This is a genomic window from Mycobacteroides saopaulense (genome assembly GCF_001456355.1).
Classification (GTDB): Bacteria; Actinomycetota; Actinomycetes; order Mycobacteriales; family Mycobacteriaceae; genus Mycobacterium; species Mycobacterium saopaulense.
Genome location: NZ_CP010271.1, coordinates 2,208,577 through 2,323,919 on the forward strand (window position 1 = coordinate 2,208,577; position 115,343 = coordinate 2,323,919).

Sequence of the window (115,343 nt, forward strand, 5' to 3'; positions counted from 1 at the left end):
GGCCCAGATGCCACGCTCCGGGAGTGACGGTGGTCGCCTTGCTGCCCTCGGCGGGGCCGGTGCCGCCGCCGATCATGGTGGTGATTCCGCCGCCGATGGCTTCGTCGACCAACTGCGGACAGATGAAATGGACGTGGCAGTCGATGCCGCCCGCCGTGACGATCCGGTCATTGCCGGCGATGATCTCGGTGGACGGGCCCACAACCAGCTGTGGATGGACCCCGTCCATGATGTCCGGATTGCCGGCCTTGCCGATCCCGACGATGCGTCCATCGCGAATGCCGATGTCGGCCTTGATGATTCCCCAGTAGTCGATGATGACGGCGCCGGTGATGACGGTGTCCGGCGCACCTTCGGCGCGGGTTACGCGACTTTGTCCCATCGATTCGCGCAGCACCTTGCCGCCGCCGAACACCGCCTCCTCGCCGGCCAAGCCGGGACCGCCGCATCGATCTTCGGTGATCTCGATGAGCAGATCGGTATCGGCCAGCCGGATGCGGTCCCCGGTCGTGGGGCCGTAGAGCTTGGCGTAATGCGCTCGGGTCAGTCTGGTCATGCCGGATCACCGCCGTTCAACTTGCCCGGCGCATCGAGTGTCAGTCCGTGAACTTCGCGGCGACCACGCAACGGAACCAGCTGAACCCGCTGGGCCACACCGGGTTCAAAACGCACCGCGGTGCCCGCGGGTATGTGCAGGCGATGACCGTGGGCTGCGGCTCTGTCGAAATCGAGCGCCGGGTTGGATTGAGGGAAGTGCACGTGGCTGCCCACCTGCACGGGCCGGTCTCCGGTGTTGACGACGTGGAGTTCGATGACGGTGGCGCCCGCGTTGAGCTCGATATCGTCGGGTGCGAAGAGGTATTCGCCGGGAATCATCTGGCTCATCCGATCGGGTGGTGCACGGTCACGAGTTTGGTGCCGTCGGGAAAGGTGGCCTCCACCTGGACATCCGGGATCATCTCGGGCACGCCGTCCATGACGTCTTCGCGCCCCAGTACCTCACGTCCGCTGACCATCAGTTCCGAGACCGTCCGACCGTCGCGGGCGCCTTCGAGGAGATGGTCGGTGATGATCGCGATGGCCTCGGGATGGTTGAGGCGCAGGCCTCGGGACTGGCGTCGCCGCGCCAATTCCGCCGCGTAGGAGATGAGCAGCCGTTCCTGCTCGTGCGGGGTCAATCGCATAAGGGGCGATCCTGCCACGATCCGGGCGGCCAGGCACTTTCACGGCCCGCCGACGGCCTGTGGCGGGTTTTGCCGTGCGGCCTTGATCTTGAATGCGAGAATCCACCGGAACTGGCTGTGTGCAGGAGCGATCAGGAGGGTGCACGATGCGGTATGCGATGACGTTGGGGTGTGTGGTGTCGGCGGCGGTGCTGCTGACGGGGTGCAGTCAACCCAGCGAGGGGATAAAACCGGTGGCGGCACCGTCCACCACCGCCGCCGACATGCCGATGACCGCAGGCACGTCGGCGCCGGCATCCGTCCCGGCCACCACCAAGGCGCCTGCACCGCCGCCGCTGGTGGTCACACCGGACAAGGTCGAGACGATCCTGAGCTCGCGCGCCGAGGTCGGGAAGATTCTGGGAACGACGCTGGAGTACGAGAACAATCGATCGGCACCGCCAACGGACGCGGTGAGCGGTCCACCGGACTGTGTGAATCTGGACAATCCGCGAGCCGGTCAACTGGGATCGGAGTGGACCACATACCGCTGGAACTATTACCGCGAGACCAAGGACAGCAGCTCGTACATCGTGGGTCAGGTGGCCGTCCTGTATCCCACACGCGAGGAGGCTTCCGCGGCCTTCACTCGGTCATATCCGCTGTCCATCTCGAAAACATGCGTTGACGCGGGGATTTCCATGTTGAACGACAAGTGGAAGATCAGCAGCATCACCAAGGTCACCGACACTGCGGCCACATGGGCTCAGCTTCAGATCGCAGAGGGCACGCCCTGGCACTGCTTCTTCGACTTCCGTAACAAGAACAACGTGCTCTTCGGGGCGTACCTGTGCCAGTTCGGTGATGGTGTGCCCGGGGTTACGACCATTGCCGACCGGATCGCGGCGTGGATTCCGGAATGAAGGGGATGAAGGTGACTAGCACATCGGTGTATCGGAAGGCCGTGGTCGCGGTGTGTGCGGCAATCGTCCTGACCGGGTGTTCGATCTTCGGGGGTGGTCAGAAGGATCCGGCGACTTCTGAGTCGCCCGCGCCGTCGGGCACCCCGAAGACGTCGACCACCGTCTCGGAGAACGCGATCAGTCCGGATACCGCCAACTCGCTGATTGTCCCCAAGGACGACGTCGGCGAACTCATCGGATCCACGCTGGGCTACGAGGGGAAGTCTTCGGATCCACAATCGTCGACCGTCGAGGGCAAGGAGTCGTGCCGGGCTCTCCTGGTGCCTTTGACGACCGACATCGGCAGCACGTGGACCACCTATCGAAACGTGTGGTACCAGGAATCCAAGGAAACCTACGATCACTCGATCGGGCAGCGTGTCTTGTTATACCCAGCCAAAGATGCCGCGGCGGAAACCTATTCGAAGGAGTTCCCGGTCACGGTCCGCGAGTGTTCAGGTGAGGACATCAAGACCGACACGGCGACCTGGCGCGTAACCGTGCGTGAGGCGTCGCAAGACCGGGTGCAATGGGTGCTTGAGCAGATCGAAGATGGTCAGCCCAACGGATGGCGCTGTAACAAGGCGGCACGCATCATCGACAACGTGCTGTTCTCGGCGACCGTCTGCCAGCGCGGTAATGGCGTACCCGCGATGAAGGCCATCATGGACAGGATGGCGGCGGCCACCCAGCCCAAGTAAGCCAGCCGTGGCGAGGGGCGTGTAACACTGGGCGCGAGCAACCCGATGTAGCCATGATTTGGGTCGATGCGGGTCTGAAATCGACAGGGAGGGATTTGGATGCGTTACGTATTGACGGCCGGATGGCTTGGTCTGGCTGCGATGCTCGCGGTGAGTTGTGGCACCGACTCGGGAGGTATCAAACCGATCCCGGTCGGTGCGACCGCGACATCGGGCGCGCAGGCCGATTCGCAGGACGCGGTGTCCCCGACAAGCCCCAAGACCACCGCACCGTCCGTCACGACGTCGCTGGAACCGCCTCCGCCGGTGATTGTGACCCCGGAGAAGGCCGAAGCCACACTGATCTCTGCCGATGACGTCGGCAAGATCGTGGGCTCGCCGCTGACCTTCGAGGTGAAGAGCTCGACTCCGGAGGATTCGCCGAGAAGCGGCAAATGTGAGGCGCTGGCCGGACCGTTCACTGACGTTCTGGGTGACGAATGGACGACGTATCGGCACGTCGTACAAAAGGAGTCAAAGGAGCGGTACGACCACATTGTGTGGCAGGCCGTGGTGCTGTTCGCCGACGCGAAGACCGCTGCCGACCAGATGAAAAAGGCATTCCCGGACTCGCTGAAGAGCTGTGTCGACACCGAGCAGCCGACCGGCGACCTCGACTGGCGGGTGGAGAGTTTCTCTGCCGAGGGGAAGACGGTGAGATGGGTCGAACAGCAGCTCAACGATGGCAAACCATCGGCGTGGAGATGCTTTTTCGAGTACCGGGCGAAGAACAATGTGGTGTTTGGTACCCGCCTGTGCCAAGCGGGCAATGGAGCGCCGGCGGTGACCGCGATCGTCGACCGCATGGCCGAATGGATCCCGGCATGATCGCGGCGAAGAACATGACAGGGGGGTTCATGGCAAGCACGTTTGGTGGCACGACGGTGCGGACGGCGCTGTGCGCTACGGCAATCGCGGCGCTGGCGTTATCCGGGTGCTCCACCCAGAAGCAGGCCACCGGCACCTCGACGGCTGCCACCACAACCACGTCACGGTCGGTCAACGCCCCTGCGCCGGGCCCCACGAGCAGCGGGCCCGCTGCTCTGACCGGGTGGCCCGGGCAGGACAAGATCAGTGAGGATGCCATGGTGGCGGCGCTGTTCACCGACGAGGAGATCGCGAAGGCTCTCGATACCGAGGTCGCCAAGACCAACAAACGGGAGAAGCCCTTCACGGCCACGGAGTCCGACGACGCGAGTTGCAATGTGACGCAAGGGTTGACGGTCGAGTCTGTGGGTAAGGACTACGAGACGTTCCGCGGAACAGAGATGCTGCTCGGGGACGCCAAGAAGCCGGACGCCCAGGTGTACCAGGCGATCGCGGCATATAAGGACAAGAACGCCGCACAGACGCAGTTCACGACGGCCGTCGACGCGATCAAGGAATGCGACGGAACGACGTACAACTTCACCGATCCGGACGGCGAGAAGGTGCCCGTCACGGTGTCGGTTTCGTCCGCAAACGCCAAGAAGGCGAACTGGGCCCTCACCTACGGCCCGAGTAAATACCGCTGTTTCGTGTCGTACAACGGCGTCGCCAACGTGATTGTGCAGACGCAGGTTTGCGCACGAAGCAATTCAAAGCAACTGGTGCAGAAGATGGCCGACAGGATTGTCGACAAGCTGCAGCTGAGCTGACAAGCCTCCGGATCCAGTGGGGACTGGATCCGGGCGGGGGGACGAGGATGGCGGCCCGACCATCGGGGGGCCGGCCGGCATCTCTCGAAATGAGCTCGGGTGGGCGCACGGGGGTCGCGCCCACCCGAGTCTCACAGGTTCTGCAGTCGCACCTGTCCCCGCGCGATCGTGCGGTTGTCGCCGTCGGTGATGGTGACGAGCCACAGCTGCTGACGACGACCCCGGTGGATCGGCGTCGATGTCGCGGTGAGCGTGCCCGCCGAGATCGCACGCAGGAAGTCGGTGTTGTTGTTGACGCCGACGACCGCGCTCTCCTCCCCCAGCACGTTGGCCCGCCAGATGTATGCGGACACGCTCGCCACGCTCTCGACCACCGAGCAGTACACGCCACCGTGCACGATCCCGTTGGGTTGCAACAGATTCTCGGTGACAGTCAGGCTGGCGGAGACACCGTCGGGCGTCAGCGAGGTGTATTCGAGTCCCACGAGCTTGTCGAAGGGTGCGGTGGGCATCGTGCTGAGGTGCTCCGGCGTGTCTGGCATTTGATGTTCATATCAAACGAAGAAGGACCCCATGTGCCGAGGCACATGGGGTCCTTCCTTCGAGTGGACCGGGGGTCTCTGCAGCCCTCAGGACTCCGGCGCGGTCCGGGTGTCTGGTCGCGCTGTAGCGCGTTCGACGTGACTAAGGATAGGCAAGGCTGCCCTAAATTGCAAGGGCCTTATGGCGGACCGGCAATCCGAGTGTCATGAACCGGTCCAAGATCGCTTGCCCGCGACGCATCCCGTCGGTCTCGCTGGACCGTGCCAGCAGCGGAACGTGAGTTGCCGCGCCCACCACTGTCGAGCCGACCAGCTGCCACATCTGGCCGATTTCCATTGCGCCGGAGCTGATCTGCGTCAGGCGGGTGAACAATGGAGCCAGCGCGCGATGGCACCGGTGCGCGGTCCACGCGGCGAGCGCGTCCTCGCCGGGAAAGACCACCACCTGCTCGCGGTCGCGGTCCGGGTCGTCGGGCAGTACTCGTAGGGTCGGGTCGACAACGCCGGCCCAGTCGATGCAGCCCTCGGAGTCGAAGTAGACCCATAGGTTCCCCAGCCCCGGATCCCAGGCGCGGCCCTCCAGGACCACCAAGGCAACCAGGCGTCCGACCACGGTGTGCACCAGAGCGTCGGCGAGTTGGTGGACGGCAATCGAGTCGCTGCCGGTCTCCTTGACGGCGCGGGCGTACATCTGCTCAAGCCGATCAGTATTGAGTGCGCGCGCCAGCGGCCACCATCGGCGGCGGCCTACGTCGGACATCATGGCGACGCCGTAGGCCCGCGGGCACTCCGGATACAGCTCGCGAAGCCGGGCGCTCGATTCGTGCAGCGGCAGTGATTGGCGGATGGACATCCCGGCGATCAGCGGATCGTCGGCGATGAGACTCCTGGTCGAAGAGCATCGGTCGATGGCCAGTGTCACAGTTGGCAGCCTCCCTTCACGTAGACAAGATAGGTTAGCCTAACCACATGTACGATGACATCGCCAGGTGCGGACGTTGTGAGAGCCCTCACCGAAGCCCCTGATCATCGGCCGGTGTCGACGGTTCGACTCACATGGTGAGACCGGACCGAGCCCTGGAACAAAGACCGAGCCTCGGATCGTTGGTTGTCAGAAGTAGTACGACTGGATGTAGTACGGCATTGCGTCGGAGGTGAACGTAGAATGTTCGGAATGGCACGCCTGGGCGAACTTGAACGCGCGGTGATGGACCACCTGTGGTCCTCTCCCGAGCCTCAGACTGTGCGTCAGGTCCACGAGGCGCTGTCGGCACGACGTGACCTCGCCTATACAACTGTGATGACCGTGTTGCAGCGCCTTGCGAAGAAGGATCTGGTCGTTCAGCACCGCGATGACCGCGCGCATCGCTACGCCCCGGTCCACGGTCGCGACGAGCTGGTGGCGGGGCTGATGGTCGACGCATTGGCGCAGGCCAACAACTCTGGTGCCCGCGAGGCGGCATTGGTGCACTTCGTGGAGCGCGTCGGCCCCGATGAGGCCGATGCGCTGCGTCGCGCCCTGGCCGATCTCGAGGCGAAAGATCCATCTGCTGGCGGTCGCCCCACCGCGTAAGGGACACTGGTTATGTGTCCGCCCTGGCGTTCGCGATTCTCGCGCTGCTGCTGACCGGTCCTGTACCGGCGTTGCTCGCGCGTGCGCGCTGGCCGTACCGCGCACCACGCGCCGCCATGGTTTTGTGGCAGGCCATTGCGGTGGCTGCGGTTCTCTCGGCCTTCAGCTCCGGGTTGGCGATAGCGAGCCGGCTTCTGGTCCCCGGGCCCGATGGTCACCCGACGGCCACGATTACCGGCGAAATCGACCGTCTCGGTTGGGGTTTGTGGCTGCTCTACGTCACCGTGTTCGCGATCACGATTCTGATCGGTATTCGGCTGATGGTCTCGGTGATTCGGGTAGGTGTACGTACCCGACGCCGCCGGGCACGCCACCGTGCCATCGTCGACCTGCTCGATCACAAGCGCTACTGCGAGAACTGGCGTGGCGGCTACGACATCCATCGCCGGCGCGATCACGACCTGCGTGTCCTGGAAGTCGACGAACCCCTGGCGTACTGCTTACCGGGTGTGCGCAGCCGGGTGGTCGTCAGCGAGGGAACGCTGAGCACGTTGGGCCACAACGAGGTGGCGGCAATCGTCGCGCACGAACGCGCCCATCTGCGCGCCCGCCACGACCTGGTGTTGGAGGCGTTCACTGCCGTGCACGACGCTTTCCCGGTCATCGTGCGTAGCAGGAATGCGCTGGACGCGGTCAAGCTGCTCGTGGAACTTCTTGCCGACGACGCGGCGGTCCGGACCGCGGGCCCGACTCCCCTGGCTCGTGCACTCGTCGCGTGTGCGGGTGGCCCGACGCCGGTCGGCGCCATGGCCGCCGGTGGTCCCACCACGCTCATCCGGGTCCGCCGTTTGGGCGGCAGCGGGAACAGCCTCCTACTCTCCTGCAGCGCCTACACCGCCGCCGCCGCAATCCTGGTGGTGCCGACGCTGGCGGTTGTCATCCCGTGGTTCACCGAACTACAGCGCCTGTTCAGTCAGTAATCGGCCAGTAGGTGACCCGCGCTCGCGGCCCGAAAGCGACTGCGCGAGAATCCGTGGAGCACAACACGTCAACGAAAGGATGTGCTGGTGACGGCTGCAGACGGCTCGGCGCAGGGTAAAGCTCAGATCGGTGTGACGGGCTTGGCCGTCATGGGATCGAATATCGCGCGGAACTTCGCACGGCACGGATACACCGTCGCCCTGCACAACCGATCGGTCGCGAAGACCGACGCTCTGCTGGCCGATCACGGGTCCGAGGGCAGCTTCATTCGCAGTGAGACGGTCGAGGAGTTCGTCGGAGCGCTCGAGCGTCCACGCCGCGTCCTGATCATGGTGAAGGCCGGTGAGCCCACCGACGCCGTCATCGAAGAGCTGGCGTCGGCAATGGAGCCCGGCGACATCATCATCGACGGCGGCAACGCGCTGTACACGGACACGATTCGCCGTGAGGCCGCGCTGGCCGCACGTGGGCTGCACTTCGTCGGCGCCGGAATCTCGGGCGGCGAAGAGGGCGCGCTGAACGGTCCGTCGATCATGCCGGGCGGGCCGGCGGAGTCGTACAAGGCGCTCGGTCCGCTGTTGGAATCCATTGCGGCACACGTCGATGGCACCCCCTGCTGCACCCACATCGGCCCGGATGGGTCGGGGCATTTCGTGAAGATGGTGCACAACGGCATCGAGTACTCCGACATGCAGCTGATCGGCGAGGCCTACCAACTCCTTCGCGACGCGCTGGGCATGTCGGCACCGCAGATCGCCGAGGTGTTCACCGAGTGGAACAGCGGTGAGTTGGAGAGCTACCTCATCGAGATCACCGCCGATGTGCTGGCCCACATCGATGCCAAGACGGGCAAGCCCCTTGTCGACGTCATCGTCGATGCCGCAGAGCAGAAGGGCACCGGTCGCTGGACCGTCAAGTCGGCCCTGGATCTTGGCGTGCCGGTGACGGGCATCGCCGAGGCCGTGTTCGCTCGTGCGCTGTCCGGTTCGCGTCCCCAGCGTGCTGCCGCAGCCGGATTCACCTCTGGCGTGCTTGGTGAGAAGCCCAGCGATGCAAAGCAATTCATCGAGGATGTGCGACAGGCACTGTACGCGTCGAAGATTGTCGCCTATGCGCAGGGGTTCAACCAGATTGCCGCGGGCAGCGCCGAGTACGGCTGGAACGTCAACCCCGGTGACCTGGCCACTATCTGGCGCGGTGGCTGCATAATCCGTGCGCAGTTCCTGAACCGCGTCAAGGAGGCGTTCGCCGACGAGCCCGAGCTGGCCACACTGATCGCCGCTCCGTACTTCCGGGCAGCCGTGGAGAACGGCATCGACAGCTGGCGCCGGGTGGTGGTGACGGCGACTCAGCTGGGAATTCCGGTCCCCGGCTTCGCCTCGTCGCTCTCGTACTACGACGGACTGCGCACCGACCGCCTGCCTGCCGCGCTCACCCAGGCGCAGCGCGACTTCTTCGGGGCACACACCTACGAGCGTGTCGATGCTCCGGGCAAGTTCCACACACTCTGGAGCGGCGACCGCAGCGAGGTAGAGGCATAACGGCCAGAAGAGGCGTGGGCGTCACATCATGAAGTTTCTAGACGGGCAGCGGCCACCATACGACCTGACCTACGACGACGTCTTCGTCGTGCCGAATCACTCGGATGTCACGTCGCGTTTCGATGTCGACCTGACCACCGCCGACGGCACCGGCACCACGATCCCGATCGTGGTCGCCAACATGACGGCGGTGGCCGGACGGCGGATGGCCGAGACCGTCGCCCGCCGGGGCGGCATCACCGTGCTGCCCCAGGACCTTCCGGTGCAGGCGGTCGCGCAGACCGTGGAGTTCGTCAAGAGCCGTGACCTGGTCTACGACACCCCGGTGACCCTGGCGCCGGACGACTCGGCGGGTGAGGCCATCGCCCTGATCCACAAGCGCTCGCACGGAGCCGCCGTGGTGATCGCTGACGACAAGCCGCTGGGCCTGGTCACCGAGGCGGCGTGCACCGGCATCGACAGGTTCACCCGCGTCCACGACATCGCGGCGACCGACTTCGTCACCGTGTCGACGGGGACCGATCCCCGGGCGATCTTCGATCGTCTGGCCGAGGCCCACGTACCGGTGGCGGTGCTGACGCGGCCGGACGGCACCATGGCGGGCATCCTCACCCGCACGGGTGCCGTTCGGGCGGGCTTGTACACGCCGGCCGTCGACGCGCAAGGGCGCCTGCGCATCGCCGGTGCCGTGGGTATCAACGGTGACGTGCGGGCCAAGGCGACTGCCCTGGTGCAGGCCGGGGTGGATCTGCTGGTCATCGACACTGCACACGGGCATCAGCAGAAGATGGTCGAGGCGCTCGCGTCGGTCGCGGAATTGTCGCTGGGCGTGCCCATCGCCGCGGGCAACGTGGTCTCGGCGCAGGGCACCCGCGATCTGATCCAGGCCGGCGCGAACATCGTGAAGGTGGGCGTGGGTCCGGGTGCCATGTGCACCACCCGGATGATGACCGGGGTGGGACGCCCGCAGCTGTCGGCGGTCATCGAATGTGCTGCAGCGGCAAGGGAACTCGGTGCTCATGTGTGGGCTGACGGCGGCGTTCGGCATCCGCGGGACGTTGCGCTGGCATTGGCGGCGGGCGCCGCCAATGTGATGATCGGGTCCTGGTTCGCGGGCACCCACGAGTCCCCCGGCGATCTGCAGTTCTCCGCGAGCGGCCGCCGCTACAAGGACAGCTTCGGGATGGCATCCAAGCGTGCCGTGGCGGCCCGCACGGCCGGTGACAGCGCCTTCGACCAAGCGCGCAAGGGCCTCTTCGAGGAGGGCATTTCCACCTCCCGGATCGAATTGGATCCGCAACGGCCCGGCGTCGAGGACCTGATCGACCACATCATCTCCGGTGTGCGCAGTACCTGCACATATGTCGGTGCGCGCACCCTGGGTGAGCTGCACGACCGGGTGGTGCTGGGTGTTCAGTCGGCGGCCGGATTCGCCGAGGGCCGCCCACTTCCCGAGGGTTGGTGACCGGTCGGCACCCCGCCGGCCACCTGCACGGTTACCATAAGCCTCACGATGGTCACGCCGTGTGACCACTCAACCTAAGGGGCCAGTACGCGGTGACGGTCTTACTCACCGGGCTGAGCCTGCTTGCCTTCGTAGCCCTGACGGCGGGCACCGCGCTTTTCGTGGCGGCGGAGTTCTCCCTCACCGCGCTGGAACGAAGCTCCATCGAGGCGCGGGCCAAGGCCGGCGATGGCCGGGACAGGCTGGTCAAACGGGCGCACAGCACCCTCTCGTTCCAGCTGTCCGGTGCCCAGCTCGGCATCACCATCACCACCCTCGTCACCGGGTATCTCGCCGAGCCGGTGATCGCGCGTCTCGTGTCGCAGCTGTTCGGGTACACGGGTTTCGCGGTCAGTAGCGCGATTTCGCTGGCAGTGGCACTGATCCTGGCCACCTCGATATCGATGATCTTCGGTGAGTTGGTGCCCAAGAACTTCGCCCTGGCACGTCCCATCTGGACCTCACGGGCCACCGCGGGTCCCATGGTGCTGTTCTCGGCGGTGTTCGCCTTCGCGATCCGGGCGCTGAACGGCATCGCCAACTGGGTACTGCGCCGGATGGGCATCGAACCCGCAGAGGAGCTGCGCTCGGCGCGTTCGCCGCAAGAGCTGGGGTCACTGGTGCGCACCTCGGCGCGCAGCGGTGCACTGGACGAGACCACCGCGATACTGGTCGACCGGTCGCTGCGATTCGGCAGCCGTACCGCCGAGGAGCTGATGACCCCGCGCACCGAGATCGAATCGCTCGAAGCGACCGATACGGTGGCCGACCTCGTCGCCATCGCCGTTGAGTCCGGTTTCTCCCGGTTTCCGATCACCGAAGGCGATCTCGACGCGACGATCGGCATCGTGCACGTCAAGCAGATCTTCGAGGTGCCACGGGATCGGCGCGCGACGACCACGCTGGCCACGCTGGCCCGGCCGGTGGCGGTGGTGCCCTCCACCCTCGACGGCGATGCGGTCATGGAGCAGGTGCGCGCGAACGGCATGCAAACCGCCCTGGTGGTCGACGAGTACGGCGGCACGGCCGGGCTGGTCACAGTCGAGGACATGATCGAGGAGATCGTGGGTGACGTTCGCGACGAGCACGACGACGCGACGCCGGACGTCGTGTCTTCTGGCGGCGGCTGGGTGGTGTCGGGCCTGTTACGCATCGACGAGGTGGCCGCGGCGACCGGTTACCGGGCTCCCGAGGGTGAGTACGAGACGATCGGCGGCCTGGTGCTGCAGGAGCTCGGACATATCCCGACCGTCGGGGAAACCGTCGAACTGTCGGCCGTGGTGCCGGACCATCCGTTGGCCGAACTCCCCCGCTGGCGGGCTCGCGTGGCGAGCATGGACGGGCGCCGGATCGATCAGATCGAACTCACCGAGCTGACCGACACCGACGGCCGGGGGGAATGACCACGATGGGCAGCGACATACTCGGAGTTCTCCTCACCGCCGCATTGCTTTTGGCGAACGCCTTCTTCGTCGGTGCGGAATTCGCCCTCATCTCGGCCCGCAGGGACCGGCTGGAGGCGTTGGCCGAGGCAGGCAAGAAGCGCGCCGTGACGGTGATGATGGCCGGCCAGAATCTGTCGCTCATGCTTGCCGGCGCACAGCTTGGCATCACGATCTGTTCAATCCTGTTGGGCCGCATCGGTGAACCGGCCGTCGCCCACCTACTGGAGCGCCCTTTCGAGCTGTTGGGCGCACCCCCGGCGCTGACACACACCGTCGCCTTTGTGGTCTCGCTGTCGATCGTGGTGCTGCTACATGTGCTGCTCGGCGAGATGGTGCCCAAGAACATCGCCATCGCCGGTCCGGAATCCGCGGCCATGCTCTTGATCCCGCCGTACCTGGTCTACATCCGCCTGGCCCGACCGCTGATCGGCTTCTACAACTGGTGCGCCAACACCGTGCTGCGGATGTTCAAGGTGCCGGTCAAGGACGAGCTGGAAGTCACCGTCTCTACCGTGGAGCTCTCCGAAATGATTGCGGAGTCGCTCTCCGAGGGGCTTCTCGACGAGGAAGAACACACCCGGCTGCGTCGTGCGCTGCAGATCCAGCACCGCGTGGTCGCGGACGTCGTCGTGCCCGCTAACCAGATTCGGTCGATTGCCGTCTCGGGTGCGGCGCCGGCGCCGTCGGTCAACGCCGTCGAGAGCGCGGTGGCAGAAACTGGGTACTCACGTTTTCCAGTTATTGGGCCCACTGGGGATTACCTCGGCTATCTGCACATAAAGGACGTCCTGACGATGGGTGACGACCCGGACGCGGTCGTCGACCCCGCCTTTATTCGCCCGCTACCCCGCTTGCACGGTTCTGTTCCACTGCCGGAGGCGCTCTCGACTCTCCGCCGCAGCAACAGTCATCTGGCACTCATGTCGACCACAGACGGCAGCGTAGTGGGTCTGGTCACACTCGAGGACCTGGTGGAGGATCTGGTCGGCACCGTGCGTGACGGAACTCACCGCATATAGAGCGGTTTCGGGGTTGGTGGCTACCAATGAGTAGGATCAATGTTCACCGATTCGCAGGAGCGGCCGGTCCCAGACCCCCGACAACACAGAGGAGTTGCGATGAGTGATCGCGTCGATGTGGGCAACCTACGCGTGGCGCGGGTGCTGTATGACTTCATCACCAACGAGGCCCTCCCGGGCACCGGTGTGGATGCCGACGCTTTCTGGGCTGGGGTCGACAAAGTAGTCACGGATTTGGCTCCGCGGAACCGCGAGCTCCTCGACCGGCGGGACGACCTGCAAACTCAGGTCGATCGCTGGCACCGGCAGCGCGCCATCGAGCCGCTGGATCAGTCGGCGTATCGCGACTTCCTCACCGAGATCGGGTACCTGGTCCCCGAGCCGGAAGATTTCAGCATCACCACCGCCAACGTGGACGACGAGATCACCACGACGGCCGGACCGCAGCTGGTGGTGCCGATCCTGAATGCGCGCTTCGCTCTCAACGCCGCCAACGCGCGCTGGGGCTCTCTCTACGACGCGCTGTACGGCACCGATGTCATCCCGGAAACCGATGGCGCGGAGAAGGCGTCCGCTGAGACTGGTGGGTACAACAGGATTCGCGGCGACAAGGTCATCGCCTACGCCCGCGAGGTTCTCGATGGCGCCGCGCCGCTGGCGGCGGGCTCGTGGAAGGACGCTGTCGGCCTGAAGATCGACGACGGCCAGTTGCTCGTCGAGCTGGGTGACGAGCTGTCGACCGGGCTGCAGAACCCCGACCAGTTCGTCGGCTACACCGGCAAGCTCGGCAAGCCGCAGTGGTCGGTGCTGCTGGTCAATCACGGCCTGCACATCGAGGTTCTGATCGACCCCGACTCCCCGATCGGGTCCACCGACAAGGCCGGCATCAAGGATGTCGTGCTGGAGTCGGCGATCACCACCATCATGGACTTCGAGGACTCGGTGGCTGCGGTGGATGCCGAGGACAAGGTCCTCGGGTACCGGAACTGGTTGGGACTCAACAAGGGTGACCTGTCCGAGGAAGTTTCCAAGGGCGGCAAGACGTTCACCCGGGTGCTCAACGAAGACCGCGTGTTCACCACCCCGGACGGCAAGGGCGAGTTGACCCTGCCCGGCCGCAGCCTGTTGTTCGTGCGCAACGTCGGCCACCTCATGACCAATGACGCCATCGTGGACGCCGAGGGCAACGAGATGCCCGAGGGCATCCAGGACGCGCTGTTCACCAGCCTCATCGCCATCCACGGCCTACGCTCGGGCAAGAAGAACGGTGCGCTGAAGAACAGCCGCACCGGGTCCATCTACATCGTGAAGCCCAAGATGCACGGGCCAGAGGAAGTGGCCTTCACCGCCGAATTGTTCGGACGTGTCGAGGAGGTGCTCGGACTCCCGCACGCCACCCTCAAGGTCGGCATCATGGACGAGGAGCGCCGGACCACCGTCAACCTGAAGGCCGCCATCAAGGCCGCCTCGGACCGCGTGGTGTTCATCAACACCGGCTTCCTGGATCGCACCGGCGACGAGATCCACACCTCGATGGAAGCCGGACCGATGTGTCGTAAGGCCGTCATGAAGTCGCAGCCGTGGATCCTCGCGTACGAGGACCACAACGTCGATACCGGGCTGGGCGCCGGTTTGGCCGGTAAGGCGCAGATCGGCAAGGGTATGTGGGCCATGCCGGACCTGATGGCGGACATGGTCGCGCAGAAGATCGCGCAGCCGCGCGCGGGCGCCACCACCGCCTGGGTGCCGTCCCCCACCGCGGCCACCTTGCACGCGCTGCACTACCACCAGGTGGACGTCAAGGCGGTGGATCAGGAGCTGGCCGGTAAGCACCGCGCCAAGCTGGACTCTTTGCTCACCATTCCGCTGGCCGAGTCGCGTCACGACTGGACCGCAGAGGACATCCGCGAGGAAATCGACAACAACTGCCAGTCGATCCTGGGCTACGTGGTCCGCTGGATCGACCAGGGTGTCGGCTGCTCCAAGGTTCCTGACATCCACGATGTGGCGCTCATGGAAGACCGCGCCACTCTGCGCATCTCCAGCCAGCTGCTGGCCAACTGGCTGCGCCACGACGTCATCACCGAGGACGAGGTGGTCGAGGGTCTCAAGCGGATGGCACCGGTTGTCGATCGGCAGAACGCCGGGGACAAGGACTACCGTCCGATGGCTCCCGACTTCGACAGCAACATCGCCTTCCAGGCTGCCAAGGAGCTCATCCTGGAGGGCACAGATCAGCCCAACGGATACACCGAGCCGATCCTGCACCGGCGTCGCCGCGAGTACAAGGCCGCCGCGGCCAAGTAGGCGAATGCCGTCTGACGTGCCGTGATCTTGAAGTTCGGGGTACGGCGTCGCCTCAGTTTGGACGCGATTTGGTGTCGCGCACCAGGAGATGGGCGGTCTAGGACAGTAGACTCGGGCGGACGCGGGACGGGGCTCACCAGCAGCCGGACGACAGCACGAGGAAAGGTCGCGACGACACCATGGGCAGGCACAGCGCATCTGGGTCCGGTAGCCCAAACGATCGGGACGATAACGACGGCTGGGAGCCCGACCACGACGCAGGGTATGAGTCGAACGTCCCCTCGGAGTTCGACACGGGCAGCTTCGAGCGAGCGCATCGCCGAAGCAGCGGTACCCGCAACTGGGGTCTGAGCAAGGGTTTGATCGGCGCGATCGCGGCCGTGCTGGTGGTCGCGGTATCCATCGGACTGTGGTGGTACTTCGACCGCCGGACCACTGACAACCAGGCAGAGGCCTCTGCCACCTGCGTGCACGGCGACAACGCCATCGCGGTGGTTGCCGACCCCTCCATCGCGGACCGGATCGGCGAGTTGTCGGAGCGGTTCAACAAGAAGCGCGAAGTGATCGGTGACTACTGCTTCACCGTCTCGGTGCGCCCGGCGGACACGGCCAACGTGATCAAGGGACTGACGGGTCAGTGGCCCGCTGAGCTCGGAGAGCAGCCCGCCCTGTGGATCCCGGGTAGCTCGATTTCGTCGGCACGCCTGAAGGCGGCCTCCAAGACCAACATCATCAGTGACAGCCGCTCGTTGGTCAGCACACCCGTGGTGATCGCGATGACGCCGAGACTGCGCCAGGCCATTCCCGACAACAAGAGTTGGGCGGATGTGCCTGCGCTGCAGAACGTCCCGAACTCGCTCGACGGAGTTGGCCTGCCCGGCTGGGGTTCGCTGCGGTTGGTGTTGCCCTCCAGTGGCAACGGCGACGCCGCGCAGCTTGCCGCCGAGGCGGTGGCGGCAGCCAGCGTTCGCCCCGGTGATTCACCCGAACTCGGCGCCGGTGCGGCCGCATCGTTGGCCGCGGCGGCCCCGAAGCTGCCCGCCAACAACTTGTCCGATGCCATCGGCGCGCTGCTGGACGGCGGCGAGCAGCCCGCTGCCGCGGTGCACGCGGTGGTCACCACCGAGCAGCAGCTCTATGCCCGCACGCGCAGCAACGGCGACGCCAAGAAGGTGATCGCCGCCTGGCAGCCCGCCGGGGCCACCCCGATCGCCGACTACCCCACCGTGCAGCTGGATGGTGCCTGGCTCTCCGAGGAGCAGCACACCGCGGCAAGCCAGTTCGCGCGATTCCTGGGAGACAAGGACCAGCTCAAGGACCTGGCCGCGGCCGGGTTCCGCGCCGAGGGCGCGGACCTGCCCAGCAGTGACGTGGTGAGCTTCGCCAAGATCGACAAGCCGCTCAGCGTCGAAGAGAAGGTTCGTGTCGCGCTGGCCGACGGCACCTCGACGGGCTCCGGCGCCACCACCATCATGCTGGATTCCTCGCTGTCCTCCGATGGCGTGAAGTTCTCCGATGTGACTGGGGCCCTTGCCAACCGCGTACGCAGCATCGCCCCCGGCTCGGGTATCGGGTTGTGGACGTACGACGGCAAGGAGGGCAACACCGTGGTGCGCCTCGGCACCGCCTCCGACGACGTGGAGGGCATTCCCCGGTCGCAGAGCGTGGCCGACGCGCTGACGGCGCTGCAGCCGACCTCCAATGGCGCAGTGGCCTTCACGACCTTGCGCAACGTGTACCAGGAGGCGGTCAACGGGTTCCGGCCCAACCAGGTGAACTCGGTCCTGATCGTGGCGGGGCGCTCGCACACCGATCAAACCCTGGACGGTGCCGGACTGATCGACACGATCAACCGCCAGAAGGATGCGGCGAAGCCGGTGCGCATCAACGTGATCGATTTCGGTAACGACTCCGATCAGCAGACCTGGCAGACGCTGGCGCAGCAGACCGGCGGTGTGTATCAGAACGTGGCGGCCTCGAACAGCCCCGAGCTGGCCGCGGCCATCACTCGCTTTGTGTCCTAGATTCCCTACCGCGAGCAGTCCCCCGCAAGCGGGGGCCTGCTCGCGCGTGAGGAGTGAGGCGTCCTACTGCGCGAACGCCTCGATCGGCGGGCAGGAGCACACCAGGTTCCGGTCGCCGTAGGCGCCGTCGATGCGGCGCACCGGCGGCCACACCTTGGGGCGGAAGCCCTTTCCGAGCGGGTAGGCCGCCTCGGTTCGGCTGTACGGGTGATTCCACTCGTCGGCGATCAGGGACTCGGCGGTGTGGGGTGCACCGCGCAACGGGTTGTCCTCCACCGGCCACACCCCGGAACCGACCTTGTCGATCTCGGCCTTGATCGCGATCATCGCCTCACAGAAGGCGTCCACCTCGGCCAGGCTCTCGCTCTCGGTCGGCTCCACCATCAGCGTGCCGGCCACCGGGAAGCTCATCGTCGGTGCGTGGAAACCATAGTCGGCCAGGCGCTTTGCGACGTCGTCGACGGTGACACCGGTGTTCTTGGTGATCTCCCGCAGATCCAGGATGCACTCGTGGGCCACCATGCCGTTGTCACCGGTGTAGAGCACCGGGTAGTACTCGTCGAGCCGGCGTGCCAGGTAGTTGGCCGAGGCGATCGCCGTCAACGAGGCCGCGCGCAGGCCCTCGGGCCCCATCATCCGGATGTAGGCCCAGGTGATCGGGAGGATGGACGCCGAACCGTACGGCGCGGAGGACACCGGAGGCCCGGCCGGGAGTTCCTCGGCGTACGGGTGCCCCGGCAGGTACTGCGCGAGGTGGCCGCGCACCGCGACAGGTCCGACGCCGGGCCCGCCACCGCCGTGCGGGATGCAGAAGGTCTTGTGCAGGTTCAGGTGGCTGACGTCGCCGCCGAAATGCCCGGGCCGGGCAAGCCCGACAAGAGCATTCAGATTGGCGCCGTCGACGTACACCTGTCCCCCGGCCTCGTGCACGGCAGCGCAGATATCGGCGATGTCGTGCTCATAGACGCCATGCGTGGACGGGTAGGTGATCATGATGGCCGACAGCACGCTGGCGTTGTCGGCGATCTTGGCCCGCAGGTCGTCCAGGTCGACGTCGCCGTTCTCGCGGCACGCCACCACCACGACGCGCATGCCGGCCAGCGCGGCCGAGGCAGCGTTGGTGCCATGGGCACTCGACGGGATCAGACACACGTCGCGATCGCTCTCACCACGGTCGATGTGGTACTGCCGGATGGCCAGCAGGCCCGCATACTCGCCCTGGGATCCCGCGTTGGGCTGCAGGCTGACGTTGTCGTATCCGGTGATGTCGGCCAGCCAGCCCTCGAGGTCGGCGATCAGCGTGCGCAGGCCACGTGAATCGCTCGCCGGGGCGAACGGATGCTGTGCGGCGAACTGCGGCCAGGTGATGGGTTCCATCTCGGCGGCGGCATTGAGCTTCATGGTGCAGGACCCGAGCGGGATCATGCTGCGGTCCAACGCAATATCCTTGTCGGACAGCGCGCGCAGGTACCGCATCATCTCGGTCTCGCTGCGGTAGCGGTTGAACGCCGGATGGGTCAGGTAGGCGGAGTCGCGGGTTGCGATGTCCGAGGTGTCGGACGTGCCGCCGCCGAAATCGGATCCGAATGCCCGCAACACCGAGACCAGGTGCGGCAGCGTGGTCGCCTCGTCGCAGGCGATCGAGACGTGATCGCCGTCGGGTCTCCAGATGTTGACGCCCTCGGCCTTGGCGGCGGCCTGGATCTCGGCGGCCTTGCCGGGCACGTGCACCAGCACGGTGTCGAAGAACTGGCCGTGCACCACGGTGTGGCCGCCGCGAGTCAGCCCCGAGGCCAGCAGCTGCGCATTGCGGTGTACCCGGGTGGCGATGGCGCGCAGCCCCTCCGGGCCGTGGTAGCTCGCGTACATGGCGGCCATCACGGCCAGCAGCACCTGCGCGGTACAGATATTGCTGGTCGCCTTGTCGCGACGGATGTGCTGTTCGCGGGTTTGCAGCGAGAGCCGGTAGGCGGACGCGCCGTCGGCGTCCACCGACACTCCGACGAGGCGCCCGGGCAGCTGCCGGGCGTGGGCGGTGTGCACCGCGAGGTACCCGGCATGCGGCCCACCGAATCCCATGGGCACGCCGAAGCGCTGCGTGGTACCGAAGGCGACATCGGCACCGATGTCTCCGGGCGGCGCCACCAGGGTGAGCGCCAGTAGGTCGGCGCCGACAGCCACCAGTGCGCCGCGATCATGAGCCTCGGCGATGAGCGCCGTCCAGTCGCGTACCACCCCGGATGCGCCGGGCAGCTGCACGATCACCCCGAAGAAGTCACCGTCGGGCAGCCCCTGGGCCAGATCGGCGGTCACCACCTCGATACCGAGCGGTGTGGCACGGGTGGCGATCACGGCGGCGGTCTGTGCATACAGGTCGGTATCCACGATCAGGCGGTTGGACGAGGACCTCACGGCGCGATGCATGAGTGTCATGGCCTCGGCGGCGGCGGTGCCCTCATCGAGCATCGAAGCATTGGCGATGTCCAGGCCGGTGAGCTCGGAGACCATGGTCTGGAAGTTCAGCAGCGCCTCGAGTCGGCCCTGGCTGATCTCCGGCTGGTACGGCGTGTAGGCGGTGTACCAGGCGGGGTTTTCCAGGATGTGGCGTCGCAGCACCGGCGGCGTCAGCGTGTCGAAGTAGCCCTGTCCGATCATCGAGACGCCAATGGTGTTCTGGTTGGCCAGTTTTCGTAGCGCATCCAGCGCTTCATGTTCGGATGCCGCGGCGGGCAGTGCGTCCAGCCCGGCGGCTCTCGGTCCGTCGGGGCCGCCGTGTACCGCGTCAAGGATGCTGGCCGGAAGGGCCTTTTGGGCCAGTTCATCGAGGCTTGCCACGCCGATGGTGGCGAGCATGGTGTCGATGTCGGCGGTGGTCGGACCGATGTGGCGGTCGGCGAAAGACATGGCGCTCCCGGAGGGCCGAGTCGCGCGCTGGGCGCACGACAGCGTCTCCCCTCCCTCTGTCATCGACCCGTCGCGGGCGCCTGAGAGATTCGGTCGTCTTACCCGGTGAATTTCCAGGTAAGAGCCTTTCCCCGTCGGCGGGTGCTCCGGCTATCTACCGGATCACCACTTTTCAGAGGCATCGGGGCCGAGAGCGGTTCGGGGGCCTGAGAGATTGACGGAGAGGTGTTGCTCCTTCGGCGGCCATGACTGGCGATCATGACACTCTCCCGCCCACGGGCGATGCCCGACCAGTTTACGCGAGTCGACCGCCTGGTTCAGACCGGCGGGAATGAGCGGCGGATCAGCCGATCTTGCGGGCGCGATCCTTGCGGCGGGAGGCCAGTTCATCCTCGGGCGCCTCGATGGTTTCGCCGCCATCGGCACGCTCCCCGGGGAACTCGGCGATGGCGCCGGTCAGCTCGCGCATGGCACCGCTGACGGCAATGCCGAACACACCCTGTCCGCCCTGCAGCAGGTCGACGACCTCTTCGGCGGAGGTGCACTCGTAGACGGTGGTGCCGTCCGAGAACAGGGTGATGTTGGCCAAGTCCTCGACGCCGCGCTGGCGCAGGTGCTCCACGGCGACGCGGATGTTCTGCAGCGAGATGCCGGTATCCAGCAGTCGCTTGACGATCTTGAGGACCAGGATGTCCTTGAACGAGTACAGGCGCTGGCTACCAGAACCCGCGGCGCCGCGGATGGAGGGCACCACCAGCGAGGTGCGCGCCCAGTAGTCCAGCTGGCGGTAGGTGATGCCGGCAACCTGGCAGGCACTGGGACCGCGATAGCCGACGAGCTGGTCGGGAACGGAGTCGTCCGGGAAAAGACCCGGCTGGACAGGCCCGGCAGACGCGGAGTCAGCGGAACCGGTGGCGCCGTTGTCCAATGTCATCTCCAGCTGCCCCTGCTGCGGCTCGTCAACCACTTCTGCTCCCTCTCGCGATCGCTTCTCCGGCTACCGTCCTGTGGTTCTCAGTTCGCCGGTAGTGCGTTCGTCCAAGCACGAATTCTCCGAGCATACGCCCCTTGCGCTGCCCCGTGCCGGCCGCTGAGTCAAATTATGACCCCCCTGAAATCACGGTCAACGCGACGCGCCCGGGTCGAGACTGTAAAGGTCAGGTTGAGACTTACTCGTTACTTAAGGCCGTGTCACGGGCCTTCGGTGGCCTTGAAGTCGTCGGGCGACACGCTGTCCAGGAACTCCTTGAACTTCTCCACCTCGTCTTCGCGCAACGCTCCGCCGGAGTCCTCGTCGTCCTCGTCGGGAATGATCAAACCCGCCTCGGCGAGCACCGCTTCCTCGACGTAGATCGGAACTCCGACACGCAGCGCGATCGCCACCGAATCCGACGGCCGTGCCGACACCCGGATATCGCTGTCGAAAACCAGATCGGCGTAGAACGTGCCCTCCTGCAGGTCCACAATCCGGACTTCCTTGAGTGAATGCCCAAGGGCAGCAATGAGATCACGGATCAGGTCATGGGTGAGCGGCCGTGCCGGCTCAACGCCCTGTTGCTCCAGCGCGATGGCCGCCGCCTCCGACTGGCCGATCCAAATGGGTAGGTAACGATCTCCTGTGGATTCGCGCAGCAACAACACCGGCTGGTTCTGGGGCTGTTCCACGCGGATTCCCACGACTCGAACTTCGCTCATCGTGCCTCCAACACCAGTACTTCTGTCGTACCGCGAGTCTAGTCCTCAGCGATCGAGGACGCCGCGCACCGCGGACTTGATCATCGCGCCGTGGAGCGCGATGGACAGCGCGGCCACCTCCCGGATCAGGTCGTCGGCGCGGTCGCGGGCTCCTGCCTTGTTGGCTTTGACGGTTGGGCCCACGATCTGGGCAATCAGGTCGGTCTCACGGTCGACGGCTGACCGGAAGGTGCGCAGATGCCGTGGCTCGACGCCATAGTCGGCCAGCTCGGCGGCGCACTGGACGATCAGCACCGTGTATTCGTCGAAGAAACCGCCCGGTCCGGCGGTGATGATCCCCGCTTTGATCAGCGAGGTCAGCAACACCTCGTCGGCGCCGGACCGTGACAGCAGATCCTCGCGGGACAGGCGGGTGGGCCGGGTAGATGGGATTCCTTGACGGGCAACACTGTTGGTGCTGTCGCCATCGGTGATGGCAAATAGACGAGGGCCGCCGGTGAATCCCGCCACATCAGGCAGCGCTCCATCGGGCTGCGCGTCGAGCTGCTCCTTGATCACCTTCAACGGCAGGTAGTGATCGCGCTGGGCGGTCAGGATGAATCGGAGCCGTTCGGCGTCATAGGCCGAAAACCGGCGATACCCCGACGCGCTACGCGACGGGGTAACCAGTCCCTCCGATTCGAGAAATCGAATCTTCGAGATCGTGACATCCGGAAACTCCGGACGCAACAGGTCGAGTACCGACCCGATCGACATTCCGGTGAGAGCCGGCCGGTCGGGAGCTGTCACTGGCCACCCGAGGCGGAATCATCGCCTGCCGACTTCGGTCCGGTCAAAAAGACCAGGCGGAACTTTCCGATCTGGACTTCGTCGCCGTTGGCCAGGACCGCGGAATCCACGGGCTCGCGGTTGACATAGGTGCCGTTCAGGCTGCCCACGTCGACGACCTGGAATTCATCACTGTCAAGCCGGAATTCGGCGTGGCGACGGCTCACCGTGACGTCATCGAGGAAGATGTCGCTGTCGGGATGCCGTCCTGCGGATGTGGTTGCCTGATCGAGCAGAAACCGGGATCCGGCATTGGGGCCACGTTTGACCACCAACAGCGCCGACCCGGCGGGCAATCCTTCGACACCAGACACGTCGGTCCCGGCCTGCGCGGGCGCCTCCAACTCGGTGGCGAAATCGGCGCGGAACACCGAGGTCGTCTCCGCGGTGACCTCGCCTGACGTGTCGTCCTTGTCGTTATCGGTCACCATCGCTCCTTCTTCCTCGCCACTGGGAGGATTCGATTGTCAGTGCGGATCTCGCCGAGCCTGAAGCTCTTCGCGACCCTCATCTGCCCTCATGCTCTTCGCGACGAGCGCTCATCAACTCAGTGCTCTTCGCGACGAGCGCTCATCGCCGCTCATTTCCGACCGTACCGTCTGACTGCCCGTAACGGGCCACCTCTGCCGTATCCGGCAGTGGTCCACCCGAAATTCTGGTCGTCAGACCGTTTGGAGAACCGGTGCCCTCCTAATCGGTGGCGTCACCATATCCCGACGCGTCTAAGAGGTCATTAAGAGCCGCATCGAGATCCGCAGCACTGGCGGCCTCAAGATCCACCAACCAGCCCTCGCCGTACGGGTCGGAGTTGACCAGTTGTGGGTTGGAGTCCAAATCGCCATTTACGGCAACGACTTTGGCGGTGATGGGGGCGAACAGGTCCGACACCGATTTGGTCGACTCCACCTCGCCGAAGGTGGCGCCGGCGGTCAGGTCGGAACCGGCGTCCGGCAGCTGGACGAACACCACGTCACCGAGTTGGGACTGTGCGTAGTCGGTGATTCCGATACGCACGGTGGTGTCACCGGTGCGCCGCACCCACTCGTGTTCCTCGGTGTAGTGCAGGTCGGCAGGAATTTCGGTCACGGTGAGTCATCCTTGCTCTCGGTCAGTGGTCTGCGTAGTAGCTGAGCCCGCAGGGCTACTTGCCGGGCTGAGCGTATTGGCGAGGTTTCGGTTCTCGCAAGGTGGTGATGTCCACGCGCGCCGGCTGGTCGATGGTAACGCTGCCGCCGACCCGCGAGACGGTGTCCATGGCGCCACCCGGAATGTTCATCGCCGCCGCGAGTGTCGGCGGATCGCCTATCGCCAGAACCGAATACGGGGGCGAGAGGGTTGTGCCATCCACCACGAGTTGTCCAGGTGCGCCGATGACCCACGAATCGGCCCCGATGCGCACGGATTTGTCGCCGGCCTTGATCTCAATGGCCTCGGCACCCGCCGCCCGCAGCTCGTTGACGATGTCGAGCAGCGCTTCCGGGCCCAGGCCTTGTCCAGGGTCGTCGATGGTGAGGATCACACCCGGTCCGGTGGCGCCGACGGTCCCCACCATGATGGACAGCGCCGACAGCCGGGCTTTGGCGTCGTTGATCACGGCTTGATTGCCGGTTCCACTGGCGCGCATGGTGATTAGGCTCTGCTGCAGATCCGCGATTTCCTTGTTGAGGTTGGCTTCGCGCTGCTGCAACGAGTCGAGGAGCACCAGCAGGTCGGCCGGTCGCGCGGTGTCGAGACCATCACCGGATTCGGTCTGGCGAACCTGGGTGGTGATTGCCAGTCCCAGCAGTGCACACAGTGCCACGCCCAGCACCCCGAACGTCACCTGCGTGCGGGTCGACGGCCGGCGTGTCTTGGGCATCTCGTGTTTGCCGGGATGCGGTTCGTGCTGTGAATCCGTCATCGGCTCACGCCCCAAACAACCTGCGCCGTAGTGCGGCAGCGTTTCCGAAGATCCGAATACCGAGAACGACGATGATGGCGGTGGACAGTTGCGTGCCGACGCCGAGCTGGTCGCCGACGAACACGATCAGCGCCGCTACCAGGACGTTGAACACGAAGGACACCACGAAGACCTTCGAATCGAATATCTGGTCCAGATACGCACGGGCGCCGCCGAACAGGGCGTCGAGCGCGGCCACCACCGCGATCGGCAGATATGGGGCGACGGCGTCGGGCACGTTCGGGTGAAACACCAACCCCAGAACCACGCCGATCGCCAGCGCGACTATGCCGATCATCGTCTACTTCCTCTCCACGTCACGGTCGACTCTCCCTCACCGGTTCCCCGGAGGAATCTCTTTGGCGTATTTGACATCCCGATTGGCTGCCGGGGCCATCTGCACGTCCTCCTGGGTGGCGAGGGTGAGCCGGATGCCGTACGACTTCTGCAGCAGCCGCATCCGGGCCATTCCCGGACTGCGCTCAAATGCGGCTTTCATCGTGTTGGCCGGACCGATGGCCACGATTCGGTATGGCGAGCTGGTGGGTTGATTGTCGACAAGGATCGCTCCCCCGGCCTGCCGCATGGTCACATTCGGGCCGATACGCACATCGGAGATCGAAATAGCCTCCGCGCCACTGGTCCACAGAGAGTTCACGACCAGCTGCATGTCGCGATCCAGGATGACCTGCTGGCTGCGTGGGATGCGCTCCTTCGAGACGTCGGAGAGGTCGCCGCCGCTGCCTGGATCGGCCAGCGTTACGACGAGCGCGGGACCGCGCACCTCGGTGCTCGCTGCCGAAAGGCCTAACTGATCCAACTGATTCAGCAGTTCCTTGCCCTGCTCGTTGCCCTCCAGCTGGCTGCGCCGGGCACCGGCAACCTCGCCCGACAGCTGGTCGCGAGTCGACTCCAGTGCTCCCGTATCGCGCTGTTCACTGCGGATGCTTGCCAGAAGCCCCTGCTTCTCCTGTTTGACGCCCGGTGCGATACGTGTCGTCTGAGCGACCGCCGCGGCGAAGACCGCGGCGATGGCAATGGCAGCGATTGCCTGCCAACCCCATTCGGCCAGTCGCGAGCGCGGTGCCGCACCGCCCCGTCGCGCTGCCGCCGCCTCGGCATATCCGGCGTCGAGGTGATCGGAGAGCAGCGTACGCAGCAGTGAGGGCACCGGATTGCGCTTGGGCCTGTTGGCAGTGTGATGTCCCAGGCCCTCCTCGGGTTCGAAGCCGCCCATGAGATGCGGCCCGGTGCCGTGTATCTGGGGGTCCCGCCCACCCGCCGGCGGATCCTGCGTCCCCATCTCAGGTACTCACCTTCGGCAGCTTCCGGACGATCATGACGATCTGTGCGACGTAGAGCACGAACGTCCACAGGTACATGCCCAGCCCCCAGATCAGGAATGCCCACCCACAGGGGCCGATCACCCTGCCCCACAACGAGTCCCATTCGCCGATCAGGATGAGTGGGAACGCAGACATCAACGCGAAGGTGGCGGCCTTGCCGATGTAGATGACAGGCAGCGCCTCGATTCCGCGCCGGCGCACGATCGGCAGGCCCAGTGTGAGAATGAGATCCCGGGCCAGCAGGGTGATCACGATCCACCACGGCACGATGTCCCGGATCGCGAACGCGATCGGGGTGGTGACCATGTAGAGCCTGTCGGCGGCCGGGTCCAGCAGGGTCCCCAGGTGCGACGACTGATTCATCAGCCGGGCGATCTTGCCATCGGCCCAGTCGGTAAAGCCGCTGAGCATCAGGATGGCGACAGCCCAGCCGTCGGCATGCGTCACCAGCAGCAAGTACAGGAACAGCGGGATGAACGCCAAGCGGATGACACTCAGCAGGTTGGGGATCGTGAGAATCCGGTCGTCGCCGGTTGACGGTTCCGCGGTTCCCATCCGGCCAGCCTCTCATATTCGCGAAGAGATACCCCGCGCAAACAGGCGGCTTGTCGTCAGCTGAAGACGCCGGGCAGGTTCAGGATCGAGAGGCTGTCGTTCTTGCGCGGGTCGTCGTGGATCATGTACGTCCACGTCGACGTCGGCCGGGCGAGCTTGGACAGATCCAGTCCCTGTTCTTCGTCAACCAGATTCGCGGTGTCGAAGGTCTGCTGGGCTGCTTCCACCGCGTCGGCGGCCAGCGATGCGAACGCGTCGACGGCAAGCCGGTGGAACTCGTCGATCGGATTCTGTCGTCCGAGCGCCCGCAGGTGGATGCTCTCTCGTACATCGGAGAGGTACGCCAGGTGATCTGCCCAGCCCCGATCGAGGTGATACAGCATGATCTGCCGCGAGATGCGCTCCAGCCGCTCTTCGGAAAGTTCCTCGGCCAGCTCGTCGTAGCGCTCGGGAGAACGTTCCTGCAGTTCCTTGCGGGCGGTGTCGGTGCGCAGCAGGGTGTCACGACGATCGGAGATGATGGCGCGCTGCTGTGCGATCAGCTGGTTGTAACGCCAGGTGTTGGCATGCAGGTCGAGCATCGCGCCCTCGGCGACGCGCTGGGCGTGGTCGATCAGGCCGCCGGCCTTGGGGCTGACGATCTGTCCGTCGTCATCGGTTTCGGTGGGTAGCTTGGCCGAATCCAGGTGTGCCACAACGACCTCGTCCTCCCAGCTGGAGAAGAACACCGAGGATCCCGGGTCGCCCTGGCGTCCGGCGCGCCCGCGTAGTTGGTTGTCGAGCCGTTCGGTGCGGTGCCGCCCGGTGCCGACGACATGCAGCCCACCGGCCTCGACCACGGCGGCTCGTCTCTTGGGGTCCGACTCGTCGGACCCGCCCAGCCGGATGTCGGTACCGCGGCCGGCCATCTGGGTGGAGACCGTCACCACGTTGAGCGCCCCGGCCTCGGCGATGACGCGCGCCTCCTCGGCGTCGTTCTTGGCGTTCAGAACCACCGCGGGAACCCCCGCCCGCACCAACCGGTGATGCAGCGCCTCGGATTCGGCGACGTCGTGCGTGCCGACGAGCACCGGCTGGCCGGTGGCGTGGATCTCGGCGATATGCGCGACGATCGCGTCGTTCTTGCTCGCCTCGGTGATGAAGACGCGGTCGGGTTGATCCTCGCGAATGTTCGGGGTGTTGGGCGGGATCGGTGAGACCCCCAGCTTGTAGAACTGCCGCAGCTGCTCGCCGGCCGCGAGCGCGGTGCCGGTCATGCCGCTGACCCGCGGGTAGCGGTTGATGAGCGCCTGCACGGTGATGGTGTCGAGAACCTCACCGGTGTCGGTGGTTTCGATGCCTTCCTTGGCTTCGACGGCCGCCTGCAGGCCGTCGGGCCAGCGCTGCAGGGCGGCGATGCGCCCGCGTGAGGAGTTGATGAGGTGGACGGCTCCGTCACGCACGATGTAGTGCACATCGCGCTCCAGGAGCACGTGCGCGTGCAGTGCGACGTTCACCTCGGTGAGGGTGGTTCCGACGTGGTGTTCGGAATACAGGTCGATGTTCCCCAGCCGCTTTTCCAGCTTCTGGGCACCGGTGTCGGTCAGGAAGATGTTGCGGCGGTCGTTGTCGGCCTCGTAGTCCTCGCCGGCGGTCAACTCGCGTACCGCCTCGATGACCTCCGAACTGGGTGCCTCCCGGTGGCTGGTTCCGGCCAGCACCAGTGGCACCAGCGCCTCGTCGACGAGCACGGAGTCGGCCTCGTCGACCACGGCGACATCGGGACTCGGCGACACCAGGTCGTCGACATCTATCGCCAACTGGTCGCGCAGCACATCGAAACCGATCTCGTTGACCGATCCGTAGGTGACGTCGCAAGCGTAGGCCTTACGACGTTCGTCGGCGGTGGACTCCTCGGTGATCCAGCCGACAGTCAGACCCATCCGCTCCAGGAACGGTCCCATCCATTCGGCGTCGCGCCGGGCCAGGTAGTCGTTGACCGAGATGACGTGCACGCTGCGTCCGCCCAGCGCGTAGCCGGCGGCCGTGATCGCTCCGGTCAGGGTCTTGCCTTCGCCGGTGGCCATCTCGATGACGTCGCCGTCGAGCATGCGCAGTGCGCCCAGCAGCTGCACATCGAAGGGCCGCTCGTCGATCGTGCGTTCGGCGGCCTCGCGCACGATGGCCAGGAATTGGCCGATGTCCTTGGACTCGAGGCCCTCGGTGAGGTCGAGCTTCTTGGCCGCCTTGGTGAGCTGTTCGTCGGTGAGGTCCTTGGCCTTCTCGTCGTACTTCTTCGAGGCATCGACGAGCTCCAGCGACTGGCTCTGGTTCTTGTCGGTGGTGGCACCGAGCAGCTTCCAGAACTTTCCGGTGAACCGTGAGGCGGTGTTCGACTTGCGCACATGCACACGGTACGTCAGAGCACGATGGGCGCCCGATAAGCACCGTCAGGCGAACTCCACGATCACCGAATCGGCGACGGCCCGGAATCCGAGCTTGCGGTAGATCGAGTTGGAGGTCGGGTTGGCCAGGTCGGTGGTGAGGACGATCTCGCGTGCCCCGGCCCGGTACGCCCAGGCACAGGCGGCAGCGGTGATGGCGCTGCCGTAGCCGTGGCCGCGGTGCTGTCGCGGCGTGTAGACCGGGCCGATTCGCGAGACGCCCTCGATCGGTGCGCGCACGCCCGCCATCGCAACGGGGGTGCCGGCCTGTTCCCAGCGCAGGTAGACGTCCCCCAGCTGATAGGAACCGGCGAGCCAGAGCAGTGCCTCGGCGGCCTGCTTATCGGCGCCGAAGGTTTCCTTGGCGTATTCGATGCTCCAGGGCACCAGGGACTCGATGTTCCCGGGGGCGACCAGCGTCGGCTTCCCCGGAACCCGTGGCGAGAGCAGATCGGTGAGACGGTAGAGCCGCTCGTCGGTGGTGGCCGCGACGGTGGCGCCGGTCGACCTTGTCCAGGCTTTAGCCAGGGCCTCGGTCACCCCGCGCGATCCGCGTACCGAGGGCAGCCGAATTGCGCGATCTGTCAGCAGGCCGACGGTTGGGCCGACCCCGGGGCCGGGGATGGCATTGCACATGAGCCCCTGACCGGTGCCGAATGCGGCGCCCACCAGCTCGTCCCGATCGGTGAACGTGATGAGCGTCAGCGCCGGATCGGGGCCGGTCTGTCGAAGCCGTGCCGCCACGTGAAGCTCGAAGGTGTGCACCACGGGATCGGCGGAATACAGCGGCCCGGCCAGGGCCCAGTACTGCGCCAGATCCTCGTGAAGATGCGCCCGCATCGCCCTAGCGTGATACGGCGGCGCTGGTGTGTCGAGCTATTTCTCTGCCAGCAGCCCCTTGGCGATATGGGTGATCTGAACTTCGTTGCTGCCGGCGTAGATCATGAGTGACTTGGCATCGCGTGCCAGCTGTTCGACGCGGTACTCCGTCATGTAGCCGTTGCCGCCGAAGAGCTGCACGGCGTCCATCGCGACATCGGTGGCGGCCTCGGAACAGTACAGCTTGATGGCAGAAGCCTCCGCCAGCGACGGTGTCTTGTTCTCCGACAGGCTCTCGATGGCGTGGAACAGCATGTTGCGCACATTGAGTCGCGCCACTTCCATCTTGGCCAGCTTGAGCTGGATGAGCTGGAACTGAGCAATTTCCTTGCCCCACAAGGTACGTGTCTTGGCGTAATCCAGCGAGAGACGCAGACACTCTTCGATGACTCCGAGTGCGAGCGCCGCCACCCCGATGCGTTCCATCGAGAAGTTGGCGCGCGCGCTGTCGCGGCCGTCTCCCTGATCGTTGGACTCGGTCTCGCCGAGCAGCCGATCCTTACTCAGGCGCACGTTCTCGAAGAACAGCTGGCCGGTGCGGGAGCTGTGAATCCCCATCTTGCGGAAGGGCTTCGACTGCGTGAAGCCTTCCATACCCTTGTCCAGCACAAAGGTCAGCACCTTGCGATCCCGCTTGTCGACCGACGGGTCCTTCTCGTCCAACTTGGCGTAGACGACGATGACGTCGGCGTCGGGCCCGTTGGTGATGAAGGTCTTCTGGCCGTTGAGGATGTAGTCCTCACCGTCGCGTGTCACGTAGGTCTTCATGCCGCCGAATGCATCGGAGCCCGAGTCGGGTTCGGTGATGGCCCAGGCGCCCACCTTCTCGTAAGTGACCAACTCGGGCAGCCAGCGCTCCATTTGCGCGGCGGTGCCGCGGGAGGCGATGGTCGGCACGGTCAGACCCATGCTCACGCCCATACCTGTCACGAGACCCATGCAGACGCGCGAGATTTCGCTGGTGAGAACGAATCCCATGCCGGCCGAGCCGCCGGCCAGGCCCATGGCTCCCCCGCCGCCGTCGGATTTCTTGGAATCCGACGGCGGCTCTCCGGCCGCGAGCGCGGCTTCACGAGCCTTCTTCTTCTCGATCTGCTTCTGCAGCGCCTCTTTGGCAAGAGCGTCGATGCCGAAGGTGGCGAACATCTTCCGGATGATGGGGTACGGCTCCATCTCGCCGGATTCCAGTGCATCGACGTGAGGCCGGACCTCCTTGTCGATGAACTGGCGAACGGCGTCACGCACCGCGAGGTCAATGGGTGACCAGTCGAGCATGTGTCCTGCTTTCTTCGGTGAAAGTGGTCGATAACGAACGGGCCCGGCCCGGGGCTCGTTAGCCGAGTTCCTTGGCCAGCAAGTCCTTGAGGCGGGCGACGGAGTTCTCGAGCTCCTCCTGCACGGCCTTGTCGATGGCGGTGCCGATCGCACCGGTCAGCATCTGCCCGGTGAAGGACGAGTCCACGTTCACCCTGGTGTTGTCGGCGTCGATTTCCTCGACGCTGGACTTGATGATGGCCTCGACCCCGGCCATGCCGGTGCCCCCCAGCTTGAAGGCGCCCTTCTTGGCGGACAGCACCTCGGCGGCGGGGGTGAACTCCTGCACGGTCCACTCGACCGTGTTGGCCATGCCCATCAGGGTGACGATCTCGGAGAACTTGGTACCGACCTTGATGTCTTCGACCGCGGGGACATCGCCCTTGAATCCGGTGTGGATGGTCATCCACTCGTCGTACTTGTTGAGGTCCGGCAACACCGACCAGAGCTTGTCGATGCTGTACGGGAGATCAATGCTGGAGTGCAGCTCGGACATGGGCGAAAGACTCCTTTGTCTATGGACTGGCACGGATTGATGCCAACGGCTCCGAACGTAACATACATACCCTCGTGTATGTAAGATCCAATTCCTGCAGATCTCGCGCGTCGAACTGACTAAATGCAGGTATATGGCGGTTAAATACCGACAGACCTGTGGGCGTTGGAGCCTTAACCGGTCGCAACCTGACGGTAGCCGGGCGCACGTTACATACAACTGTGCTCGTATGTATTACAGTGGCGCTCATGACCACCCCCGAGGGCGCGGGCAACGACGCGGCGCCCCTCGCTACCGGACTGTCCGAGAACGGGAAATCTACGCCCGTCACCCGGGAATCTACCTCGGAGCCACCCTCCGAGGGGGCGGAATCGCCTCCTGCCAGTGGGGCGATCGATATCGAGATCACCCGCCCGAGGGTCCGGTTGCATCCGCCACCGTTTCGGGTGGAGGCGGGGCGGTTTGCACTCACGGTTTCCCGACTCGCCGGATCGGGCGCGCGCCTGCTGGTGAAGCCCCGACGTGGCAAGCCCCTCGAGGTGCGGGCCGCGCACGAGCTGCGTCGGACGTTCGCGCTCATGGGCCCCACCTACGTCAAGCTCGGGCAGCTGATCGCGTCTTCGCCCGGCGTCTTCCCCGAAACGCTCTCCAACGAATTCCGCACGCTGCTCGACAGGGTGCCACCGGCGTCCTCGCAGCTGATCCGGCAGACCGTGCGCGAGCAGTTAGGCGCCGACCCGGCAACGATTTTCGCGACATTCGACGATCACCCGTTCGCGTCGGCCTCTATCGCGCAGGTTCACCGCGCGACGCTCAAGACCGGCGAGCGTGTGGTGGTGAAGATTCAGCGCCCGAAGATTCGTACCAGGCTCGCCGCCGACGTCCGGATCATCGGGCGGCTCGCGCGTGTGATCGTCAAGACCGACCTGGGCCGGGCCACCAATGCCACGGAGATCGTCGAGGACTTCGAGCAGAACCTCAACGAGGAGCTGGACTTCGCCGCCGAGGGGCACGCGATGGAGCAGTGGATCGCGAGCCTTGCCGACACCGAGTACGGCGATAAGGTGCGCGTTCCCAAGGTCTTCTGGGAGTACACCACCGAGCGGGTGCTCACGATGGAGTATGTCGAGGGCATCAGGATCGACAACATTGCCGAGCTGGCCTCGGCGGGATTCGACGGCGTCGGACTGGTCAAGGCCATCGTCTACTCGCTGTTCGAGACGGGGTTTCACAAGGGGCTCTTCCACGGAGACCTGCACGCCGGCAATCTGTTGGTGGACTCCGATGGCCGGATCGTGTTCCTGGACTTCGGCATCGTGGGGCGTATCGACGAGCGCAGTCGCAAGATTTTTACCGAGATCATGGTCGACCTGTTCGTGAAGAACGACCACGCGGCGGTGAGCCGGGGCATCTACAAGCTTGGCGCCATCGGTGATCGGGGTAAGTCCGTGGATCCGGCGACGGCCGGTAAGACGATTTCCGACTTCACCAATCCCCTGCAACAGTCCAAGCTTTCAGCGATCGAGTACGGGCAGCTCGGCAAGCAGTTGGCAGTGCTGGCCAAGGAATACGACGTTCGGCTTCCCCGGGAGCTGGTGCTGATCTCCAAGCAGCTGCTCTACGTGGAGCGGTACATGAAGCTGCTGGCTCCCGACTGGGCGCTGCTCTCGGATCCGTCGTTCATCGGATACTTCGGGAACATGGTCATCGCGGCCGAGCAGTCACGCATGGAGGATGCCGCGGCACGGGAGTCGGCGGGCGGAAACTGAGTCAGTCGGAAAGGCTCAGCCTTCCGGTGTCGATCGTGCGCAGGGCAGAGTCGAGCGGTGCGCCGACCGTTGGCGACTCGACGATGTTCAGCAGCATTGCCTTGGCGCGGGCCCAGCGCTGATCGCGAACCTCTTGCGGGGCGGTCATGCTGTTGACCAGTATTCCGCGGACGGCATCCATCGCGGTGAGGGTGATGTTCCGAATGATGCGGAGTTCTTCGGCGGTCTGGCTCACCGATTGTCCAAGTGTCGAGAATTGTTGCATCACAATGAATTCGAACTGGTCCATCTGTGCGGACAATTCCGGATCGGTACGAGCGGCGATCCACAGTTCCATGGTGGCGATGAACATCGATCCCTGATGCATGCGCCAGAGTGCGTCAAGGCAGCGGCTGATGAAATCGGAGTCGCTTTCGCGGTCCAATGCGATCAGCTCGGACAGGATCTCCTGGCCCTGCTTGAACGCCAAGTGCCGCACGGATTCTCCGAGAAGCTCGGATTTCGATTGGAAATGGTGCACCAGGGCGCCGCGGGTGACACCGGCACGCTGGGCCACCCGGGTGGTCGTGGTGCCCGCGTATCCGTACTTGACCAGGCAGTCCACCGTGGCATCGAGCAGCCTGCCGCGCATGGCCGCGCTGCGCTCCTCCTGGGTTCGTCGTTCGGCGCGTTGGGTACGGGCGGTCCGCGCCGGACTTCCGGCGGTGCGTGTCATTCTCCGAGCCCGTCCTTGTCGTTCTTGATTTCCTCGCGGGCCTGCTGGTACTCCGATATCAGGCTGCCAAAATAGGTGAGAATCTCCGGGTCCCCCACCGGCTGCCAGTCGGGCGCAAGCAGTTTGGTGTATCGCTCGACGTAGAGCAGCTGCTTGCCCACCAGGATGAACTCCTTGGGCAAAATGGCGTCGTGCTCGCGGCCCAGCGAGGTGAGTTGTCGGCCTATGGTGCCGTACGAGATCTTGCCCAGCGAGGTGCCCATGGGCCGGGTGACCTTCCGCAGTGACGCGGCGACTTTGGCGGGGTCGGCATGGGGATCGATGGCTCCCAGCTTGATGAGCGTGCGCGCGGCGGCCTCGTCGTCGGGCTCGATGATCAGCGCGCCGATCAGCTCGCGCAGGGTTTTGCGGGTTCGCTCATTGAGGCGGCCCACGATCCCGAAGTCCAGGAACACGATTCGCCCTGCCGGGTCCACCATCAGGTTCCCGGCGTGCAGATCGCCGTGAAAGGTGCCTGCGGCGAACGCGGAGTCGAACAGGGTGAGCATCAGGGTCTTGACCACTTCGGGGCCGTTGAATCCCGCCGCGCGGATCGCGTCCGCGTCGTCGATCCTGATGCCCTCGACGTACTCCATGGTGAGCACCTTGTCGGTGCAGAGGTCCGGGTAGAGCTCGGGCACACGTACTTTGGGGGCGTACTTGGAGCCCGCGAGCCCCACCGTCCAATCCCGCATGGCCTGCGCTTCCAGGGTGAAGTCGAGTTCCTCGGCGAGATTGGCCTCGAAATCGCGCATCACCTCGTAGATGTTCGACATCCGGCCCATCTCGGTGAGCTCGAGACCGCGGGCGATCTGTTTGAGGATTTGCAGATCGGCGGCCAGCCGGGTGCGGATCGCGGGGCGCTGGATCTTGACGACGACAGCGGTGCCGTCCTTGAGCGTTGCCCTGTGCACCTGCGCGATGGACGCCGACGCGAACGGGACCTCGTCGAACGAGGCGAAGGCATTCTCCGGTGGTGCGCCGAGCTCGGCGGCGAGCATGGATCGGATGGTCTTGGGGTCCGCCGGCGGCACCTGATCGAGCAGCGAGCGGAACTCCGCGGAAAGGTCTTCGGGGAACATTCCCGGCGACGACGCGATGAGCTGCCCGAACTTGACGTAGGCGGGCCCGAGCTCGGCGAATGACCTGCGCATCTCCTTGGCAACGACCTGACGCAGGTCCCGCTCCGTCGGGCGTTGGCTCAGGATTCGTGACCCGGCCTTGAGAAGCTGGCCCGCCGTCGCGGCGAGCCGATCGAACTGAATCTCGGCGGAAACCGGATCGAGCCTCCGGGGCCGCCGGGGCTCATCGGATGTATCGCTCACCGCGACTCCCTCCCTCATCACCGGGTCGTGTACGTCGAGGAGACATTACCGACAAACTGGTATGTATGTTAATCGAACGCGGTGAGTGATGCTGTGATGACCAGCGAAGGAACCGATGAGCCGGGAGGTATCGCTTAGCGCAGGGCGCGTTCGACTTGGGCTATCCGATCGTCTGCGAAGTCCAGCACGATCTTCGTGGGGTACAGCGCGACCTTGAGTACGCGGATGAGCGGGTTGACGACGTCGATCAGCGTTTCGAGGCTCGTCATCGTGTTGGCCAGGGTTGTGGTGGTTTCGGCCAGGTTGTTCAAGGTGAGATTGAGCGAGTCGAGGGAGTCGTCCAGTCGCTCCAGGCTGGAGTCCAGGTGGTCCAGCATCGAGCCCACCCGATCGGTGAGGTCGTGAACCTCGACGGCCATCGATTCGATGTGTCCGACGGTGCCGTCGATGTTGAGCGCGACGTTGGCCAGCTTCCGGATCTTGCGTGCCGGCGCGGGCCGGTTCCCGTTGCTGGTGTAGACCTCCGCCATTGGAGTCACCTTTCCGTTGCGCCCAGACTAGGTGACGCGTTCGCCGAGACCGATCGGCTCCCCCGCTGAGCGGTCATTTGATGCACTTTTGTGACCGGCCTCACACAGCGTGCCGGGTCTGCTTAGCCGGTAGATATCCGTGCTGACGCGTGCGAACCGGCTCGTCGGCCGAAGAACGAGGCTTCGCCGAGCCTGGTTCCGCTGCTGTAGCCCTTGCCGTCCTGAGCAATGTTCGAGGCGCTCGCGCCCGCCGCATAGAGGCCCGGAATTGCCTGCCCGGATTCGGTGAGCACCCGCCCGTCGGCGTCGGTGCGCAGGCCGCCCAGGGTGAAGCCGGCGTACATGGCCTTGCCGAGAGTGAGATCGAACGCGCCCCAGGGGCCGACGCCCTGCGACGCAAGGTATTTCGGATACTTGTGGAAGTCGGGGTCCTCTCCCCTGTCGGCGTACTCGTTGTATCGCTGGAGCGTCTTCTCCAGATTTCCGGCCGGGATGCCCAGTGCCTCTTCCATTTCCGCGATGGTCTCCCATCCGTCGATGAAGGGTGTCAGCGGCAGCGTCGGTCGATCCATGTGCTCGGAGTCGATGATCAGGTACGCGGCGCTGTCCGGCTGGTCCATGACGAATCCCGAGGTGCGGGAATGGTAGGAGTCCTCGGCGACAAACCGTTCACCGTTCTTGTTGACGATGATTCCGGTGAGCAGCCCCGACGGCGGGTACACCGGAGCGGTCACGAAGATCTGGTTCATGTTGCGGGTGGCGCCGCCTGCGGATACCCCGAGTCTGATGCCGAGCCCGTCGTCATAGGTGCTACCGAGTACGAACGGCTTCTCGGCGAGTTTGGGGGTGTACTCGGCCACCATGGCAGGGTTCATGACGAATCCGCCCGCGGCGATGATCACCGACTTGGCCCGTATTGCACCGGTTTCTGTGAAGTGCTTCCAGGTGGCGCCCACCACTGCGCCCTCCTCGTCGAGGATGAGAGCGGTGGCACCGGTCTCGTAGCGGATGGGTACGCCCAGCTCGCCGGCGCGTTGGGCCAGTAGGTCCACGACCATGCCGGCCCCGCCGGTGTCACCCGGCTTGGGGACCTTGTGGCCGCGGGGCGCGGGGACCGCCTCGTCACGGTACGGCCACACCAGCTCGTTGCCCGTGAACATCAGCCCTTCGGTGTTGGGCTGGATGACGGCCTTTTCCGGATAGAAACTGCGCTCGAACTGAAAGCCCAGTGCTTCAAGCCAATTGAAATGCTCGACGCTCCCGTCGCAGTACAGACGGATCTTCTCCGGATCGGGATCCGGAGAAACGGCCATGAGGTACTTGTACATCTCGTCGGCACTGTCGGGGTGCCCGGTGGCTTCCTGAACGGCCGTGCCGCCGCCCAGGTAGAAGTGTCCGCCCGCCATCGCGGTGGTGCCGCCGGCCGAGGCCGCGCGTTCGAGAGCCAGCACCTGTGCGCCTGCCTCTGCGGCCGACACCGCAGCACATCCGCCGCCCATCCCGAAGCCGATGACCAGTACGTCTACCTCGTCAGACCACTCGGTGATGTCTTGGACCGCCACGGTTTCCGGTATCGCTGCCGTCATGCCTGCTCACTTTTGATGTAGTTGTAGAACGCCCGGATCTCGGGCGGGACGAAGGCCAATTCCATGTACGGGAGGGCGGCCGCGGGCGCCGATAGATAGGCAAAACGCATACCGCCCGGCATCACGCCGTCCTGGATCACCTCCGCGCCGCGCGCCCTGGCGTGGTCCAGCGCGGCGTCGAGGTCGGGCGGCTCGAAGCACACATGATGCAATCCCGCGGGACTGGTTTCCAGGAATTCGGTGTAGATGCTTGTCCCGCTGACCGGGAGGATCAGCTCGAGCTGCATGTCGCCCAGGTAGCTCAGCGCGATGGTCGCGGTGAAGTCGGCCGGTGCGCCGCGATACGTGCACGTGTTCGGGCCGAAGTGTACATCTGGAATTCGCGTCCATTTTTTGACGCCGAATACGGCGCTGAGCATGCCTTCGGTGGCGTCGAGATCATCAGTAACCCAAGCAATTTGGGTGACGTGTCCAAATTCAGAGACATCCGGCGGCGTTGCCGATGTGGTCATGCGCCGATAGTAGCGCCCGCTGTGGCGTGCGCCACCTCAGCCCGCGGTATAGGCCGCTGTGGTGCGGTCAGCCATGGCGCGCGCCTGCGCTGTGTCCATGCCGGCGGCGAGTGCGGCCTCGTACCACCGCTCGCTGGAACCGCTCATGAATGCGCGGCCTTCATCGCTGGCCGCCCATGCCGCACCTTCTTCGGGAGTGATGCGGTCGTCGGGCGACGCGAGATATCCGGCCAGGCCGAGAAGTCCGGAATCCCAACCGACTCCGACCGCACCAGGGCCGAACTGCAGCCAATGCTCGTCATCGTCGTCGATGTCGGAGATGTGTTCCAGGGTGAGGGTGGCTCGTTCTGTGGGACTCTCCGGCGCGGCTGTGATTGTCACCTCGATCCAGCTGATCCCGCCGCATTCCCATGTCGCAGTGAAAGAGCGGGGTGCGTCACAGGTCAGCACCGTGCCGGATGCGTTGCCCTCCAAGGAATACTGGCCTCCCAACCGGAGGTCGCCGGAGATCGGTAAGAACCATCGCGCAATGCGCTCGGCACTGGTGCAGGCGTCCCATAGATCCTCGGCGTCGGTGTCATAGGTCTGGCTGACCGTCACGACGCGGGCCTGGCGGGCCTCGAATGTCTTGGTGCCGAGAGTGCGGCGCACGGAGTTGAGCTGGTGCTGGACATCGATCACGAGGTGCTCTCCTTGTGTGTGGCGGTGTTTCGTCGTGCTCTCTTGCCGCGTGCGATCTCGGTGGTCAGTGCGTCCAGGTGCGGCGTCCAATTGCGACGGAAGGTGTCCAGCCAGCGATCGACCTCACGCAGCGGGGTGGTGTCCACGCTGTACAGACGGCGGGTTCCTTCGGTGCGCACCGTGGCGAACCCGTTGTCGCGTAGGACCTTCAAATGCTGGGACACGGCCGGTTGGCTGATCGCGAACTCCGCCCGGATTACCTCGGTGACGGCGCCGGAGGACATCTCTCCGGCGTGGATCAGCTCCAGAATGCGTCGGCGTACCGGGTCTCCCAGTATGTCGAAGGCGTGCACCTGGACGATATTAAAATTAATTACTTATATAAGTCAAGGGTGAATAACTACCCCCAGGTCAGCGGATCCAGACGCAGGTAGAACTCCAGGCGTACGGGGTCCGCTGGGGTTCCGTAGATGTCCTGGAACCGCGCATGAGCCGCCGCGGCGTGAGTGTCCTCCGGCCAGGTCTCGCGGGAATTGGCGAAGAGCAGTGCGAGATCGGCGTGTCGGTCGGCCAGTCCCAGTCTGCCCAGGTCGATGAATCCAGTCACCGAGTAGTCCGGTGCGATGACGATGTTCGGCAGGCACAGGTCGCCGTGGCACACGACCAGGTCGCCGGTCTCCTGGGCGAGGCGTTCGGAGAATTGGCGGCTGATGCGGGAGAGGAGCTCGGTTACGGGTCTGCCTCGGTCCTCGTCCGGCAGGAAGTCCGGGTTGACCGCGCCGCGGGCCACCACGTCCCGGGCCAGCGCCAGGGTCGTGGCGAGATCGCGGGTGAAGGGGCAGCCGGTTGTCGGCAGGGAATGCAGCCGTCGCACGGCGTCGGCGATGGCCGGCCAAGCCTTGTCCAGGTCGTCCGCGGGGAGCCGGTCTGCGGGTGTGCCCTCGACGGCCGACGTGATCAACACGGGGCCGCTCGACCACTCCAGCACGGTGGGTCCCGGGATGTGTTGGCCGCTAAGCCATTCGATGCGGTCTCGCTCGGCCTCGAGGTCTGCGCTGCCCGTTTTCGCATAGCGCGAGCGGTCGGGCGAAAGGTAGACCGAGGCGCCGGACTCCCCCGTCGTGACGGGTTCCCATGCCGAGAGGTCGATCAGACGCCCGTCCATGCCGCGTCGAGACGGTGTGCGACGTCAATCGTGCGGGCCGCCATGGCCTTCGGGTTGTCGACCTCGTCGGCCACGTACTTGGCGATGAACTTGCTGATCAGCTGATCGACACCCGCCAAGATGCGCAGCAGCTCGCCGCGGATGGTTGTCGAGGACACGTCGACGGTGATGTCTCCGGGGCCGGGCGGCGCCACGTCGATGACCAGTTGCAGCGGTGCCGCGGCACGGGCGGTGGCCTTGAGATTGATATTGCCCGCGACGTTGAACCGGCTCTTGTCGAGCTTCAGGTCGATCAACAGGTCGATGGCCAGCGGCACCTGGATGTCGAAGGTGATGGTCTCGCCGGCGTTGCGGGTGACGATCGGGTCCAGGATCTGAACCTTCGCGGTGACCTTCGCGATCTTTCCGGGGCCTTGAGCCATGGGGCCGACCTCGAACGGTTCGCCGGCGATCGACGCGACCGCGGCCTTCACCCGGGCTTCGCTGACGGCTATCTCGAAGAACGCCCTGCCGAACTCCTCATAGGTGAGGTACTGGTGGTCATCCGTGATCATGATAGGAACTACGTTCTCACAAAGGGCGCGGAAGTGTTAACTGTCGTCCCTTCCGTGTGTCGACAATCGTGTGCCCTGACCTCGCGCGATCAGCATCGCTCCTCTAGCAAACATGTGATGGACGTTACGCGGCACGTCGGCGGTGTGGAGATGTCCGAACAGCTAGGGGGTCCTATCCAGTGGATCCCGGCGGTGCCGTCACCTCGATCGCCGCGTGCACTTTGCGCGCAGGATGGCCCAGTCATACCCGTGATGTGGTCCGGGGCGGGGAATGCAAAAACACCACCTGTTTCCAGATGGTGTTTGTTGTCGGGCTGACAGGATTTGAACCTGCGACCACTTGACCCCCAGTCAAGTGCGCTACCAAGCTGCGCCACAGCCCGCTGTTAGCAGACGGAAGCCTACCGCAGGTCTGGCCAGATTCTGAATTCGGTTTCCCCCGGGTGGCGCCGTACCCTCGAAATCACCTGTGTCACAACAGAATCATTCGCAACATTTCGCGGCTACCTGTCGCTGTGGCGATCTATTATTCGAACATAAGTTCGATAATGGACACCGACGCGGCTCACGTCCTGACGGGACTGCGTTCCGCGATCGATGCTCTGTCGGAACTCGATGTGTGCACACTCACGCGTCAAGACCGCCTTGCGATGCTTCGCGACGTGGAGACGCTCGCGCGGCGCCTCCCTGCGGCGACCCATGGGATCGTCAATCAGCTGGTGGCCGAGCATGTTCCGGGGACAATTCGGTGGCGCCACCGTGGCCGAGGTGCTGGCGGACACCCTGCATCACCCGCGCCGATGCCCACCGGCGAATCCGGGATGCCGCGGAGTTGGCCCCGACCACTGCCCTGACCGGTGGGGCGCTCGAGCCTGTGCTGACGGCGACCTCGGCGGCCCAGGCTGCGGGCTCCGCCGGGCATGACCACATCACGGTCATCCGTCAGTTCTGGGACCGGCTCCCCCGCGCCATCGATATCCAGACCAGGATGGCCGCTGAGGGGCGACTGGCCGAGCTCGCCGGGGTGCTACGGCCGGACGAGCGCGCAAGGCCGCAGATCGTCTTCTGGCCCATCTCGACCCCGATGGCAGCATCACCGGCGACGCTGACCGGGCTCGGCGTCGGGGGTTCCGTATGGGGCGCCAGGGCGCGGATCTCATGACGTCTGGCGCCTTCGACCTCGACCCGGAGCTGCGTTCCTATCTGGACGCGATCTTCGCCAAGTACGCCGCACCCGGCGTATGTAATCCGGACGACGAAACACCTTGTGTAGGTGCTGATCCCGACACGGTATCGGTACGGCCTGATGCCCGGTCGGTCGATCAGCGGCAGCACGACGCCCTCAAAGCAGTCTGCCGATCGGTGTTGTCTTCCGGTGAACTGGGCCATCATCGCGGGCTGCCGGTGACGGTCGTGGTCACCACGACGTTACGAGAGCTTGAAGCGGCCACGGGCCTGGCGGTCACCGGCGGCGGCACCCTCTTGCCGATGTCGGATCTCATTCGGATGGCCGGCCACGCGCACCACTATCTGGCTATCTTCGACGACGGTGGCCGGGCTTTGCATCTCGGGCGCGCGAAACGGATTGCTACCGAGGATCAGCGAATCGTCTTGACCGCCAAAGACCGTGGCTGCACCTATCCGGGATGCGATCGGCCGGCCTATCACTGTCAGGTACACCACATGCACGAGTGGGCGGCGGGCGGCAACACCGATATCGACGACCTGGCGCTCAGCTGCGAGCGGCATCACGCGCTGCTGGGTATCGAGGATCAGCACTGGCGGACCGTGCGTGGCCCAGATGGCCGGACGTGGTGGATACCGCCCGAACATGTCGACCGGGCGCGGGTGCCGCGCAGCAACTGGTTCCACCACCCCGACGGCTATCTGCGGGAGTAGCACGACATCGGCCCCGCCGGGTTAACCCGACGGGGCCGATGGGGCCAAGAGGCTTGCTTAAGCCGGTGTGACTACTCCGGGATGGTCAGCACCTGGCCCGGCTGAATCAGATCCGGGTTGGCGATCCCGCTTGCGTCGGCGATCTTCTGGTACTGGTTTCCGTCGCCGTAGAAGCGCTCGGCGATGGCCCAGAGGGTGTCACCGGACTCGACGGTGTAGGTGCGGGGCTCCGGCGCGGGAGCCGGCTCCTCCACGGCCGCGGGAGCGACCTCGACGGACTCGGCGGCCGGCGCGGCCGGGGTGTCGGTCTGGGTGCCCGAGGACCACACGGAGTCAGCACCTGCGTACAGCACCAGGTTGCGGTCGTCCTGCAGAACCAGCTTCACGTCGGAGCGGCCCTCGGTGTTGCTGCTCCACAGGGCGCCACCACCGTTGTCGTAGACGACGAAGTTGCCGTCGCTCTGGACCTCTGCGCGGCCAGCGGAGTGTCCACTGGTGTCCGAGGCCCATACCGGGCTGCCGCCGTCGGTCAGCACGAGGTTGCCGTCATCCTGCAGGGTCAGGGTGTACGCGCCGTTGTTCGATGTGAGGCTCTGTCCCGAGTCGAGCTTCTGGCCCTGGGTGAGTGTGTCCGCCACTGTGTTGCGCCTTTCGGTAGGTGGTTTTGATACCGCCGCAGGATGGTAGACGGTGAAACCAGCCTAGGTCGGCAAACGGAAAAAGTGGGCGATTCGGATCGGGTAGATCACAACGCGAGCGCGAATATTCGGTGAACGGAGCCTGAGAGCACAATGTGCACGGGGTCTTTTATCTTGTGCCCGTTACGATCTCGTCGAGAGTCAGCGCTTGGGTCCGCGCTTCTCACGGACCCGCACGTTGACGCGGATCGGGGTTCCCTCGAAGCCGAAGCTCTCGCGCAACCGGCGTTCGAGGAACCGCCGATACCCTGCTTCGAGGAAACCGGTGGTAAACAGCACGAATGTCGGCGGACGCGACGTGGCCTGAGTGGCGAACAACACGCGAGGCTGCTTGCCTCCGCGCACCGGCGGAGGCGTGGCGGCAACGACTTCCTTGACCCAGGTATTGAGCTGACCGGTGGATATCCGCTTGTCCCAGGAATCCAGCGCAGACTCGAGTGCGGGCACAAGTTTCTGGATGGCTCGTCCGCTCTTGGCTGAAATGTTCACGCGTTGCGCCCAATTGAGCTGCGAAAGCTGAAGGTCTACTTCACGTTCAAGGAGGTCGCGACGGTCCTCGTCCACCAGGTCCCACTTGTTGAACGCCAGTACCAGTGCCCGTCCGGATTCGATCACCATCGACAGCACCCGCTGGTCCTGTTCGGTGATGGGCTGCGACGCATCCAGCAGGACGATGGCAACCTCGGCCGCCTCGATGGCGCCATGGGTGCGCAGCGACGCGTAGTACTCGTGACCTGAGGCCTGCCCAACCTTCCGGCGTAAACCGGCGGTGTCGACGAAACGCCAAGTTTTGTCGCCGAGTTCGATCAACGTGTCCACCGGGTCGACGGTCGTGCCCGCGGTGTCGTGCACCACGGCCCGCTCATCGCCCGACAGCCGGTTGAGGAGAGAACTCTTGCCCACGTTGGGTTTTCCGACCAGGGCCACCCGTCGTGGGCCGCCCTCGCCCGAACCTCGCGCGGAAACTTCGGGCAGGTCCGCGACCACGCGGTCAAGCAGATCCGCCACCCCGCGCCCGTGCATGGCACTGATCGGGATCGGCTCCCCGAGCCCCAGTGACCACAGCACCGCGGCATCGGCCTCGGCGCGATCGCTGTCAACCTTGTTGGCCGCCAGGAAGATTGGCTTGCCGGAGCGGCGAAGTAGCTTGGCGGCCTCTTCGTCGGTCGAGGTCGCACCCACCGTGGCGTCCACCACGAGAATGATCAGGTCGGCCGTCGCCATGGCATGGCGTGCCTGTTCGGCAACGAGCTGCTGCAGGCCGGTGGCATCGGCTTCCCAGCCGCCGGTGTCCTGCACCGTGAAGCGGTGATCGAGCCACTCCGCAGGGTACGAGACGCGGTCTCGGGTCACTCCGGGAATGTCCTGTACGACGGCTTCGCGGCGCCCGATGATGCGGTTCACCAAGGTGGATTTGCCGACGTTCGGCCGACCGACTACCGCGACCACCGCGGGCGGGGCGCTCGGCTCCTCGGTGCCCTGGTCTCCGTCGAATTCGGCGAATTCCCATTCGCTTTCATCGACCCATGTGCCGTCGGTCATCGTGATGCCCCTGCCCTCGTACGCACCAGGTCCAGCAGGTGGGCCACGACCTGATCCTGTGTCATATCGCTGGTGTCGACCTGCACCGCATCCTCGGCCGGACGCAGCGGAGATACGGCGCGGGTGGAATCCAGATGGTCGCGGCGTTGCACGTCGGCGAGCACACGTTCGTACTCGTCGGGGCCGCCGCCGGTGACGTTCTGCGTGTTGCGGCGCTGCGCCCGCGCCTGCGCCGACGCGGTCAGATAGATCTTCACGTCGGCGTCGGGCAGCACCACCGTGCCGATGTCGCGTCCCTCCACCACCACCGGGCCGCTGCCCTCGGCCAGCTCTCGCTGTCGCCGCACCAGTCGTTCGCGGACCGCCGGTACCGCGGACACCGCGGACACCGCCCCGGTCACCTCGGTGCCCCGGATGGGTGCCGAAACATCTTCGCCCGCAAGCAGAGCCGTCTGCGCATCGGGATCAGATCCCACGGACATCGGGACCTGCTCGGTGGCCGCCGAGATGGCTGCGGGATCGGTGAGATCGATGCCGGCACGCAGCACCCAGAGCGTCACGATTCGGTACATCGCCCCGGTGTCCAGGTAGGCCGCGCCCAGCTGGCGCGCCAATTCCTTGGCCACCGAGGACTTTCCGGTGCCGGAGGGGCCGTCGATGGCTACCACGACACGCGTCACAGTCCCACCGCCTTGTAGAGCGAGCCGATCTCGTCGCGGCCCAGGGCACGCAGGCTGCCGGGGCGCTGATCGCCCAGCATCACCTCGCCGATCTTGGTGCGGACCAGCTCCACGACGGGGTGGCCCACGGCGTCCATCATCCGGCGCACGATGCGGTTGCGGCCCTCGTGCAGGGTCAACTGCACCATGCTCTGGCCGTCCGCGGTGCCCAGGAACTTGAACTCGTCCACCTTGGCAGGCCCGTCGGCAAGTTCCACGCCATCGCGCAGTTGCCTACCCAGGCCGCGTGGGACGGAGCCGGCCACGGTTGCGATGTAGGTCTTGGGTACCTCGTAGGACGGATGCATGAGCCGGTGAGTGAGCTCGCCGTCGTTGGTGAGCAGGATCAGCCCGACGGTATCGGCATCCAGACGCCCGACATTACGGACGCCCTGATTGCCGCGAACCCGCTCCTCGATGAGCTTTCCGACACAGGGGCGACCACGGTCGTCGGACATGGTCGAGAGCATGCCGAGCGGCTTGTTGAGCGCCAGATACACCAGATTGGTGTTCATGATCACGCGGGCGCCGTCGACTCGAACCACGTTGACGGCGGGATCGATTCGCCGGCCTTGCTCGGTGACGATCTCGCCGTCTACCTCGACGCGGCCGTCGTAGATCATCCGCTCGGCCACCCGGCGTGACGCAATTCCCGCTTGCGACAACACCTTCTGGAGTCGAATACCTTCTTCGCTCATCGTTCAGTCCTGATCAACGGTAAAGGCGGGGGTGGCGCCGTCGGCGGGTGTGCGGTTGAGCCGCGCGAACCGGGGCTCGTCGCCGAGATTTTCGGACAGGTCGTCGATCACGTCGATATCGGGAAGCAGCGGCGCGATATCGGGGAGATCGGACAGCGATGTGAGTCCGAGCCGCTCCAGGAACAACTCGGTGGTGCGGAACATCACCGCGCCGGACTCGTCGTCGGTGCCGGCCTCGGCGATCAATCCGCGCATCAGCAGGGTGCGCATCACGGCGTCGACGTTCACGCCGCGCACGGCGCTCACGCGCGATCGGGTGACCGGCTGGCGATAGGCAACCACGGCGAGCGTCTCCAATGCGGCGCGCGTCAGCTTGGAGCGTGCCCCGTCCAGTAGCAGCTTCTCGACGTAAGGGGCGTACTGGGCGCGGGTGTACATGCGCCAGCCATCGCTGGTCTCACGCAGATCGATGCCGCTGCGGCGATCGGTGAGTATCTCGGAAATGCGTTGCAGCGCTTCGGCTACCCGATCCAGCGGCTGGGCAACGACGGCGGCGACGGCGGCGGCGCTGATCGGGGTGTCAACCACCAACAGCAGGGCTTCCAGGGTGCTGATGAGTTCGTCCTCGGCCATCGGCACGAACTCGTCGTCGCCCGATTCGTCCTCCACAGGCTCCTGCGGATCGGATTCTTCCGGGGCGCCGAACCCGCTATCGGCATCGTGACGTTCGGGGGCCTCACCGGAGATTTCGGTGGACTCCTCCGACCCCTCGACAGAGGTGGTCTGCTCGCTCATGTGTAGTCCACTGCCTTTTCTAGATCATCCTGCGCCGGGCGCTCACCGGTCCATGAAACTTGGAGCGGTCCAAGCGGTTCGGATTGCTCGAATAGTACCGCCTTGGAGCGGTACAGCTCGAGCACGCCCAGGAAGCGGGCCACGATCTCGATGGGGGCAGAGCATTCGGCCACCAGTTCGGTGAACGTCATCCATTGCCCCGCGCCACGTTCGGCGAGCAGCTCAACCATGCGTTTGGCGTGTTCGGGCACCGAGACCCGGGGTATGTGCAGATGGCTCAATCCGACCGTTGGCACTGGCCGCGGGGTGAACGCACCGGCGGCGAGCTGGGCGAATTGGTCCCCGTCGAGTCCAAGGTGGACCGGCGGCAGCAGCTCACTGAACCGCTCCTCCAGGGCCACCGCACGCGGGTACGAGCGCAGTGCCGCGGCCTCCAGTTCGGCGAACATCTCCGCGACGTGCTTGAACGCTCGATACTGCAGCAGCCGCGCGAACAACAGGTCGCGGATTTCCAGCAGCGCCAGGTCGGCGTCGTCGTCAACCTGGCCCGAGGGCAACAACCGCGCCGCCTTCAGATCCAGCAGTGTGGCCGCCACCACCAGGAAGGCCGTGACCTCGTCGAGGCTGTACGTGTCGCCCAGCGTCTTCGTGTACGCGATGAATTCGTCGGTCACCTGGTGCAGCGCCACTTCCGTGACGTCGAGCCGGTGTTGAGAAATCAGTTGCAGCAGCAGGTCGAACGGACCCTCGAAATTCGTGAGCCGAATCCGGAAGCCGTGCGCGTCGGCGGTATCGCGTTCCGGCACCGTGGACTCGGCAGCCGCCTCGACCGGATCAGACATCGTCAGCGCTTCCGGTACGTCGACCGTCACGATTCGAACCGGTCGATTACCTCGCGAGCCAACGAGATATACGCCTGGGCGCCCGAGGATTTGGGTGCCCAGGTGGTGATCGGCTCCCCCGCCACGCTCGTCTCCGGGAAGCGGACCGTGCGCGTGATGACGGTGTGGAAGACCTGATCACCGAACACCTCGATGACCCGGGCCATCACCTCGCGCGCGTGCAGGGTGCGGGCGTCGAACATGGTGATGACGATTCCGGACACCGCCAGCTTCGGGTTGAGCCGGTCGCGCACCTTGGCCACGGTGTCGGTGAGCAGCGCCAGCCCGCGCAGCGAGAAGAACGCGCACTCCATGGGGATGACGACGCCCTCGGAGCAGGCCAGCGCGTTCACCGTCAACAGTCCCAGCGACGGCTGGCAGTCGATGAGCACGTAGTCGTAGCGGTCGAGCACCGGATGCAACGCCCGGGCCAGCGAATGCTCTCGGCCCACCTCGTTGACCAGCTGAATCTCGGCGGCGGAGAGGTCGATGTTGCTCGGGATGAGGTCCAGTCCCTCAATGCGGGTGCGCATGAGGACGTCGTCCACCGACACCCTGGGCTCCACCAGCAGGTTGTGCACGGTGGTTTCCAGCTCGTGGTGGGCGATTCCCAGGCCGGCCGACAGGGCGCCCTGCGGATCCAGGTCCACGAGCAGGACGCGGCGCCCGTATCCGGCCAGCGCGGCTCCCAGATTGATGGTCGAGGTGGTCTTGCCCACCCCGCCCTTCTGGTTGCACATCGCGATGACCTTGGCGGGCCCGTGAGTGGTCAGCGGCTTCGGTTCGGGAATGTCTTTGTGAGGACGGCCAGTGAGATCAAGGTCGCCGTCTTCGGCGGGGAAGTCTGTATCGAGACTGCCTTCCGTCACGTCACCTCCCGGTCATCGACTTGACCCTCTTCGCGCACGCTGCTCATCGAAGGCATTCGGGCAAGTCTAGTGGGGTTGCGGCCTCCGGTAGCGGCAACCCGCGCATGCGGCCGCGACTATCGAGCGCGGGGATGCGCACCGGCCCATACTTCGCGCAGCGAACTCACCGTGACCAGCGTGTAGATCTGGGTGGTCGTCACCGAGGCGTGCCCGAGTAACTCCTGGACCACGCGGACATCGGCACCGCCCTCCAGAAGGTGTGTGGCGAACGAATGCCGCAGGGTATGCGGGGAAACCGCCGCGCTGATCTTGGCCCGTTCCGCCGCGTCGGCCAGCACCTGCCAGGCGCTCTGGCGGGACAGCCGCCCGCCCCGGGAGTTCAAGAACAGTGCGGGCACCCCGCCACGTCCTCGTCGTGCCAGATCTGGTCGGCCGCGCACCAGGTACGCCTGGAGGGCTTCGACGGCGGGCCGGCCCACGGGAACCAGCCGCTGCTTACCGCCCTTGCCCCAGAGCAGCGCCGAGCGCGCCTGGACATCCACATCGTCGACATCGAGGCCCACGGCCTCGGAGATGCGCGCACCGGTCGAATACAGCAGTTCCAGTAGCGCGCGGTTACGCAGGTCGAGAGGACCACTAGAGGTACCATCGGAGCCGCCGCCCGCCGCGGCCAGGAGCGCCTCCACCTGGTCGACGGTCAGGCTCTTGGGCAGGCGCCGGTTGGGGGTCGGCGGCTTCACGGCCCGAGCGACATCGGTGGGTACCAGCCCCTCGATGGCCGCGAACCGGTGCAGACCCCGTACGGCGATCAGTGCACGCGCGGCCGAGGACGCGGACAGTTCCGGCACGCCGTTCTCGGGATCACCCCGGCGCAACGTCACCACGAAATCACTGACATCGGGTTCGGACACATCGGCGAGCCGGTCGATCTTGCGATCGGCGAGGTGCTGTTGATAGCGGCGCAGGTCGCGACGGTACGAGCTCAGCGTGTTGGCGGCGACACCGCGTTCGACGTCGAGGTGATCCAGATAGGACTGGATCTCCCCGTCCAAGAGCCCGACCGCCGCCGTCATGTTCGGGCCTTGCGTTCCGCGAAGGCCGTGGGACGGTCCGGCCAGGGTGCGTCGTAGGGCCGGGTGTGGTGGCCCGTCAGCGCGACGTGTGCGGCCAGAATGCCCGCCGCGGCAATGGCATTGACGACCTCACCGGCCAGCACCATGGAGACCGCCTCGGGCAGTGGCAGCCAGTGCACCGTCATGTCGGCCTCTTCGTCGTGGCTTTCGCCGCGGCCCGGATGCGAGAGCCCGGTCGCCAGGAAGATCCTGACCACCTCATCGGTGAATCCGGGCGAAGCGGCCGCATCGACCAGCACGCGCCAGGTGGTGGCCTCGACGCCGGCCTCTTCCAGCAGTTCGCGGGCGGCGGCACGCTGGGTGTCCTCCCCCGCGATGTCGAGCAGCCCGGCGGGCAATTCCCACAGCCGGTGGCCGAGCGGATGGCGATACTGATGCACCAGTGCAACCCGCCCGACCTCGTCGACCGCGGCGACCGCGACCGCCCCGTAATGCTCGACCACCTCTCGGATGGCATCGCCGCCGCCGGGCATTGCGACGCGATCACGGCGCAGCGCCAAAATGCCGCCCATGTAGATGGGCTCGGACTCCAGGGTGACGAACTCGTGGCGTTCGCCGTCCCCGAAAGTCCCGCTACTCACTGTCAGGGTCCAGCGGAAGACGCTCGGCCGCTTTGTATTCCATTGCGGCGCGGATGAACGCGACGAAGAGCGGATGCGGGCGAGTCGGGCGACTCTTGAGCTCGGGGTGTGCCTGCGTGGCCACCGCGAACGGGTGCACGTCCCGCGGGTACTCCACGAACTCCACCAGGTGCCCGTCCGGAGACGTTCCGGAGAACCGCAGGCCGCTTTCGGAGATCTTGTCCCGGTAGGGGTTGTTCACCTCGTAGCGATGCCGGTGCCGCTCGGAGACCTCGGTCGTTCCATATGCCTCGGCCACGATGGAATCGGGTTCCAGGACGGCGGGATAGGCACCGAGGCGCATCGTTCCGCCCAGATCCGCCTCACCCGCGACTGCCCGCACCTGGTCGGCCATGGTGGCGATCACCGGGCTCGGGGTGTCGGGATCGAACTCGGCGGAGTTGGCGTCGGCGAGGCCCGCCGAGCGCGCGGCCTCGATGACCATGCACTGCAACCCGAGACACAGGCCGAGCATCGGCAGGCGCCGCTTGCGGGCATACCGGATGGCGCCCAGTTTGCCCTCGATGCCCCGGATGCCGAAACCACCGGGAATGAGTACCCCGTCGACGTCGCCGAGCTCGGCCTGCGCACCCGCCTCGGTTTCGCAGCTGTCCGACGGCACCCACTTGATGTCGACCTTGGTGCGGTGCCGGAACCCGCCGGCGCGCAGCGCCTCGGTGACTGACAGATAGGCATCGGGAAGGTCGATGTACTTGCCCACCAAGGCAATTCGCACCGATTCGCTGGGCTCGTGGACGCGCTGCAGCAGATCGCCCCATTCGGTCCAGTCGACATCACGGAAGGGCAGGTTGAGCCGGCGCACCACGTACGCGTCGAGCTCTTCCCGGTGCAGCACCTTGGGGATGTCATAGATGGACGGGGCGTCTGGTGTGGAGATGACCCCGTCGACGTCGACGTCGCACATGAGCGCGATCTTGTTCTTGAGCGGTTCGGGTACGTCCCGGTCGCACCGCAGGATCAACGCATCCGGGGTAATGCCGATGCTGCGCAGCGCGGCCACCGAGTGCTGCGTCGGCTTGGTCTTGAGCTCTCCGGACGGCTTCAGATACGGCACCAACGAGACGTGCAGGAAGAAGACGTTGTCGCGGCCGACGTCATGGCGGATCTGGCGCGCGGCCTCCAGGAACGGTTGCGATTCGATGTCGCCGACGGTGCCGCCGATCTCGGTGATGACGATGTCGGGCCGTTGTCCGTGCTCGTTGGGCTCGGCCATGGCGAGGATCCGGCTCTTGATCTCGTCGGTGATATGCGGAATCACCTGCACGGTGTCGCCGAGGTACTCGCCGCGGCGTTCCTTGGCGATGACCGACGAATACACCTGCCCGGTAGTGACATTCGCCGATCCCGACAGGTCGCGGTCCAGGAAGCGCTCATAGTGCCCGACGTCGAGGTCCGTCTCGGCGCCGTCCTCGGTGACGAAGACCTCGCCGTGCTGGAACGGGTTCATGGTGCCCGGATCGACGTTGAGGTACGGGTCAAGCTTCTGCATGGTCACCTGCAAGCCGCGTGAGGTGAGAAGTTGCCCGAGGCTGGAGGCGGTCAGACCTTTGCCCAGCGAGGAGGCAACTCCACCGCTCACAAAAAGATGCTTGGTAGCGGTTTGCGGATGCTTACGTAGACCTGCCAAGTTGGCTCCCGTGACGACTGCGCAGGGCAATTCTTCAATGCTCGGGGCCCTGCTGACCCACGGAACCTCACCCTAACAAACACGCCGACAACCGGCGCTGAACACGCCGCGCGGTGTGGGCTAGATCCCCCTTTTAGGGGACGGTGATGGAGGTAGCTCCCGGCCCCAGGCCGTATCGCCCCGACTGCCCGCCGGACTGTTCGCGCAGCGCCAGGACGGTGGTGATGCGGCCCGAGGCCATCTCGATGTCGTCGACGGTGCTCGCCGCCGAGGCCATGGAACCGTCGGCCCGGGTCACCGCGATCGCCGCGATGCCATTGGCCGATCCACTGCGCCCTGTGAGCACGGTGCCAGAACCACGCCGATCCAGCGCGGCGGAGAATCGTGCGACGGTGGATCCTTTGTTGCCGGCATCGTCGGGCAGTGCTCCCCCGGTCACGACCACGGCGAGGTTCCCCGGTGCGACCTGCCCGTCGGTGTAGGTGATGAATCCGCTTTGGCGCAGCGCCGTCAGCGCGGTATTCCGCTGTTCATCGGTGACCGGCGGCGCCGGATCCTCTGGTGTGTGCACGGGGATCTGCATCACGATGCCGACCAGGTCACCGGCCTGCGACCCCTGGTCCACCACATCGGTGCGCAGCTGCGTGCCGGCGGGCAGGATCGACGAGTTCACGATGGTGCGCAGCCGTTCACCCTGATTGGCGTCGGTGAACTGATCGGTCAGTCCGATCCGGCCCGATACGGAGCCTCCCGCGGTCGCGATCAGCTGGGCGATGCCGTCGACATCGGAACGGTCTGCCTCCGGTGTGGTGATGAGCACGACCTTGCGATCGGCCAGGGCATCCTTGACCATGCGGGGCGCCATGGTGGCATCGAAATTGCTTGCCGCGTTGAGTTTTTCGTTCAGCGCGTTCTTGTCCTGATTCAGGTCCTCGATCTGGCGCTGTTGGCTGCGCTTGTCTTCGCGCAGACCGGACAGCAGGGTGTCGTTGAGCAGGCCGGAGCCCAGTATGACGCCCACCGCAAGAGCGAGGAAAACCGCAGCGAGGGATATTGCGTGCTGGCGCAGGGTAATCACGGGTGGCTCAGCTGACCAGGTTCTGCACCCAGACCGTCAACCGGTTCCAATAGGCGAGCAGCCATTCGGCCGCACTGTCCCCCGCGCTGGTGACCCACAGCATGGTGATCACCGCCACCAGGACCGCCAGGATCAGCAGAGCGATCGCTCCGCCCGAGAACCGGTTGCGGTACAGCGTCGCAACGGCCTTGGAGTCGACCAGCTTGGCGCCGACCTTGAGTCGGGTCAGGAAGGTCGACGGATTGGACTGCTGGCGTTCGCGATCGAAGAACTCCTCGATGGATGCGGTGTGTCCCACGGTGACGATCAGCGACGCCCCGTGATGGTCGGCCAGCAGCAGCGCCAGGTCTGCCGCGGAGCCGGCGGCCGGGAAGGTCACGGCGCCTACCCCGAGATCCTGAATGCGTTCCAGACCTGCGGCATGGCCGTCGGCGTCCGCGGGAAGAACAACCTGCGCACCGGATTTCAGGACATCGTTGCTCATCAACAACGGGTCCCCCACTACGATGAGCGGGCGGTACCCGGCCTTGCGGAGGGTGTCGGCGCCGGCTCCGACACCGATGAGAACCGGCTGGTACTCCTTGATGAACGGCTTGAGGTTCTTCAAATCGTGTGCGGCGCCAACACCATCGGAGACGACGACGACGTGGCGGTTGCGCAGGTCGATGTCGACATCCGGGATGCCGATGCCGTCGATCAGCAACGGGCTCTCACTGCGGATGAACTCGATGGTGTTGCCGGAGAACGCTTCCAGATGGGCGACGAGGCCGGTCTTGGCCTCGGTCATCAGGTGGTGGATGTCCGCGTCGGTGCGTGGGGTTCCGGCGATGAGGCGGCGGTCGCCGTTGTAGATGCCGCCGTTGTGCACACGAACCGTGGAGCCGTCCTTGACCTTCTTGAAGACCTCAGGGCCGATGCTGTCGATAAGGGTGATGCCGTTGGCGACGAGCACCTCGGGTCCGAGGTTCGGGTAGCGACCGGAGATCGAGGGTGACACGTTCACCACCGCGCTGACGCGGGCATCGACTAGTGCGTCAGCGGTGATGCGGTCCAGGTCGAGAATGTCGATGACCGCGATATCGCCCGGATTGAGGCGTTGCAGCAGGCGGTTGATGTCCCTGTCGGTGCGTACTGTTCCGACGATGCCGGGCCGGGAGCTGCTGCTTCGAGTGAGCATCGTGGTCAAGTTCATAAACGTGATCATGACGTGATCGCCGGGCGAGCCTGTGGAGGCGCGCCGTAACACCTGTCACATTAGTCACTTCCGCACCCCTAGTTGCAGATGGATTTCCACGACGAGCAGACACAAAAGTGCGTGTTCGAGCGGTGTGTCGGGGGCTTACACGTCTACTCGCCGAAGAGAGGTGCGGTGGCTCGCGGGAGGGAGTCAGGCCCGCTCGGAACGAGCAGCGTCCAGGAGCTCGCGGGCGTGCGCACGGCCGGTGTCCGAATCGCCGAGACCGGCGAGCATGCGAGCCAGCTCCGCGACCCGGTCTTCGTCGTCGAGGCGTCGGACGCCGCTGCCCTTGCTGTTGACGCGGTCCACAGTCAGGTGGATATCGGCGAAGGCCGCCACCTGCGGCAGGTGGGTCACCACGATCACCTGGTGGGTATGGGCGAGCTTTGCCAGTCGCCGACCGATCTGCACGGCTGCACGGCCGCCCACCCCGGCATCCACCTCGTCGAAAACCATGGTGGTTCCGGCAGTCGAGGCAGCGAGCACAACCTCGAGCGCCAGCATTACGCGGGATAGCTCACCGCCGGAAGCACTCTTGGCCAACGGCAGCATCGGGTTGTCGCGGTGCGCGGCGAATCCGAACTCGACGGCGTCGGTGCCCGAAGATCCCGCGTGCACAGTCTGTCCGGACGGCAGGGCCAACGGCGCCGAGTCGTCAGCTCGGGCCGGAATCGGTTCGACGGAAATGGTGAACGCCGCGCGGTCCATCGCCAGACCGGCGAGTTCGGCGGTCACCGCCTTGCCCAGCGCCTTGGCCGCCCTGGTGCGCGCCTTGGTCAGACTGGTTGCCGCGACGCCGAGTTCGGCCGCCAATCGATCCACGCGCTGCGCGAGTGCGCCGAGTGCATCCTCGGAGGTGTCGACCTCGGCCAGCCGCGTGCGCGCCTCCGTGGCCCAGGCAATCACCCCGCCCAGATCGGCGGCGTACTTGCGGGTCAGCATGCGCAGCTGCCCCTGACGCGCCAGCTTCTCTTCGAGCGTGCTTGCATCGCTGGGCAATTCGTCGGTGAACGCGGTGAGCTCGCGGGAGACGTCGCTGACCACCGCGAGTGCCTCGGCCAGCTGGGGCCCCAGCGCGCGCAGTGCATCGTCATCGGTGGCCTCCAACAGGGCCTTGGCCTTCGCGATGCGGTCGACGGCCGAATCGTCGGCCTCGCCGTCGGCATCCGAGCCGGATAGGGCGCCGCGTGCGGAGGCCGCCGCATCCCGGAGCGCGTCGAGCTCGGACAATCGATGGATGTCGGCGGCGAGCTGATCGTCCTCCCCCGGCTTGGGGTCCACGGTATCGATCTCGTTGAGCGCGAACCCGAGTCGATCGGCCTCCTGCGCGAGTTCACGTGCTCTGTTGGTGCGGTCGATCAGGTCTCGCCGCGCGGTGAGCCATTCCTCGCGCAGCTTGCGGTAGGTGGTGAGCAGTGCCTCGATGCTGCCCGGCCCCTCCGCGGCGAATCTGTCCAGTGCCGCCAGCTGCTGCTCGGGACGCATCAGCCGCAGCTGGTCGTTCTGGCCGTGCACCGTCAGCAGACCTGCGGTGAAGCTGGCCAGCGATTTGGCGGGCACGCTGCGCCCACCCAGATACGCCCGTGAGCGACCATCGGAGGTCACCGAGCGTGCGGCGATCACACTGCCATCGTCGTCGCGTTGCGCGCCTGAGGAATCCAGCACCTCGGTGACCTCGGCAGGCTCGGCGCCCAGTGGGTCGGCGGTGAGGAATCGTCCCTCGACCACGGCGCGGTCGGCGCCTGCCCGTACCCGGTTCGCGTCGGCGCGCGCCCCGCCCAGCAGATGAAGGCTCGTAACCACCATGGTCTTGCCCGCACCGGTCTCGCCGGTCAGTACGGTCAGCCCGCTGTCGAACTCCGCGGTGGCGGCGGGAATGGCGCCAAGCGACTCGATGCGAATCTCGGTGAGCACAGCTACCTTCCCCGCCAGCCCTTGACAGGCAAATGGAACTTGCGAACTATCCGGTCCGCGAATGGCTTGCTGTCTAGGCGTGCCCACAGCACCGGCTGATGCCCGCGCACCACCTCGACTCGACCGCCGGGTGGCACCCGGATCTCTCGGCGTCCATCGCAGAACAGCAGCGCGTCATGCCCGTCGGCCTCGATTTCCACCGCAACGGTGGAGGCCGGACTGATCACCATCGGGCGCGCGAACAAGGCATGGGCGTTGTTGGGCACCACCAGAATCGCGTCGAGGTCGGGCCACACAACCGGGCCACCGGCCGAGAACGCGTACGCCGTCGACCCGGTGGGCGTGGAGATGAGTACCCCGTCGCACCCGAATCCCGACACTGGGCGCGCGTCCACCTCCAGTACCACGCCGAGTACGCCGAGCCGGGGGCCCTTTTCGATGCTCACCTCGTTGAGCGCCCAGCCGCGCTCGGTCACCTCACTGCCGATACGGACCTGCACATCGAGCGTCATCCGCGTCTCGACGCGGTAGGTCCCCTCGACGACATGGGCGAGTACGGCGTCGATTGCCTCGGCCTCCACCTCGGCGAGAAAACCGATGCGGCCCAGGTTGACTCCGAGCACGGGGGCGGTGGCGCTGCGTGCCAGATCGGCCGCGCGCAGGAAGGTGCCGTCCCCGCCCAGCACCAACACCAGCTCGCAGCCGGTGGCCGCGTCCTGATCGGCATCGACGACCTCGACGTCCACGCCGAGGGAACGGAACTCGGACGGGTCCAGGTGCACCGGTCCGCGATCGATCGCCTCTGCGGACAGCACCCGAAGCTTTATTCCGTTCTCCCCCAATGTTTTCGCAACACGGCGGGCGGTCTCGGTCACCTCGTCGCGGCCGGTGTGTGCGACGAGCAGGATTTTGCGTTCGTTCACTGAGGTCCCCTAGACACGGCATCGGCAACTGCCGCCTCGACATCAACATCTGAATCTGTCTTACGCAGCCAGAGGAAGTATTCGACGTTTCCGGACGGTCCGGGTAGCGGACTGGCCGTCACACCTGAGGTATGCCAGCCCTGCGCCTCGGCGCGGCGAGCGACAGAGATCACCGCATCGGCGCGCAGCTGCGGATCGCGCACCACGCCTCCCGCGCCGACGAGTTCCTTGCCCACCTCGAACTGGGGCTTGACCATCGGCACGATGTCGGCATCGGGTGCGGCGCAGGCGATCAGTGCGTCAAGCACGAGCGCGAGCGATATGAAGGACAGGTCGGCCACGATCAGCTGTGCCGGCCCGCCGATCAGTTCTGACGTCAGGGTGCGCACATTGGTGCGATCCAGCACGGTGACACGGTCGTCGGATTGCAGTGACCAGGCCAACTGTCCGTACCCGACATCGGCGGCAACCACCTCGCGCGCGCCCGCGCGAAGCAGAACCTCGGTGAAGCCGCCCGTGGAGGCTCCGGCATCCAGACACCGCTTACCTTCGACGGAAAGTCCCTGTGGGCCAAAGACTTCCAGAGCGCCGAGGAGCTTGTGGGCACCGCGCGAAACCCATCGGTCTTCGGATTCCCCTTGCACCACCAGAGAAGCCGTGGCGGGGACTGCGGTGGCGGCCTTCGCGGCGGGTATGCCGTCGATGCGCACACGGCCCGCGTCGATCAGTTCAGCTGCCTGCTGACGCGAACGCGCGAGTCCACGGCGCACCAACTCGGCGTCGACCCTGGCGTGCCGGGCCATGGCTATCCCTGCTCCGCGGATTCCAGTGCTCGGACCAACACGTCGTGCGCCTGCTCCAAGACCTGGGCCTGAGCTTCCAGATCCAATTCGGTCTCGGTGTCGCCCAGACTCGCGGACGAGTCGAGCTGACCGAGCAGTGCCTGTACCTGGGACCTGACCTCATCAGGGTCGGGTCCAGCGGCATGGCGGGCAACATCGTTCGGGGTGGTCATCGGGCTCAAGGCTAGTGGATTGGCCCGCGGCAGCACGGACGGCGACACACTATCCAGCAGAAACCTGCTGAAGCACCCGTTCGGCCAGGTCATCGGTGGCCACGATGGGCCTGGCGGCCGGTGCGGGGCCGGTCGCCCACACGGCAGCCGCCAGTGCCTGAGCCAGCGACAGTGGTGATCCGGTGTCATCTCCGGATTGCACCGATACTCGGTCGGATGTCACGGTGACCTGCCACGACGGCTTCGTTTCGATGCGCACATCGGCCTGCGGTAGGTGCAGTGCGCTCAGATCCGTCCCCAAGAACGTGGGCCGGTGCGTAGTGTCCGCCCAGACGGCGTCGAAGGCGCTGTTCACGCCGGTGAGCACCATGAGGCTGGGCAGCCCGGCGCCGTTGGCTCCGGAGATGTCGGTGTCCAGGCGGTCTCCGACCACCAGCGGGCGGGTGAAGCTGCCCCGTGCCAACGCGTCCTCGATCAGTGCGCGTCCCGGCTTGCCGGCCACCACCGGATCGGCATCGGTCGCAGTCCGCAGTGCGGCGACCATCGACCCGTTTCCTGGAAGCAGACCCCGCTCGGTCGGCAGGGTGGCGTCGACGTTGGCCGCCACCCAGTAGGCACCCGCCCGGATGGCCAGTGCGGCCTCGGCGAGGATCGTCCAGCAGGTGTCGGGTGAATGCCCCTGCACGACGGCGCGCGGGGCCTTGTCGAAGCTGCGCACCGGAGTGAGGCCGACGGCCGCGACCTCCGCAGCCAGCGCCTCGGTGCCGACCACCAGTACCGCGTCATCGCGCTGCAGGGCTTCGGCGAGGAGTCGTGCCGCGCTCTGCGCACTGGTGACCACGTCACCGGCGGCCGCGGCGAAACCCAGGGACATGAGGTGCTCGGCAACCTCGGGCGCCGAGCGGCTGGCGTTGTTGGTGACGTACAGCTGTCGTGCGCCGTCGGCTGCTGCCAGGGACGCGATGGCGTTCGGGGTGGGCTCGGCGCCCCGGAACACGGTGCCGTCGAGGTCCAGGAGTAGGCAGTCGTACGAGTCGGCAAGAGTGTCAGGCAAGTTCGGCGGCCCGATCCTCGGCGTCGGTATGTCCCTCGACGTCGGCGTTCGCCGCGTACAGGAACCATTGCACCGCTTCGGGTTTGCGGTCCAGCACCAACAGAATGTCCGCATACGCATAGAACAGACGCGCCGCGATCTCGCCGACACGCGTTGGATCGGGAGCCGGTGTCGAGAGCACCGCCAACGCTTGATCGAGCTGTCCCATGTCGGCACGTGCCCCGGCGACGACGATGCGCAATTCGTCGGCGGCATCCCCGGTGAGCGCCTTGGCCTCGTCGCCGCGCGCGAGCTCGATGGCACGCTCAGGTCGCCCGACTCCTCGTTCGCAGTCGGCGATGAGTGCCAACAGCGGCGACTTGCTGCCCATCCGACGGGCGGCACGCAGCTCGGACAATGCTTGCGCCCAATCCCCGCAGTGATACGCCGCGATGCCGAGTGCTTCCCGGACGGCCGCGATGCGCGCCGCCCGGCTCTTGGCCGCCTTCGCGTGCGCCAGCGCGGCCTCAGGGTCCTCGTCCAGCAGGTTCCCGGCGGTCACCAGGTGGCGTGCCACCGTCTCTGCGGTGTTCTTGTCGAGGCTGAGCAGCTCGGCGCGGACATCCGGCGCGAGCTGTTTGGCCTCCACCTCATCGGGTATGTGCGGGCCGAAGTTCCGCGGACCCTGGCGCTCATCGGTGCGTCGGGACCGCGGCGCTTGATTGCGCTGGGGCCGTTCGTCACCGCGGTCGTCGGACCGGCGCGGACGCCCGGTGCCGCCGCTGCGGTCGTCGCGGCGCGCGCCTGCATCGCGTGCGGGCCGACTGGGGCCTTGCTTTCTAGGCCCCTGCTGCCTGGGTCCTCGCTGGTCCACGGCTCCTCCTTTACAGCGCGAGTATGCCGGTAGCGAGCCCTCCGCCGGAAATTCGGTGGCGATCCATGTGACCGGTTCCGCAGACTTGACGGCATGAGCCATGTGCAGCTCGATGCCATCGGCTATCACCTCCCGGACGGCAGAGCGCTACTCCACGATGTCAGCTTGCGTGTCGGTGAAGGCAGCAAAACCGCGCTGATCGGCCCTAACGGAACCGGTAAGACCACACTGTTACGCATCATCGCCGGCGATAGCCCCTCGCACGACGGGGCCGTCGCCCGCGGCGGGCAGCTCGGCGTGATGCGACAGTTCATCGGATCCGTACGTGATGATTCGACGGTCCGCGACCTGCTGCTGTCCGTGGCACCCGATCGCATCAGGCTGGCCGCCGACCGGATGGACCGTGCGGAGCTGGCACTCATGGAGCGCGACAGCGAGCAGGATCAGCTCACGTACGCGCAGGCGCTGGCCGACTGGGCGGATGCGGGCGGCTACGAGTTCGAGACCGCGTGCGACGTACACACCTTGGCTGCGCTCGGAATTCCCTACGAGCTGGCCAGATTCCGTGGTGTCAACACGCTGTCCGGAGGACAGCAGAAACGCCTGGTGCTCGAGTCGCTGCTGCGTGGGCCGCATGACGTGCTGCTGCTCGATGAGCCCGACAACTATCTCGATGTGCCGGCGAAGCGCTGGCTCGAGGAGAGACTTGCCGAGTCGACCAAGACCATCTTGTTCGTGAGCCACGACCGCGAGCTGATCAACCGTGCGGCCGGACAGGTCGCCACGTTGGAACCGACCCGATCCGGATCGACCCTGTGGGTGCATCCGGGCTCGTTCGCGACCTATCACCAGGCCCGCGAGGACCGCAATGCCAAGCTCGCCGAATTGCGCCGCCGCTGGGATGAACAGCGCGCGGCGCTTCGGGATCTGGTGGTGATGTATCGGCAGAAGGCGGCCTACAACTCCGATATGGCCAGCCGGCTGCAAGCGGCCGAGACCCGGCTGCGCCGCTTCGATGAGGCAGGGCCACCCGAAGCGGTTCCGCTGCGCCAGAACGTCCGCATGTGTCTTAGCGGCGGCCGCACCGCCAAGCGTGCCGTGATCGCGGAGAACCTCGAATTAAGCGGTCTGACAAAGCCATTCGACGCCGAATTGTGGTACGGCGATCGGGTCGCGGTCCTGGGCGGTAACGGCACCGGCAAGTCGCATTTCCTGCGCCTGCTGGCGTGCGGGGGCAGTGACCCCGAGCCGGATCAGTTGCCGGTGGGCGACATGATTCCCGAAGCCGTGCGCCACAACGGACGACTACGGCTGGGCGCGCGGGTACGTCCGGGGTGGTTCGCACAGACGCACCATCACGCGGGCCTGATGGAACGCACGCTGCTCGACATCCTGCATCACGGGGACGAACGGCGGGCCGGTCACGGTCGCGAGCAGGCCTCGCGGATCCTGGACCGCTACGGGCTGGCGCCGTCGGCCGAGCAGACCTTCGGCTCGCTCTCGGGTGGACAACAGGGCCGGTTTCAGATCCTGCTGCTGGAGTTGATGGGGTCGACACTGCTGCTGCTCGACGAGCCGACCGACAACCTGGACCTGCATTCGGCGGAGGCGCTCGAAGATGCGTTGGCAGCCTTCGACGGCACGGTCATCGCCGTCACCCACGATCGATGGTTCGCGCGGACCTTCACCCGCTTCCTCATTTTCGGTGAGGACGGCAAGGTGAAGGAATCGGCTGTACCCCAATGGGTTTAGGTGCGCAAGACTAGCGAACTCGCTGCACTCCGGCAATGTTTCGCTTGCCGCGGCGCAGCACCAGCCAGCCGCCGGTCAGGTAGTTACCCTCGCTGGGCGTCCAATCCTCGGCGTCGATCCTGGCGTTGTTGACGTACACGCCACCTTCCTTGATGGTGCGGCGTGCGGCGCCCTTGCTCTCCGAAAGTCCGCTGATCACCAGCAGATCCACGATGGTGTCGGGTTCGCCGTCGGCGAGACGCGCGGGCTCCCCGTTGCCGGCCTCGGTGAGGGCGGCGGTCAGCGTGCTCTCGTCGAGCCGGTCCAGCTCGCCGCGGCCGAACAACGCCCCGCTGGCCAGTTCCACAGCCTGGGTTGCACTTTCGCCATGCACCAGGGTGGTCACCTCGGCGGCCAGGCGGCGTTGGGCGGCCCGCTCGTGGGCCCGTTCCGCCGTCGCGGTTTCCAACTCGCCGATCTCGTCGGCGGACAGGAAGGTGAACCAGCGCAGGTACCGCAGCACGTCGGCATCGGCGGTGTTGATGAAGTATTGGTACCAGGCGTAGGGGCTGGTCATCTCCGGGTCAAGCCAGAGGTTCCCGCCGCCGGTGGACTTGCCGAATTTGGCCCCGTCGGCCGATGTCACCAACGGAACGGTCAGGGCGTGCACGGCTGCCCCGTCGAGCTGGCGGGCCAGCCGGACACCGGCGACGATGTTTCCCCACTGATCCGAGCCGCCGATCTGTAGTGAGCAGCCGTACTTGCGGTGCAACTGCACGTAATCGTTGGCCTGCAACAGCATGTAGGAGAACTCGGTGTAGGAGATGCCGTCACCCTCAAGGCGCCTGCGAATGGTCTCGCGGTCCAGCATGACGTTGACCGAGAAGTGCTTGCCGAGGTCTCGCAGGAATTCCAGGGCGGACAGTTGGCCGGTCCAGTCGAGGTTGTTCGCGACGATGGCTCCGGTGGCGGTGTCGTTGAATTCGACGAAGCGTTCCAACTGGCCGCGAATTCGGCCCGCCCATTCGGCCACCGTATCCGCGCCGTGCAGGCTGCGTTCGGAGGTGTCGCGCGGATCGCCGATGAGCCCGGTGGCACCCCCGGCCAGCACGATGGGGCGGTGCCCGGCACGCTGGAAGCGGCTCAGGGTGAGCAGGGGCACCAAGTGCCCGGCATGCAGACTCGCGGCGGTGGGATCAAAGCCTCCATAGACGCTGATCGGTCCCTTCGCTACCTCGGCAGCGAGTGCGTCAAGGTCCGTCGTTTGCGCGATGAGGCCGCGCCAGGTCAGCTCGTCGAGGATGGATGCCACGGAGACGATCATCCCTTATCGGGTTCAGTGCGCCGGATACCAGTCATTCCAGTGCGGTTGCGGGCTGCCGGCGAGGTCATCCGCGACGGTGGTGATGACCTCGCGTAATTCGAGTCTTTCGAGCCAGTCCGGCGGCAGTGCCTGCTGTTCCCACCTGGCGCCGAGGATGTTCCCGGTGATGGATCCGGTGGAGTCGGAGTCGCCGGAGTGGTTCACCGACAGCCGGATTCCATGCTTGAAGTCGCGCGCAGCCAGCGCCGCATAAACGCCGATGGCCAGCGCCTCCTCCCCGACCCAGCCGCCGCCGAGCCGGGCCTCGATCTGTTCGGGCGACAGCCGGGTGTCCGCGAGTTCGACGGCGTGGAGCAGCGCCCGATAGGTCTCTTCATGGCCGGACTCGTCCCGGAGCAGCAGAATCGCGGCCTCAATCGCCAACGGCAACGCGGTGCCGACGCTGACCTCCCGGATGATCACCGACAGCGCGGCCGCACTCAGGTAGCCACTCGGATGCGAGTGCGTCAGGGCACCGAGATCGGCGGATAGGGCGAAGACGGTGGCGGGGTCGTCCCCCGTCAACCCGATAGGTGCGGCCCGCATCACCGCGCCGCACCCCTTGGAATTGTTCAGCCGATGAGTACGCGAACCACGTTCCCGGGCAGGGGAATTGGTGGATTGGAGCGCCGTCAGGCAGGTATTTCCGGGCGCGCGCAGCGAATGCAGCTCGGGGACGGTGACCAGCCAGCCGTCGATCACGTCGGCTGGTGCCTGACCGCCCTGAGTGTGCAGCCAGCGCAGATAGGAGCGGTGCGCGATCGCGCTGGGATCGTGATCGGGTGCGCAGCGGGCCCGGATGAGCGCTTCGGCGGTGAACAGCGTCATCTGGGTGTCGTCGGTGATGAGCATCGGCCGGCCGGCCGGCGGTTCGGTGATGCCGTCGCGGCCGAACTGCAATCGGATCTGCTCGATGCTGTCGAATTCGACAAACCCGCCCAGGGCATCACCCAGGGCACCGCCGAGCAGTGTCGCGCGCACTCGTGTGTCAGGCATCGATCGAGGCATATGAACCAGTCTCCGGTTGTGGTGCACGGGGACTGCGCCGATAGACGGACACCTCGGGGTACTCGGGCAGCCAAAACCGCCAGGGACGGTCCGCCGCCACGCTGACACCCACCCGTGGCCCGGACTGGGCCTTGCGCTTGGGGTTCAGCATCACCCGTACCGGGCCGGCAGCGGAGAAGACATCGACGCCGTTGTCCCCCGGGGTGATTCCGAGCGCGGCCCCGAGGTTTCCAGGGCCGCGCGCCAAGCCGGCCTCGTTGCGAGCGGTGGGCCGCCGCTGCCAGCACAGCGGTGCCCCGTCGACGATCGCCGCGGCCCGCATGAGCACACCGCCGGCGACACCGTCGGGGCCGCACACCACGTTGGCGCACAGGTGAATGCCGTGGCTCAGGTAGACGTACAGGTGGCCGGCGGGTCCGAACATCACCCGGTTGCGATTCGTCGGACCGCGAAACGAATGCGAGGCGGGATCGGGCCACGGGCCCTCGGGTACGCCGCCATACGCCTCCACCTCGACGATCAGCGCGCTCACCCCACGAGATTCGATGGTGGCGCCGAGCAGGCGCCGCGCGGCCTTTACCGGATGGGTCTGCAGAATCTCTGCGCTCATCTCTCGATTGTCCTTGACAGTCGGGGTCCGACAGGATCATATTCATTCCATGATGAGTTCATCAAATGGTGAATTAGCTACCGGAAAACATCGGGCCGCCATCGACGTGGAGAACCTGCGTGTGGTCCGCGGTGGCCACAAGGCCCTGGACGATGTCTCGCTGCGGATCGCCCGGGGCACGATCACGGGACTGTTGGGGCCGTCCGGTTGCGGCAAGACAACGCTGATGCGCTGCGTTGTCGGTACTCAGGTCATCGAATCCGGCTCGGTGCGCGTGCTCGGCATGGATGCGGGTTCCCCCGCGCTGCGCCACCGCATCGGCTATGTCACGCAGAATCCGACGATCTACAACGACCTGCGAGCGATCGACAACGTGCGGTACTTTGCCGCGCTATACGGCCGCACCAAGGCCGATGCCGACGCAGCACTCGATTCGGTGGGTCTGCGCTCACACCGGCTGGCCTACTGCGGTGCCCTCTCGGGTGGGCAGCGCGGACGCGTTTCACTCGCCTGTGCGCTGGTCACGCAGCCGGAGCTGTTGGTGCTCGACGAACCCACGGTGGGCCTGGACCCGGTGATGCGGGCCGACCTATGGGAACAGTTCGAACGCCTCGCGATCGGCGGCACCACCCTGCTGATCTCCAGTCACGTGATGGACGAGGCCGACCATTGCGGTGATCTGGTGCTCATCCGCGACGGCCACGTGCTCGCCCACACGACTCCGCGGCAGCTGCGCCGCGACACCCACTGTGACGGCCTGGAAGAGGCGTTCCTCTCGGTGATCCGAAGCAGCCAGGCGGCGGCCGTCTAGCGGAGGGGAAGGAAAACTCATGTACGCCAATGCCTATATGGCCACCACCGGACGGGTACTGCGCCAGCTACGCGCTGATCATCGCAGCATGGCGATGATCCTGCTCATCCCCAGCCTGCTGATCACCTTGCTGTACTTCCTGTATCAAGACCTGCCGTCGGCGCCGAATCGGCCATCTCCGTTCAGCACCGCGTGCCTGTTCGTGCTCGGGCTCATCCCGTTTGTGGTGATGTTTCTCATCACGTCGATTTCGATGCAGCGCGAAAGGGTTTCGGGGACCTTGGAGCGCATCCTCACCACTCCCCTGCGCCGTTTTGATCTGCTGGCCAGCTACGGCACGGCCTTCTCGCTGGCGGCCGCGGCCCAGGCCACCATCGCCTGCCTGGTTTCCTACGGCCTGCTGGGACTCGTCACGGCCGCAGGGGCGCAATGGGTGTTTCTCATCGCGATTGGTAATGCCGTCCTGGGAGTCGGGCTTGGCCTGCTGTGTAGCGCGTTCGCCCGCACGGAATTTCAGGCCGTGCAGTTCATGCCGGTGGTGGTGATTCCGCAGCTGCTGCTCTGCGGCATTCTCGTACCCCGCGCGGCAATGCCCGAATGGCTGCAATGGTTCAGTAACGTGATGCCGGTGAGTTACGCGGTGGAGGCGTTGCAGCAGCTGGGTAGTCACCCGGAACTGACGGGTGTGGCGGCAAGGGATATCGCGGTGGTATTCGCATGCGCCGCAGTGGCACTGTGTCTGGCCGCGGCCACGCTGCGCCGCCGGACGCCATGACGACGAAGCGGCCGGGCCGTAGACCGGGTGCCAGTAGCACTCGCGACGATATTCTCGCCAGTGCTCGAAAGCTGTTTTCGGCCAATGGGATCGACAAGACGTCGATACGCTCTATCGCTGCCGACGCGGGCGTCGACTCCGCGCTCATCCATCACTACTTCGGGACGAAGCTTGATTTGTTCCGCGAGGTGGTGCAGTTGCCGGTCGACCCGAGTGTGGTATTACAGCCGCTGCGCGATATCCCGGTGGAAGAGCTGGGAGTTGCGATTCCCAGGCTCATCGTCCCGTTCTGGGATTCGGAATTCGGGGCCAGTGTGCTGGCACTGTTCCGTTCGGCGCTGTCCGGGGCCGACGACGGGTTGGTGCGGGTTTTCTTCCGCGAGGTTCTCGTGAACATCATCGCCGAACGTGTCGACAACCCCGCCGGCACCGGGGTGTTGCGTGCGGAGTTCGCGATCACGCAGATGGCCGGCATCTTGGTGGGACGCTACATCATGGAGGTCGAGCCGCTGGCTTCCCTGACGGCCGAGGAGATCGCGCTGACCGTGGGGCCGAACATTCAGCGGTATCTGACCGGCGAGCTGCCCGGTATCACGCCGTAAAGCGCTGGTGTTCCTCGTCGGTCACCTCGCGCGCCTCATCGGGCAGCAGGACGGGGATAGAGTTTTCGATCCGGTAGGCCTTGCGGAGGCGAGGGTTGTACAGCAGACCGTCCGTGTCGTCCCCGACGAGTAGGAGCGTCCCACGGTCGATCGGGCAGATCAGAATGTCCAGAAGTGCGGCATCGAGAGGCATCGGTGCGATCAGCCGATCGGGATGTTCTCGTTGAAGATCTGCTGGCCGCCACCACCGGTCACGCCGATGCCGGGACCGGGATTGACGTTCGGCGGCCCGCCGTTGGGGTTGTTGGTCCCATTGATGGGGCCGACACCGACATAGACCGGCTGCTGCGGCTTCTGTGCGGCCTTGAGGAACTGCGTCTGCGTCGCGATGACCGATTTCAGGGTGTTGATCAGCGGCATCTGACTGGGGCGCTTGTCCAATGCGGCCTTGAGGGCGTCGTTCTGTGCCGAACTGACCTGGGCGCCCTTGGCGCGCAGCTGCAGCGACGTGCGGACCAGGTTGGAAACCTGACCGCCACTGGTGCCGGTGGAGTACTCGTGCGCGATGTCATCGAGGACGTCGGCGCTGGCAGTGCCGACGCCGGGACCGAAGACCAGGGCGACGGAGAGGCCGGCGGTGGCCAGCGTGGTGCCGGCGAGAGCACGTAGACGGGTCGGCATGACGAGTTCCTTCCGGTATCGCGGACGTCAGCCTAACAACAACCCGTCACATCAGCAGCGGAAGGCGACACGAACGGCACAGGTGCACGCCGGTGCGAGCTACTGCGCGGCACCTTGGAGAGACTCGTACGTGGCGGCGGTAAGCCGGTGGTAAGAACCCGATTCCGGATCGAGGTGCCAGGTTTGGCGCCCAGGCTTCGGCAACCCGAATGCCCGCAGATGGGTGGTCGACGGACGATACGAGGCGCTCAACGGCAGATTGGGCACCACCTTGATGATGTCCGGCCGCTCGGAGATGGGGACGGTGACAAAGGCTTCTGCCAGGTCGGCGGGCGATAGCGCCTCACCCGGACGCAGCACCACCGCGGTGACGGCCACGGTTGTCTCGCCGGCCTCCACCGGATACGTCGCGACCAGATCAATGGCGCCCAGTGCTCCCAGCGCATTACTCGTGGCCTCGGCGTACACGACGCCGTGTGCGTTGCGGATGGCCGTGCCGCGGCCGTCCAGCATCCAGAAGTCACCGTCTTCGTCGCGACGGAAAAGGAACTCGGAGGACACCCAGGTGTCGCCGGGCGCAAACACACCGCGCCGTACCGCAGCGGTGGGATCCACATCTCCCGGGGGTTTGGCCAGGAGCAGGCCGACCTCACCGGGCTCGGCGATCTGCACGAAGCCGTCTTCCCCCTCGATGATCACGTCCTCGATGGGGTCGTAGGCGGCCAGTCGAACCCTGCCGCCGCCGGGCAGCGGGCGACCCTTGCTGCCGACCTTGGTGCCGGACACGTTGGCCAGCACCGCCTCGCCGTCGGTTGTCGCGAAGAACTCGACGACGTGTGCGGGATCGAACTTCTCGGTGACCCGTCGCCACAGGCCCGCGGGCATTCCGGATCCGATGAACAGACGAACGGGATGATGCGCGCCGAGAGCCAGCGCCGGATCGTCGATCACCTCGTTCATCATCGCCCAGGTGTAGGAGACCACGCTGACGCCGTACTGGTGGACCTCCTGGACGAATCGATCGGGATCCAGCCCGCGCGATAGGGCGATGCGTGCACCGCCGGCCACCGCTCCACCGATGCTGACCAGCAGGCCGGATTGGTGGTGCAGCGGGGTGAGGCAGTACACGGTGTCATTGGAGCTCAGCGTGGCGGCCGACGCGGTGCCGAACGCCGACAACGCCCAGCGGTGGTTGGTGATCTGCTTGGGCAGCAGCTTGGTGCCGGTGCCGCTGAACATGACAAACGCCAGATCGCGGGCCTGGCCCGGGTCCGGCCGGTACCAGCCGGGCAGCTCGACCAGATCGGGGTCGATCTTCTCCATGTCGATGATCGAGCCGTCGTCGGGAATGGACAGGTCGCGCGACTCGCCACCGCCGAGCACCAGTACGTGGACAGGAAGGTCCTGTGCAGCGGGAAGGTTCGGTGGATCAGTGAGCAGCTCGGAGATCTCCCCCAGCTTGACCGCGACCTCCAGGTCGGCGTCCGGGGGCAGCAGGACGGCGACGGCGCCGAGACGTGACAGCGCGGCAATGGCGACCAGGGCGCTGGGACGCGTCTCCATGAGAATGCCGACGCGAACGCCCTGGCGCACACCCACTTCGATCAGGCCCTTGACCACGTTGTTGATGCGTCGATCCACCGCCTCGTAGGTGTGTACGCGGCCATCGAACAGGAAGCATTCGCCGTGCGGAGTGCGCCGTGCCTGTTCGGTCATCAACCGGCCCATGGAGATTCGGGTGTGATCGTGAATCTGGCCCAGGCGTGTCAACCGCGGCAGTGTGCGTACCGCCTCGACCGCAATGGATTTCACCGATTTGTTGGCGGCCGCTGCGGCTGCTCCGGCGGTGCGGGCCGCCGTGATGGCGACCTCGGTAGTGGTGCTCAGCCCGTGCGCGACACGGGAGGTGAGCGGGACACCGCCGCGGTCCAGTTGACCGACTTCGTGCTCGTACATCAGGTCCACCGACGATGGCTTGGACCCCTCGCCCTCACGCCACTGCACCCACTGGCTGACGGTGGGCCAGGTCTGAGCGACCGCGGTCGAACCAACCACGAGGCCGAAATGACCGGCGCGGATGAGGAACTCGTACACGTCGGCCTTAGGGGCGGCACGCAGGATGCCACGCACCGACGCGGGCTGTCCGATGTCGTCGACCTCGCCCACGACCGCCAGCACCGGGCAGGTGATGTCGCTGAGGGTCACCACGCGATCGTTGACGGTGAACCCGCCGGTGGTCATGCGGTTGTGCACCACGAACTGTCGCAGCAGCTCCGCGATCGCGGGACCGGACCAGGCGATCCAACCCTCGTTGGCCAGGAACTTGCGCTGCTGCTCGCGTGGCAGCAGGGCGTCGCGGTCGTGCAGCTGCCGCAGGAAATCGAGGCGACCCTTGATGGTCTTCACCGGATCGAGCATCTGGAACCCGATCCGGGCCGACCACGCCGGAATGGAGAATCGGCTGAATACATGGTCGGCCATGAACTCGGCGATGTCGGCGGAAAGCCCTGCCGGCATACCCATGGGCATGGCGGCGGTCGCGTCGACCGGCGAACCGAAGGTGATGATGCTCGCGATGGTGCGCGACTTACGCAGCGCCGCAGTCTGATAGCAGAACATGCCGCCCTGTGAATAGCCGGCCAGGTGTACCTGGCGGCCGGTGATGCGATGCACGGTCTCGATCGCATCGCTGACCGCCACGACGTGGTCGGACAGGGTGCGCTCCATGCCGCCCGCCATCCGGTCGGGGCTGCCGAAATCGATGACCCAGGGATCGATGCCGGCTCGGTGCAGGATGCCGACGGCGCCGCCGTCCTGGGTGACGTCCCACATGTCGGCGGCCATCATCATCGGATGCACCATGAGGACCACGGGCCCGGCGTCCCGCGTTTCGGAGGAACCCGGCGCGAAGTATCGGCGCAGCCGGTACATGGGCACGCTCTCGACGATCTGGTGTGACGAGGCGGTGCTGCCGGTTTCGAGTCCGCCCAGGCGCAGAACCTCCAGCCCGTTCTGTGCGGTGGCCGCCAGGCGTGCGACCGGCTTGGTCAAGGAGGAGAGATTGAAGGACACTGCCACTCCTTTAGATGCCGATCGTCCGCCCAGGTGAGGGCCCGCTCATCCTGTCACAACGGGTGCGCCCGGCTGACTGAATCCCTACCACGCGATTGCGCGCAACCTCGTGGTACGAGCCACTACGATGACGCGGTGGGGAATCTGTTGCTGAGGCCGTTGCGTCTCTGGGTGATGTACCTGCCTCAACTGGCCGCCTGCTATCTGCTGGGCCTGTTGGGGCGAAACATCGTCATTGAGCTGGCCGCCAAATATGCGTGGAACAACTACCTTGTGGTCGACCTACTGATGCCCTTCGCGGGTCTAGCCCGGCTGGGGTCGATCATTGCGATGTTCCTAGTCCTGCGCTCGGCGATTCCGGCATTGGCTGCCATGCCCAAGATCTCCCTACGCAATGTCGACATATTCGCCAATGTTGTACTGCCGTTCTTTGTTATCTACCTGGCGTGGAAGATGTTCCAGGACGACTGGCTGACCTACGAGCAGAAGGCGATGTGGCACCGCGTGGGCGCCCACCTGACGACCGGCACCAAGGTGGTCAACTTGGGGGATGTTCCGGTTACGAATTACGTCTGGGTACTGATTGCGGGCGCCTTTGTTCTCCGGATGGTCTTGAACCTCAAGCCCATAAAGGACAGGCTGCCCGGGTGGTTTGTTTTCATCAGGGTGTACTTGGATGCCTTGTGGGTCTTCCTGGTGTTGTCCTTCTCCGCCAGCAAGGGCGTGAACTTCTTCCTGAGCCCGTCGGCTTGGTTCAAGGAACGCCGCATCGTTGTCTGGCTTGACGAAATGCGCAGCGAACTGTTCTCGCATTTTCGCCCTTTGGAGGTTCTCTGGAGCTTCGTCAGTGACGCGTGGCATATCGTCTGGGGAGCAGCGGCCGTACCCCTGATCTGGCTGGCAATCGCCGGCATCATCTATGGCTCGTCCAGTAATGCCAGCTGGCGGGGAGTGCTTCGGCGGCTGGCGGGTATCGACAGCCAGGTGGTGGCCGACAGACTCGCACCCACTCGGGATCAGGTCCAGCGCCGGGTGACCGGCAGGGTATCCGAGCAGACCCGGGGTAAGGCCAAGGATTGGCTGCTATCACAGTTCGGCAGCGCCAAACCTATTGTCGATTCGGCCCGCCTGGTGCTGCACGGAGGATTAGTCCTGCTGTCCGCCTATGTACTGGTGTATCTCTGCTTGGCATGGTTGGACATGTCCGACAGTTTCCTCACCACGCAAATGCAGGTAGGTGGATACTTGACCCGTGGTTTCGCCTGGGTGTTGGGCCCCCATCCGCTGTCCTTCTGGAATGGTGTCGCCCCGATATTGACGGCGGTTTCAGGCGTTCTTGTTGCATCGCTGAGGGTTTGCGTCATCGCGTCGGTCTTCGCCCATTGTGTCGAAAAGGCGGAGGCGGAAGCAGCGGCGCTCCATGACAACGAGGTTGTCGACTACCCAGCTGACGCGGAAGACGCTCTTGCGGTGAATCCCTTTCTCGCCGATCGGTAGAACTAGGGCAGCTCAAATCTGACCAAAATTTGGCCCGCGCTTCCTACGGGGTTTACCAGATCGACAGCGGTCATGGTCACATCGTCGGGTACCAGGAAGGTGAACTCAAGGTTTCCTGGCTTGTCGCAGTGATCGACGACACCGTCAGCGAGCGGCACTGTGTAGATCAAGAAGGGAGCCTTCGGCCACAGATGCTCACCATCGGTGATTTTCCCGTCGCAGAAGAAATTCTGCGGAACCGGGCCGGAGCGTTCTATTGTCACCACCGCAAGTTCGGCTCCCTTGGGAACCACTCCGTTGGCTCCATGCGGAGCTTTGCCGAGATGCCTCACTCCGGCGAGACGCCAGGTTTGGCCGTATGCCTCCGCCGACTGGCCGGCCGCAATCACGTGGAGCGGAACAACACTCGCTCGATAGTCCCGCCACGAATCACTGAACGAGACGGCCCATACCCCGGCGAATATCGCGATGGCGATCAGTCCTGCGATGGTATTGCGAAACCAGAGGCGTGAACGCAACGGCAACCGGCCTTGGCCGTGCTCACGCCGATGTCGCGGACTTTCGGTACTTTGCGTCTCACTCATTGCTTACCCACCACCGTCTTCGGCAGCGCGATGACGGATGCGTGCGGCGCGTGCTCCGCGTCGAGCGGAATGTCTATGACGAGCCGCGAATCCCATTTGTACTGCCCAGCGGCATAGAAAATGTACAACTTTGCGGAACGGACGTGCTCAAGAACCTGCGGGCTGACTTCGAAAACGAATACACCGGTCGCAGGGATCAGGGGAGTCAGCGGCGCGCCAAGCAAGGTGGAACCCTCAAGCCGGCTATCAGGTGTATAGCCCTTGTCGCCGAGCCCCAATATCGCGTCGGCTTTGGAAGCCTCGCTCATTGATGTGATGGTGAGTTTAACCACGACCCATTGACCGGCGGACTTGATGTTTCGTTGGCGCGGAGAAAAGCCGGTGTGTTTGACGACTGGCCCGATCCCGACCCTAGTCACCGTGGCCGAGAACAACCGGCCTGTTACCGAACTTCCCATGGTGCCGTGGACGTCAAAGGCATTCTGAGTTTCGGCGGCAGACGGCAGGCGATTCCAAACGAAGACGGAAGCGGACAGTATGACCGCCACCACCGCTACGGTGCTAGCCAGCCGCAGAAGCGGTGAGGAGGGCCTCAAAGCCGTGAATTTTTCCCAGAAGATCACGAAGACACCTCCACCGGCACTCTGGTCGTTGCGCTCTTGCCATCATCAACCCAGCCCTCGCCATAGAGCACCAGGCCACGGCTGAATTTCCGGTATGGCACCTGAACCGACACCTGGGACCCGGGGAGCACGGCGCCAGAAGGAACGCTCCATACCAGCGCCACCTTCTCGGTGATATCAGGTTGCAGCAAGACTAGAAAGCTGCCGTCCTCGACGCGAAGAGCCGATGGTTCCTGGCTCTGAATAAGGGAAGTATCTTGTGCGTCCGCCACGTTCGGCAGAGAAAAATTGCCGCTGACGACGTCGGCTCTGTCCGAGTTGTTGGTGATTTCCGCGAGGACCGCAAGGTAGGTCCGTCCGGGCTTTTCTTTCGCGATCACAGCTCCGCCGCCCACGATTTGCGATCGCAGCACGGCCTTTTTCACGGTAATGGTGAATTCACCATTGTCGAAGGGTTTGCCAAGATCGAAAGTCTGCGGTGTCTTGTCGACGGCGTCCAAGCCACCGAATCCGGCGGTCGCCACAATCGCGAGTACTGCGACCACGTGCCACATCTGGACGAACTCCAGGTCGTTCCACCAGTTCCGCCCCCATGCAATGGCCCGGGCCAGAACACCGCGTGGGGCAGGTGGCGGTACGTTCTCCTTGGTCACGGACGCGGTTTGCGATAGGCCAGTCGCCACCGGTCGCCGCCACGCCGCGTTCGGGTCGTCCGGTATATCTCCCCCCGGACCGGGGCCCGACGATGTCGGGTCCGGCTCGCCGTCCATGGCTGGATATTAGCGGCTCTGACCGCGCAGCACGTTGAGACGGGCCAGCACCAGTTCACGCTGCTCAGCAACGCGGTCCGGTGCGGTGCCGCCACGGGCGCTGCGGGAGCCGACCGATCCCTCGATCGTCAATACGGCGCGTACCTCACCGGTCAGCCCGGGATGAATAGCCGCGAGTTCGTCGTCGGTGAGATCCTCCAGCCCGGCACCGCGGCCCTCGGCCACGCGCACCGCCTCCCCCGCTGCCTCATGAGCGATGCGGAAGGGGACGCCCTGGCGCACCATCCACTCGGCCAGATCGGTGGCCAGTGTGAATCCGGCTGGGGCCAGCTGTGCCATGCGGTCGGTGTGGAATCGCAACGTCGCGACCATGCCTGCCACCGCAGGCAGCAGCAGCTCGAGCTGAGCCACCGAATCGAACAGCGGCTCCTTGTCTTCCTGTAGATCCCGGTTGTAGGCCAGCGGCTGCGCCTTCAACGTGGCCAGCAGTCCGGTGAGATTACCGATCAGCCGCCCGGATTTTCCGCGGGCCAGTTCGGCGATGTCGGGATTCTTCTTCTGGGGCATGATCGAACTGCCGGTGGACCAGGAGTCATCGAGGGTGACATATCCGAATTCGGTGGTCCCCCACAAGATGACGTCCTCGGCCAGCCGTGAAAGATCGATCGCGATCATGGCGAAGACAAACGCGGCCTCGGCTGCAAAGTCGCGTGCCGACGTCGCGTCGATCGAGTTGTCCGCAGCCGCAGTGAATCCCAGGTCCAGCGCGATGGCGTCGGGGTCCAGGCCGAGCGAGGAGCCCGCCAGTGCGCCGGCCCCGTAGGGCGACACGGCTGTGCGCCGATCCCAGTCGACGAGCCGGTCGACATCACGCAGTAGCGGCTGTGCGTGCGCGAGCAGATGGTGCGCAAGAAGCACCGGTTGTGCCGCCTGCAGGTGCGTCTTGCCGGGCATGATCGCCTCGGGATGCGCGCCGGCCTGCTCGGCCAGTGCCTGGACAACGTCGAGCACTCCCTCGGAAACCCGCCCGGCCGCGTCACGCAACCACATACGAAACAGCGTGGCCACCTGATCATTTCGAGACCTGCCGGCGCGCAGCCGGCCGCCGATATCCGCACCGACGCGTTCGATCAACCCGCGCTCCAGCGCGCCGTGCACATCCTCGTCGGTGTCCGCGGGGACGAAGTCGCCCGAGGCGACATCGCGCTCCAGCCGCTGTAGGCCATCGACCAGGGCAGACAGCTGATCATCGGTGAGCAGGTCTGCCTTGCGAAGCACCCGGGCATGCGCGATCGATGCCCGAATGTCGTATGGGGCCAACACCCAATCGAAATGGGTGGACTTGCTCAGTGCGGCCAATGCCGGCGCGGGGCCGCCGGCGAACCGGCCGCCCCATAGCGAGCCTTCGTTGGTGCTCACTTGCCCGAAAGGTCCCGCTGTGCGGAGATCTTCGAGGACAGACCGTGGATGTGCACGAAGCCCTTGGCGCTCGACTGATCGAAGCTGTCGCCCTCGTCGTAGGTCGCGAGGTTGAAGTCGTACAGGGACTCGGCGCTGCGGCGGCCGTTGACGGCGATGTTCCCGCCGTGCAGGACCAGGCGGATGTCGCCGGAGACGTGCTGCTGGGTGTCGGCGACGAACGCCTCCAGCGAGCGCTTGAGCGGCGAGTACCACAGGCCGTCGTACACCAGCTCCGCCCACTTCTGGTCGGTGTGCCTCTTGTAGCGGCCGAGCTCGCGTTCCAGGGTGACGTGCTCGAGCTCCTCGTGTGCGGTGATGAGGACCATGGCGCCCGGCGCTTCGTAGATTTCGCGGCTCTTGATGCCGACCAGCCGGTCTTCGACAACATCGAGACGCCCCACGCCCTGCGCACCTGCGCGCCGGTTGAGCTCGACGATGGCCTCCAGCACGGTGACGGGCTTGCCGTCGATAGCGGTGGGCACGCCCTTGTCGAAGGTGACGATCAGCTCGTCGGGCGCTCCCCAGTTGAGGGTCGGGTCCTCGGTGTAGTCGTACACGTCCTTGGTCGGAGCATTCCAAAGGTCTTCCAGGAAGCCGGTTTCCACGGCGCGACCCCACACGTTCTGGTCGATCGAGAATGGTGATTTCTTGGTCACGTTGATCGGGATGGCGTTCTCCGCGGCGAACGCGATGGCCTTCTCGCGGGTCCAGGCGTAATCGCGCACCGGGGCCAGCACTTCCAAATCGGGTGCCAACGAGGCGAATCCGACCTCGAACCGCACCTGGTCGTTGCCCTTGCCGGTGCAGCCGTGCGCCACGATGCCGCCGCCGTGCTCGCGCGCAGCGGCCACCAGATGCTTGACGATCAACGGACGGCTGATGGCCGACACCAGCGGGTACCGATCCATGTACAGGGCGTTGGACTGCACGGTGGGCAGGCAGTATTCATCGGCGAATTCGTCACGGGCATCGACGACGACAGCCTCGACGGCACCGCAGTCGAGGGCGCGCTGACGCACCACCTCCATGTCCTCGCCGCCCTGGCCGAGGTCGATGGCGACGGCCACCACCTCGCGGCCGGTCTCCTTGCCGATCCAGCTGATCGCCACCGAGGTATCGAGCCCGCCCGAGTAGGCCAGGATTACGCGGTCACTGCTAGTCATGTCATCTCTCTCTTAAGCAAGCTGTTCGAACTGTGCGGCGAGCTGGGCTCCGGTCAAGGGTTCACGGGCGATCACCGCAATGGTGTCATCTCCCGCGATGGTCCCGACAACGTCGGGCAATGCTGCGCGATCGATCGCGCTGGCGAGGTAGTGCGCGGCGCCAGGCGGCGTGCGCAGTACCGCGAGATTACCGCTGGCGTCGGTCGATACCAGCAGCTCCCCCAGCAACCGGGAGAGTCGATCGGTGCCGCCGGAAACACCGCGGACGGGACTTCCGTCCTCGGGGACCACATACACGCCCACGCCGCCATCGGCAGCGCGGAGTTTGACGGCACCGAGCTCGTCGAGATCCCGGGACAAGGTGGCCTGGGTGGTCTCGATCCCCTCGGCTGCCAGTAGCGCGGCGAGCTCCCCTTGGCTGCGCACCGACTGCGTGGACAGCAGCGCGATGATGCGGGCCTGACGCCCCGCTCGTGTATCGGCCGCGTGGGAGGCAGTCATCGCCTGTGCTCCAGCAGCCACACCAGCAGCGCCTTCTGGGCGTGTAGACGATTCTCGGCCTCATCCCACACGGCACTGCGCGGACCGTCGATCACCTCGTCGGTGATCTCATGCCCGCGGTGGGCAGGAAGGCAGTGCAAGACAATGGCTTCGGAGTCGGCAAGGCTCAGCAGGTCCTCGTTGATCTGGAACGGGCGGAACGGCCGCACCCTGTCGAGTCCGTCGTTCTCCTGCCCCATCGAGGTCCAGGCATCGGTGACCAACACGTCGGCGCCACTAGACGCGGCTCGGGGGTCGGCGGTGACGGTCACCGAGGCACCGGTGCTCGCGGCGACCTTCTCGGCCTCGGAGACGTACTTGGCGTGTGGTGCGAATCCGTTGGGTGCCGCGATCGTCACATGGATGCCGGCGGTGACGCCGCCGAGCATCAGCGAGTGCGCCATGTTGTTCGCGCCGTCGCCCAGATACGTCAGGCGCAGTCCGGCCAGCGATCCCTTCCGCTCGGCCAGCGTCTGCAGATCGGCGAGCACCTGGCACGGGTGAAAGTCGTCGGAGAGGGCGTTGACGATGGGGACGGTGGAGCCGGAGGCCATCGCGGTCAGGCGTTCCTGCGCGTAGGTGCGCCATACGATCGCCTCTACGTACCGCGACAGCACCTGTCCGGTGTCTTCGAGGGTCTCTTCGCGGCCCAACTGGGTGGTGCGGCTGTCGACGACCACCGCGTGCCCGCCCAGCTGGGCGATACCCATCTCGAAGGAGAACCGAGTACGGGTCGAGTTCTTCTCGAAGATGACGGCGACCCCGTGCGGACCCTCAAGCGGCCGCCGCGAGAACGGCGCCTTCTTCAGTTCGGCTGCCAGCGTGAGGACTTCGGCCTGCTCGGCAGGTGACAGGTCGTCGTCCCGCAAGAAGTGACGGATGCTCATGCCTGCTCCTGTTCTGCGGCGGTGTCGAGGATTTCCGGCAGGGCGGCCACGAACTCCGCGATGTGCTCATCGGTGATGATCAGTGGTGGTGCCAGCCTCAGTACGTCTGGCGCGGCGGCATTTACAAGGAACCCGGCGTCGCGTGCGGCGGCCTCGGCAGCCTTGGCGCGTTGTTCGTTCAGCACGATTCCGAGGAGCAGGCCGGCTCCGCGCACCTGTGCGACCAGGGGGTGATTGAGTGCTTCGATCGCGTGACTCAAGGACTTTCCCGCGACGGCGGCATGTTCGATGAGCTTCTGCTCGTCCAGGACGCGAAGCACAGCCAGCGCCGCCGCCGCACAGACGGGATTGCCGCCGAAGGTGCTGCCGTGCATGCCGGGAGTCAGCAGATCGGCCGCCGCTCCGGTCGCGATGCAGGCGCCGATGGGCAACCCGCCGCCGAGGCCCTTGGCCAGGGTGACTACGTCGGGGGTGATGCCGACCTGTTGGTGTGCGAAGAACGTTCCGGTGCGGCCGATTCCGGTTTGCACTTCGTCGAGCACCAGCAGCGCGCCGTGGCGCGCGGTGATCTCACGCACGCCGGCCAGATAACCCTCCGGCGGTACGACGACTCCACCCTCGCCCATGATCGGCTCCAGGAAGACGGCGGCAGTCTCCCCGTCGACCGCTGATTCGATCGCCGCCAGATCGCCGTACGGCACATGGACCACGCCCGCCGGTAGCGGCTCAAAGGGGGCCTGCTTAGTCGGTTGACCGGTCAGCGCGAGCGACCCCATGGTGCGACCGTGGAATGCGCCTTCGGCCGCGATGATTTTGGTACGCCCGGTCAGCCGGGTCAGCTTGAACGCCGCCTCATTGGCCTCGGTGCCGGAATTGCACAGGAAGACCCTTCCCGGGATACCGAGCCGGGCGATGAGCGCTTCGGAGAGCTCGATGCCCGGCCCGGTCGCGTACAGATTCGAGGTGTGGCCCAGCGTGGAGAGCTGCGCGGTGACGGCGTCGATGACGGCCTGGTTGCGGTGACCCAGCACGTTGACGGCGATGCCACCCAACAGATCCAGATACCGTTTGCCGTCGACATCGGTGACGACGGCGCCGTCCCCCTCGGCAAGAACAACGGGCGGGGTGCCGTAGTTGTTCATCATGACGTGTTCCCAGCGCTGCTGGGCTCGGAAGGTGCTGTCTGGTGCTTCGGTCACGACTTACTCCTGACGATTGTCCCGACGCCTTCGTCGGTGAACAGTTCGACCAGCACGCAATGCTCGACGCGCCCGTCGATGATGTGGGCGCTGGGCACCCCGCCGTCCACCGCGCGCAGACATGCCTCGATCTTCGGGATCATGCCCGACTCCAGGCTGGGAAGTAGCACGCGCAGATCTTCGGCCGCGATCTCGGTGACCAGCGATTCGCGATCGGGCCAGTCCGTGTACAGGCCCTCGATATCGGTGAGCATCAGGAGACGCTCGGCCCCAAGCGCTTCCGCAAGTGCGCCGGCGGCGGTATCGGCATTGAGATTGTGCACCACCCCGTCCGTGTCGGGGGCCAAGGTGGACACCACGGGGATCCGTCCGGCATCGATCAGGTCGAGGATCGCCTCCGGATTGACTTGCGCGACATCGCCGACCAAACCGATGTCGGTCTCGATGCCATCGACGGTCGCGGTACGACGGACGGCTGTGAACAGTTGTGCGTCCTCGCCGGTGATTCCGACGGCATATGGCCCATGGCTGTTGATCAACCCGACCAACTCGCGGCCCACTTGACCGAAGAGCACCATGCGTGCGATCTCGAGGACCTCCGGCGTGGTGACGCGGAAGCCGCCCTTGAATTCGCCTGCAACGCCGAGTTTTTTCAGCATCGCGGTGATCTGCGGACCGCCGCCGTGTACGACAACCGGATGGATGCCGCAGTTACGCAGGAACACCATGTCTTCGGCGAAGGCATTCTTGAGCGTGTCGTCGGTCATGGCGTTGCCGCCGTACTTGATGACCACGATGGTGCCGTGCAGCTTCTTGAGCCAGGGCAATGCCTCGGCTAATACGCGGGCCTTCTTCGGAGCTTTCATGTGCTGTACGCCGAGTTCTCTTCGACGTAGGCATGCGATAGATCCGTGGTCCGAACGGTCGCCGACTGGTCCCCGGCGCCGAGGTCGATGAGCACCTCGACGTCAGGCCCTGACAGGTCGATGTCGCGCGCGCTCGGCAGGCCGGTGCAGTTGGCGCACACCAGGTTTCCGTTGAATGAGACAGTGACTCGATCCGGATCGAGTTCTATCGGAGCCATACCGACTGCGGCCAGTACCCGACCCCAGTTGGGGTCGGAGCCGAACAGAGCGGTCTTGACGAGGCTGTCGCGAGCGACGGTCCGCGCGGCGGCCAGCGCGTCGTCCTCGCTGACCGCACCGATGACGGTGATCAGGACGCGTTTGGTCACGCCCTCGGCATCGGCCTGCAGCTGCGCGGCGAGATCGTCACACACCCGCAGCACGGCCTCGGCGAACTCGTCGGGATCGGGGGTGATCTCGCTCGCACCGGAGGCAAGCAGGAGCACGGTGTCGTTGGTGGAGCAGCTGCCGTCGACGTCCAGCCGGTCGAAGGTGCGCGCGGTGGCCGCACGCAACGCGGAATCCAGCTGTTCGGCGGATACCGCGGCATCGGTGGTGACGACCACCAGCATGGTGGCAAGGGAGGGCGCCAGCATGCCGGCACCCTTGGCCATGCCGCCCACTGTCCAGCCCGCTTTATGGTGCAATGCAACCTCTTTGGGCACGGTATCGGTGGTCATGATGGCGTGCGCGGCATCCGTGCCGCCATTCAGACCGCCCGCGAGTTCATGCACGATCTCCTGCACACCGGACAAGACCTTGTCCATCGGCAGCCGATCGCCGATGAGGCCGGTGGAGCACACCGCGACCTCGATGGCCCCGGTTTCGGTCCCCCAGTCGCTGAGGGTCTTGGCGACCTCTTCGGCGGTCGCATGGCTGTCCTGGAACCCCTGCGGTCCGGTGCAGGCGTTGGCGCCGCCCGAGTTGAGGATGACGGCGCGTAGCCGGCCGGTGGTGAGTACCTGTTGGCTCCACAGCACGGGGGCGGCCTTGACCTTGTTGCGGGTGAACACTCCGGCCGCGGCGTAGTCGGGGCCTTCGTTGAAGACCAGCGCCATGTCGGGCTTCCCGGAAACCTTGATGCCGGCGGTGATGCCGGCGGCCTTGAACCCGGCAGGCGCGGTCACGCCTTGTGTGCGCACGAGCGGTGAGGTCACGGCTTCGGTCACGGTGCTACTCCCACGATGGAAAGGCCATCACCCTCGGGCCAGCCGAGCGCGAGGTTCATGGACTGGACGGCGGCGCCGGCGGTGCCCTTCACCAGGTTGTCGATGGCCGCGATCGCCACCAGCACACGGGCATCGGAGTCCACGGCCAACCCGATGTGTACGGCGTTGCTTCCCGATACCGCCTTGGTGGTGGGCAATTGTCCTTCGGACAGGACATGGATGAATTCCTCGTCGCGGTAGGCGTCTTCATAGGCTTCGCGGATCTCGGCCAGGGTCGCGGTGGTCGGCGCGGTGCAGGTGGCGAGAATGCCTCGGGGCATCGGGATGAGCACCGGGGTGAACGAGACGGTCACCGGCTTGCCCGATGGATGATTCAGTCCCTGAGCGATTTCCGGGGTGTGCCGGTGTGCACCGGCGATGTTGTAGGCGCGCGCCGACCCCATCACCTCCGACGCCAGTAGATCGGCCTTGGGGGCGCGGCCCGCTCCGGTTGTTCCGCTCACCGCGACCACGGTGACCGCGGGCTCCACGAGGCCCTTCGCGATCGCCGGCGACAATGCGAGCAGTGCCGCCGTCGGGTAGCAGCCGGGTACTGCCACGCGTTTGGCGCCGTGTAGGCGCTCGCGCGCTCCGGGCAGCTCGGGCAGCCCATACGGCCAGCTCCCCGCGTGCTTGGAGCCGTAGTAGCGCTCCCACGCGACGGCATCGGTCAGCCGGAAGTCGGCTCCGCAGTCGATGATGAGAGTCTGTGGTCCGAGTTCATCGGCGATCTTGGCCGACGAACCGTGCGGTAGCGCCAGAAACACCACGTCATGGCCCCGCAATAGCTTGGGATCGGTGGGCTGTAGTTTGTGGTCAGCCAACGGCGTCAGATTCGGGTGATGCTCGATGAGGCTGCTGCCGGCATTGGAACCGGCGGTCAGTACACCGATGCGCAGGCGGCCCGCGGCGTATGCCGGATGTGCGAGCAGTAGGCGCAGGATCTCCCCGCCCGCGTATCCGCTGGCACCGGCGACCGCGACCGAGAACCCAGTAGTCATGGAAGCAATTCTGTATCATTATGCAGCCAAGCGCAAATATATTCGACCAAGCGCTCTCGATTGTGGTCAACCTCAACTTGAGCTAAACGGTGTAATGCTCGGTGTCCACAGTTACGGTGAGGTAGCTGGCGAATAGCGTCGGCAATTGATAACGAGCGAGAAGGAGCCTTCCATGTCGGATCGTGCCGATCGTCAGCGCCAGGAACAGCACCGCGAGCAGGCTGACCAGCGCCGAGGACAGTAAGACCTGCTAAGCGCGTTGGGTCGCCCCGACGCGCTTAGCCGCAGAAGCCACCGCCGCCACCCGCGCGGCGGTGGCTTCGTCTTCTGTGAGGGTTCTATCCGCGGCCCGGAAGCGCAGCCGGAAGTTCAGGGATTTGTTGCCCGCGCCGACCTGCGGTCCGGTGTAAACCTCCACGAGCCGCACATCTTCGAGCAACTCCCCCGCGCCGTCGCGCAGCGCGCCGGTGACCGTGTCGGACGGCACAGACTCGGCGACCACCAGCGAGACATCCTGGAGAACGGCAGGGAACGGCGAAATTCTCGGTGCGGGAAGCGGGTTGGTGGCTGGGAGCGCGTCGAGGCTCAGTTCCAGCGCGCAGGTGCGCTTGGGTAGGCCGAGGCGCTCGATGACCGCGGGGTGTAGCTCGCCGGCATGTCCGATCACCCGGCCGTCCACGACGATCTCCGCGCAGCGTCCCGGATGCCAGGGCAACTCTTCGCCCGCGCGTAGCGACAGATCCACATAAGCCGCGCGACCGATGATCCGGGCGGCCTCGAGCGCGTCGGTGACATCGGCGGCGCGTCCACGCCCCCATGGTCCGCTGGGCTCGCGTGCCCCGGTCAATACCAGCGCCACGTGAACAGGTTGAGCGGGCAGGGATTCCAGGAGCGCGGCAAGTTCTGCCTCGGAGGGGCGATCGTTGACATCCAGCAGCGGAATGGCGCGGGTCGCCGCGGTTGGCCTCACAACCTGACCGATGGTGAACAACGCGACGTCGGTGGTTCCACGGGAGATGTTGCGTGACACCGCTTCCAGTACGCCGGGCAGTAATGTGCTGGCAAGCTCCGGGCGATCGGCTTCCAACGGGTTGAGCACCTTTGTGGTGCGGCGTCGCGGATCCTCGTCGTCCAGGCCCCACAGGTCGAACACTCCGGACGGAAGGAACGGCATTGGTAAGATCTCGGTGTAACCGTTCAGCGCCAACGACTTCCCTACTGCGCGCCGACGGCGTTGCGGCGGTGTGAGACCACCGCCTTGTGGCGCGGCAGGCAGTATCGACGGGATGTCGTCCAGCCCCTCGAGCCGGAGCACCTCCTCGACAAGGTCTGCGCCCTCGCTGATGTCCGGACGCCAGCTCGGCGGCCTCACCCGTAGCGTGTCGCCCTCGGCGAGAACCTCGGCGCCAATTTGGCGGAGCCGGTGCTGCACCACGCCGTCTGGGTAGTCAATCCCGGCGATGCGAGCGGGCAGCTCGGTGGCCATGACGATCTCGGCCTGCGCGTCGGTATCCGCAGTCCAGTCGGTGAGTTCGGGCGGTGTACTCCCGCCGGCTATCTCGCGCAGCAGAGAAGCGCAACGGTCCAGCGCTGCGACAGATATTGCGGGGTCGACGGAGCGCTCGTAGCGGCGTCCCGCCTCGCTGTGCAGACGCAGCCGACGCTGAGTACGCAGCACCGCAGCCGAATCCCACACGGCGGCTTCGAGCAGCACATCGGTGGAGTCGCCGCGCATCTCGGTGCTTCCGGCGCCCATCACGCCGCCGATGGCGGTGACGCCCGCGTCGTCCGCAATGAGAACATCACCGGATTCGAGCTTGCGCTCCACGTCATCCAACGTCACCACCGTTTCGCCTGGCGTCGCGAACCTGACCCGGAAATCTCCACTGATACGCGCTTTGTCATGGGCATGCATGGGGTGCCCGATCTCCAACATCACATAGTTGGTGGCATCCACCGCCGGTGAGATCGCCCGGATGCCGCAGAGCAGCAGACGTCGTTGTAGCCACCATGGCGACACTGCGGCCGGGTCGATGCCGATGACGGGACGTAGCCCGAAACGCTTCACCCCGGTTCCGGAATCGATATGGACCGGCAACGACGGCCGCTCCACCGGGAGCGGTTGCACCGCAGCGGGATCGATGAATTCGAGGTCGTATGCGCACGCCAGGTCGCGGGCCAAGCCACGAACCGACAGGCAGTATCCCCGGTCCGGTGTGATCGACAGATCGAAGATGGCGTCATCTAGCCCGACAACCTCGACGGCGTCGGCACCGGGCGCCGCGGTGCCCGGTGGCAACACGAGAATTCCTGGCGATTCGGAGCCGAGCCCCAATTCGGCCGTCGAACAGATCATGCCGTCGGAGGTGTGCCCGTAGGTCTTTCGTGTCGCGATGGTGAAATCGCCGGGCAGAGTCGCACCCGGAAGTGCCACCACCACGAGGTCATCGACAGCGAAATTAGTTGCACCGCAGACAATTTCACGAGGTTCTGCCTCGCCCGCATCGACCAGGCAGAAGCGAATCGGCTTCTTGAACTCGGTGAGTTCGGTGATCTGCGCGACCCGTCCCACGACCAGAGGTCCGGTTACCGGTCCGGGCACGATGACCTCTTCGACCTCGTGGCCGATGCGAATCAGGGTTTCTTCGACATCGGCCGGGGTGGCGGAGAACCCCGGTGCGCCGACGCGCAGCACCTCGAGCAGCCAGCTATGGGGAATACGCATCAGGCACTCACTCCGAACGGAAGGCTGAAGCGCACGTCGCCCTCGATCATGTCACGCATATCCGGCAGGCCGTTGCGGAACTGCAGCGTGCGCTCCAATCCCATGCCGAACGCGAAACCGCTATACACGTCGGGGTCAATGCCGCTGGCCCGCAACACATTTGGATTCACCATGCCGCAACCGCCCCATTCGACCCAACCCGCACCACCCTTCTTGTTCTCAAACCAGACATCGACCTCGGCGGAGGGCTCGGTGAACGGGAAGAAGTGCGGTCGCATCCGGGTGTGCGCCTGTGCCCCGAACATCGCGCGGGCGAACGCATCCAGCGTGCCCTTGAGATTGGCCAGGGTCAGTCCACGGTCCACCGCGAGCCCCTCCACCTGATGGAACGCGGGCAGATGGGTCGCATCGATTTCGTCGGTACGGAAGGCGCGCCCGAGGGAGATCACGTAGACGGGCAATTCGCGCGCCAGCAGGGTACGGACCTGAACCGGAGAGGTATGCGTGCGCAACACCTGCCGGGAGTTCTCGGGCGCGATGTAGAAGGTGTCCTGCGTGCTGCGCGCGGGGTGGTCGGGCAGGAAGTTCAGGGCATCGAAGTTGAAATGCTCGGTCTCGACCTCGGGGCCATCGGCGACCTCCCAGCCCATTGCGATGAAGGTATCGGCAATGTGTTCGGACAAGATCGTGATCGGATGGCGCGCGCCAATGGGCTGCCGCGTGGAAGGCAGGGTCACGTCGATGCGCTCGGCGACGAGCACCGCCGCATCACGCTCGGCACGTAGCGCCACCAGCCTGTCGTCGTAAGCCTGTTGTGCCTGCGTACGTGCGGTGTTGACGAGCTTGCCGGCCTCCGCCCGCTGGTCCTTGGGGAGCGACCCCAGTGCCTGGCGCGCCTGTGCCAGCGGTGACTTCTCACCCAGATGGTCGATCTTCGCCTGCGCGAGAGCGTCCAGATCGCTGGCGGCGTCGAATGCGGCGCGAGCAGCATCAACGGCAGTCGTCAAAGGCTCCTCTGGAGGATTCTGGGTGTGATCGGCCACGGAAGCCGATCATAGGGTAAGGCGGGTTAACCACCGTCCGGTCATGCCGGACAGGCGCCGTGCCACCGGCCTAATGTCGACGATGTGAATGGTGAAGCCGTACGCCGCTGGATCTTCGCGAGGCATTGTCATCCAGTGAGTGCATGGTCGCGGTGGGCGACCACACCACTGTTGCTCGTTCCGGTCTGGACACGGCGATGGCGCTGGGCGATCCCGATCGGTGTCTGGCTGGCGATCAACCCCGTTGTGACGCCGCCGCCTCGTGATGACCGATCGTTCGCCACCCGGGCTATTCGTGGCGAGGAGATCTGGATGACCAAGCCGACGTCGGATGCGATGCTCACCGGGCTGAGCATCCTCGGTGGTGCGGCTTTGGTGTCTGCGTTTGTCGCCGCGTGGCGGCGCTCGTGTGTCGGGGTGATGGTGGGAACCGCGATATCGATGGCCATCACCCTGCTGGCCTGGCGGCGTTACGACCAGATCTGGAGGTCAGTCAGACCCCGACGGTAATGTCCGATTTCCGCTAGCGCCTGCGGTCGGGCGCGGGCATGCTCAAGGCATGGAACTCAACGCAGAGGCGTGCTACCGGGCCGTCCAGTCCCGCGACACACGATTTGACGGGCAGTTCTACACGGCGGTGCGCACTACCGGGATCTACTGTCGGCCTTCTTGTCCGGCCATCACGCCGAAACGCCAGAATGTCTCGTTTCACCCCACTGCCGCCTCCGCTCAGGCTGCCGGATATCGGGCCTGCAGGCGGTGTCTACCGGACGCCGCGCCCGGGTCGCCTCTGTGGAATATCAAGTCCCACTTGGCGGTGCGCGCGATGCGTCTCATCGGCGACGGAGTGGTCGAGCGCGACGGTGTGGACGGGCTGTCACGCGCCCTCGGATATTCGAGCCGTCAGCTCAACAGGGTTCTGCTGGCTGAGCTCGGCGCAAGCCCCCTGGCCCTGGCCCGCGCCAACCGGGCCACCACGGCGCGCCTACTGATTCAGCGGACCGACCTACCGATGTCCGATATTGCCTTCGCGGCCGGTTTTTCCAGCATCAGGCAGTTCAACGACACGATTGCCGCGGTATTCGCGACCACTCCGTCAAAGCTACGCAGGGAGCTCCCCCGTAGCGAGAGCAGCACCTCATCTGCCATTGCCGGCGGTGTCAGCCTCAAACTCCCACTGCGGCAGCCCCATAACGTCGCCTGGTCGACGTGGCTGTTGCAACATCACTGCGCGCGGGGAGTCGAGGACTTTTCCGACGGGCGCTACACCCGCGCGTTGAGGATGCCGCATGGCCCCGTGATCGTGACTCTGGCAGTGTCCGCCGATCAGGTACGGGCCGATCTGCAGCTCAGCGATATGCGCGACCTGGCGCCCTCGGTGGCGCGACTGCGCCACCTGCTCGACCTCGACGCCGATCCCGCGGCGGTCGATGACGCACTGATGTCCCACCCGGCCCTTGCTCCCCTGGTTGCGGAGGCGCCCGGCATCCGAGTTCCCGGGACCGTGGACGGGCCGGAACTCCTGTTGCGCACCATGATCGGGCAGCAGATATCCGTCGCCGCCGCCAATACCGCGACGGCAGCACTGGTCGCCGCACTCGGCGAGCAGGTGACCGACCGGACGGGACGTGTGACCCACCTCTTCCCCACCGCAGAGTCCGTCGCTGCTGCGGGCCCAGAGGTTATGGCCGGCCCCACCTCGCGGATCGGTGCGGTGGTCTCGGTGGCCGACAGGCTCGCGACAGGAAAACTGGAATTGCATCATGGGATGACCGCGACTGACTTGCGTCGGCAACTCTTGGATATCAAGGGAATCGGGCCTTGGACTGCTGACTACGTCGTGATGCGTCAACTCGCCGACCCGGACGTCCTCCTCGAGCATGACCTCGTGTTGCGACGGGGCGCGGCCGCCGAGGGCATCGACATCGCAGCAGCCCGCGATTGCTCCCCGTGGCGTTCCTACGTCTCCATGCACCTGTGGCGCAAAGGAATCGCCGTCCAAAGACGTTCAAGTATCCGCAAGCCGAAGGAGACCTCATGACCGACTACGCGACCCTCACGACCCCGGTAGGACCGTTTACCGCCATCGTCGATGGTGCTGGCACCGTGCTGGCGTCGGGTTGGACCGACTCGCCTGAGCTACTGCGAACTCTGATTCACCCGACGCTGCGCCCGCAGACCCTCAGGCGCAAGCGCGATCTCGGGAAGGTGACCAAGGCAGTCGCCGACTATCACGCGGGCGATCTGACAGCGATCGACGCGATCCCGGTCACGCAGTATTCCGGAGAATTCCTGATGCACGCCTGGGATGTGTTGCGCACGGTCGACCCAGAGGCACCGATTACCTACAGCGAGTTCGCCGTGCGTGCCGGGCGGCCGACCGCCATCCGTGCGGCAGCGAGCGCCTGTGCTCGCAATGCGGCGGCGTTGTTCGTCCCATGCCACAGGGTCTTTCGCGTGGGCGGTGCACTGGGCGGATTTCGCTACGGGCTTCCGATCAAGCGATGGCTGCTTGATCACGAGGCTCCCGTCGCAACCTGATCCACTGGGTGACGAGTACGACGGCCACCGCGGCGGGCAACGCCGCCGCCAGAGTGGGTGCATCCTCGGAGAACATCATGAGAGCGAACAGCCCGCCAAAACCCAAGAGCACCAATCGAAGGACCGACCAGCGTGGTGGGCGCAGGGACAACGTGTGCGCGGCGAGCATGCCGAGAAGCAGTGCGGTCAGATGCCCGACCTCTGTGAAGGTCTGGTTGCACACCACGGACACGACGCCGACGGTGATCCACCCGGCCATCCACGAGACGCGCCATCGAGGCGGGATAGACGCGCTGAGCGCCCCCACCACGGCAGCGGTGCCGTAACTCATGCCCACATCGCTGGCCCGGGCGATGGATATGGGGGCCCAATGCATCCAGATCGCCAGCGCCGTACCCACACCGACGATGAGCGTTGCCCCGATATGACCGAGCACGAATGTCAACGCCAAACGTCCACTGTGCCACTGTAGTTCGGCGAGGGCCAGGATGCAGATCAGGCCGGGAAGCCACAGGTAGATCGGGCCGGCGTCGGTGACAAACGCACTTCCGATGAGGGTGCCCAGGCGTCCCTGATGGAGGTTGTGCAGATTGGTGCTCGCGTGTGCGATCACCCGGTCTTGCATCCGTGGCCCCTCCATGACCAGCACGGTGGCGACCGCAGCCAATGCGACCGCATACCCAATGGTCACCCGCACCCGGACTAGCGCGGCCCAGACTCTCCGCATGACCCATGATCGCACCGTCTAGATGCGACCGTCATCCCCCGCGGCTGGGAGTTCCCTGCGGGTTTCGAGCAAATACATCTTCATGTTCTCCGGCACACCCGCGGGTCTGCTGGAGAACAGCGGCCTCCGTACCGGAGTCGGTGTAAGACCCAGGTGATCGAGAAGCACCAGTGGAACCTTCGCCAACGCGGGCTGCGAGATGGCCAGGCCGCCCTTGGTCGCACTTTCCATGACCCGGGCGGCGATGTTCACGTCGACCCCGAGCCAGTCCGACCCGATGCGTTGGGGCGTGCCGGTGTGGATGCCGATCCGCATTAGCGGCGTATATCCCTGTATCTCAACGTTTTTCAGTGCATCGCGGGCGGGGATGACGGCGCGCAGGGCGGTCACCGGATCATCGAACACCGCCATGATGCCGTCGCCCATCCGCTTGACCACCTGCCCTCCGGCGCTGAGCATCGGAGGCTCGGCAACGGACGCGACGCGTCGCAACAACTTCAGGGTTGCCTCGTCCCCGGCTTCCAACGCCCACGCCGAGAACCCGACGAGGTCGGTGAAAACCAGGGTGACCTCGCGATTTGCCGGCTGCTTGCTGACCTTCTCGGTGAACGCCTGCCAGATCTGCAGTGCTCCGAACCCGAACTCGCGCACCGCAGTATCCCTGTCCGTCACCAAGCGATCAGCCGCGCGCGCGACCGCGCTTGCGCCGCCAAAACCACTGGTAGATAGCGGGTCTCCAAAGTAGGGGTCGCCGGGTAGGGAGCGACGAGCGCGACGTACCGCAGCGACTACCGCCGGGTCTCGATCCATTTTGCGGAACCAGCTGCCGGCGGTACGCGAGGCACGGGCGATATGGCGCGTTGCGGGCTCGGAGCTGTCGGCGTCGTCGTCGGGCGCTGCGGGGTCCGAGGGATCGGCGGCAGACTCATGCCGCGCAGGCCCACGGGTGCGGCCTCGCCTGCGCTTACGGATCGTCGAGTCGAGGTCGCGATCCGGTTCGGCATCGAGGCCTGACGGCTCGACATCCACAGGATCAGCCTATGTGCTGGGGTGTGCGGCGGCAATCTTCACGTTGCCAGTGTGGCTATGTTGAGGCCCTTCGACTCAACTGCCTGGTCGCTGTCTGTCGGTGCTGGTAGCGGCGACGTGGAGCTTCGGACACAGTTGCCAAACGGTTACCCACAGCGTCGACCTCTTCATGGACAACGTTCGTTGTCGCCAATAACGTGCGTGATAGACACCACATGGGAGGGTCAATGATGACATCCGCCACGACCCATCGGGCCACCCGCAGATCGGTTCCCGCGCCGTCGCCACGTGCACGTTCGGCAGCGCAACCGCCGCACGCGACCGACCGAGACGGGCCTCCGCAACCGCTCGGCCCGGATTCGCTGACGTGGAAGTACTTTGCGGATCTGCGCACGGGGCTACTCGGGGTGTGGATCGGATCCATCCAGAACATGTATCCGGAGTTGGGCGCCGGGGTGGAGGACCATTCGATCTTGCTTCGCGAGCCGCTGCAGCGGGTAACGCGTTCGGTCTTCCCCATCATGGGCGTGGTCTACGACGGTGATCGCGCTGCGGACACCGGGCGTCGCATTCGTGGATACCACGACACGATCAAGGGCGTCGACAAGAAGGGGCGGCGCTATCACGCCCTGAACCCGGAGACCTTCTATTGGGCACATGCCACCTTCTTCATGCTCATCATCAACACCGCCGAATACTTCTGCGGAGGGCTCACCGAGGCCGAGAAACGACAGCTCTTCGCCGAGCATGTCCAGTGGTACCGGATGTACGGCATGAGCATGCGTCCCGTCCCTGCGTCGTGGGAAGAGTTCCAGGAGTACTGGGAACGAGTCTGTAACGACGAGCTGGAGATCAATCAGGCCACGCTGGATATCTTCCATATCCGGATCCCCAAGCCGAAATACGTGCTGATGCCGGACTTCTTGTGGCACCAGATGTGGGCCCCGGCCCGGGCATTCCAGAACTGGGTGGCCGCGGGAGTCTTCAGCGCCCCTGTGCGCGAGAAGGCCGGAATGCGTTGGACTCCAGGTGACGAAGTGCTGCTGCGGCTGTTCGGCAAGGCGGTGCAGCTGGCGTTCGGTTCCCTGCCGGACGAGATCCGCCTGCATCCCCGCGCGGTATCGGCTTACCGGCGCGCTCGTGGTGAGTTGCCTACCGACGCGCCGCTGGTCGAGGCCCCGAAGTTCGCGGCCCCGCCCAAGGATCGGCACGCGCTACCGATGCACTACGTGCCGCCGTCGGCTCAGCCGAAGTCGCTCACGGCACGTGCGGGTGAGCTACTGCATGCCACCTTTTCTCTGGTGTCCCCGCAGCGGGTGTCTCGCGGCCGGGCTGAGGTCGCGTAACGCCTGTTTACGCAGCTTTTACAGAACAAGCCTGTGGCGTAGGCCACAGTTTCGACGACATAATTTCTGTCGTCTGACAGACGAAATTCCGTCGTCCGGATAACGGGTTTACCGCGCGGTGGGTGGTTCGACATGTCATGTTCACCAGGCGATTAGCCCAGCACCTCAAGGTGATCGGACAAGCTGTCTTTTGCCCGTTGCTGGCGTCCAGCAACGGCTCATCGGCTCACCGTGAACGAAACTCGCGGGTGAGCAATCCTGTCTCGCAAGGCGTTTCCTGTGAGCAACCTGTGAGTGGTGATCTGCATCGGCCTGTTCACAGGCGTATCTTTCCGTCAGCTCACATCACGGACTCATAACTGCGACCGGTAATCGACAGCGCTGCAATAGCTCCCAAACTCAGGTACAGGATCACCACCATTTACATCCGCAAGGGGAAACGAGGCATTCACATGGCAGTACGTAAGCGAGTCGGCGCCGTCATGGCGTTGTTCACCGCGCTCTGCACCCTGGGAACGGCTGCGGCGCTGGCCGACCCGGTGTCCATGGCGCCACAGACGTACACCAAGGTGAGTCGTGATGGGTGGACTCTGATGATCCGAATTGACCACGAGACCATCAATTCGGTGCCCAACCTGGCCGAGGCCTCCAACTCCCGGGAGGCATTCGTAACCTTCGACGCGACCGCGATCGCTACCGGTGGGTCTGCCCCCATCACCGACAGTTTGTTTATCGCCGGATACCAACTCGGTTGTCAGACAGACGTTTCCAGTGGTCTGCAGATCGGTGGCACTGGTGGTCTCGCGGGGTCTGTGGGCTACAGCGGCGGTCCCTCGGTCGGCGGTTCCGGCGGTCTGGCCGGTTTTGTGCAAACCATCCTGCAGCCCGGTGTCATCACCGACCTCCCGCTGGCGAACATGGCGCTGAGTGACGGCGGCAAGGCGATGCTCGATGTGGACAACCTGCACATCAAGGCGGATGCTTGCGGTGGTGACGTCACCATCCGCTCGTACGTGTACCTGAGGATCTCGACAGCTGCCGCGCACACCGAGTTCGCCATCTACGGCGACCCGATGAAGATCTAGGGAGGATGTCCCCCATGCCGAAACGGAAGATCATCGCCACCGCAGCCGGTGTGGCCGGAGCCGTTGCGCTGGCGGGGTTCGCCGCCCCGACGGCGGCTGCCGACCCACCGGGCATCCCCTTCGTGCCGGGCGTGCCCGCCCCGCTGCCCGCGACTCCGGGAAGTTATACGTACATCTACAACAACTTCCCAGCGGTCGCTCCGGCCACCGTCGACGCGCGCGGAGTCAAGATCGCCGCCAACGCGGACCCGATGGCCGCGGCCACCGGGCTCCCGGGCAGCAAGCTGGGCAATAGCGCTCATCCCGCCAATGTGTTGACCTCGTCCAGTACGCGCTACGGAATCCAGGGCGGGGCAACACCAGCGGCCCCGGGTAGCACCACGGGTGTGCAGTTCGGCGCGGGGAACGAAAACCCGGCCTTGGAGGATCCGCACGGCCAGGCACCGGAGAGCGCTCCGGCGATCGAGCCCACCTCGCCGACCGTCACTCCGGGCGCGCCGGCCGCACCGGTACTGGAGTCCCCGGACGGTCAGCCGCCGAAACCGGCAGAGGCGGCGGCGGGCTAGGACACCGCCCAACTCGACGACGACGCACTAGAGCGAGTGACGGGACTCGAACCCGTGTGAACGGCTTTGCAGGCCGGTGCCTAGCCTCTCAGCCACACCCGCGTCGTGCACCGATGATGCCGAACCACGGTGCACGACACGAGTGTTGGACTCAGAGTGATCCCAGCGCGGCTTAGCCGGTGAGGCGTGAGTAATCCGCGCCGGTGAGTTCCACCGACTTCTCCCACAGCCGCGTCGCTAGCTGGGGATCGCGTGCCTCGCTGGAGCGGGGCGCACGCGCCACCGGCCCGCGGGCACCGGTCAGCTGCGTAGGGCCAAGGTAGTCGTCGGGCTGAACGTCGGGCATCGACGCCGCATACAACTCGGATTCGGCGCCCTGGCGCTCGTCCTGCAGCACCAATCCCATGCCGAAGTAGAAGGCCTTATGCAGACCCGGGATCTTCGGAATCATCGAGTCGAACAGGTTGGTGGCGGCTACCCCGGGGTGCACATTGACCGACACCAGTGGGGATCCGGCGGCCGCAGCCTTACGGGCCAGCTCCGAGCCGAACAGCATGCAGGCGAGCTTCGAAGCGCGGTACGCGCTCATCCGGTTGTACCGGCGCTTGGTGAAGTTGAGGTCGTCGACCTTCAGGTTGTTGCGTCCCTGTGCGTGGGCGACGCTACCCAGGGAGATCACTCGGGGTGCCCCGGCGACCAGCAGCGAGGGCAGCAGCGCGTCGGTCAGCACGAAGTGGCCGAGGTGGTTGACGCCGATCTGCATCTCGAATCCTTCGGCGGTGCGCCGCAACGGGATCGCCATCACGCCGGCGTTGTTGAGCAGCACGTCGATGGTGGGTGCTTGGGTGCGGATCGCATCCGCTGCCGACCGCACCGACGCAAGGCTGGTGAGGTCCAGCTCGACCAGCGCGTGGTCTGCGTTCGGCCCCAGCGAGCGCACCTTGTCCAGGGCGGCCCGTCCGGTCTCCTGGTTGCGGCAGGCCAGCACCACTCGGGCGCCGGCGCGGGCAAGCGCCTCTGCTGCGACTAGACCCAGGCCGTTGTTCGCGCCGGTGATGACATGCGTCTTGCCGGTCTGGTCGGGAACGTCCGACTCACGAAAGTGCCTGTTCTGCAGGGGTGCGGGCATTAGATTCCTCGATCCGTGGAAGTTACTAGTACTCGTCGTTACGGCTTTGTCGGATAGTACTGGAGGCTATTGACGGCGATGCATCCGCGCTGTGGCGTAGAGGCAAATCGACGCGGCACTGGCCAGGTTCAGACTCTCGGCTCCCCCACGCATCGGGATGTTGATCCGGTGGGTCGCCAGGGCCGCGGGCGTGTCGTCGAGTCCATGGGCCTCGTTTCCGAAGAGCCAGGCGCAGGGCCCGGCCAGCACGGAGTCGGCATCATCGAGTGACAGATCGCCGTCGAGGGTGGTGGCCAGCACGGCAGCGCCTCGCTTCGTGAGGTCTCCGGCAATCGTCGCGATATCCCCCTCGGAGACGACCGGGATATTGAAGATGCTGCCGGCCGAAGCCCGCAGGCTCTTACCGTTGAACGGATCCACGCTGTTGCCTGCCAGCACGACGGCATCGGCCCCCATGGCGTCGGCGACTCGGATGAGCGTGCCTGCGTTGCCTGGCTCCGAGATATCAACGGCGACAACGACAAAACGCGGCGACTCGGCAACAATGTGCGACCACGTGGTCGCGATGGAGCGGCACAGTGCCACCAGGCCGACCGGCGTCACGGTATCGGACAGTGCCTTGGCGGCCCGCTCGGTGACCAGGCGCACGGGCGCGTCGGCCAGCAGGTCGCCGAATCGCTCCGTGGCTGCTTCGGTGGCGAAGACGCGTTCGACAGCGCCGGACCGCAGCGCGGCCTCAACCAGATTGGGGCCCTCCGCCAGAAAAAGACCGGCCCGCCGACGGGCGGCGGGCCGGTGCAGTTTGACCGCGTCGATCACGGTTTGTGATCGCTCAGTCAGAGCCGAGTCGCTCAGGCGGCTTCCCCGGCCGGAGCGTTGACATCCTCGGGCAGTGCGGCCTTGGCGACCTCGACCAGCGCGGTGAACGCGGCCGCATCGCTGACGGCCAGTTCGGCGAGGTTCTTGCGGTCAACCTCGACGCCCGCGATCTTCAGGCCCTGGATGAAGCGGTTGTACGTGATGTCATTGGCGCGAGCCGCGGCGTTGATGCGCGCGATCCACAGCTTGCGGAACTCACCCTTGCGGGCGCGACGGTCCCGGTATGCATAGGTGAGCGAATGCAGCTGCTGCTCCTTGGCCTTCCGGTACAGGCGAGACCGCTGACCGCGGTAGCCCTTGGAGGCCTTCAGGACTGTCCGGCGCTTCTTCTGGGCGTTTACGGCCCTTTTCACGCGTGCCATAAATTTGTTCCTTCTAGTGATGAAGTGTGGTGCTGTGTTTTGGGGTGGTCGAGGTGTCGGCTTTTAGCCGGTGAGCATCTTCTTGACGCGCTTGGCGTCGTTCTCCGCCACCACGGCGCGGCCGTCGAGACGACGGGTGCGGCTGGTGGGCTTGTGCTCCAGCAGGTGGCGACGGTTCGCCTTCTGTCGCACGATCTTTCCGCTGCCGGTGGTGCGGAAGCGCTTCGACGCACCGCTGTGGGTTTTGGCCTTGGGCATCTTGGTGTTCCCTGTTCCTTCGTTTTTCTACTAGGTCTGTTCGGTGGGCGCTTGCTCGGCAGGCGCTGCAGCCGGGGTCGGTGCCGGCCCTGCGGGAGCCTCTGCCTGCTGCGCCGCCTTGGCCCGGGTCTTGGCGCCCCGGTGCGGTGCCAGCACCATCGTCATGTTGCGACCGTCCTGCTTCGCGGAAGTCTCCACGAAGCCGTATTCGGCGACGTCCGCGCCGAGCCGCTGCAACAGCCGGTAGCCCAGTTCGGGCCGGGACTGCTCGCGTCCGCGGAACATGATCGTCACCTTGACCTTGGATCCGGCTTCCAAGAAGCGGACCACATGGCCCTTCTTGGTTTCGTAGTCGTGATCGTCGATCTTGGGCCGAAGCTTCTGTTCTTTGACGACGGTTTGTTGCTGATTCTTGCGAGACTCGCGCTCCTTGAGGGCCGTCTCGTACTTGAACTTGCCGTAGTCCATGATCTTGCAGACCGGGGGTCTGGCGTCAGGGGCTACCTCGACAAGGTCGAGATCGGCGTCTGCGGCGACGCGAAGCGCATCTTCGATTCGCACGATGCCGACCTGCTCGCCCTTCGGGCCGATCAGGCGGACTTCGGGTACGCGGATCCGTTCGTTGATGCGGGTCTCAGTGCTGATGTGGCCTCCCTGGCTCGTCCTCTACTGTCATGACCGAAGCGCGGCACGACGGGGACAAAAGCGGGCCCATCAGCAAGAAAGCCCTGCACATGGCAGGGCCCGAAGCCGACCGGTCACAACGCAACGCGCTGTTCTGCCAATCGCAGAACAACCGCCCGTGGGCGGTTGGACCGGACCGCTGTACCTTGTGGCCAGCGGTGGGAGCGGGACTCCACTTGATGTCCCCGACGGAATCGGGAACGGTCGCACATGACAGTCTAGCAGCCGTGACCGATGACCTTGACCATGATCACCATGACGAGTCCCCGACGGATGATGTGCGCGAGCTAGCCGAGATCCCGGCCATCGAGGTGATTACCAAGGCCATTGTGATGCTGATGAGCTCCAGTGCCGAGAAACTGGGGTTGTCCTCCCGCGATCCGGACGAGAGCCCGCATCGCGACCTGGATGAGGCGCGCCGGCTGATCACTGCCCTTGCCGGATTGGTGGCCGCTTCGGTGGAGTACCTGGGCCCGCACGCCGCGCCGATCCGCGACGGACTGCAGAGCTTGCAGAAGGCGTTCCGCGAAGCCAGCGCAATCCCCGACGAGCCCGGACAGGGGCCCGGCGAGAAGTACTTGCGCTGAGCGTCAGTGAACTCCCAGGTACACGGCCTATCCTCGCAAGGTGACGTCTGAGGTTTCTGTCTCACCGCCCGTAGCCGGCCCCGGAATCGGCAAGACCCCCAAACCAATTCCCTCGTCCTCGTCGAGGCTGCACTGGGTGCCGACCTTCTTCGGATGGCTCGTCGGGGTTTTCGCGGCGATGATCTTCCTGTCGAGCATCTCGCCGATCATCCGGCACCTGACCCAGGTGCCCCGCGCGTTCATCGACGAGTACTTGTTCGACTGGCCGGACACCAGCCTGGCATGGGCCTTTGTGCTGTCACTGCTGGCCGCGGCCCTTGCGGTGCGCAAGAGCATCGCGTGGTGGATTCTGCTGATCAACCTGACGGTGTTGTCGGTCCTGAACATCGGCGGACTCATCCAGCACCGCGACGCCGTCGAGATCTTGGGATTGGTGCTCCACGGCGGCACGATCGTGCTGCTGATCTTGGCGCGCCACGAGTTCTACGCGAAGGTGCGGCGTGGGGCGATGGTGAAGGCCTTCCTCGTGCTCATCGGCGGTCTGGCGATCGGAACGCTCGTCGCCTGGGGCCTCACGGAGATGTTCCCGGGATCGTTGGCCCGCTCCGACCGTTTCTGGTGGGCGCTCAACCGTGTGGCCGGGTTCTCCCTGGCCGGGCATGAGTATTTCGACGGTCATCCGCACCTGTTCCTCAACTGGCTCTTCGGCCTGTTCGGGGCGTTGGCGCTGATGTCCGCCGCAGTGGTGCTGTTCCGCTCGCAGCGTGCCGTCAACGCGCTGACCGGTGATGACGAGTCGTTGATCCGTGGGTTGTTGGAACGGTATGGGCAAGACGATTCACTCGGATACTTCGCAACGCGGCGGGACAAGGCGGTCATCTTCGCCCCCAACGGCCGTGCGGCGGTGACATACCGCGTCGAGGTTGGCGTCTGCCTGGTCAGCGCCGATCCGATCGGCGACAAATCTGCTTGGGGCCAAGCTATTTCAGCGTGGTTGCAGGTGTGTCAAGCATACGGCTGGGCGCCCGCGGTGATGGGTGCCAGCGCCGAGGGCGCGCTCGCCTACCGCGAGCACGGCCTGAACGCATTGGAGCTCGGCGACGAGGCGATCCTGTACCCGCGGTCCTTCTCGATATCGGGTCCGCACATGGCGGCGGTACGGCAGGCAGTCAACCGTGCCCGGCGCTCGGGGCTCTCGGTACGTATCCGTCGTCACCGCGAACTGACGGCGGAGGAGGCCAAACAGATCATCGCCAACGCCGACCTGTGGCGTGATGGCAACACCGAACGCGGGTTCTCGATGGCACTGGGCCGGTTGGGTGATTCCACCGACGGCGACTGCCTGCTGGTCGAGGCGGTAGACCCGAGCGGCCATCCCGTCGCCATGCTGTCGCTGGTGCCCTGGGGAACCAATGGTGTGTCGTTGGAGCTCATGCGGCGTTCACGCCAATCGCCCAACGGCACCATCGAATTCATGGTCACCGAGCTGCTCACTCGCGCCGAGGGCATGGGGATCACTCGGGTCTCTCTGAATTTCGTGATGTTCCGCTCGGTCTACGCCGATGGCTCCCGGATCGGTGCCGGCCCGGTCCTGCGGCTGTGGCGCTCGGTCTTGATGTTCGCCTCGAGGTTCTGGCAGTTCGAGCAGTTGTACCGCTCAAACGTGAAGTACCAGCCCGAGTGGGTGCCGCGATTCGCCTGCTACGAGGACGCTCGGCTGATCCCGCGGATCGGTATCGCCTCGGTGATCGCGGAAGGCTTTCTGGTCTTGCCCTTCGGCAACCGCGACAAGCCCCGGCACACGGGTCAGTACAGTGCGGTCCCCCAGGCCATCGTGGCCACCGGCTTGCTGCATCACGATGGAAGCACCCCGGACCTGCTGCCGCAGGTGACACCTCAACAGCGCGTTCCCGAGCAGGTCAAGGTCCGGCTTGGCAAGCTGGCAGCCTTGCAGGACAAGGGAATCGACGCATACCCGGTGGGCTCGCCACCGTCGCACACCGTTGCGGAGGCCCTGGCTGCCGACGACGGTACCGAAGTGGTGATCAGTGGACGCCTGCTGCGGATACGCGACTACGGCGGCGTGTTGTTCGCGCAGTTGCGTGACTGGTCGGACGAGGTGCAGCTACTTATCGACGACCCGCGCCTGCACGAGGATTTCACCTCCGCCGTGGATCTGGGCGATCTGATCGAGGCCAGCGGAGCCATGGGCCGATCGCACAACGGCACGCGCTCGGTGTTGGTGCGCTCGTGGCGAATCATCGGCAAGTGTCTGCACCCGCTCCCCGACAAGCGCAAGGGTCTTACCGACCCCGAGGCCAGGGTGCGTGCGCGCTACCTCGACCTGGCAATCAACCCCGAGGCCCGCGAACAAATCGCCGCGCGCAGTGCGATCGTCACAGCGTTGCGCAATACCCTGCTGTCCCAAGGATTTCTGGAGGTCGAAACCCCCATCCTGCAGCAGGTGCACGGCGGAGCCAACGCGCGCCCCTTCCTGACTCACATCAACGCGTACAACCTGGATCTGTATCTGCGTATCGCCCCCGAGCTGTACCTGAAACGACTCTGCGTGGGAGGCGTGGAGCGGGTTTTCGAGCTGGGCCGGGCCTTCCGCAACGAGGGCGTCGACTTCAGTCACAATCCGGAATTCACGCTGCTGGAGGCGTATCAGGCTCATGCCGACTATCTGACCTGGGCCAAGACCACCCAACAGCTCATCCAAAACGCTGCCAAGGCGGCGCACGGCAGTGAAGTCGTGATGCGACCCGGCGGTGACGGCACAGACGGGGCGCTGGCGCCGGTCGACATCAGTGGCGAATGGCCGATCATCCCGGTGCACCAAGCGGTTTCGCTGGCTCTTGGCGAGCAGATCGATGCGACAACGGAAGTGGCTGCACTGCAACGGTTCTGCCGCTCAGTCGAGGTGCAGTTCAACCCCCGATGGGACGCCGGACACCTGGTGCTCGAGCTCTACGAGCGGCTGGTGGAGAAGCGGACCACCACACCCACGTTCTACAGCGACTTCCCGGTGTCGGTGTCGCCCCTGACTCGCCCGCATCGAAGCATCGACGGGCTCGCCGAGCGATGGGACCTGGTGGCCTGGGGTGTCGAGCTGGGCACCGCGTACACCGAATTGACCGACCCGGTGGAGCAGCGTCGTCGTCTGTACGAGCAGTCGATGCTCGCGGCGGGTGGTGACGTCGAGGCGATGGAACTCGACGAGGATTTCCTGCGTGCCATGGAATATGCGATGGCGCCCACCGGCGGCATGGGAATGGGTGTGGACCGCGTGGTCATGCTGATCACCGGGCGCAGCATCCGCGAGACGCTGCCATTCCCGCTGGCTAAACCCCGGTAGGTCAATCGTTGGGGTTGCGTACCCCGGCGCGTCGAAAACCTGACAGACAATTCACAGGTATCTGGGCCATCATAAGTTCCGTGTCCGGTCATGACATCTCGTTGTTACATGGGAGCTTTCCTGTCTCCATGCAGGTCATTGCCGGTTTTGCGCTCGTCATCGCGGTAGGAATGCGTACACGTCGATGGTTTGGGCGCTGGCTGCCGGTAGCTGTGGGTATCGGCGTCGCGCTCGCGGCGTGGGCCTACTGGTACATCCATTCCGAGGGCTGGGCCGACAGAGGCAATCCGGCTCCGCTCATGCTGTGGGTGTGGATCGCGCTCACCGGCGTCGCCGCCACGGTCCTGGTGGTGGGTTGGCGCACCGCGCGCTGGTGGCGCCGCGCGATCGCACTGACCGCGGTTCCACTCGCAGTCCTTTCCGGTTCGTTGATGCTGAACCAGTGGGTCGGCTATGTGCGCAGCATTCAATCCGGGTGGGCGCAATTGACCGCCGGCCCGCTGCCCAACCAGGCCGACATGGCCACGGTGACGGCCGCACGCGAGGAGCGTCGCGGACCGACCATGACCAAGGGCAAGCTGGTGCCGGTGGATATCCCGGCCGACGCCAGTGGGTTTCGTCACCGCAAGGAGATCGTCTATCTCCCTCCGGCCTGGTTCGATTCCACCCGCACCGAGCTGCCGACGATCATGATGATCGGCGGCGAGTTCAACACCCCCAGTGACTGGATCCGCAGCGGGAACGCGGTCGAGGTGGCCGATGCCTTCGCCAGTCAGCACGGCGGCAATGCGCCGGTCATGGTGTTCGTCGATGCGGGCGGCTCGTTCAACAACGACACCGAATGCGTGAACGGTCCGCGCGGCAACTCCGCCGATCACCTGACCAAGGATGTCGTGCCATTCATGGTGTCGCGTTTCGGCGTCAGCCCGCGGCCGCAGAACTGGGGCGTGGTGGGCTGGTCGATGGGCGGAACCTGCGCGGTGACGCTGGCCGCCAAACACCCCGAGTTGTTCAGCACGTTCGAGGACATCGCCGGCGATATGTCACCCAACACCGGCAACAAGGCGCAGACGATCGCACGTCTCTTCGGCGGCGACGCCGGGGCGTGGGAGCAGTTCGATCCGGCCACGGTGATGGCCCGGCATGGACGGTATGCGAACACCGCGGGCTGGTTCGACGTCAACGGTCTGCACCATGGCGGGTCCGGAGCGATCACCGGTGCGGGCCCCGCGCCGGGTGCCGCGGCATCCGTGCCGCTGAGCGATCAGGACCGGGCCGCGCACAGGCTGTGCGAGCTCGGTGCCGCACAAGGAATCTCGTGCACGGTGCAGCACAAGCCCGGTGAACACAAATGGTCGTTCGCGCAAACCGCCTTCACCTCGGCGTTCCCATGGATGGCCGGGCGGATCGGCACACCCACCGTGCCCGAAGCCCCCCTGCCTCGTTAGCGGTGCGGAGTAACCTCGGTCGGTATGTCCGATACGCCTGATCCGGGATACTCCGACAGCGGTGTGCCGACCTTCGAGTCGGTGCGCGAGAAGATCGAAACCCGCTCCGGTACGGCCGCGGGGTCGGCTGAGCTGGATGCCGAAAGCGATGAGGGGCGCCGGCGGGAAGAACAGTTCGAGGCCAGGGAACGTGCGGCCGCGGAGCGGTTGGCGGAAATCCGTCAGTCGATGCGCGAGGAAGCTAGCCCGCAGCAGCCCGACGGGCAATCGCCTGCTCACGGATGAGGCTGCGCCTGACCTTTCCGGAATCCTCGCGCAGCGGTTCGGTGACGAATTCGATGGTGCGCGGGACCTTGTAGCGGACGATCTGGTCGAGTAGGTAGTCGCGCAGCTGATCCTCGGTGACATTGTGTTCGGCGTGCACCACCGCGTGCACACTCTGTCCGAGATCATCGTCGGGCAGGCCGACCACGACACTGTCGACAACGCCGGGGTATCCGTTCATGACGGATTCCACTTCTGCCGGAAACACATTCGCGCCGCCCGTCACGATCAGGTCGGTGCGGCGATCGCTCATGTAGAGGTAGCCGTCGTCATCCAGCCAACCGAGATCACCGATGGATTCCCAGGTTCCGACGCGCTTGATCTCGGCGCCGAGGTATTTGTAGGGCTTGGGCATGCCCTCCCAGGGGCGCATGAAGATCTCGCCCACTTCACCGGAAGGCAACGGGTTGCCTTCCTCGTCGAGGATCGCCAGTTCGCCCAGTGCCGGTTTACCGACGGACCCGCGGTGGGCCAACCATTCCTGCCCGGTGATGATGGTCCCGCCGATGGCCTCGGTGCCGGCATACAGTTCCCAGATCACATCCGGGCCGAGTAGATCGATCCACGCCTGCTTCAACCACACCGGACACGGGGCGGCCATATGCCACAACACCCGGATGGTGGACAGGTCGAACCGTCCCGGATGCTGGCGGACCTCACGCAGGATGCGCGACATCATGGTGGGCACCACCTGCAACCAGGTGACCTTGTGCTTGTCGATCAGCTCGAGCGCCTCAAGGGCGTCGAATTTCGGCTGCACGATCAGATGGTGCCCCAGGAGCAGGCCGTACGACGAAAACATCAGCGGCGCATTGTGATACAGCGGACCGGCGACGAGTTGGGCATCGCCGGGCTGCATGCCCATGATCTCGCCGGCCGCCGGACCGGTGATGGCTGCGGGGCTGGGCGCGAGGATGATCTTGGGCCGACCGGTGCTGCCGCCCGAGGTGGGAGCCTTCCATGCGGGCGACACCACCTCGGGTAACGGCCCGGCGGCAAGGTCGTCGGCCGTGGGTTCGAAACCTGCTGGGACACACACCCGATCCGGATGATCGACCGGGTCTACCCCGACCACCAGGGTCGAGTCGGCGAGCTCGACGATTGCGCGACGCTCGGCCAGCGGCAGCCGCCACGACACCGGCTGCGGGGTGGCGCCGAGCTTCCACACCGCGATCTGAGCCGCGAAGAACTCCACCGAGTTGGGCAACCCGATGGTCACGAGGTCACCCTGCCGTACGCCGAGACGCTGGTACGCGTGTGCCAAAGCGGTGGCGCGGCGCTCCAGCTCAGCCCGGGTAACCGACTCGGTACCGCAGGTGACGGCGGACGCGTCCGGTTCTGATTCCGCAAGGTTGGCGAGAATGCGAACGAACGGTTCACCAACGGCGGCGTCAGTCATGAATGCCACCCTAGACCGGCGTGACAACCTTCCTGGTCCGCGGTTTGGCGGGCGCCTTTGCCGCGCTCTTTGTCGGTGCCTTCGCCGGGGTCTTGCCGTTCCGAACGGGCTTGGGCAACAGGTCCACCAGGAACTCGCCGGTGTGGCTTCCTGCCGTCCGCGAGACGGCTTCCGGCGCGCCCTGCGCAACCACAGAGCCACCGCCCGATCCCCCTTCGGGGCCCATGTCGATGATCCAGTCCGATGTCTTGATCACGTCGAGGTTGTGCTCGATGACGATGACCGTGTTGCCCTTGTCCACCAGTCCGTTGATGACGGTGAGCAGCTTACGAATGTCCTCGAAATGCAGACCGGTGGTGGGCTCGTCCAGGATGTACACGGTTTTGCCTGTCGACCGCTTCTGCAGTTCGGCGGCCAGCTTGACGCGCTGCGCCTCACCGCCGGAGAGGGTCGGCGCGGGCTGGCCCAGCCGTACGTAACCCAGACCGACCTCGACCAGGGTGTTCAGATACCGATGGATCGAGGTGATGGGCTCGAAGAACTCGGCGGCCTCCTCGATGGGCATGTCGAGTACCTGAGCGATGGTCTTGCCCTTGTAGTGGACCTCGAGCGTTTCCCGGTTGTACCGCGCACCGTGGCACACCTCGCAGGGCACGTACACATCCGGCAGGAAATTCATCTCGATCTTGATGGTGCCGTCGCCCGTGCACGCCTCGCAGCGGCCGCCCTTGACATTGAAGGAGAACCGCCCCGGCTGATAGCCGCGCACCTTGGCCTCGGTGGTCGCCGCGAACAGCGTGCGAATCTTGTCGAAGACGCCGGTATAGGTCGCCGGATTGGAGCGCGGTGTGCGCCCGATCGGCGACTGGTCCACTCGCACCAGCTTGTCGACCTGGTCCAGTCCGGTCACGCGGGTGTGGCGACCGGGCACCTGACGTGCGCCGTTGAGCTTGTTGGCGAGCACAGTGGCGAGGATGTCGTTGACCAGCGTCGACTTGCCCGAGCCCGAAACTCCGGTGACCGAGGTCAGCACTCCGAGGGGGAAGGAGACGTCGATGTCCTTGAGGTTGTGCTCGCGCGCACCCACCACGGTGACCTGCCGTTTGGGGTCGATCGGCCGGCGCATCAACGGCAGCGGAATGCTCTCTGCCCCAGACAGATACGAACCGGTGACGGAGTTCTTGTTTTTCAGGAGTTCGGCGTAGGTGCCGCTGTGCACCACCTGACCGCCGTGCTCGCCCGCGGCAGGGCCGATGTCGACGACCCAGTCGGCATGCCTGATGGTGTCCTCGTCATGCTCGACGACGATCAATGTGTTACCGAGATCCCTGAGCCGCGTGAGTGTTTCGATGAGGCGCCGGTTATCGCGCTGGTGCAGGCCGATCGACGGCTCGTCGAGAACATAGAGCACCCCGACCAGCCCGGAGCCGATCTGAGTCGCCAGCCGGATGCGCTGCGCCTCACCGCCGGACAATGTGCCGGCCGCGCGCGCCAGCGACAAGTACTGCAGGCCGACATCCAGCAGGAATCCCAGCCGGAACTGGACCTCCTTGAGTACCTGACCGGCGATGGCCTGCTCGCGATGACCGAGCGTCAGGGCATTGAGGAACTGTGCGCAGTCGGCGATCGACAGATCGCAGACCTGCGCGATCGATTTGGTGCCGTACTCCCCCGCGGTGAGAGTGACGGAAAGGATTTCCGGCTTCAGGCGGGTGCCATTGCACTCGGGGCAGGGAATGTCCCGCATGAAGCCCTCGTAGCGTTCCTTGGCCCACTCGGACTCGGTCTGCTCCATGCGGCGCTGCAGAAAGGCCAGCACGCCTTCGAATTCGGCGTAGTACGACCGGGTACGGCCGTAACGGTTCTTGTACCTGACGTGAACCTGCTCGGAAGAGCCGTCCAGGATCGCCTTCTTGGCGGCCGCCGGAAGCTTCTTCCACGGGGTGTCCACGTCGAATCCGAGGGCGTCGCCCAGTCCGGCCATGAGCCGCACGAAGTAGTCTGCGTTCTGGCCCATCGACCAGGGCGCGATGGCACCCTCGGCAAGGGTCATGTCCGGATCGGGGACCACCAGGTCGGGATCGACTTCCTTCTTGATGCCCAGACCGGTGCACTCCGGGCAGGCCCCATAAGGCGAGTTGAACGAAAAAGAACGCGGCTCAAGATCATCCACGGCCAGCGGGTGGCCGTTGGGGCACGCGAGTTTCTCGGAGAACCTGCGCTCCCGCTCCGGAGAATCCTCGTCGGCGTCGACGAATTCGAGAACCACGATTCCGTCGGCGAGGCGCAGTGCGGTCTCCACCGAGTCGGTGAGGCGTTGCTTGGAGCTTGCCTTGACCGAGAGACGGTCGATGACCACCTCGATATCGTGCTTCTCCTGCTTCTTGAGCTTGGGAGGTTCGGTGAGCGAATGGACCACGCCATCCACCCGAATACGGCTGTAGCCCTGCGAGTTCAGCTGCTCGAACAGGTCGACGAACTCACCCTTGCGGGTGCGCACCACAGGAGCCAGCACCTGGAATCGCAGGCCTTCCTCCATGTCCAGCACCTGGTCGACGATCTGCTGGGGTGTTTGCTTGGCGATTTTCTCCCCGCACACCGGGCAATGCGGTGTGCCGGCCCGGGCATACAGCAGACGCAGGTAGTCGTAGACCTCGGTGATGGTGCCCACCGTCGACCGGGGGTTACGGTTGGTCGACTTCTGGTCGATCGACACGGCGGGCGAGAGTCCCTCGATGAAGTCGACGTCGGGCTTGTCCATCTGGCCAAGAAACTGGCGCGCGTACGCGGACAGTGACTCGACGTAGCGACGTTGGCCCTCGGCGAAGATGGTGTCGAAGGCCAGGCTCGACTTTCCAGAACCGGACAGGCCCGTAAAGACGATGAGGCTGTCTCGGGGTAGGTCAAGGTCGATACCGCGCAGGTTGTGCTCACGCGCGCCCCGCACGATTAGACGGTCGGCCACCTGTCTCCTTCCACACTGCCCATGCAGGTGTTTTCGCATAGCTCAGCGGCTGTGGTCCCACGCGGAATCCAGCACGACTGAGTCGTCGACTCCATGCTAGGACGAGGCACCGACAACCTTCGCGGCACTGGGGGCCACTACGGTTGCAGCATGACCTCCATCACCATCGACGACGACTACTCCGGCCACATCGAGCCCGGCTCCGGCGTGGCACGTCGCACCGTGGACGGCGCGGCCATCATCAAGGCCTCCGTGGGCCCGATGGACAACAACGCGTACATCGTGACATGCACGAACACCGGCAAGTCGCTGCTGATCGACGCGGCCAACGACGCCGAGCGATTGGCCACCCTGCTGGACGAGAACGCCCCGAACATCGAGCTGATCGTGACCACGCATCAGCATTTCGACCACTGGCAGGCCCTGGAAGCAATCGTCGGAAAGACACAATCCCCCAGCGCCGCACATGATTTGGATGCCGGACCACTGCCGGTCCCGCCGACCACACTGCTGGCCGGAGGCGACAGCTTCGATATCGGTGATCTGCACTTCGACGTGATCCACCTGCGCGGACACACGCCGGGTTCGGTGGCGCTGGCATTCACCGCAGGCGATGTGACCCACCTGTTCACCGGAGACTCGCTGTTTCCCGGTGGCGTCGGGAGGACTTCCGGTCCCGAGGACTTCAATCAGCTGTTGGACGACGTCAGCGACCGGCTGTTCGGCGCGTACCCCGATTCCACGATCGTGTACCCGGGGCACGGTGACGACACCACCCTGGGCGCCGAGCGCGGTTCGCTCGGTGAATGGCGCGAACGAGGCTGGTGAACGGCCCCGTTCGCGCTAGCCGTGTCTAGGTGGTGTGAACAATCAGCACATCGCACTTGGAGCGACGCGCCACATCCGAGGGGACAGACCCCAGCAGGCGCCCGGCGATGGTGTTGAGACCGACATTGCCGACGACCAGCAGGTCGGCCTTGGAATCCACCACCAGGTCCAGCAGCGCGTCCACCGGCGCTCCTTCGATCGAGCGCTCTTCGACGCTCGTGGCACCCGCCGCAGCGGCGCGCTCACGGGCGGTGCGCAGGATGTCGTAGACCGGTGCCTTGCCGGTGACCTTGTACGCGTCCTCTTTGAGTACATCGGCCGAGTGGGGGTTGTTCTCCGGGAAGTACGCGGTCGCGACGATCAGCTTGGCACCGGCGGCGCCCGCGATGGCTCCAGCGCGGTCGACCGCCCGGTACGACGAATCCGATCCGTCAGTACCGACAACGACAGTGCTGTATGCACTCATGAAAGGTCCTCCAGTTCCGTTTGACCAGGCCAGATGAGATTAGCCGGGAAGGGCCCCGGCCATGCGTCATTTGGCCGATTGTGTCGGGCTATGGCCGTGATTTTCCCTTGTCAAGTGCACGCCCAGGTATGGCGTGCGCCTCAATCTGGATATGAGGACGATCACGCACCGTTGGCATAGAGCTTGACGACTTGATAGAGGAACGCCCGTCCGTCGTACAGGGATTTCACCTGGATTCGCTCGTCCAGACCGTGCGCGTGCGTCTCTCCCGGCTGGGCGAATATGCCGCTGAGGCCGTACACGGGAGTCTTGCCGAAGTAGATGGCATCGGTGGCTCCGGTGGACATCGTGGGCACCAACGGCACACCCGGCCACATCGATCCGGCGACGGCCTTGATCGGGTCGACGATTCGCGGCGACAAGGGCGGGACACTCGCGACGTCGGTGCGGAACGCCTTGGCGGGGGTTACCGAGACTTTCGGGTCGTCGACGGCTTTGATGATCGCCTCCTGCACGGCCCCGGCGGAGCCGCCGGGCAGTATTCGGCAGTTCACGTTCGCGGTGGCGCGCTGTGGCAGCGCATTGTTGGCATGCCCGCCTTCGATTTTGGTGGGGACGCAGGTGGTGCGCAGCGTGGCGTTGTAGAGCGGATTGCGGGACAGCACCGCTGCCGCGGCCTGATCGTGCGGGTTGGCGACGATCGCCGACATGGCCTGCCCCACCTCCCCCGGCTGCAGCGGAGCCTGTGCCGTGAAATAGGCCCGGGTGACATCGTTGAGCTGAACCGGGAACGGTGCGGCGGCCAACCGGTTCAAACCCGCGCCAAGCGCATTTATGGCGTTGAACGGTCGGGGCTGGCTGCTGTGTCCGCCCTCGTCGGTAACCTCGAGGGTGAAGTCCTGGTAGATCTTCTGGCCCGCCTGGATCTCGAGCAGGACGGGTTTGTTCTCCTCGTCGAGGTCGCCCCCGGCACCTTCGTTGATGACGAACTCGGCATCGACGAGCTCGGGCCGATTCTGTTGCAGCCACTCGGCGCCGTTGACCTGTCCGCCGCCCTCCTCGCCACAGGTGAGCGCGAGCCTGATCGGGCGTTTCGGCACGAAATTCTCCGCGCGGTACCGGATGAGGTTGTCCACGAAAATGGCGGCCATGGCCTTGTCGTCCTCGGCGCCGCGGGCGTAGAAGTACCCGTTCTCCTCCACGAGCGTGAACGGATCACGTTTCCAGTCCTCACGTTTGGCTTCGACCACGTCGATATGCGCCAAGAGCAGAATGGGTTTGGCAGCGGGCTCGGCCCCGGCGAGTGTCGCGACCAGTCCGCCGTCCTTCGGGTGATCGGGCGGGCTGAACAGCACCACGTCCTTGTCGGCGTACCCAGCGGCCTTGAGGCGATCGGCCATCTTCTGTGCGGCCTCGGTGCAACTCCCCTGTGATGCCGTCGTGTTGGTCTCGATCAGCTCCCGGTACAGGTCTCTGAAGGCGCTACGGTCGTCGTTGTCGGACGGGGTGGTGGTGGCCGGCGCGCTGTGGTTCTGCGTCGTACCGCAGGAAGCCAGCGTGAGTACGGCGGCGGCCAGGACAAGAATCCGGTGCATGGTTCCGTTCATACACCCGTAAGGGTTACACGGGGGCGCTAACCGAGCCCTCCCCTGCCGTATCCGTCACGTCCGTTGTGGGCGGCACACGAAACACTCTGGAGGACACCGCAACACCACAAGCCGTCATCGCGGCGAACCCCAGGAACAGCAGAGGGGCGCCGCGGGTGGAGGATCCGCCGAGATTGACGAGCACACCGGCCACCCCGGCGCCGAAGGCCCCGGCAATCAGCTGCACGGTGCTGATGGCGGCGGCCGCCGTGCTTCCTGCCGGATCTGTGGACACTCCCATCGCCGCGGCCGCCAGATGCGGCCAGGCCATGCCGATGCCGGCACCGGTCACGGTGAAACCGAGCACCCATAGCGCGATCTGGACGGCGCCGGCGCCCTCGTGCTGCATGGTGCCCGCGAGGAGCAGCCCTGCCGCCACCACGAGCGGCGCGAACGCCACCACCCGCATGACGGTCCGCATTTTGGCCGACGCGCTCACCATCTCGCCGGCGGTCCACCCGAATGCCAAGGAGGCGCCGAGGAATCCGGCCGCCACCGGGGCAAGGTGTCCGAGCCGCTGACCGAAGAAGGGGATGAACGTCTCCACCATCGACGCCGCCGCCAGCACCGCGATCGTCAGGTAGATCCACTTCAATGGGTTGCGCGCGAAGACCGCTTTGGGCAGGACCGAGGCGGCGGACCGTCGATCGAGCGTGACGAACAGGACCGTCAGGGCGGCCGCGACGACGATCAACCCCGCCATGGTCGGCAGTTGCGATTGGAGTCCCGCCACCGCCACCAAGCCCGCCGCCAGCGTGATGACCAGCAGCGAGCGCACCGGAACGCGTTGCAGGGGGCTCTGGGAGCTGGTGCTCTCGGCTGCGGAGAGCACGGCGGGAACCATTGCCGCGATGCCGAGGGTGATCGCCGTCAGGGACGCAAATGCCCAACGCCACAGCCCGAATTGAGCGAACAATCCGCCTGCCGCCGGACCCACAAAAGTGCCGACACCCCACATGGCCGAGGTGAGTGCGGAGGCGCGTGTCCATAACCGTTGAGGCAGTGCACTATTGATGACAGCGTAGGCGAGGCCCGCCAGTAGGCCGCCGGCCGCACCCTGCACCGCGCGTCCGGCGAGCATCACCTCTATTCCACGCGCGGTCGCGCACACCAGGGTGCCCACGGCGAATGCGCCGAACGCGATCAGGTACGCACCGCGTGGACCCGCCCAGGTGAGTAGCGGACTGACGACGGTGGCGGCGCTCACCGACGCGATGAGATAGATCGTGGTCACCCAGGCGTAGAGACGTTCTCCGCCGATGTCCGCTACTGCACTCGGCAACAGGCTGGTGGTGAGGTACACGTTGGTGGCGTATAGCGCCACCCCACCGGCGAGCACCGTGATGATGCCGAGCTGTCTGCCTCCCAACAGATCTCGCCAACTGCCCGTCCGCGGTTCCTGCGTCATGCGAACACGGTATGAGCTAAAGTGCACTTTAGATCAAGGAACCGCGACGGCGGGAGGAGGCCCGATGAAGGACAAGGCCGAGCTGCTGCCGATCGGCGAGGTGGCCAGGCGCAGCGGAATCGCGGTGTCCGCCGTGCGCTACTACGCCGATATCGGCCTGATCCCTGCCGAGCGCACCTCCGGCAACGCGCGGGTCTTTCGCCGTCACGCCTTACGCCGTATCTCCCTGATCCGGGTGGCGACCGGATTCGGCATCCCTCTCGCGGAGGTCGCCGACGTACTGGCCAGCCTCCCTGCCGATCGGGCGCCCAGTACCCGTGACTGGCAACGGATCTCCCGGCAATGGCATTCACATCTGGAAGCGCGCAAGAACGCCATCGCCGACATGCAGGACAAGTTGACCGGATGCATCGGCTGTGGATGTCTGTCCATGACGAAATGCATGCTGTTCAACCCCGGTGACGTCCTCGCGGATGACGGCGCCACCGGGGCGCGCCTGCTTGCCGATCCCGGCTGATTACTTCAATCCGGCAGCGTCCATGCCGCGCAATTCTTTTTTGAGATCGGCGATCTCGTCACGGAACCGGGCGGCGAGCTCAAACTGAAGATCACGTGCGGCCGCCATCATCTGCTCGGTCATGTCCTTGATCAGATCGGCCAGTTCGGCTCGAGGCATGCTCTTGGTGTCGCGACCCTCGAAGACGCCGGCACTGACCGCGCGACCTGGCTCGCCCTGAGCGCGCCGGCCGCGACTGGAGTTGCGGCCGGATCCACCCACTGCAACTTCCTCGGTGTCCTCGGCCTCCCGATACACCTGGTCCAGGATGTCGGCGATCTTCTTGCGCAACGGCTGCGGGTCGATCCCGTTCGCCTCGTTGTACGCGATCTGCTTGGCACGTCGCCGATCAGTCTCGTCGATAGCCTCTTTCATCGAATCCGTCATGGTGTCGGCATACATATGCACCTCACCGGACACATTGCGTGCCGCGCGACCGATGGTCTGGATCAGGCTCCTGCTGGAGCGCAGGAAGCCTTCCTTGTCGGCGTCCAGAATGGCCACCAGTGACACCTCGGGTAGATCCAGGCCTTCGCGCAGCAAGTTGATGCCCACCAGGACGTCGTACTCGCCGAGCCGCAGCTGCCGCAGCAGCTCCACCCGTCGGAGGGTATCGACCTCCGAATGGAGATAACGCACCCGGATACCCATCTCGAGCAGGTAGTCGGTGAGATCCTCGGCCATCTTCTTGGTCAGCGTCGTCACCAGCACACGCTCGTCGGCGTCGGTGCGCTGTCGGATCGAGGCGATGAGATCGTCGATCTGCCCCTTGGTGGGTTTGACGACGACTTTCGGGTCGACCAGACCGGTGGGCCGGATGACCTGCTCCACGAACTCGCCGCCGGCGGCACTGCGTTCATAGTTGCCTGGGGTTGCGGACAGGTACACCGTCTGGCCGATGCGTGAGGCGAACTCCTCCCAGGTGAGCGGCCGGTTGTCGACGGCGGACGGCAGCCGGAACCCGAAGTCCACCAGATTGCGCTTGCGCGACATGTCACCCTCGTACATGGCACCGATCTGCGGAACCGTCACATGGGATTCGTCGATCACCAGCAGAAAGTCGTCCGGGAAGTAGTCCAACAGGGTGGCGGGTGGCGTGCCGGCGCCGCGACCGTCGATATGCCGCGAATAGTTCTCGATGCCTGAGCAGAAGCCCACATTGCGCATCATCTCGATGTCGTAGTTGGTCCGCATCCTCAGCCGTTGCGCCTCCAGGAGCTTGCCCTGGCCCTCCAATTCAGATAGGCGTTCCTCGAGCTCCTGCTCGACACCCTCGAGTGCCTTCGCCATCCGATCCGGCCCTGCGACATAGTGCGTGGCCGGGAAGATCCGCAGCGAATTGGTCTGCCGCACAACATCCCCCGTCAGCGGATGCAGATAGTAGAGCGCCTCGACCTCGTGACCGAAGAACTCGATGCGCACCGCAAGCTCTTCATAGGACGGAATGATCTCGACGGTGTCTCCGCGCACCCGGAAGGTGCCTCGTGTGAACGCCATGTCGTTGCGGTTGTATTGCATGTCGACCAGCAGCCGCAGCAGCGCATCGCGCGGTACTTCCAAACCCACGTCCAACTGCACCGAACGATCCAGGTAGGACTGCGGGGTGCCCAGACCGTAGATGCACGAGACCGACGCCACCACGACGACATCCCGACGCGACAGCAGATTGGACGTCGCGGAGTGCCGCAGGCGCTCCACGTCGTCGTTGATGGAGCTGTCCTTCTCGATGTAGGTATCGGTCTGCGCGATGTATGCTTCCGGCTGGTAGTAGTCGTAGTACGACACGAAGTACTCGACTGCGTTGTGCGGCAACATTTCCCGAAGCTCATTGGCCAATTGCGCGGCCAGCGTCTTGTTGGGTGCCATGACGAGTGTGGGCCGCTGCAGCCGCTCGATGAGCCAGGCGGTGGTGGCCGACTTGCCGGTACCGGTGGCACCCAGCAGCACCACGTCCTTCTCCCCCGCCCGAACCCTGCGTTCGAGTTCGGCGATGGCACCCGGCTGGTCGCCCGCGGGCTCATACTGACTGACGACCTCGAATCGCCCATCGGCACGCAAGACGTCCGTGACCGGGCGGTACTCGGAATGCGCAACGATGGGGTGTTCTGTTGCGAAAGCCATGAGCCCAGAGTAAGCCGATGGTCCGACAATCACTCAAGACGACAGGAAGGCGGTGGGAAACCAGCGTGCACGCGCCCAAACGCGAGATCTTCGACCTCGATGCACTCACCAACACCGACCCGAAGGGCATCGTGCGGTCGGTGGACCGGTACCGGGTGGAGCCGTGGGGGCTGTACATGGCGCGCGCGACGCCCGGCCGCGCACAGTTCCACTACCTGGAATCCTGGCTGCTCCCGACGTTGGGCTTGCGTGCCAATGTCTTCCACTTCAGTCCGGGATTTGAGCGCGATCAGGACTATTACCTGGACGTCGGCGAGTTCGTCTCCGGCGCCTCGCGGTGGGAGGCCACCGACCACTATCTTGACCTCGTGGTGCGTTGCGGACGCGAAACCGAGATGACGGATGTCGACGAATTGCTCGAAGCGCACAAATTGGGTCTCTTATCCACGGCCACAACGGAACTCGCCATACGCCGGGCGGCCACCGCTGTCGACGGACTGGCCGGGCACGGACATGATCTGAACGCCTGGCTCGCCGCGGCCGGAATGCCGCTGACCTGGCGCGACCAGAACGGAGCTGCTCATGCCTGAGACCATTCGCTGGGGAATCATCGGTCCCGGCCGCATCGCCGGCAATGTGGCCCGGGACTTCCCGCTCACGCCGGGAGCCGAGTTGGTGGCCGTCGCCTCCCGTTCTCCGGAGCGTGCCGGGGACTTCGCCGGGGTACACGGAATTCCGCAAGTCTTCGGCTCGTATCGGGAGTTGCTGGCCGCTCCCGATGTGGACGCGGTGTACATCGCCACGCCACATCCCCAGCACCGACGGGTCGCCATCGCGGCTCTCACCGCCGGAAAGGCGATCCTGGTCGAGAAGACCTTCACCGCGACCGTCTCGGGGGCCCAGGAGATCATCGACATCGCAAGGGCCAGGGGCGTTTTTGCCATGGAGGCAATGTGGACGCGATTTCAGCCGGCGATCGTCGCCGCGAAAAAGCTTGTCGACGACGGGGTCATCGGTGAGGTGCGGCAGGTTCAGGCGGATCTCGGGGTGGACCGCCCGTTCGATCCCGAAGATCGGTTGTTCAATCGCGTGCTCGGCGGCGG

Annotated in this window: 109 protein-coding genes, 2 tRNA genes, 2 pseudogenes and 1 riboswitch (2 of these 114 only partly in view); of the genes and pseudogenes, 33 read left to right on the top strand and 80 right to left on the bottom strand. The window is 65.3% G+C overall.

Annotated elements, in window-relative coordinates; genetic code table 11:
- The 3 genes in view from MYCSP_RS11045 to MYCSP_RS11055 are tightly spaced (at most 5 nt apart) and all read right to left on the bottom strand, a layout consistent with a single transcriptional unit that may run on beyond the window.
- A protein-coding gene (locus MYCSP_RS11045) for an urease subunit alpha (RefSeq protein WP_070912537.1) crosses the window boundary here: on the bottom strand, window positions 1-556 show its 5' portion. Its footprint begins 1,178 nt before the window's first position; 556 of the gene's 1,734 nt are visible here — the first part of the coding sequence; its start codon is at window positions 554-556; its stop codon lies beyond the left edge, outside the window.
- A complete protein-coding gene (locus MYCSP_RS11050; RefSeq protein ID WP_083013333.1) occupies window positions 553-876 on the bottom strand; it encodes an urease subunit beta in 324 nt (107 codons plus the stop codon). Before MYCSP_RS11050 ends, MYCSP_RS11045 begins: the two co-directional genes overlap by 4 nt.
- Window positions 877-881: 5 nt before the next feature.
- On the bottom strand, window positions 882-1,184 hold the full coding sequence (locus MYCSP_RS11055) for an urease subunit gamma (protein WP_070912535.1): 303 nt from the start codon (window positions 1,182-1,184) through the stop codon (window positions 882-884).
- Window positions 1,185-1,330: 146 nt separating this feature from the next.
- On the opposite strand from MYCSP_RS11055, the gene MYCSP_RS11060 reads away from it, so the two are divergent.
- From MYCSP_RS11060 to MYCSP_RS11075, 4 genes are all read left to right on the top strand, one after another.
- The gene (locus MYCSP_RS11060; protein ID WP_070912534.1) at window positions 1,331-2,086 is read left to right on the top strand and encodes a sensor domain-containing protein; all 756 of its coding nucleotides are present in this window, start codon (window positions 1,331-1,333) and stop codon (window positions 2,084-2,086) included.
- Entirely contained in the window at window positions 2,083-2,826 is a 744-nt protein-coding gene (locus MYCSP_RS11065; RefSeq protein WP_088413796.1) for a sensor domain-containing protein, read from the top strand. The genes MYCSP_RS11060 and MYCSP_RS11065 overlap by 4 nt, the downstream gene beginning before the upstream one ends.
- 99 nt (window positions 2,827-2,925) lie before the next feature.
- The gene (locus MYCSP_RS11070; RefSeq protein ID WP_083013332.1) at window positions 2,926-3,693 is read left to right on the top strand and encodes a sensor domain-containing protein; all 768 of its coding nucleotides are present in this window, start codon (window positions 2,926-2,928) and stop codon (window positions 3,691-3,693) included.
- Complete coding sequence (locus MYCSP_RS11075; RefSeq protein ID WP_407661670.1) at window positions 3,678-4,502, top strand: sensor domain-containing protein; 825 nt, start codon at window positions 3,678-3,680, stop codon at window positions 4,500-4,502. Before MYCSP_RS11070 ends, MYCSP_RS11075 begins: the two co-directional genes overlap by 16 nt.
- Window positions 4,503-4,633: 131 nt before the next feature.
- Here MYCSP_RS11075 and MYCSP_RS11080 read toward each other — a convergent pair whose 3' ends face one another.
- Window positions 4,634-5,044 carry a PaaI family thioesterase gene (locus MYCSP_RS11080; protein ID WP_070912532.1) on the bottom strand — a complete coding sequence of 137 codons (411 nt, stop codon included), beginning with the start codon at window positions 5,042-5,044 and terminating at the stop codon, window positions 4,634-4,636.
- Between the two features lie 163 nt (window positions 5,045-5,207).
- Complete coding sequence (locus MYCSP_RS11085) at window positions 5,208-5,966, bottom strand: iron reductase (RefSeq protein WP_088413797.1); 759 nt, start codon at window positions 5,964-5,966, stop codon at window positions 5,208-5,210.
- Window positions 5,967-6,209: 243 nt separating this feature from the next.
- On the opposite strand from MYCSP_RS11085, the gene MYCSP_RS11095 reads away from it, so the two are divergent.
- From MYCSP_RS11095 to MYCSP_RS11130, 8 genes are all read left to right on the top strand, one after another.
- Entirely contained in the window at window positions 6,210-6,617 is a 408-nt protein-coding gene (locus MYCSP_RS11095; RefSeq protein WP_070912530.1) for a BlaI/MecI/CopY family transcriptional regulator, read from the top strand.
- Window positions 6,618-6,631: 14 nt separating this feature from the next.
- Window positions 6,632-7,597, top strand: coding sequence for a M56 family metallopeptidase (locus MYCSP_RS11100; RefSeq protein WP_070912529.1), 966 nt, complete (start codon window positions 6,632-6,634; stop codon window positions 7,595-7,597).
- Window positions 7,598-7,684: 87 nt separating this feature from the next.
- A complete protein-coding gene (gene gndA, locus MYCSP_RS11105) occupies window positions 7,685-9,139 on the top strand; it encodes an NADP-dependent phosphogluconate dehydrogenase (protein ID WP_083013391.1) in 1,455 nt (484 codons plus the stop codon).
- A 28-nt stretch (window positions 9,140-9,167) separates the two neighbouring features.
- Window positions 9,168-10,604, top strand: coding sequence for a GuaB1 family IMP dehydrogenase-related protein (locus MYCSP_RS11110; protein WP_070912528.1), 1,437 nt, complete (start codon window positions 9,168-9,170; stop codon window positions 10,602-10,604).
- 92 nt (window positions 10,605-10,696) lie between these two features.
- Complete coding sequence (locus MYCSP_RS11115; protein ID WP_070912527.1) at window positions 10,697-12,046, top strand: hemolysin family protein; 1,350 nt, start codon at window positions 10,697-10,699, stop codon at window positions 12,044-12,046.
- Window positions 12,047-12,051: 5 nt separating this feature from the next.
- A complete protein-coding gene (locus MYCSP_RS11120; RefSeq protein ID WP_083013390.1) occupies window positions 12,052-13,107 on the top strand; it encodes a hemolysin family protein in 1,056 nt (351 codons plus the stop codon).
- A gap of 99 nt (window positions 13,108-13,206) precedes the next feature.
- Window positions 13,207-15,414, top strand: a complete 2,208-nt coding sequence (locus tag MYCSP_RS11125) for a malate synthase G (protein ID WP_083013329.1) — start codon at window positions 13,207-13,209, stop codon at window positions 15,412-15,414.
- A gap of 179 nt (window positions 15,415-15,593) precedes the next feature.
- Window positions 15,594-17,438: a VWA domain-containing protein gene (locus MYCSP_RS11130; RefSeq protein WP_088413798.1), complete on the top strand. Its 1,845-nt coding sequence runs from the start codon at window positions 15,594-15,596 to the stop codon at window positions 17,436-17,438.
- Window positions 17,439-17,501: 63 nt separating this feature from the next.
- Here MYCSP_RS11130 and gcvP read toward each other — a convergent pair whose 3' ends face one another.
- From gcvP to MYCSP_RS11200, 14 genes are all read right to left on the bottom strand, one after another.
- Entirely contained in the window at window positions 17,502-20,342 is a 2,841-nt protein-coding gene (gcvP, locus tag MYCSP_RS11135; protein WP_088413799.1) for an aminomethyl-transferring glycine dehydrogenase, read from the bottom strand.
- A 184-nt stretch (window positions 20,343-20,526) separates the two neighbouring features.
- Window positions 20,527-20,624: riboswitch (glycine riboswitch) on the bottom strand.
- 61 nt (window positions 20,625-20,685) lie between these two features.
- Window positions 20,686-21,309 carry a MerR family transcriptional regulator gene (locus MYCSP_RS11140; RefSeq protein ID WP_070912524.1) on the bottom strand — a complete coding sequence of 208 codons (624 nt, stop codon included), beginning with the start codon at window positions 21,307-21,309 and terminating at the stop codon, window positions 20,686-20,688.
- 224 nt (window positions 21,310-21,533) lie between these two features.
- Window positions 21,534-22,037, bottom strand: coding sequence for a bifunctional nuclease family protein (locus MYCSP_RS11145; RefSeq protein ID WP_088413800.1), 504 nt, complete (start codon window positions 22,035-22,037; stop codon window positions 21,534-21,536).
- Window positions 22,038-22,082: 45 nt separating this feature from the next.
- On the bottom strand, window positions 22,083-22,826 hold the full coding sequence (ftsR, locus tag MYCSP_RS11150; RefSeq protein WP_064393459.1) for a transcriptional regulator FtsR: 744 nt from the start codon (window positions 22,824-22,826) through the stop codon (window positions 22,083-22,085).
- Window positions 22,823-23,296 (bottom strand): glycogen accumulation regulator GarA, encoded by a 474-nt coding sequence (gene garA, locus MYCSP_RS11155; RefSeq protein ID WP_070912523.1) that lies wholly within the window; start codon window positions 23,294-23,296, stop codon window positions 22,823-22,825. The genes ftsR and garA overlap by 4 nt, the downstream gene beginning before the upstream one ends.
- A 259-nt stretch (window positions 23,297-23,555) precedes the next feature.
- Complete coding sequence (gene gcvH, locus MYCSP_RS11160) at window positions 23,556-23,951, bottom strand: glycine cleavage system protein GcvH (protein ID WP_083013326.1); 396 nt, start codon at window positions 23,949-23,951, stop codon at window positions 23,556-23,558.
- Between the two features lie 55 nt (window positions 23,952-24,006).
- Window positions 24,007-24,765 carry a DUF881 domain-containing protein gene (locus MYCSP_RS11165; protein ID WP_083013325.1) on the bottom strand — a complete coding sequence of 253 codons (759 nt, stop codon included), beginning with the start codon at window positions 24,763-24,765 and terminating at the stop codon, window positions 24,007-24,009.
- Window positions 24,766-24,769: 4 nt separating this feature from the next.
- Window positions 24,770-25,102, bottom strand: coding sequence for a small basic family protein (locus MYCSP_RS11170; RefSeq protein WP_005058551.1), 333 nt, complete (start codon window positions 25,100-25,102; stop codon window positions 24,770-24,772).
- Between the two features lie 36 nt (window positions 25,103-25,138).
- A complete protein-coding gene (locus tag MYCSP_RS11175) occupies window positions 25,139-26,107 on the bottom strand; it encodes a DUF881 domain-containing protein (protein ID WP_083013324.1) in 969 nt (322 codons plus the stop codon).
- A 1-nt stretch (window position 26,108) separates the two neighbouring features.
- A complete protein-coding gene (locus MYCSP_RS11180; protein ID WP_070912520.1) occupies window positions 26,109-26,705 on the bottom strand; it encodes a CDP-alcohol phosphatidyltransferase family protein in 597 nt (198 codons plus the stop codon).
- A 56-nt stretch (window positions 26,706-26,761) separates the two neighbouring features.
- The gene (gene secA2, locus MYCSP_RS11185; RefSeq protein WP_162266232.1) at window positions 26,762-29,095 is read right to left on the bottom strand and encodes an accessory Sec system translocase SecA2; all 2,334 of its coding nucleotides are present in this window, start codon (window positions 29,093-29,095) and stop codon (window positions 26,762-26,764) included.
- A 39-nt stretch (window positions 29,096-29,134) separates the two neighbouring features.
- On the bottom strand, window positions 29,135-29,968 hold the full coding sequence (locus MYCSP_RS11190; RefSeq protein WP_083013323.1) for a GNAT family N-acetyltransferase: 834 nt from the start codon (window positions 29,966-29,968) through the stop codon (window positions 29,135-29,137).
- Between the two features lie 36 nt (window positions 29,969-30,004).
- On the bottom strand, window positions 30,005-31,282 hold the full coding sequence (locus MYCSP_RS11195) for an acyl-CoA dehydrogenase family protein (RefSeq protein WP_083013322.1): 1,278 nt from the start codon (window positions 31,280-31,282) through the stop codon (window positions 30,005-30,007).
- A 58-nt stretch (window positions 31,283-31,340) separates the two neighbouring features.
- The gene (locus MYCSP_RS11200; RefSeq protein WP_070912517.1) at window positions 31,341-31,817 is read right to left on the bottom strand and encodes a type II toxin-antitoxin system Rv0910 family toxin; all 477 of its coding nucleotides are present in this window, start codon (window positions 31,815-31,817) and stop codon (window positions 31,341-31,343) included.
- A 248-nt stretch (window positions 31,818-32,065) separates the two neighbouring features.
- Between MYCSP_RS11200 and MYCSP_RS11205 the strand changes: the two genes are divergently transcribed.
- A complete protein-coding gene (locus MYCSP_RS11205) occupies window positions 32,066-33,586 on the top strand; it encodes an ABC1 kinase family protein (protein ID WP_083013321.1) in 1,521 nt (506 codons plus the stop codon).
- A gap of 1 nt (window position 33,587) precedes the next feature.
- Here the strand turns inward: MYCSP_RS11205 and MYCSP_RS11210 are convergent, their stop codons facing one another.
- The 10 genes from MYCSP_RS11210 to MYCSP_RS11255 all read right to left on the bottom strand — a co-directional run bounded on the left by MYCSP_RS11210 (window position 33,588) and on the right by MYCSP_RS11255 (window position 41,076).
- Window positions 33,588-34,217, bottom strand: coding sequence for a TetR/AcrR family transcriptional regulator (locus MYCSP_RS11210; RefSeq protein ID WP_083013388.1), 630 nt, complete (start codon window positions 34,215-34,217; stop codon window positions 33,588-33,590).
- Window positions 34,218-34,297: 80 nt separating this feature from the next.
- Window positions 34,298-35,665, bottom strand: a complete 1,368-nt coding sequence (locus MYCSP_RS11215) for an ABC1 kinase family protein (RefSeq protein ID WP_083013387.1) — start codon at window positions 35,663-35,665, stop codon at window positions 34,298-34,300.
- A gap of 134 nt (window positions 35,666-35,799) precedes the next feature.
- Window positions 35,800-36,195 (bottom strand): hypothetical protein, encoded by a 396-nt coding sequence (locus MYCSP_RS11220; RefSeq protein WP_070912515.1) that lies wholly within the window; start codon window positions 36,193-36,195, stop codon window positions 35,800-35,802.
- 122 nt (window positions 36,196-36,317) lie between these two features.
- Window positions 36,318-37,781 carry an FAD-binding protein gene (locus tag MYCSP_RS11225; protein WP_083013320.1) on the bottom strand — a complete coding sequence of 488 codons (1,464 nt, stop codon included), beginning with the start codon at window positions 37,779-37,781 and terminating at the stop codon, window positions 36,318-36,320.
- Complete coding sequence (locus MYCSP_RS11230; protein WP_083013319.1) at window positions 37,778-38,293, bottom strand: VOC family protein; 516 nt, start codon at window positions 38,291-38,293, stop codon at window positions 37,778-37,780. Before MYCSP_RS11230 ends, MYCSP_RS11225 begins: the two co-directional genes overlap by 4 nt.
- A gap of 36 nt (window positions 38,294-38,329) precedes the next feature.
- On the bottom strand, window positions 38,330-38,974 hold the full coding sequence (locus tag MYCSP_RS11235; RefSeq protein ID WP_070912512.1) for an SRPBCC family protein: 645 nt from the start codon (window positions 38,972-38,974) through the stop codon (window positions 38,330-38,332).
- Complete coding sequence (locus MYCSP_RS11240) at window positions 38,971-39,327, bottom strand: ArsR/SmtB family transcription factor (protein WP_070912511.1); 357 nt, start codon at window positions 39,325-39,327, stop codon at window positions 38,971-38,973. The genes MYCSP_RS11235 and MYCSP_RS11240 overlap by 4 nt, the downstream gene beginning before the upstream one ends.
- 47 nt (window positions 39,328-39,374) lie before the next feature.
- Entirely contained in the window at window positions 39,375-40,139 is a 765-nt protein-coding gene (locus tag MYCSP_RS11245) for an APH(3'') family aminoglycoside O-phosphotransferase (protein WP_083013318.1), read from the bottom strand.
- A complete protein-coding gene (locus MYCSP_RS11250) occupies window positions 40,124-40,693 on the bottom strand; it encodes a hypothetical protein (protein WP_070912509.1) in 570 nt (189 codons plus the stop codon). Before MYCSP_RS11250 ends, MYCSP_RS11245 begins: the two co-directional genes overlap by 16 nt.
- 309 nt (window positions 40,694-41,002) lie before the next feature.
- Window positions 41,003-41,076 (bottom strand) — tRNA-Pro (locus tag MYCSP_RS11255).
- A gap of 153 nt (window positions 41,077-41,229) precedes the next feature.
- Between MYCSP_RS11255 and MYCSP_RS11260 the strand changes: the two are divergent.
- Window positions 41,230-42,592, top strand: a pseudogene (locus tag MYCSP_RS11260) (DUF222 domain-containing protein).
- Window positions 42,593-42,663: 71 nt separating this feature from the next.
- Here MYCSP_RS11260 and MYCSP_RS11265 read toward each other — a convergent pair.
- From MYCSP_RS11265 to MYCSP_RS11350, 18 genes and pseudogenes are all read right to left on the bottom strand, one after another.
- On the bottom strand, window positions 42,664-43,230 hold the full coding sequence (locus MYCSP_RS11265; protein WP_070910120.1) for a LysM peptidoglycan-binding domain-containing protein: 567 nt from the start codon (window positions 43,228-43,230) through the stop codon (window positions 42,664-42,666).
- Between the two features lie 201 nt (window positions 43,231-43,431).
- Window positions 43,432-44,832, bottom strand: a complete 1,401-nt coding sequence (gene der, locus MYCSP_RS11270) for a ribosome biogenesis GTPase Der (protein WP_083013317.1) — start codon at window positions 44,830-44,832, stop codon at window positions 43,432-43,434.
- Window positions 44,829-45,500, bottom strand: coding sequence for a (d)CMP kinase (gene cmk, locus MYCSP_RS11275; RefSeq protein WP_088415578.1), 672 nt, complete (start codon window positions 45,498-45,500; stop codon window positions 44,829-44,831). The genes der and cmk overlap by 4 nt, the downstream gene beginning before the upstream one ends.
- Before the next feature lie 8 nt (window positions 45,501-45,508).
- Window positions 45,509-46,249 (bottom strand): pseudouridine synthase, encoded by a 741-nt coding sequence (locus MYCSP_RS11280; RefSeq protein ID WP_070910123.1) that lies wholly within the window; start codon window positions 46,247-46,249, stop codon window positions 45,509-45,511.
- A gap of 3 nt (window positions 46,250-46,252) precedes the next feature.
- Window positions 46,253-47,044 carry an SMC-Scp complex subunit ScpB gene (scpB, locus tag MYCSP_RS11285; protein ID WP_070910124.1) on the bottom strand — a complete coding sequence of 264 codons (792 nt, stop codon included), beginning with the start codon at window positions 47,042-47,044 and terminating at the stop codon, window positions 46,253-46,255.
- Window positions 47,041-47,886: a segregation and condensation protein A gene (locus MYCSP_RS11290; RefSeq protein ID WP_070910682.1), complete on the bottom strand. Its 846-nt coding sequence runs from the start codon at window positions 47,884-47,886 to the stop codon at window positions 47,041-47,043. The genes scpB and MYCSP_RS11290 overlap by 4 nt, the downstream gene beginning before the upstream one ends.
- 26 nt (window positions 47,887-47,912) lie before the next feature.
- Window positions 47,913-48,794, bottom strand: coding sequence for a ParA family protein (locus MYCSP_RS11295; RefSeq protein ID WP_083013314.1), 882 nt, complete (start codon window positions 48,792-48,794; stop codon window positions 47,913-47,915).
- Between the two features lie 116 nt (window positions 48,795-48,910).
- Complete coding sequence (gene xerD / locus MYCSP_RS11300) at window positions 48,911-49,867, bottom strand: site-specific tyrosine recombinase XerD (protein ID WP_070910126.1); 957 nt, start codon at window positions 49,865-49,867, stop codon at window positions 48,911-48,913.
- Window positions 49,864-50,508 carry an NUDIX domain-containing protein gene (locus tag MYCSP_RS11305; RefSeq protein ID WP_083335804.1) on the bottom strand — a complete coding sequence of 215 codons (645 nt, stop codon included), beginning with the start codon at window positions 50,506-50,508 and terminating at the stop codon, window positions 49,864-49,866. The genes xerD and MYCSP_RS11305 overlap by 4 nt, the downstream gene beginning before the upstream one ends.
- 7 nt (window positions 50,509-50,515) lie before the next feature.
- Window positions 50,516-52,195 (bottom strand): annotated as a pseudogene (locus MYCSP_RS11310) (CTP synthase); the annotation flags it as partial.
- A 133-nt stretch (window positions 52,196-52,328) separates the two neighbouring features.
- Window positions 52,329-53,273: a copper transporter gene (locus MYCSP_RS11315; protein ID WP_070910128.1), complete on the bottom strand. Its 945-nt coding sequence runs from the start codon at window positions 53,271-53,273 to the stop codon at window positions 52,329-52,331.
- 7 nt (window positions 53,274-53,280) lie between these two features.
- On the bottom strand, window positions 53,281-54,465 hold the full coding sequence (gene steA / locus MYCSP_RS11320) for a putative cytokinetic ring protein SteA (protein ID WP_070910684.1): 1,185 nt from the start codon (window positions 54,463-54,465) through the stop codon (window positions 53,281-53,283).
- 195 nt (window positions 54,466-54,660) lie between these two features.
- A complete protein-coding gene (recN, locus tag MYCSP_RS11325; RefSeq protein ID WP_088413803.1) occupies window positions 54,661-56,424 on the bottom strand; it encodes a DNA repair protein RecN in 1,764 nt (587 codons plus the stop codon).
- A 2-nt stretch (window positions 56,425-56,426) separates the two neighbouring features.
- On the bottom strand, window positions 56,427-57,347 hold the full coding sequence (locus MYCSP_RS11330; RefSeq protein WP_083013310.1) for an NAD kinase: 921 nt from the start codon (window positions 57,345-57,347) through the stop codon (window positions 56,427-56,429).
- On the bottom strand, window positions 57,344-58,150 hold the full coding sequence (locus MYCSP_RS11335; RefSeq protein ID WP_083013309.1) for a TlyA family RNA methyltransferase: 807 nt from the start codon (window positions 58,148-58,150) through the stop codon (window positions 57,344-57,346). Before MYCSP_RS11335 ends, MYCSP_RS11330 begins: the two co-directional genes overlap by 4 nt.
- Window positions 58,151-58,152: 2 nt before the next feature.
- Window positions 58,153-58,362 (bottom strand): hypothetical protein, encoded by a 210-nt coding sequence (locus MYCSP_RS11340; RefSeq protein WP_083013386.1) that lies wholly within the window; start codon window positions 58,360-58,362, stop codon window positions 58,153-58,155.
- 49 nt (window positions 58,363-58,411) lie between these two features.
- On the bottom strand, window positions 58,412-59,416 hold the full coding sequence (locus MYCSP_RS11345) for an HAD-IIA family hydrolase (protein WP_088413804.1): 1,005 nt from the start codon (window positions 59,414-59,416) through the stop codon (window positions 58,412-58,414).
- A complete protein-coding gene (locus MYCSP_RS11350; protein WP_083013385.1) occupies window positions 59,409-60,044 on the bottom strand; it encodes a tetratricopeptide repeat protein in 636 nt (211 codons plus the stop codon). Before MYCSP_RS11350 ends, MYCSP_RS11345 begins: the two co-directional genes overlap by 8 nt.
- A gap of 318 nt (window positions 60,045-60,362) precedes the next feature.
- Between MYCSP_RS11350 and MYCSP_RS11355 the strand changes: the two genes are divergently transcribed.
- The gene (locus MYCSP_RS11355; RefSeq protein ID WP_083013307.1) at window positions 60,363-62,021 is read left to right on the top strand and encodes an ABC-F family ATP-binding cassette domain-containing protein; all 1,659 of its coding nucleotides are present in this window, start codon (window positions 60,363-60,365) and stop codon (window positions 62,019-62,021) included.
- Between the two features lie 10 nt (window positions 62,022-62,031).
- On the opposite strand, the gene tyrS is transcribed toward MYCSP_RS11355, so the two are convergent.
- Genes tyrS through MYCSP_RS11370 form a run of 3 tightly spaced genes read right to left on the bottom strand, consistent with a single transcriptional unit; the run spans window position 62,032 to window position 64,981 of the window.
- On the bottom strand, window positions 62,032-63,324 hold the full coding sequence (tyrS, locus tag MYCSP_RS11360; RefSeq protein ID WP_088413805.1) for a tyrosine--tRNA ligase: 1,293 nt from the start codon (window positions 63,322-63,324) through the stop codon (window positions 62,032-62,034).
- 12 nt (window positions 63,325-63,336) lie between these two features.
- Window positions 63,337-64,359: an ADP-ribosylglycohydrolase family protein gene (locus MYCSP_RS11365; protein WP_088413806.1), complete on the bottom strand. Its 1,023-nt coding sequence runs from the start codon at window positions 64,357-64,359 to the stop codon at window positions 63,337-63,339.
- Window positions 64,352-64,981 (bottom strand): DNA-3-methyladenine glycosylase, encoded by a 630-nt coding sequence (locus MYCSP_RS11370; protein ID WP_083013304.1) that lies wholly within the window; start codon window positions 64,979-64,981, stop codon window positions 64,352-64,354. The genes MYCSP_RS11365 and MYCSP_RS11370 overlap by 8 nt, the downstream gene beginning before the upstream one ends.
- A 49-nt stretch (window positions 64,982-65,030) precedes the next feature.
- Here MYCSP_RS11370 and MYCSP_RS11375 point away from each other — a divergent pair, with 49 nt between their 5' ends.
- Genes MYCSP_RS11375 through MYCSP_RS11385 form a run of 3 tightly spaced genes read left to right on the top strand, consistent with a single transcriptional unit; the run spans window position 65,031 to window position 67,169 of the window.
- A complete protein-coding gene (locus tag MYCSP_RS11375) occupies window positions 65,031-65,792 on the top strand; it encodes an ABC transporter ATP-binding protein (protein WP_088413807.1) in 762 nt (253 codons plus the stop codon).
- 19 nt (window positions 65,793-65,811) lie between these two features.
- Window positions 65,812-66,567: an ABC transporter permease gene (locus MYCSP_RS11380; RefSeq protein WP_070910138.1), complete on the top strand. Its 756-nt coding sequence runs from the start codon at window positions 65,812-65,814 to the stop codon at window positions 66,565-66,567.
- Complete coding sequence (locus tag MYCSP_RS11385) at window positions 66,564-67,169, top strand: TetR/AcrR family transcriptional regulator (RefSeq protein WP_088415581.1); 606 nt, start codon at window positions 66,564-66,566, stop codon at window positions 67,167-67,169. The genes MYCSP_RS11380 and MYCSP_RS11385 overlap by 4 nt, the downstream gene beginning before the upstream one ends.
- Here MYCSP_RS11385 and MYCSP_RS11390 read toward each other — a convergent pair.
- From MYCSP_RS11390 to MYCSP_RS11400, 3 genes are all read right to left on the bottom strand, one after another.
- On the bottom strand, window positions 67,159-67,362 hold the full coding sequence (locus MYCSP_RS11390) for a Trm112 family protein (RefSeq protein WP_083013300.1): 204 nt from the start codon (window positions 67,360-67,362) through the stop codon (window positions 67,159-67,161). The genes MYCSP_RS11385 and MYCSP_RS11390 overlap by 11 nt on opposite strands.
- 8 nt (window positions 67,363-67,370) lie before the next feature.
- Window positions 67,371-67,850 carry a hypothetical protein gene (locus MYCSP_RS11395; RefSeq protein ID WP_083013299.1) on the bottom strand — a complete coding sequence of 160 codons (480 nt, stop codon included), beginning with the start codon at window positions 67,848-67,850 and terminating at the stop codon, window positions 67,371-67,373.
- 99 nt (window positions 67,851-67,949) lie between these two features.
- Complete coding sequence (locus MYCSP_RS11400; RefSeq protein WP_088413808.1) at window positions 67,950-70,922, bottom strand: acyl-CoA synthetase; 2,973 nt, start codon at window positions 70,920-70,922, stop codon at window positions 67,950-67,952.
- Window positions 70,923-71,096: 174 nt separating this feature from the next.
- On the opposite strand from MYCSP_RS11400, the gene MYCSP_RS11405 reads away from it, so the two are divergent.
- Window positions 71,097-72,419, top strand: a complete 1,323-nt coding sequence (locus MYCSP_RS11405; protein ID WP_083013297.1) for a hypothetical protein — start codon at window positions 71,097-71,099, stop codon at window positions 72,417-72,419.
- Between the two features lie 2 nt (window positions 72,420-72,421).
- Here MYCSP_RS11405 and MYCSP_RS23625 read toward each other — a convergent pair whose 3' ends face one another.
- From MYCSP_RS23625 to pheS, 13 genes are all read right to left on the bottom strand, one after another.
- Complete coding sequence (locus MYCSP_RS23625) at window positions 72,422-72,712, bottom strand: hypothetical protein (RefSeq protein ID WP_070910688.1); 291 nt, start codon at window positions 72,710-72,712, stop codon at window positions 72,422-72,424.
- A 287-nt stretch (window positions 72,713-72,999) separates the two neighbouring features.
- Entirely contained in the window at window positions 73,000-73,626 is a 627-nt protein-coding gene (locus MYCSP_RS11415; RefSeq protein WP_070910143.1) for a hypothetical protein, read from the bottom strand.
- Entirely contained in the window at window positions 73,623-74,396 is a 774-nt protein-coding gene (locus tag MYCSP_RS11420) for a DUF4352 domain-containing protein (protein ID WP_070910144.1), read from the bottom strand. The genes MYCSP_RS11415 and MYCSP_RS11420 overlap by 4 nt, the downstream gene beginning before the upstream one ends.
- A 9-nt stretch (window positions 74,397-74,405) precedes the next feature.
- Window positions 74,406-75,815 (bottom strand): argininosuccinate lyase, encoded by a 1,410-nt coding sequence (argH, locus tag MYCSP_RS11425; RefSeq protein ID WP_088413809.1) that lies wholly within the window; start codon window positions 75,813-75,815, stop codon window positions 74,406-74,408.
- Window positions 75,812-77,020, bottom strand: a complete 1,209-nt coding sequence (locus MYCSP_RS11430) for an argininosuccinate synthase (protein WP_070910146.1) — start codon at window positions 77,018-77,020, stop codon at window positions 75,812-75,814. Before MYCSP_RS11430 ends, argH begins: the two co-directional genes overlap by 4 nt.
- Before the next feature lie 12 nt (window positions 77,021-77,032).
- Window positions 77,033-77,521 (bottom strand): arginine repressor, encoded by a 489-nt coding sequence (locus MYCSP_RS11435; RefSeq protein ID WP_070910689.1) that lies wholly within the window; start codon window positions 77,519-77,521, stop codon window positions 77,033-77,035.
- Window positions 77,518-78,447 (bottom strand): ornithine carbamoyltransferase, encoded by a 930-nt coding sequence (gene argF / locus MYCSP_RS11440; protein ID WP_083013294.1) that lies wholly within the window; start codon window positions 78,445-78,447, stop codon window positions 77,518-77,520. The genes MYCSP_RS11435 and argF overlap by 4 nt, the downstream gene beginning before the upstream one ends.
- Window positions 78,444-79,646: an acetylornithine transaminase gene (locus MYCSP_RS11445; protein ID WP_083013293.1), complete on the bottom strand. Its 1,203-nt coding sequence runs from the start codon at window positions 79,644-79,646 to the stop codon at window positions 78,444-78,446. Before MYCSP_RS11445 ends, argF begins: the two co-directional genes overlap by 4 nt.
- Complete coding sequence (argB, locus tag MYCSP_RS11450) at window positions 79,643-80,512, bottom strand: acetylglutamate kinase (protein WP_083013292.1); 870 nt, start codon at window positions 80,510-80,512, stop codon at window positions 79,643-79,645. The genes MYCSP_RS11445 and argB overlap by 4 nt, the downstream gene beginning before the upstream one ends.
- On the bottom strand, window positions 80,509-81,708 hold the full coding sequence (gene argJ, locus MYCSP_RS11455; protein WP_083013384.1) for a bifunctional glutamate N-acetyltransferase/amino-acid acetyltransferase ArgJ: 1,200 nt from the start codon (window positions 81,706-81,708) through the stop codon (window positions 80,509-80,511). The genes argB and argJ overlap by 4 nt, the downstream gene beginning before the upstream one ends.
- 8 nt (window positions 81,709-81,716) lie before the next feature.
- Window positions 81,717-82,760, bottom strand: coding sequence for an N-acetyl-gamma-glutamyl-phosphate reductase (gene argC / locus MYCSP_RS11460; RefSeq protein ID WP_083013291.1), 1,044 nt, complete (start codon window positions 82,758-82,760; stop codon window positions 81,717-81,719).
- A 250-nt stretch (window positions 82,761-83,010) separates the two neighbouring features.
- On the bottom strand, window positions 83,011-85,485 hold the full coding sequence (gene pheT, locus MYCSP_RS11465) for a phenylalanine--tRNA ligase subunit beta (protein WP_083013290.1): 2,475 nt from the start codon (window positions 85,483-85,485) through the stop codon (window positions 83,011-83,013).
- A complete protein-coding gene (pheS, locus tag MYCSP_RS11470) occupies window positions 85,485-86,528 on the bottom strand; it encodes a phenylalanine--tRNA ligase subunit alpha (protein WP_088413810.1) in 1,044 nt (347 codons plus the stop codon). The genes pheT and pheS overlap by 1 nt, the downstream gene beginning before the upstream one ends.
- Before the next feature lie 84 nt (window positions 86,529-86,612).
- Between pheS and MYCSP_RS11475 the strand changes: the two genes are divergently transcribed.
- From MYCSP_RS11475 to MYCSP_RS11485, 3 genes are read left to right on the top strand one after another with little or no spacing between them, the layout of a single operon-like run.
- The gene (locus MYCSP_RS11475; protein ID WP_407661678.1) at window positions 86,613-87,038 is read left to right on the top strand and encodes a DUF6653 family protein; all 426 of its coding nucleotides are present in this window, start codon (window positions 86,613-86,615) and stop codon (window positions 87,036-87,038) included.
- A 49-nt stretch (window positions 87,039-87,087) separates the two neighbouring features.
- Window positions 87,088-88,569, top strand: a complete 1,482-nt coding sequence (locus MYCSP_RS11480) for an Ada metal-binding domain-containing protein (RefSeq protein WP_088413811.1) — start codon at window positions 87,088-87,090, stop codon at window positions 88,567-88,569.
- The gene (locus MYCSP_RS11485; protein ID WP_083013287.1) at window positions 88,566-89,069 is read left to right on the top strand and encodes a methylated-DNA--[protein]-cysteine S-methyltransferase; all 504 of its coding nucleotides are present in this window, start codon (window positions 88,566-88,568) and stop codon (window positions 89,067-89,069) included. The genes MYCSP_RS11480 and MYCSP_RS11485 overlap by 4 nt, the downstream gene beginning before the upstream one ends.
- Here MYCSP_RS11485 and MYCSP_RS11490 read toward each other — a convergent pair.
- Together MYCSP_RS11490 and MYCSP_RS11495 are read right to left on the bottom strand one after the other, a co-directional pair.
- A complete protein-coding gene (locus MYCSP_RS11490; protein ID WP_088413812.1) occupies window positions 89,026-89,796 on the bottom strand; it encodes a rhomboid-like protein in 771 nt (256 codons plus the stop codon). The two genes, MYCSP_RS11485 and MYCSP_RS11490, sit on opposite strands and share 44 nt — an antisense overlap.
- Window positions 89,797-89,814: 18 nt before the next feature.
- Window positions 89,815-90,825, bottom strand: coding sequence for an adenylate/guanylate cyclase domain-containing protein (locus tag MYCSP_RS11495; RefSeq protein ID WP_088413813.1), 1,011 nt, complete (start codon window positions 90,823-90,825; stop codon window positions 89,815-89,817).
- Between the two features lie 230 nt (window positions 90,826-91,055).
- Between MYCSP_RS11495 and MYCSP_RS11500 the strand changes: the two genes are divergently transcribed.
- The 3 genes from MYCSP_RS11500 to MYCSP_RS11510 all read left to right on the top strand — a co-directional run bounded on the left by MYCSP_RS11500 (window position 91,056) and on the right by MYCSP_RS11510 (window position 93,822).
- Window positions 91,056-92,171, top strand: coding sequence for an oxygenase MpaB family protein (locus tag MYCSP_RS11500; RefSeq protein ID WP_407661697.1), 1,116 nt, complete (start codon window positions 91,056-91,058; stop codon window positions 92,169-92,171).
- 482 nt (window positions 92,172-92,653) lie between these two features.
- On the top strand, window positions 92,654-93,256 hold the full coding sequence (locus tag MYCSP_RS11505; protein WP_070910159.1) for an MspA family porin: 603 nt from the start codon (window positions 92,654-92,656) through the stop codon (window positions 93,254-93,256).
- A gap of 14 nt (window positions 93,257-93,270) precedes the next feature.
- A complete protein-coding gene (locus tag MYCSP_RS11510; RefSeq protein WP_088415582.1) occupies window positions 93,271-93,822 on the top strand; it encodes a hypothetical protein in 552 nt (183 codons plus the stop codon).
- 31 nt (window positions 93,823-93,853) lie between these two features.
- Here the strand turns inward: MYCSP_RS11510 and MYCSP_RS11515 are convergent.
- The 6 genes from MYCSP_RS11515 to infC form a co-directional block, all read right to left on the bottom strand.
- Window positions 93,854-93,924, bottom strand: a tRNA-Cys gene (locus MYCSP_RS11515).
- Between the two features lie 70 nt (window positions 93,925-93,994).
- Window positions 93,995-94,951, bottom strand: coding sequence for an oxidoreductase (locus MYCSP_RS11520; RefSeq protein WP_088413815.1), 957 nt, complete (start codon window positions 94,949-94,951; stop codon window positions 93,995-93,997).
- Between the two features lie 66 nt (window positions 94,952-95,017).
- Window positions 95,018-95,770, bottom strand: a complete 753-nt coding sequence (locus MYCSP_RS11525) for a TrmH family RNA methyltransferase (RefSeq protein WP_088413816.1) — start codon at window positions 95,768-95,770, stop codon at window positions 95,018-95,020.
- 32 nt (window positions 95,771-95,802) lie between these two features.
- Window positions 95,803-96,192, bottom strand: coding sequence for a 50S ribosomal protein L20 (rplT, locus tag MYCSP_RS11530; RefSeq protein WP_088413817.1), 390 nt, complete (start codon window positions 96,190-96,192; stop codon window positions 95,803-95,805).
- A gap of 63 nt (window positions 96,193-96,255) precedes the next feature.
- On the bottom strand, window positions 96,256-96,450 hold the full coding sequence (gene rpmI / locus MYCSP_RS11535) for a 50S ribosomal protein L35 (protein ID WP_005058702.1): 195 nt from the start codon (window positions 96,448-96,450) through the stop codon (window positions 96,256-96,258).
- A gap of 30 nt (window positions 96,451-96,480) precedes the next feature.
- Window positions 96,481-97,095, bottom strand: coding sequence for a translation initiation factor IF-3 (gene infC / locus MYCSP_RS11540; protein ID WP_083013283.1), 615 nt, complete (start codon window positions 97,093-97,095; stop codon window positions 96,481-96,483).
- A 266-nt stretch (window positions 97,096-97,361) separates the two neighbouring features.
- Between infC and MYCSP_RS11545 the strand changes: the two genes are divergently transcribed.
- From MYCSP_RS11545 to MYCSP_RS11560, 4 genes are all read left to right on the top strand, one after another.
- Window positions 97,362-97,721 carry a DUF1844 domain-containing protein gene (locus MYCSP_RS11545; RefSeq protein ID WP_083013380.1) on the top strand — a complete coding sequence of 120 codons (360 nt, stop codon included), beginning with the start codon at window positions 97,362-97,364 and terminating at the stop codon, window positions 97,719-97,721.
- A gap of 85 nt (window positions 97,722-97,806) precedes the next feature.
- Window positions 97,807-101,079 (top strand): bifunctional lysylphosphatidylglycerol synthetase/lysine--tRNA ligase LysX, encoded by a 3,273-nt coding sequence (gene lysX / locus MYCSP_RS11550; RefSeq protein WP_162266350.1) that lies wholly within the window; start codon window positions 97,807-97,809, stop codon window positions 101,077-101,079.
- 71 nt (window positions 101,080-101,150) lie between these two features.
- Window positions 101,151-102,527: an alpha/beta hydrolase gene (locus tag MYCSP_RS11555; protein ID WP_083013379.1), complete on the top strand. Its 1,377-nt coding sequence runs from the start codon at window positions 101,151-101,153 to the stop codon at window positions 102,525-102,527.
- A 24-nt stretch (window positions 102,528-102,551) separates the two neighbouring features.
- Window positions 102,552-102,812, top strand: a complete 261-nt coding sequence (locus MYCSP_RS11560; RefSeq protein ID WP_083013281.1) for a hypothetical protein — start codon at window positions 102,552-102,554, stop codon at window positions 102,810-102,812.
- Here MYCSP_RS11560 and MYCSP_RS11565 read toward each other — a convergent pair.
- Together MYCSP_RS11565 and uvrA are read right to left on the bottom strand one after the other, a co-directional pair.
- On the bottom strand, window positions 102,769-104,250 hold the full coding sequence (locus MYCSP_RS11565; protein WP_083013378.1) for an AMP-binding protein: 1,482 nt from the start codon (window positions 104,248-104,250) through the stop codon (window positions 102,769-102,771). The genes MYCSP_RS11560 and MYCSP_RS11565 overlap by 44 nt on opposite strands.
- A 10-nt stretch (window positions 104,251-104,260) precedes the next feature.
- Entirely contained in the window at window positions 104,261-107,215 is a 2,955-nt protein-coding gene (gene uvrA, locus MYCSP_RS11570) for an excinuclease ABC subunit UvrA (protein ID WP_083013280.1), read from the bottom strand.
- Between the two features lie 150 nt (window positions 107,216-107,365).
- Between uvrA and MYCSP_RS11575 the strand changes: the two genes are divergently transcribed.
- Window positions 107,366-108,043, top strand: a complete 678-nt coding sequence (locus MYCSP_RS11575; protein WP_070910168.1) for an MBL fold metallo-hydrolase — start codon at window positions 107,366-107,368, stop codon at window positions 108,041-108,043.
- A gap of 25 nt (window positions 108,044-108,068) precedes the next feature.
- Here MYCSP_RS11575 and MYCSP_RS11580 read toward each other — a convergent pair whose 3' ends face one another.
- The 3 genes from MYCSP_RS11580 to MYCSP_RS11590 all read right to left on the bottom strand — a co-directional run bounded on the left by MYCSP_RS11580 (window position 108,069) and on the right by MYCSP_RS11590 (window position 111,563).
- On the bottom strand, window positions 108,069-108,509 hold the full coding sequence (locus MYCSP_RS11580) for a universal stress protein (protein WP_030098068.1): 441 nt from the start codon (window positions 108,507-108,509) through the stop codon (window positions 108,069-108,071).
- Between the two features lie 161 nt (window positions 108,510-108,670).
- A complete protein-coding gene (locus MYCSP_RS11585) occupies window positions 108,671-110,116 on the bottom strand; it encodes a M20/M25/M40 family metallo-hydrolase (RefSeq protein WP_088413820.1) in 1,446 nt (481 codons plus the stop codon).
- Window positions 110,117-110,129: 13 nt separating this feature from the next.
- A complete protein-coding gene (locus MYCSP_RS11590; RefSeq protein ID WP_088413821.1) occupies window positions 110,130-111,563 on the bottom strand; it encodes an MFS transporter in 1,434 nt (477 codons plus the stop codon).
- Window positions 111,564-111,627: 64 nt separating this feature from the next.
- Between MYCSP_RS11590 and soxR the strand changes: the two genes are divergently transcribed.
- Window positions 111,628-112,080 (top strand): redox-sensitive transcriptional activator SoxR, encoded by a 453-nt coding sequence (gene soxR / locus MYCSP_RS11595; protein WP_083013277.1) that lies wholly within the window; start codon window positions 111,628-111,630, stop codon window positions 112,078-112,080.
- Here the strand turns inward: soxR and uvrB are convergent, their stop codons facing one another.
- Complete coding sequence (gene uvrB, locus MYCSP_RS11600; RefSeq protein WP_088413822.1) at window positions 112,081-114,240, bottom strand: excinuclease ABC subunit UvrB; 2,160 nt, start codon at window positions 114,238-114,240, stop codon at window positions 112,081-112,083.
- 65 nt (window positions 114,241-114,305) lie between these two features.
- On the opposite strand from uvrB, the gene MYCSP_RS11605 reads away from it, so the two are divergent.
- Together MYCSP_RS11605 and MYCSP_RS11610 are read left to right on the top strand one after the other, a co-directional pair.
- A complete protein-coding gene (locus MYCSP_RS11605) occupies window positions 114,306-114,830 on the top strand; it encodes a DUF402 domain-containing protein (protein WP_088413823.1) in 525 nt (174 codons plus the stop codon).
- On the top strand, window positions 114,823-115,343 hold the 5' portion of the coding sequence (locus tag MYCSP_RS11610) for a Gfo/Idh/MocA family protein (RefSeq protein ID WP_088413824.1). The gene runs 478 nt beyond the window's last position; only the first 521 of its 999 coding nucleotides appear in the window; its start codon is at window positions 114,823-114,825; the stop codon falls past the right edge of the window. The genes MYCSP_RS11605 and MYCSP_RS11610 overlap by 8 nt, the downstream gene beginning before the upstream one ends.

Coding starts and splice junctions, on each gene's coding strand:
- MYCSP_RS11050 (WP_083013333.1), bottom strand. CDS start 876: ATGATTCCCGGCGAATACCTCTTCGCACCCGACGATATCGAGCTCAAC.
- MYCSP_RS11055 (WP_070912535.1), bottom strand. CDS start 1,184: ATGCGATTGACCCCGCACGAGCAGGAACGGCTGCTCATCTCCTACGCG.
- MYCSP_RS11060 (WP_070912534.1), top strand. CDS start 1,331: ATGCGGTATGCGATGACGTTGGGGTGTGTGGTGTCGGCGGCGGTGCTG.
- MYCSP_RS11065 (WP_088413796.1), top strand. CDS start 2,083: ATGAAGGGGATGAAGGTGACTAGCACATCGGTGTATCGGAAGGCCGTG.
- MYCSP_RS11070 (WP_083013332.1), top strand. CDS start 2,926: ATGCGTTACGTATTGACGGCCGGATGGCTTGGTCTGGCTGCGATGCTC.
- MYCSP_RS11075 (WP_407661670.1), top strand. CDS start 3,678: ATGGATCCCGGCATGATCGCGGCGAAGAACATGACAGGGGGGTTCATG.
- MYCSP_RS11080 (WP_070912532.1), bottom strand. CDS start 5,044: ATGCCAGACACGCCGGAGCACCTCAGCACGATGCCCACCGCACCCTTC.
- MYCSP_RS11095 (WP_070912530.1), top strand. CDS start 6,210: ATGTTCGGAATGGCACGCCTGGGCGAACTTGAACGCGCGGTGATGGAC.
- MYCSP_RS11110 (WP_070912528.1), top strand. CDS start 9,168: ATGAAGTTTCTAGACGGGCAGCGGCCACCATACGACCTGACCTACGAC.
- MYCSP_RS11120 (WP_083013390.1), top strand. CDS start 12,052: ATGGGCAGCGACATACTCGGAGTTCTCCTCACCGCCGCATTGCTTTTG.
- MYCSP_RS11125 (WP_083013329.1), top strand. CDS start 13,207: ATGAGTGATCGCGTCGATGTGGGCAACCTACGCGTGGCGCGGGTGCTG.
- MYCSP_RS11130 (WP_088413798.1), top strand. CDS start 15,594: ATGGGCAGGCACAGCGCATCTGGGTCCGGTAGCCCAAACGATCGGGAC.
- gcvP (WP_088413799.1), bottom strand. CDS start 20,342: ATGTCTTTCGCCGACCGCCACATCGGTCCGACCACCGCCGACATCGAC.
- MYCSP_RS11145 (WP_088413800.1), bottom strand. CDS start 22,037: ATGAGCGAAGTTCGAGTCGTGGGAATCCGCGTGGAACAGCCCCAGAAC.
- garA (WP_070912523.1), bottom strand. CDS start 23,296: ATGGTGACCGATAACGACAAGGACGACACGTCAGGCGAGGTCACCGCG.
- MYCSP_RS11165 (WP_083013325.1), bottom strand. CDS start 24,765: ATGACGGATTCACAGCACGAACCGCATCCCGGCAAACACGAGATGCCC.
- MYCSP_RS11170 (WP_005058551.1), bottom strand. CDS start 25,102: ATGATCGGCATAGTCGCGCTGGCGATCGGCGTGGTTCTGGGGTTGGTG.
- MYCSP_RS11175 (WP_083013324.1), bottom strand. CDS start 26,107: ATGGGGACGCAGGATCCGCCGGCGGGTGGGCGGGACCCCCAGATACAC.
- MYCSP_RS11180 (WP_070912520.1), bottom strand. CDS start 26,705: ATGGGAACCGCGGAACCGTCAACCGGCGACGACCGGATTCTCACGATC.
- MYCSP_RS11190 (WP_083013323.1), bottom strand. CDS start 29,968: ATGCGGGCGCATCTTCACGAGGATCTGGCGCAGTACTGGGCCCTGGCC.
- MYCSP_RS11195 (WP_083013322.1), bottom strand. CDS start 31,282: ATGCTCGACTGGTCACCCATTGACCTCGCGGTGCGTGACGCCGTTCGC.
- MYCSP_RS11200 (WP_070912517.1), bottom strand. CDS start 31,817: ATGTCCGAGCTGCACTCCAGCATTGATCTCCCGTACAGCATCGACAAG.
- MYCSP_RS11205 (WP_083013321.1), top strand. CDS start 32,066: ATGACCACCCCCGAGGGCGCGGGCAACGACGCGGCGCCCCTCGCTACC.
- MYCSP_RS11210 (WP_083013388.1), bottom strand. CDS start 34,217: ATGCGCGGCAGGCTGCTCGATGCCACGGTGGACTGCCTGGTCAAGTAC.
- MYCSP_RS11220 (WP_070912515.1), bottom strand. CDS start 36,195: ATGGCGGAGGTCTACACCAGCAACGGGAACCGGCCCGCGCCGGCACGC.
- MYCSP_RS11225 (WP_083013320.1), bottom strand. CDS start 37,781: ATGACGGCAGCGATACCGGAAACCGTGGCGGTCCAAGACATCACCGAG.
- MYCSP_RS11230 (WP_083013319.1), bottom strand. CDS start 38,293: ATGACCACATCGGCAACGCCGCCGGATGTCTCTGAATTTGGACACGTC.
- MYCSP_RS11245 (WP_083013318.1), bottom strand. CDS start 40,139: ATGGACGGGCGTCTGATCGACCTCTCGGCATGGGAACCCGTCACGACG.
- MYCSP_RS11250 (WP_070912509.1), bottom strand. CDS start 40,693: ATGATCACGGATGACCACCAGTACCTCACCTATGAGGAGTTCGGCAGG.
- der (WP_083013317.1), bottom strand. CDS start 44,832: ATGACCGACGGCACATGGGTCGATGAAAGCGAATGGGAATTCGCCGAA.
- MYCSP_RS11280 (WP_070910123.1), bottom strand. CDS start 46,249: ATGAGCGAAGAAGGTATTCGACTCCAGAAGGTGTTGTCGCAAGCGGGA.
- scpB (WP_070910124.1), bottom strand. CDS start 47,044: ATGAGCGAGCAGACCACCTCTGTCGAGGGGTCGGAGGAGTCCACCGAA.
- MYCSP_RS11290 (WP_070910682.1), bottom strand. CDS start 47,886: ATGTCTGATCCGGTCGAGGCGGCTGCCGAGTCCACGGTGCCGGAACGC.
- xerD (WP_070910126.1), bottom strand. CDS start 49,867: ATGACGGCGGCGGTCGGGCTCTTGGACGGGGAGATCCAGTCCTATCTG.
- steA (WP_070910684.1), bottom strand. CDS start 54,465: ATGAACTTGACCACGATGCTCACTCGAAGCAGCAGCTCCCGGCCCGGC.
- MYCSP_RS11335 (WP_083013309.1), bottom strand. CDS start 58,150: ATGGCCCGGCACGCCAGGGTCGACGCCGAGTTGGTGCGCCGTGGACTC.
- MYCSP_RS11340 (WP_083013386.1), bottom strand. CDS start 58,362: ATGACCACCCCGAACGATGTTGCCCGCCATGCCGCTGGACCCGACCCT.
- MYCSP_RS11355 (WP_083013307.1), top strand. CDS start 60,363: ATGAGCCATGTGCAGCTCGATGCCATCGGCTATCACCTCCCGGACGGC.
- tyrS (WP_088413805.1), bottom strand. CDS start 63,324: ATGATCGTCTCCGTGGCATCCATCCTCGACGAGCTGACCTGGCGCGGC.
- MYCSP_RS11365 (WP_088413806.1), bottom strand. CDS start 64,359: ATGCCTGACACACGAGTGCGCGCGACACTGCTCGGCGGTGCCCTGGGT.
- MYCSP_RS11370 (WP_083013304.1), bottom strand. CDS start 64,981: ATGAGCGCAGAGATTCTGCAGACCCATCCGGTAAAGGCCGCGCGGCGC.
- MYCSP_RS11375 (WP_088413807.1), top strand. CDS start 65,031: ATGATGAGTTCATCAAATGGTGAATTAGCTACCGGAAAACATCGGGCC.
- MYCSP_RS11380 (WP_070910138.1), top strand. CDS start 65,812: ATGTACGCCAATGCCTATATGGCCACCACCGGACGGGTACTGCGCCAG.
- MYCSP_RS11385 (WP_088415581.1), top strand. CDS start 66,564: ATGACGACGAAGCGGCCGGGCCGTAGACCGGGTGCCAGTAGCACTCGC.
- MYCSP_RS11390 (WP_083013300.1), bottom strand. CDS start 67,362: ATGCCTCTCGATGCCGCACTTCTGGACATTCTGATCTGCCCGATCGAC.
- MYCSP_RS11395 (WP_083013299.1), bottom strand. CDS start 67,850: ATGCCGACCCGTCTACGTGCTCTCGCCGGCACCACGCTGGCCACCGCC.
- MYCSP_RS11405 (WP_083013297.1), top strand. CDS start 71,097: ATGTACCTGCCTCAACTGGCCGCCTGCTATCTGCTGGGCCTGTTGGGG.
- MYCSP_RS11420 (WP_070910144.1), bottom strand. CDS start 74,396: ATGGACGGCGAGCCGGACCCGACATCGTCGGGCCCCGGTCCGGGGGGA.
- MYCSP_RS11430 (WP_070910146.1), bottom strand. CDS start 77,020: ATGACTAGCAGTGACCGCGTAATCCTGGCCTACTCGGGCGGGCTCGAT.
- MYCSP_RS11435 (WP_070910689.1), bottom strand. CDS start 77,521: ATGACTGCCTCCCACGCGGCCGATACACGAGCGGGGCGTCAGGCCCGC.
- argF (WP_083013294.1), bottom strand. CDS start 78,447: ATGAGCATCCGTCACTTCTTGCGGGACGACGACCTGTCACCTGCCGAG.
- argB (WP_083013292.1), bottom strand. CDS start 80,512: ATGAAAGCTCCGAAGAAGGCCCGCGTATTAGCCGAGGCATTGCCCTGG.
- argC (WP_083013291.1), bottom strand. CDS start 82,760: ATGACTACTGGGTTCTCGGTCGCGGTCGCCGGTGCCAGCGGATACGCG.
- pheT (WP_083013290.1), bottom strand. CDS start 85,485: ATGCGTATTCCCCATAGCTGGCTGCTCGAGGTGCTGCGCGTCGGCGCA.
- MYCSP_RS11480 (WP_088413811.1), top strand. CDS start 87,088: ATGGAACTCAACGCAGAGGCGTGCTACCGGGCCGTCCAGTCCCGCGAC.
- MYCSP_RS11485 (WP_083013287.1), top strand. CDS start 88,566: ATGACCGACTACGCGACCCTCACGACCCCGGTAGGACCGTTTACCGCC.
- MYCSP_RS11490 (WP_088413812.1), bottom strand. CDS start 89,796: ATGCGGAGAGTCTGGGCCGCGCTAGTCCGGGTGCGGGTGACCATTGGG.
- MYCSP_RS11500 (WP_407661697.1), top strand. CDS start 91,056: ATGACATCCGCCACGACCCATCGGGCCACCCGCAGATCGGTTCCCGCG.
- MYCSP_RS11505 (WP_070910159.1), top strand. CDS start 92,654: ATGGCGTTGTTCACCGCGCTCTGCACCCTGGGAACGGCTGCGGCGCTG.
- MYCSP_RS11510 (WP_088415582.1), top strand. CDS start 93,271: ATGCCGAAACGGAAGATCATCGCCACCGCAGCCGGTGTGGCCGGAGCC.
- MYCSP_RS11520 (WP_088413815.1), bottom strand. CDS start 94,951: ATGCCCGCACCCCTGCAGAACAGGCACTTTCGTGAGTCGGACGTTCCC.
- rplT (WP_088413817.1), bottom strand. CDS start 96,192: ATGGCACGCGTGAAAAGGGCCGTAAACGCCCAGAAGAAGCGCCGGACA.
- rpmI (WP_005058702.1), bottom strand. CDS start 96,450: ATGCCCAAGGCCAAAACCCACAGCGGTGCGTCGAAGCGCTTCCGCACC.
- MYCSP_RS11560 (WP_083013281.1), top strand. CDS start 102,552: ATGTCCGATACGCCTGATCCGGGATACTCCGACAGCGGTGTGCCGACC.
- MYCSP_RS11565 (WP_083013378.1), bottom strand. CDS start 104,250: ATGACTGACGCCGCCGTTGGTGAACCGTTCGTTCGCATTCTCGCCAAC.
- MYCSP_RS11575 (WP_070910168.1), top strand. CDS start 107,366: ATGACCTCCATCACCATCGACGACGACTACTCCGGCCACATCGAGCCC.
- MYCSP_RS11580 (WP_030098068.1), bottom strand. CDS start 108,509: ATGAGTGCATACAGCACTGTCGTTGTCGGTACTGACGGATCGGATTCG.
- MYCSP_RS11585 (WP_088413820.1), bottom strand. CDS start 110,116: ATGAACGGAACCATGCACCGGATTCTTGTCCTGGCCGCCGCCGTACTC.
- MYCSP_RS11590 (WP_088413821.1), bottom strand. CDS start 111,563: ATGACGCAGGAACCGCGGACGGGCAGTTGGCGAGATCTGTTGGGAGGC.
- soxR (WP_083013277.1), top strand. CDS start 111,628: ATGAAGGACAAGGCCGAGCTGCTGCCGATCGGCGAGGTGGCCAGGCGC.
- uvrB (WP_088413822.1), bottom strand. CDS start 114,240: ATGGCTTTCGCAACAGAACACCCCATCGTTGCGCATTCCGAGTACCGC.